This is a genomic window from Rhizobacter sp. P5_C2, from assembly GCF_054049715.1.
Window position 1 is genome coordinate 1 of sequence record NZ_JBFULV010000001.1, and the last position, 111908, is coordinate 111908.

108 protein-coding genes and 2 pseudogenes (1 of these 110 running past the window's edge) are annotated in these 111908 nt (G+C 68.7%); 32 read left to right on the plus strand and 78 right to left on the minus strand.

The window, feature by feature from the left end; translation table 11 throughout:
• Positions 1-79 precede the first annotated feature (79 nt).
• From ACXJLU_RS00005 to ACXJLU_RS00020, 4 genes are all read right to left on the minus strand, one after another.
• A complete protein-coding gene (locus ACXJLU_RS00005; protein WP_457328499.1) occupies positions 80-1081 on the minus strand; it encodes a hypothetical protein in 1002 nt (333 codons plus the stop codon).
• Positions 1082-1141: 60 nt separating this feature from the next.
• Positions 1142-2137, minus strand: coding sequence for a hypothetical protein (locus ACXJLU_RS00010; protein ID WP_457328500.1), 996 nt, complete (start codon positions 2135-2137; stop codon positions 1142-1144).
• A gap of 245 nt (positions 2138-2382) precedes the next feature.
• Positions 2383-4698: a peptidase inhibitor family I36 protein gene (locus ACXJLU_RS00015; RefSeq protein ID WP_457328501.1), complete on the minus strand. Its 2316-nt coding sequence runs from the start codon at positions 4696-4698 to the stop codon at positions 2383-2385.
• A gap of 401 nt (positions 4699-5099) precedes the next feature.
• A complete protein-coding gene (locus ACXJLU_RS00020) occupies positions 5100-7961 on the minus strand; it encodes a TonB-dependent receptor (RefSeq protein ID WP_457328502.1) in 2862 nt (953 codons plus the stop codon).
• Between the two features lie 430 nt (positions 7962-8391).
• Between ACXJLU_RS00020 and ACXJLU_RS00025 the strand changes: the two genes are divergently transcribed.
• Positions 8392-9132, plus strand: coding sequence for a GntR family transcriptional regulator (locus ACXJLU_RS00025; protein WP_073467574.1), 741 nt, complete (start codon positions 8392-8394; stop codon positions 9130-9132).
• A gap of 63 nt (positions 9133-9195) precedes the next feature.
• Here ACXJLU_RS00025 and ACXJLU_RS00030 read toward each other — a convergent pair whose 3' ends face one another.
• The 13 genes from ACXJLU_RS00030 to rpe all read right to left on the minus strand — a co-directional run bounded on the left by ACXJLU_RS00030 (position 9196) and on the right by rpe (position 21754).
• Positions 9196-10140, minus strand: coding sequence for a glycoside hydrolase family 16 protein (locus tag ACXJLU_RS00030; protein ID WP_457328503.1), 945 nt, complete (start codon positions 10138-10140; stop codon positions 9196-9198).
• Between the two features lie 6 nt (positions 10141-10146).
• On the minus strand, positions 10147-11442 hold the full coding sequence (locus ACXJLU_RS00035) for an MFS transporter (protein WP_457328504.1): 1296 nt from the start codon (positions 11440-11442) through the stop codon (positions 10147-10149).
• Positions 11443-11472: 30 nt separating this feature from the next.
• The gene (gene nagZ / locus ACXJLU_RS00040; protein WP_457328505.1) at positions 11473-12960 is read right to left on the minus strand and encodes a beta-N-acetylhexosaminidase; all 1488 of its coding nucleotides are present in this window, start codon (positions 12958-12960) and stop codon (positions 11473-11475) included.
• Positions 12957-13967 carry an SIS domain-containing protein gene (locus tag ACXJLU_RS00045; protein ID WP_457328506.1) on the minus strand — a complete coding sequence of 337 codons (1011 nt, stop codon included), beginning with the start codon at positions 13965-13967 and terminating at the stop codon, positions 12957-12959. The genes nagZ and ACXJLU_RS00045 overlap by 4 nt, the downstream gene beginning before the upstream one ends.
• Positions 13957-15090, minus strand: coding sequence for an N-acetylglucosamine-6-phosphate deacetylase (gene nagA / locus ACXJLU_RS00050; RefSeq protein ID WP_073467579.1), 1134 nt, complete (start codon positions 15088-15090; stop codon positions 13957-13959). The genes ACXJLU_RS00045 and nagA overlap by 11 nt, the downstream gene beginning before the upstream one ends.
• Positions 15087-15827, minus strand: coding sequence for a GntR family transcriptional regulator (locus ACXJLU_RS00055; RefSeq protein ID WP_073467580.1), 741 nt, complete (start codon positions 15825-15827; stop codon positions 15087-15089). The genes nagA and ACXJLU_RS00055 overlap by 4 nt, the downstream gene beginning before the upstream one ends.
• Positions 15824-16699 (minus strand): glucosamine kinase nucleotide-binding domain-containing protein, encoded by an 876-nt coding sequence (locus tag ACXJLU_RS00060; protein WP_457328508.1) that lies wholly within the window; start codon positions 16697-16699, stop codon positions 15824-15826. The genes ACXJLU_RS00055 and ACXJLU_RS00060 overlap by 4 nt, the downstream gene beginning before the upstream one ends.
• A 261-nt stretch (positions 16700-16960) precedes the next feature.
• Positions 16961-18163 carry a tetratricopeptide repeat protein gene (locus tag ACXJLU_RS00065; RefSeq protein ID WP_457328509.1) on the minus strand — a complete coding sequence of 401 codons (1203 nt, stop codon included), beginning with the start codon at positions 18161-18163 and terminating at the stop codon, positions 16961-16963.
• Positions 18164-18171: 8 nt separating this feature from the next.
• Positions 18172-18603, minus strand: coding sequence for an ExbD/TolR family protein (locus tag ACXJLU_RS00070; protein WP_457328510.1), 432 nt, complete (start codon positions 18601-18603; stop codon positions 18172-18174).
• Positions 18604-18646: 43 nt separating this feature from the next.
• Positions 18647-19078 (minus strand): ExbD/TolR family protein, encoded by a 432-nt coding sequence (locus ACXJLU_RS00075; RefSeq protein WP_457328511.1) that lies wholly within the window; start codon positions 19076-19078, stop codon positions 18647-18649.
• Positions 19079-19114: 36 nt separating this feature from the next.
• A complete protein-coding gene (locus tag ACXJLU_RS00080) occupies positions 19115-19972 on the minus strand; it encodes a MotA/TolQ/ExbB proton channel family protein (RefSeq protein ID WP_457328512.1) in 858 nt (285 codons plus the stop codon).
• 104 nt (positions 19973-20076) lie between these two features.
• Complete coding sequence (locus tag ACXJLU_RS00085; protein WP_457328513.1) at positions 20077-20730, minus strand: energy transducer TonB; 654 nt, start codon at positions 20728-20730, stop codon at positions 20077-20079.
• 340 nt (positions 20731-21070) lie between these two features.
• Positions 21071-21754: a ribulose-phosphate 3-epimerase gene (gene rpe, locus ACXJLU_RS00090; RefSeq protein ID WP_457328514.1), complete on the minus strand. Its 684-nt coding sequence runs from the start codon at positions 21752-21754 to the stop codon at positions 21071-21073.
• A gap of 94 nt (positions 21755-21848) precedes the next feature.
• Between rpe and apaG the strand changes: the two genes are divergently transcribed.
• Together apaG and ACXJLU_RS00100 are read left to right on the plus strand one after the other, a co-directional pair.
• A complete protein-coding gene (apaG, locus tag ACXJLU_RS00095; RefSeq protein ID WP_073469357.1) occupies positions 21849-22223 on the plus strand; it encodes a Co2+/Mg2+ efflux protein ApaG in 375 nt (124 codons plus the stop codon).
• Between the two features lie 11 nt (positions 22224-22234).
• A complete protein-coding gene (locus tag ACXJLU_RS00100; protein ID WP_457328515.1) occupies positions 22235-24289 on the plus strand; it encodes a site-specific recombinase in 2055 nt (684 codons plus the stop codon).
• Positions 24290-24292: 3 nt separating this feature from the next.
• Here ACXJLU_RS00100 and ACXJLU_RS00105 read toward each other — a convergent pair whose 3' ends face one another.
• On the minus strand, positions 24293-26269 hold the full coding sequence (locus ACXJLU_RS00105) for an NHL domain-containing protein (RefSeq protein ID WP_457328516.1): 1977 nt from the start codon (positions 26267-26269) through the stop codon (positions 24293-24295).
• 176 nt (positions 26270-26445) lie between these two features.
• On the opposite strand from ACXJLU_RS00105, the gene mltA reads away from it, so the two are divergent.
• Entirely contained in the window at positions 26446-27618 is a 1173-nt protein-coding gene (gene mltA, locus ACXJLU_RS00110; protein ID WP_457328517.1) for a murein transglycosylase A, read from the plus strand.
• Between the two features lie 173 nt (positions 27619-27791).
• On the plus strand, positions 27792-28919 hold the full coding sequence (locus tag ACXJLU_RS00115) for a sigma-54 interaction domain-containing protein (protein WP_457328518.1): 1128 nt from the start codon (positions 27792-27794) through the stop codon (positions 28917-28919).
• A gap of 7 nt (positions 28920-28926) precedes the next feature.
• On the opposite strand, the gene ACXJLU_RS00120 is transcribed toward ACXJLU_RS00115, so the two are convergent.
• Genes ACXJLU_RS00120 through ACXJLU_RS00130 form a run of 3 tightly spaced genes read right to left on the minus strand, consistent with a single transcriptional unit; the run spans position 28927 to position 32868 of the window.
• Positions 28927-29802, minus strand: a complete 876-nt coding sequence (locus ACXJLU_RS00120; RefSeq protein WP_457328519.1) for a hypothetical protein — start codon at positions 29800-29802, stop codon at positions 28927-28929.
• Between the two features lie 16 nt (positions 29803-29818).
• Complete coding sequence (locus tag ACXJLU_RS00125) at positions 29819-31123, minus strand: ABC transporter ATP-binding protein (protein ID WP_457328521.1); 1305 nt, start codon at positions 31121-31123, stop codon at positions 29819-29821.
• 17 nt (positions 31124-31140) lie between these two features.
• Positions 31141-32868, minus strand: a complete 1728-nt coding sequence (locus tag ACXJLU_RS00130) for an ABC transporter permease (RefSeq protein WP_457328522.1) — start codon at positions 32866-32868, stop codon at positions 31141-31143.
• A gap of 201 nt (positions 32869-33069) precedes the next feature.
• Between ACXJLU_RS00130 and ACXJLU_RS00135 the strand changes: the two genes are divergently transcribed.
• The 3 genes from ACXJLU_RS00135 to ACXJLU_RS00145 all read left to right on the plus strand — a co-directional run bounded on the left by ACXJLU_RS00135 (position 33070) and on the right by ACXJLU_RS00145 (position 35540).
• A complete protein-coding gene (locus ACXJLU_RS00135) occupies positions 33070-34179 on the plus strand; it encodes a GGDEF domain-containing protein (RefSeq protein WP_457328523.1) in 1110 nt (369 codons plus the stop codon).
• Between the two features lie 100 nt (positions 34180-34279).
• Positions 34280-35023 (plus strand): NIPSNAP family protein, encoded by a 744-nt coding sequence (locus tag ACXJLU_RS00140; protein ID WP_457328524.1) that lies wholly within the window; start codon positions 34280-34282, stop codon positions 35021-35023.
• Between the two features lie 34 nt (positions 35024-35057).
• The gene (locus ACXJLU_RS00145; RefSeq protein WP_073469122.1) at positions 35058-35540 is read left to right on the plus strand and encodes a hypothetical protein; all 483 of its coding nucleotides are present in this window, start codon (positions 35058-35060) and stop codon (positions 35538-35540) included.
• Positions 35541-35558: 18 nt separating this feature from the next.
• Here the strand turns inward: ACXJLU_RS00145 and ACXJLU_RS00150 are convergent, their stop codons facing one another.
• The 3 genes from ACXJLU_RS00150 to ACXJLU_RS00160 form a co-directional block, all read right to left on the minus strand.
• A complete protein-coding gene (locus ACXJLU_RS00150; protein ID WP_457328525.1) occupies positions 35559-36503 on the minus strand; it encodes a DNA-processing protein DprA in 945 nt (314 codons plus the stop codon).
• Between the two features lie 23 nt (positions 36504-36526).
• The gene (locus ACXJLU_RS00155) at positions 36527-38626 is read right to left on the minus strand and encodes a RecQ family ATP-dependent DNA helicase (RefSeq protein ID WP_457328526.1); all 2100 of its coding nucleotides are present in this window, start codon (positions 38624-38626) and stop codon (positions 36527-36529) included.
• A gap of 74 nt (positions 38627-38700) precedes the next feature.
• Complete coding sequence (locus ACXJLU_RS00160) at positions 38701-39264, minus strand: TetR/AcrR family transcriptional regulator (RefSeq protein WP_073469116.1); 564 nt, start codon at positions 39262-39264, stop codon at positions 38701-38703.
• Positions 39265-39346: 82 nt separating this feature from the next.
• On the opposite strand from ACXJLU_RS00160, the gene ACXJLU_RS00165 reads away from it, so the two are divergent.
• Positions 39347-39817: a nuclear transport factor 2 family protein gene (locus tag ACXJLU_RS00165; RefSeq protein ID WP_457328527.1), complete on the plus strand. Its 471-nt coding sequence runs from the start codon at positions 39347-39349 to the stop codon at positions 39815-39817.
• Here ACXJLU_RS00165 and ACXJLU_RS00170 read toward each other — a convergent pair.
• Positions 39798-40706: a DMT family transporter gene (locus tag ACXJLU_RS00170; RefSeq protein ID WP_457328528.1), complete on the minus strand. Its 909-nt coding sequence runs from the start codon at positions 40704-40706 to the stop codon at positions 39798-39800. The two genes, ACXJLU_RS00165 and ACXJLU_RS00170, sit on opposite strands and share 20 nt — an antisense overlap.
• 104 nt (positions 40707-40810) lie before the next feature.
• Between ACXJLU_RS00170 and ACXJLU_RS00175 the strand changes: the two genes are divergently transcribed.
• A complete protein-coding gene (locus ACXJLU_RS00175) occupies positions 40811-41689 on the plus strand; it encodes a helix-turn-helix domain-containing protein (RefSeq protein ID WP_457328529.1) in 879 nt (292 codons plus the stop codon).
• Positions 41690-41701: 12 nt separating this feature from the next.
• Here ACXJLU_RS00175 and ACXJLU_RS00180 read toward each other — a convergent pair whose 3' ends face one another.
• Positions 41702-41878 carry a hypothetical protein gene (locus ACXJLU_RS00180; protein ID WP_457328530.1) on the minus strand — a complete coding sequence of 59 codons (177 nt, stop codon included), beginning with the start codon at positions 41876-41878 and terminating at the stop codon, positions 41702-41704.
• Positions 41879-42076: 198 nt separating this feature from the next.
• On the opposite strand from ACXJLU_RS00180, the gene ACXJLU_RS00185 reads away from it, so the two are divergent.
• Both ACXJLU_RS00185 and ACXJLU_RS00190 read left to right on the plus strand, forming a co-directional pair.
• The gene (locus ACXJLU_RS00185; protein WP_457328531.1) at positions 42077-42565 is read left to right on the plus strand and encodes a Tse2 family ADP-ribosyltransferase toxin; all 489 of its coding nucleotides are present in this window, start codon (positions 42077-42079) and stop codon (positions 42563-42565) included.
• On the plus strand, positions 42565-42795 hold the full coding sequence (locus ACXJLU_RS00190) for a Tsi2 family anti-toxin (RefSeq protein ID WP_457328532.1): 231 nt from the start codon (positions 42565-42567) through the stop codon (positions 42793-42795). The genes ACXJLU_RS00185 and ACXJLU_RS00190 overlap by 1 nt, the downstream gene beginning before the upstream one ends.
• 12 nt (positions 42796-42807) lie before the next feature.
• On the opposite strand, the gene ACXJLU_RS00195 is transcribed toward ACXJLU_RS00190, so the two are convergent.
• The 11 genes from ACXJLU_RS00195 to rocD form a co-directional block, all read right to left on the minus strand.
• Positions 42808-43878 carry a protein-glutamate methylesterase/protein-glutamine glutaminase gene (locus ACXJLU_RS00195; RefSeq protein WP_073469107.1) on the minus strand — a complete coding sequence of 357 codons (1071 nt, stop codon included), beginning with the start codon at positions 43876-43878 and terminating at the stop codon, positions 42808-42810.
• Positions 43875-44411, minus strand: coding sequence for a chemotaxis protein CheD (locus tag ACXJLU_RS00200; RefSeq protein ID WP_457328533.1), 537 nt, complete (start codon positions 44409-44411; stop codon positions 43875-43877). The genes ACXJLU_RS00195 and ACXJLU_RS00200 overlap by 4 nt, the downstream gene beginning before the upstream one ends.
• 7 nt (positions 44412-44418) lie before the next feature.
• The gene (locus ACXJLU_RS00205; RefSeq protein WP_457328534.1) at positions 44419-45219 is read right to left on the minus strand and encodes a CheR family methyltransferase; all 801 of its coding nucleotides are present in this window, start codon (positions 45217-45219) and stop codon (positions 44419-44421) included.
• A gap of 35 nt (positions 45220-45254) precedes the next feature.
• Positions 45255-46943: a methyl-accepting chemotaxis protein gene (locus tag ACXJLU_RS00210; RefSeq protein ID WP_457328535.1), complete on the minus strand. Its 1689-nt coding sequence runs from the start codon at positions 46941-46943 to the stop codon at positions 45255-45257.
• 30 nt (positions 46944-46973) lie between these two features.
• Positions 46974-49100 (minus strand): chemotaxis protein CheA, encoded by a 2127-nt coding sequence (locus tag ACXJLU_RS00215; protein WP_457328536.1) that lies wholly within the window; start codon positions 49098-49100, stop codon positions 46974-46976.
• A gap of 22 nt (positions 49101-49122) precedes the next feature.
• A complete protein-coding gene (locus ACXJLU_RS00220) occupies positions 49123-49431 on the minus strand; it encodes an STAS domain-containing protein (RefSeq protein WP_073466056.1) in 309 nt (102 codons plus the stop codon).
• Positions 49428-49796 carry a response regulator gene (locus ACXJLU_RS00225; RefSeq protein ID WP_073466055.1) on the minus strand — a complete coding sequence of 123 codons (369 nt, stop codon included), beginning with the start codon at positions 49794-49796 and terminating at the stop codon, positions 49428-49430. Before ACXJLU_RS00225 ends, ACXJLU_RS00220 begins: the two co-directional genes overlap by 4 nt.
• Positions 49797-49823: 27 nt before the next feature.
• Positions 49824-51032 carry a methyl-accepting chemotaxis protein gene (locus ACXJLU_RS00230; protein ID WP_457328537.1) on the minus strand — a complete coding sequence of 403 codons (1209 nt, stop codon included), beginning with the start codon at positions 51030-51032 and terminating at the stop codon, positions 49824-49826.
• A gap of 124 nt (positions 51033-51156) precedes the next feature.
• Positions 51157-51540, minus strand: a complete 384-nt coding sequence (locus ACXJLU_RS00235; protein ID WP_457328538.1) for a 2OG-Fe(II) oxygenase family protein — start codon at positions 51538-51540, stop codon at positions 51157-51159.
• 74 nt (positions 51541-51614) lie between these two features.
• The gene (locus ACXJLU_RS00240; protein ID WP_457328539.1) at positions 51615-52085 is read right to left on the minus strand and encodes a hypothetical protein; all 471 of its coding nucleotides are present in this window, start codon (positions 52083-52085) and stop codon (positions 51615-51617) included.
• A 225-nt stretch (positions 52086-52310) separates the two neighbouring features.
• A complete protein-coding gene (gene rocD, locus ACXJLU_RS00245) occupies positions 52311-53606 on the minus strand; it encodes an ornithine--oxo-acid transaminase (RefSeq protein ID WP_457328616.1) in 1296 nt (431 codons plus the stop codon).
• A gap of 178 nt (positions 53607-53784) precedes the next feature.
• Here rocD and ACXJLU_RS00250 point away from each other — a divergent pair, with 178 nt between their 5' ends.
• The 3 genes from ACXJLU_RS00250 to ACXJLU_RS00260 are packed head-to-tail and all read left to right on the plus strand — an operon-like array spanning position 53785 to position 56263.
• Entirely contained in the window at positions 53785-54258 is a 474-nt protein-coding gene (locus tag ACXJLU_RS00250) for an Lrp/AsnC family transcriptional regulator (protein WP_073466076.1), read from the plus strand.
• Positions 54255-55274, plus strand: a complete 1020-nt coding sequence (locus ACXJLU_RS00255) for an NAD-dependent epimerase/dehydratase family protein (protein WP_457328540.1) — start codon at positions 54255-54257, stop codon at positions 55272-55274. The genes ACXJLU_RS00250 and ACXJLU_RS00255 overlap by 4 nt, the downstream gene beginning before the upstream one ends.
• Positions 55271-56263: a Gfo/Idh/MocA family protein gene (locus tag ACXJLU_RS00260; RefSeq protein ID WP_457328541.1), complete on the plus strand. Its 993-nt coding sequence runs from the start codon at positions 55271-55273 to the stop codon at positions 56261-56263. Before ACXJLU_RS00255 ends, ACXJLU_RS00260 begins: the two co-directional genes overlap by 4 nt.
• Positions 56264-56278: 15 nt before the next feature.
• Here ACXJLU_RS00260 and ACXJLU_RS00265 read toward each other — a convergent pair whose 3' ends face one another.
• Both ACXJLU_RS00265 and pcaH read right to left on the minus strand, forming a co-directional pair.
• Positions 56279-56812 (minus strand): peptidase associated/transthyretin-like domain-containing protein, encoded by a 534-nt coding sequence (locus ACXJLU_RS00265; protein WP_457328542.1) that lies wholly within the window; start codon positions 56810-56812, stop codon positions 56279-56281.
• A gap of 11 nt (positions 56813-56823) precedes the next feature.
• The gene (gene pcaH, locus ACXJLU_RS00270) at positions 56824-57516 is read right to left on the minus strand and encodes a protocatechuate 3,4-dioxygenase subunit beta (RefSeq protein WP_457328543.1); all 693 of its coding nucleotides are present in this window, start codon (positions 57514-57516) and stop codon (positions 56824-56826) included.
• Between the two features lie 184 nt (positions 57517-57700).
• Here pcaH and ACXJLU_RS00275 point away from each other — a divergent pair, with 184 nt between their 5' ends.
• Positions 57701-58519: an IclR family transcriptional regulator domain-containing protein gene (locus ACXJLU_RS00275; protein WP_457328544.1), complete on the plus strand. Its 819-nt coding sequence runs from the start codon at positions 57701-57703 to the stop codon at positions 58517-58519.
• 4 nt (positions 58520-58523) lie between these two features.
• Positions 58524-59702, plus strand: a complete 1179-nt coding sequence (pobA, locus tag ACXJLU_RS00280) for a 4-hydroxybenzoate 3-monooxygenase (RefSeq protein WP_457328545.1) — start codon at positions 58524-58526, stop codon at positions 59700-59702.
• An 8-nt stretch (positions 59703-59710) separates the two neighbouring features.
• On the opposite strand, the gene ACXJLU_RS00285 is transcribed toward pobA, so the two are convergent.
• The 6 genes from ACXJLU_RS00285 to ACXJLU_RS00310 all read right to left on the minus strand — a co-directional run bounded on the left by ACXJLU_RS00285 (position 59711) and on the right by ACXJLU_RS00310 (position 65126).
• Complete coding sequence (locus ACXJLU_RS00285; RefSeq protein ID WP_457328546.1) at positions 59711-60598, minus strand: AraC family transcriptional regulator; 888 nt, start codon at positions 60596-60598, stop codon at positions 59711-59713.
• 69 nt (positions 60599-60667) lie between these two features.
• Positions 60668-61375: an ABC transporter ATP-binding protein gene (locus tag ACXJLU_RS00290; protein WP_457328547.1), complete on the minus strand. Its 708-nt coding sequence runs from the start codon at positions 61373-61375 to the stop codon at positions 60668-60670.
• Entirely contained in the window at positions 61368-62126 is a 759-nt protein-coding gene (locus ACXJLU_RS00295; protein WP_457328548.1) for an ABC transporter ATP-binding protein, read from the minus strand. Before ACXJLU_RS00295 ends, ACXJLU_RS00290 begins: the two co-directional genes overlap by 8 nt.
• The gene (locus ACXJLU_RS00300) at positions 62123-63082 is read right to left on the minus strand and encodes a branched-chain amino acid ABC transporter permease (RefSeq protein ID WP_457328549.1); all 960 of its coding nucleotides are present in this window, start codon (positions 63080-63082) and stop codon (positions 62123-62125) included. Before ACXJLU_RS00300 ends, ACXJLU_RS00295 begins: the two co-directional genes overlap by 4 nt.
• Positions 63079-63939 (minus strand): branched-chain amino acid ABC transporter permease, encoded by an 861-nt coding sequence (locus ACXJLU_RS00305; RefSeq protein WP_457328550.1) that lies wholly within the window; start codon positions 63937-63939, stop codon positions 63079-63081. Before ACXJLU_RS00305 ends, ACXJLU_RS00300 begins: the two co-directional genes overlap by 4 nt.
• Before the next feature lie 2 nt (positions 63940-63941).
• The gene (locus ACXJLU_RS00310; protein WP_073466043.1) at positions 63942-65126 is read right to left on the minus strand and encodes an ABC transporter substrate-binding protein; all 1185 of its coding nucleotides are present in this window, start codon (positions 65124-65126) and stop codon (positions 63942-63944) included.
• 156 nt (positions 65127-65282) lie between these two features.
• On the opposite strand from ACXJLU_RS00310, the gene ACXJLU_RS00315 reads away from it, so the two are divergent.
• Together ACXJLU_RS00315 and ACXJLU_RS00320 are read left to right on the plus strand one after the other, a co-directional pair.
• Positions 65283-66389, plus strand: a complete 1107-nt coding sequence (locus ACXJLU_RS00315; protein WP_457328551.1) for a 5-methyltetrahydropteroyltriglutamate--homocysteine S-methyltransferase — start codon at positions 65283-65285, stop codon at positions 66387-66389.
• A 66-nt stretch (positions 66390-66455) separates the two neighbouring features.
• Positions 66456-68393, plus strand: coding sequence for an alpha/beta hydrolase family protein (locus ACXJLU_RS00320; protein WP_457328552.1), 1938 nt, complete (start codon positions 66456-66458; stop codon positions 68391-68393).
• A gap of 22 nt (positions 68394-68415) precedes the next feature.
• Here the strand turns inward: ACXJLU_RS00320 and ACXJLU_RS00325 are convergent, their stop codons facing one another.
• Positions 68416-69078, minus strand: coding sequence for a class I SAM-dependent methyltransferase (locus ACXJLU_RS00325; protein WP_457328553.1), 663 nt, complete (start codon positions 69076-69078; stop codon positions 68416-68418).
• A gap of 11 nt (positions 69079-69089) precedes the next feature.
• Positions 69090-69827 (minus strand): siderophore-interacting protein, encoded by a 738-nt coding sequence (locus tag ACXJLU_RS00330; protein ID WP_457328554.1) that lies wholly within the window; start codon positions 69825-69827, stop codon positions 69090-69092.
• Positions 69828-69865: 38 nt separating this feature from the next.
• Between ACXJLU_RS00330 and ACXJLU_RS00335 the strand changes: the two genes are divergently transcribed.
• From ACXJLU_RS00335 to ACXJLU_RS00345, 3 genes are all read left to right on the plus strand, one after another.
• A complete protein-coding gene (locus ACXJLU_RS00335) occupies positions 69866-70339 on the plus strand; it encodes a MarR family winged helix-turn-helix transcriptional regulator (RefSeq protein ID WP_457328555.1) in 474 nt (157 codons plus the stop codon).
• Between the two features lie 121 nt (positions 70340-70460).
• A complete protein-coding gene (locus tag ACXJLU_RS00340; RefSeq protein ID WP_457328556.1) occupies positions 70461-71372 on the plus strand; it encodes a DUF2157 domain-containing protein in 912 nt (303 codons plus the stop codon).
• Entirely contained in the window at positions 71369-72928 is a 1560-nt protein-coding gene (locus ACXJLU_RS00345; RefSeq protein WP_457328557.1) for a GDYXXLXY domain-containing protein, read from the plus strand. The genes ACXJLU_RS00340 and ACXJLU_RS00345 overlap by 4 nt, the downstream gene beginning before the upstream one ends.
• Here ACXJLU_RS00345 and ACXJLU_RS00350 read toward each other — a convergent pair.
• The 12 genes from ACXJLU_RS00350 to ACXJLU_RS00405 form a co-directional block, all read right to left on the minus strand.
• On the minus strand, positions 72925-73368 hold the full coding sequence (locus ACXJLU_RS00350; protein WP_457328558.1) for a MarR family winged helix-turn-helix transcriptional regulator: 444 nt from the start codon (positions 73366-73368) through the stop codon (positions 72925-72927). The genes ACXJLU_RS00345 and ACXJLU_RS00350 overlap by 4 nt on opposite strands.
• A gap of 269 nt (positions 73369-73637) precedes the next feature.
• Complete coding sequence (locus ACXJLU_RS00355) at positions 73638-74432, minus strand: ABC transporter ATP-binding protein (protein ID WP_457328559.1); 795 nt, start codon at positions 74430-74432, stop codon at positions 73638-73640.
• A 2-nt stretch (positions 74433-74434) separates the two neighbouring features.
• The gene (locus ACXJLU_RS00360; RefSeq protein ID WP_457328560.1) at positions 74435-76201 is read right to left on the minus strand and encodes a branched-chain amino acid ABC transporter ATP-binding protein/permease; all 1767 of its coding nucleotides are present in this window, start codon (positions 76199-76201) and stop codon (positions 74435-74437) included.
• On the minus strand, positions 76191-77228 hold the full coding sequence (locus tag ACXJLU_RS00365; protein WP_457328561.1) for a branched-chain amino acid ABC transporter permease: 1038 nt from the start codon (positions 77226-77228) through the stop codon (positions 76191-76193). The genes ACXJLU_RS00360 and ACXJLU_RS00365 overlap by 11 nt, the downstream gene beginning before the upstream one ends.
• A 16-nt stretch (positions 77229-77244) precedes the next feature.
• The gene (locus ACXJLU_RS00370) at positions 77245-78384 is read right to left on the minus strand and encodes an ABC transporter substrate-binding protein (RefSeq protein ID WP_457328562.1); all 1140 of its coding nucleotides are present in this window, start codon (positions 78382-78384) and stop codon (positions 77245-77247) included.
• Positions 78381-78833, minus strand: a complete 453-nt coding sequence (locus tag ACXJLU_RS00375) for an acyl-CoA thioesterase (RefSeq protein WP_073466030.1) — start codon at positions 78831-78833, stop codon at positions 78381-78383. The genes ACXJLU_RS00370 and ACXJLU_RS00375 overlap by 4 nt, the downstream gene beginning before the upstream one ends.
• Positions 78830-80674 (minus strand): feruloyl-CoA synthase, encoded by a 1845-nt coding sequence (locus tag ACXJLU_RS00380; RefSeq protein WP_457328563.1) that lies wholly within the window; start codon positions 80672-80674, stop codon positions 78830-78832. Before ACXJLU_RS00380 ends, ACXJLU_RS00375 begins: the two co-directional genes overlap by 4 nt.
• Positions 80671-81432, minus strand: coding sequence for a crotonase/enoyl-CoA hydratase family protein (locus ACXJLU_RS00385; protein ID WP_457328617.1), 762 nt, complete (start codon positions 81430-81432; stop codon positions 80671-80673). The genes ACXJLU_RS00380 and ACXJLU_RS00385 overlap by 4 nt, the downstream gene beginning before the upstream one ends.
• A gap of 83 nt (positions 81433-81515) precedes the next feature.
• Positions 81516-82748: a benzoyl-CoA 2,3-epoxidase subunit BoxA gene (gene boxA, locus ACXJLU_RS00390; protein ID WP_457328564.1), complete on the minus strand. Its 1233-nt coding sequence runs from the start codon at positions 82746-82748 to the stop codon at positions 81516-81518.
• Positions 82749-82755: 7 nt separating this feature from the next.
• Positions 82756-84183, minus strand: coding sequence for a benzoyl-CoA 2,3-epoxidase subunit BoxB (gene boxB / locus ACXJLU_RS00395; protein ID WP_457328565.1), 1428 nt, complete (start codon positions 84181-84183; stop codon positions 82756-82758).
• Positions 84184-84191: 8 nt separating this feature from the next.
• Positions 84192-85874: a 2,3-epoxybenzoyl-CoA dihydrolase gene (gene boxC, locus ACXJLU_RS00400; protein ID WP_457328566.1), complete on the minus strand. Its 1683-nt coding sequence runs from the start codon at positions 85872-85874 to the stop codon at positions 84192-84194.
• 75 nt (positions 85875-85949) lie between these two features.
• Complete coding sequence (locus ACXJLU_RS00405) at positions 85950-86873, minus strand: helix-turn-helix transcriptional regulator (RefSeq protein WP_073466025.1); 924 nt, start codon at positions 86871-86873, stop codon at positions 85950-85952.
• Positions 86874-87169: 296 nt separating this feature from the next.
• Here ACXJLU_RS00405 and ACXJLU_RS00410 point away from each other — a divergent pair, with 296 nt between their 5' ends.
• The 8 genes from ACXJLU_RS00410 to ACXJLU_RS00445 all read left to right on the plus strand — a co-directional run bounded on the left by ACXJLU_RS00410 (position 87170) and on the right by ACXJLU_RS00445 (position 95476).
• Positions 87170-88747 carry a benzoate-CoA ligase family protein gene (locus ACXJLU_RS00410; RefSeq protein WP_457328567.1) on the plus strand — a complete coding sequence of 526 codons (1578 nt, stop codon included), beginning with the start codon at positions 87170-87172 and terminating at the stop codon, positions 88745-88747.
• Positions 88748-88750: 3 nt separating this feature from the next.
• Positions 88751-89566, plus strand: a complete 816-nt coding sequence (locus ACXJLU_RS00415; protein ID WP_457328568.1) for an alpha/beta fold hydrolase — start codon at positions 88751-88753, stop codon at positions 89564-89566.
• An 18-nt stretch (positions 89567-89584) separates the two neighbouring features.
• Positions 89585-90769 carry an ABC transporter substrate-binding protein gene (locus ACXJLU_RS00420; protein ID WP_457328569.1) on the plus strand — a complete coding sequence of 395 codons (1185 nt, stop codon included), beginning with the start codon at positions 89585-89587 and terminating at the stop codon, positions 90767-90769.
• A gap of 1 nt (position 90770) precedes the next feature.
• Positions 90771-91643, plus strand: a complete 873-nt coding sequence (locus ACXJLU_RS00425) for a branched-chain amino acid ABC transporter permease (protein WP_457328570.1) — start codon at positions 90771-90773, stop codon at positions 91641-91643.
• Positions 91644-91648: 5 nt separating this feature from the next.
• Positions 91649-92605 (plus strand): branched-chain amino acid ABC transporter permease, encoded by a 957-nt coding sequence (locus tag ACXJLU_RS00430; protein WP_457328571.1) that lies wholly within the window; start codon positions 91649-91651, stop codon positions 92603-92605.
• Positions 92602-93351 carry an ABC transporter ATP-binding protein gene (locus ACXJLU_RS00435; protein ID WP_457328572.1) on the plus strand — a complete coding sequence of 250 codons (750 nt, stop codon included), beginning with the start codon at positions 92602-92604 and terminating at the stop codon, positions 93349-93351. Before ACXJLU_RS00430 ends, ACXJLU_RS00435 begins: the two co-directional genes overlap by 4 nt.
• Positions 93348-94061: an ABC transporter ATP-binding protein gene (locus ACXJLU_RS00440; protein ID WP_457328573.1), complete on the plus strand. Its 714-nt coding sequence runs from the start codon at positions 93348-93350 to the stop codon at positions 94059-94061. Before ACXJLU_RS00435 ends, ACXJLU_RS00440 begins: the two co-directional genes overlap by 4 nt.
• A 326-nt stretch (positions 94062-94387) precedes the next feature.
• Positions 94388-95476 (plus strand): hypothetical protein, encoded by a 1089-nt coding sequence (locus tag ACXJLU_RS00445; protein ID WP_457328574.1) that lies wholly within the window; start codon positions 94388-94390, stop codon positions 95474-95476.
• A gap of 56 nt (positions 95477-95532) precedes the next feature.
• Here the strand turns inward: ACXJLU_RS00445 and ACXJLU_RS00450 are convergent, their stop codons facing one another.
• The 19 genes and pseudogenes from ACXJLU_RS00450 to ACXJLU_RS00540 form a co-directional block, all read right to left on the minus strand.
• Positions 95533-95856, minus strand: a complete 324-nt coding sequence (locus ACXJLU_RS00450) for a hypothetical protein (protein ID WP_457328575.1) — start codon at positions 95854-95856, stop codon at positions 95533-95535.
• A gap of 38 nt (positions 95857-95894) precedes the next feature.
• Positions 95895-96440, minus strand: a complete 546-nt coding sequence (locus ACXJLU_RS00455; protein WP_457328576.1) for a methylated-DNA--[protein]-cysteine S-methyltransferase — start codon at positions 96438-96440, stop codon at positions 95895-95897.
• 14 nt (positions 96441-96454) lie between these two features.
• A complete protein-coding gene (queE, locus tag ACXJLU_RS00460) occupies positions 96455-97090 on the minus strand; it encodes a 7-carboxy-7-deazaguanine synthase (protein ID WP_457328577.1) in 636 nt (211 codons plus the stop codon).
• 35 nt (positions 97091-97125) lie between these two features.
• Positions 97126-98232, minus strand: coding sequence for a 6-carboxytetrahydropterin synthase (locus tag ACXJLU_RS00465; protein WP_457328578.1), 1107 nt, complete (start codon positions 98230-98232; stop codon positions 97126-97128).
• A gap of 373 nt (positions 98233-98605) precedes the next feature.
• On the minus strand, positions 98606-98815 hold the full coding sequence (locus tag ACXJLU_RS00470; RefSeq protein ID WP_457328579.1) for a hypothetical protein: 210 nt from the start codon (positions 98813-98815) through the stop codon (positions 98606-98608).
• Complete coding sequence (locus ACXJLU_RS00475) at positions 98796-99215, minus strand: DUF5615 family PIN-like protein (RefSeq protein WP_457328580.1); 420 nt, start codon at positions 99213-99215, stop codon at positions 98796-98798. Before ACXJLU_RS00475 ends, ACXJLU_RS00470 begins: the two co-directional genes overlap by 20 nt.
• Complete coding sequence (locus ACXJLU_RS00480) at positions 99212-99871, minus strand: DUF433 domain-containing protein (RefSeq protein ID WP_457328581.1); 660 nt, start codon at positions 99869-99871, stop codon at positions 99212-99214. Before ACXJLU_RS00480 ends, ACXJLU_RS00475 begins: the two co-directional genes overlap by 4 nt.
• 191 nt (positions 99872-100062) lie before the next feature.
• Positions 100063-102747, minus strand: coding sequence for a GAP1-N1 domain-containing protein (locus ACXJLU_RS00485; RefSeq protein ID WP_457328582.1), 2685 nt, complete (start codon positions 102745-102747; stop codon positions 100063-100065).
• Positions 102740-103618, minus strand: coding sequence for a TRAFAC clade GTPase domain-containing protein (locus ACXJLU_RS00490; RefSeq protein ID WP_457328583.1), 879 nt, complete (start codon positions 103616-103618; stop codon positions 102740-102742). The genes ACXJLU_RS00485 and ACXJLU_RS00490 overlap by 8 nt, the downstream gene beginning before the upstream one ends.
• A complete protein-coding gene (locus ACXJLU_RS00495; protein ID WP_457328584.1) occupies positions 103615-104613 on the minus strand; it encodes a TRAFAC clade GTPase domain-containing protein in 999 nt (332 codons plus the stop codon). The genes ACXJLU_RS00490 and ACXJLU_RS00495 overlap by 4 nt, the downstream gene beginning before the upstream one ends.
• 2 nt (positions 104614-104615) lie before the next feature.
• Positions 104616-105641: a GTPase-associated system all-helical protein GASH gene (locus tag ACXJLU_RS00500; RefSeq protein ID WP_457328585.1), complete on the minus strand. Its 1026-nt coding sequence runs from the start codon at positions 105639-105641 to the stop codon at positions 104616-104618.
• On the minus strand, positions 105638-107059 hold the full coding sequence (locus ACXJLU_RS00505) for a metallophosphoesterase (RefSeq protein ID WP_457328586.1): 1422 nt from the start codon (positions 107057-107059) through the stop codon (positions 105638-105640). Before ACXJLU_RS00505 ends, ACXJLU_RS00500 begins: the two co-directional genes overlap by 4 nt.
• 196 nt (positions 107060-107255) lie before the next feature.
• Entirely contained in the window at positions 107256-107771 is a 516-nt protein-coding gene (locus ACXJLU_RS00510; RefSeq protein ID WP_457328587.1) for a hypothetical protein, read from the minus strand.
• Positions 107771-108078: pseudogene (locus ACXJLU_RS00515) on the minus strand (putative peptidoglycan-binding domain-containing protein). Before ACXJLU_RS00515 ends, ACXJLU_RS00510 begins: the two are co-directional and overlap by 1 nt.
• Positions 108048-108602: a hypothetical protein gene (locus ACXJLU_RS00520; protein ID WP_457328588.1), complete on the minus strand. Its 555-nt coding sequence runs from the start codon at positions 108600-108602 to the stop codon at positions 108048-108050. Before ACXJLU_RS00520 ends, ACXJLU_RS00515 begins: the two are co-directional and overlap by 31 nt.
• A complete protein-coding gene (locus ACXJLU_RS00525; RefSeq protein WP_457328589.1) occupies positions 108596-109156 on the minus strand; it encodes a Clp protease ClpP in 561 nt (186 codons plus the stop codon). Before ACXJLU_RS00525 ends, ACXJLU_RS00520 begins: the two co-directional genes overlap by 7 nt.
• Positions 109157-109241: 85 nt before the next feature.
• Positions 109242-109790, minus strand: a complete 549-nt coding sequence (locus ACXJLU_RS00530; protein ID WP_457328590.1) for a hypothetical protein — start codon at positions 109788-109790, stop codon at positions 109242-109244.
• Positions 109791-109818: 28 nt separating this feature from the next.
• Positions 109819-110916 (minus strand): hypothetical protein, encoded by a 1098-nt coding sequence (locus ACXJLU_RS00535; protein ID WP_457328591.1) that lies wholly within the window; start codon positions 110914-110916, stop codon positions 109819-109821.
• 115 nt (positions 110917-111031) lie between these two features.
• Positions 111032-111262, minus strand: a complete 231-nt coding sequence (locus tag ACXJLU_RS00540) for a Mor transcription activator family protein (RefSeq protein WP_457328592.1) — start codon at positions 111260-111262, stop codon at positions 111032-111034.
• 38 nt (positions 111263-111300) lie between these two features.
• Between ACXJLU_RS00540 and ACXJLU_RS00545 the strand changes: the two are divergent.
• Positions 111301-111417 (plus strand): annotated as a pseudogene (locus ACXJLU_RS00545) (helix-turn-helix transcriptional regulator); the annotation flags it as partial.
• A gap of 9 nt (positions 111418-111426) precedes the next feature.
• On the plus strand, positions 111427-111908 hold the 5' portion of the coding sequence (locus ACXJLU_RS00550) for a S24 family peptidase (protein ID WP_457328618.1). It continues 43 nt past the right edge of the window; the window shows 482 of its 525 coding nt (coding positions 1-482); the start codon lies at positions 111427-111429; the stop codon falls past the right edge of the window.

Here is a 111908-nt window from a genome sequence, read left to right on the forward strand (position 1 = left end):
GCAGCCGGGGCGGCGTCGGCCGCGCCCTGCGCCTCGCGCACCGGCGTGTCGAACGAGAGGTCCATGGTGTGTCGCGTCCTCAGGCCACGCAGTTGCAGCGCAGGCGCATGTAGGAGCCGTTCGGACGGCGGCGTGCCACCGCCCCGCCACAGGCGTGGCAGCGGCCGACCACCGGCGACGCCGCACCCGCCGCGCCCGTCGCGGCGGCCGGTATGCCGGTCGCGCCGTGGTAGCCGGCATCCAGCCCGGCATGGCGCTGCATCGCGCGGCGCGTGGCGGCCGGCTGCGACAGCACCTGGTAGGTCTGCTGCGCCAGCACGCGCTGCGCCGCCTGCGGCGTCACGCGGCGGCCGGTGGCCGCCTGGTGCGCGATGCGCCGCATCGTGCGCTGCGCGATGCTCGGCACCGCACGCACCATGGCCCGCGTGCGGCGGTTGCGGAACAGCTGGCGCGTGATGTCGGAGATGCCGCGGCTGATCTGCGGCGACACGCGGGTCACGACCCGCGCCAGCCGCGGCAGCACCTTGCCGGCCACCTTCGGCAGCACCTTGGCGGCCAGCGGCAGCAGCTTGGCGGCCAGCATCGGGATCAGCGGCAGGAAGCCTTCCACCGCCTCCTCCTCGGTCTCGGCATGCGCGGCCTCGTGGCCCATGTGCTCGAGCATCGCGTCGATGTAGACCTTGCGCACCGGATTGAGCTCGTGCTGGGACTCCCACTCGCCCTCGCCTTCCATCTCGGCGGCGAACGAGGCCTCCCATTCGCGATCGGGCAGCAGGCTGACACCGGCCGCGCCCAGCGCGCTGCCGAGCATGTCGCCGAACGGGCCGCCGACACGCCCGCCGACCCAGGTGCCGGCTTTCGGCAGCGCGGCGCGTGCCGCCGCGATCGCGGCCTTGCGCTGCCAGCTGCCGGGCTGGGCCGCCTGGCGCGCCCAGTTGGCGATGCTGCCGAGGAACTGCTCGCCGCTTTCGTGGCCTTCGAGTTCGCCCTCCCATTCACCTTCCCATTCACCTTCCCACTCGCCCTCGGGCGCGAAGGCGGCCTCGGCTTCGCCCAGCGCTTCCCATTCGTGTTGGCTCATCGGTGCAACCATGTCGTGCCTCCGCAGCGTGCGTCGTGTCGGTCGATGGATGTGGGCGGCTCAGCGGGCGGCCCGGCGCGGGCCGGCGACGCGTCGGCTGACGACCACGTTGTTGCGCAGGGCCGCGGCGCAGGCCGACGGGTTGCCCAGCACGCGCCGCAGCTGCGTGACCGCGGTGCGCGCCGCGCTGCGCCGCGTGACCGGCCGGCCGGCGGCGGCCTGCTGCTTCAGGCTGCGCACGGTGCGGCGCATGATGGTCGGCACGGTGCGCACCAGCGGACGCGTGATCGGTCGGCGCCGCAGGATGCGCGTGAGGATGGCCGCGCCGCGCACCAGGTGCGGCAGGATGCGGCGCAGCGCGCGCCGGTCCGCCGCGGAGATCACGCTGACGACCGCCGCGCCGGCCATCGCCTCGGCCTGGCCTTCGCCCTGCTCGTGCGCAGCGGCCTCGGCCAGCATCTCGGCATAGGCCTCGTGCAACGAGGTCTCGTGGTGCGCGATCTCCTGCGCCACCTCGTGCGAGGCCTCGTGCTGCTCGTACTCGTGCTGCTCGTATTCTTCTTCCCATTCGTGCTGCTCGTACTCCTCTTCGCCGAGCAGCGAGCCGGCGGCCTTGCCGAGCATGCCGCCGAGCGGACCGCCGATCGCGGTGCCCAGCATCGGCGCGGCGATCTTCAGCAGCGGCGAGATCGCCGGCAACGCCTTCTTGACGAAGCGCTTGATGCGCCCGAAGAACTGCTCGCCGGTTTCGCCGAACTCATGCGACTCGCCGAATTCATGGCTCTCGCCGAACTCGTTGTGCTCGCCGAACTCATGCTGTTCGCCCAGCTCGTGCTGTTCGTGCTGTTCGCCGAACTCATGCAGCTCGCCGAACTCGCCGGACTCGTGCAGCTCGCCGAGCTCGTGTTCGAGCTCCTGCTCGCCGAACAGGCCTCCGAGCGCGTTGCCGATCGCGCCGAGGATGCCCTCGCCTTCGCCGGACTCGCCGGCCGCCTCGAGTTCCGCTTCGTGCAGTTCATTCTCGAACTCGAAACGGCCTTCGTTCATGTTGCCCATGCTGTGCCTCCTTCTGCGCCATGCAGATGCTCAACGAGCTGGTGCAAAGGTAGGCGCAGCGGGCAGGCGCCACCAGTCGCACTGAACTGGCAGCGCATGCGTGGTCGCGGCAACACGCGTCGCGCATTCGTGCGAGACGCGGGCCGGCCCGCATGAAGAACGGCCCGGCGCTTTGCAGCGGCGGGCCGTCGTCGGAACAGTCGTCAGAACAGGTCACGGCCCGGGCGCGAACCCGGGCCGGTGCATCACGGGAAGTTGATCACGTTGACCGGGATCGTCGACACGCCTTGTGCCGGGCCGCCGGTGTTGTTGACCACGTGGTCGATCACGCCGACGCCGCCCAGCGAGACCGTCATCACGCTGTGCAGCTTGACGCCCGGCGTGGCCGGAACCTCGAAGCCGTGACCGGCGTGGATCTGCGGGTTGATGTTGAAGAAGCAGTACGCACCGCCGCCCCACAGCTCGTGCGTCGTCACCGAGTCGGCCACCTTGTACGCGGCATAGCCCAGTGCGTCGCTGCGCCAGGTGGCCTGGCTCGGCGGGTCGTACGGGAACTCGTTCTGGAAGAAGATCGTCTTGCCGTTCTGGCCGTTCCAGATCACTTCGTACTTCTGGTAGTGCTCGACGAACAGGCCGGTGGCCAGCACGTCGTTGCCGTTCACGACCACGCCGGTGTCGGCGGTGTTGATGCCCCAGCCGGTCGCGGCGATGCCGTGGTCGGCGCGCCAGGCCCAGATGTGGTCGACGATCGTGTTGTGGCTGTTCACGATCAGGCTGTTGCTCGCCTTGCCCGACACCGCGCCGCCGATGCGGAAGAAGATGTCGTGGATGCTGATCGGGTTGGCCGCGTGGTTGTTCGCGGCACCCGTCGGGCCGACCGTCAGCAGCGATTGGCTGTTCACGGTGCCGGCATCGAACAGCAGGCCGGCGACCTTGACGCCGTCGACGTCGGCCACGCTCATCGGCACCACGCCGCCGGTCGGCACCAGGGCCGGGAAGCCCAGGCCCAGCACCACGGTGTTGGCCCGCGTGATGCGGATCGTGTCGTTCAGCTGGTAGGTGCCCGGCGTGAAGAACAGGTTCAGGCCCTGCGTCAGCGCCTGGTTCAGCGTCGCGGCGCTGTCGCCCGGCTTGGCCACGTAGAACTGGCTCATCGGGATCGAGCTGCCCGCCGTCGCGCCGTTGGCCCAGCTCGCGCCGGACGCATTGGTGCGCAGCGACGGCACGAACACGCGGTACTTGCCGGCGCCGTCGATGTACAGGTAGGGCTTGTCACGCGAGAACGGCGTGGTCGGCAGCACCGTGTACACCGGCTGCGGGAAGGTGGTCGCGGCCGGGCCGCCCGGCACGCCGGAGAACACCATGTTCCAGACGCCGCCGGTCCAGCTGCCGAGGTTGCTGTCACGCGTGTACCACTGCTGCTGCGAGCCGGAGCTGATCTGGCCGTCGATCTTGCTGTCGGCGATGTAGCCGCCGCTGGCATAGCCCTGGCCGCCGTCCATGTTCGACGGACCCAGCGTCATGTTGCCCAGCACGTGGATGCGTCGCATCGGTGCGGCCTGCGAGACGGCCCAGCGGTTGGTGCCGCCGTTCGGCACGATCGACAGGTTCTCGGCGGAGCGCCAGAAGTTCTGCGTCGCGTTCTTCTCGTCGCCGAGGTTCCAGCCGCTGTCGACGTTGAGCGCGCCGTTCTGGAAGCGCACGTCGTCCGGGTTCTGGCCGAGGCCGGCCACCGTCGTGTAGAAGCCGAGGTTGATCCACAGGTCGTTGTAGGTGCCCGGCTTGAACAGGAAGGTGAAGCGCTGGCCGCCGAACTGCGCGGTCGAGCTCTTGTTCATCGAGTCGAAGGCGCTGTTGACCTTGGTGCGGATGGTGTCGATCGGCGTCGACGGCTCGAAGATCGAGACGTTCGGCCCGAAGTCCGGCGTGTCCGAGGTCGGGAGCGTCGTGCCGTTGGTCGTGATCTTGAACGACGAGGCCAGGTCGTTGAAGCCGACCGTGCCGAGGTTCGGCGTGTCGCCTGTCAGCGTGACCGAGCCGCCACCGTAGTTGATGTCGTTGAAGAGCTGCACCTTGTAGCCGGCGCGCACCTTCACCGATGTGAAGCGGTCGTTCCACGTGCCGCCGACCCAGCTGCTGTCGGCGTCGGCGCAGGTCACCGCGCCGGCGTAGTTGGCGTTCTCGTAGAAGCAGGCGATGCCGGTGGGAACCGGGTCGACCGGCGGGGTCGTGCCGCCCACGGTGTAGCTGAACGCCGGCGTGTCATACGCCGGGTTGCCGTTGTTGTAGGTAAACGAATAGCCGAGCACGGTGCCCTGCGCCGCGTTGCCGACGGCCTGCTCCCAGCGCGCGTTGGCGCTGGAGAAGGTCATGCGCACGTTCTGCTGGCCGCCACCGTTGACGGTGTAGTGGGTGTCGACCCAGGTCGTCGCGACGCTGGACTTGAACCAGATGGTCGCGGTGCTGCCCGAGACGGCGACGCCCTGGGTGTAGTCGGCCGCGCGGGCCGGAAGGGCGATGGCCGCGAGCAGCGCGGTGCAAGCCCACAAGAAGAGCGTCACCCACGCTCCGGCGCGGGTCGCGCGCGGGCGGGGGACGTGGTGCATCCCTGTTGAAGTCAACATGTCGATCTCCGTCAAAGGCCGGCCTCGAGGGCCGGCGGAATTCACGGGCGCAGTGGCTGCGCCCGCCGCATGAGGAACCGGCGCGGTGGTTTTGTGTGCGGCGGGATTTGACGGCTGTAGTTGCTCTTCAGGCCACTTGGAACCGATTCCAAGAGGTGAGATTAATGCAGATGAGGTGTTTGATGATAGAGGCAAACCCGAAACAACGGTGCGGGGATGTGGCGGGGTGTAAGCGCCGCGGCAAAGAAGAAGGGGCGGACCGTTTCGAGTCCGCCCCAACGCTCCCAACGAACGTGTTGTCGCCGTGCCGTCGAGCGGCACGGTCGGTTTTCAGCAGGTCAGAACTTCACGCGCGCGTTCAGGTAGTACTGGCGACCACTCTGGTAGCTCGAACGCGGCTGGTCTTCGTTCAACGCGTAGTAACGCAGCGTCGGGTTGTTCAGGTTCTGCCCGTCCAGCGTGAAGCTCAGGTTGTCGTTGACGCGGTAGCCGAGCGAAGCCGACACCGACGACACCGCATCCTGCGAGAAGGCCGTCGCACGGTCCAGCCCGCTGAAGAACGCCGAGCGGTAGCTGTACGAGACGCGCGCGTTGAAGGTGTCGTTCTCGAAGTACGCCCCCAGGTTGTAGGTCTCGCGCGAAGTCCCGACCAGCGGTCCGCCACCGGCTTCCTTGCCGTCGGCGTAGGTGTAGTTCGCCGACACGCCGAAGTTGGTGAACACCGGCTGTTCGTACGCCAGCTCGATCCCGCTCACATGGCCCGAGCTGTTGACCGGCACCGTCAGCACGTAGGGCACCATCGCGCCCTGCGGGTTGTTCGCGTCGAAGGTCAGGTAGTTCCGGGTGACCCGGCCGTAGCCGATGTAGTTGGTCAGGTCCATGTAGAACACGCCGGCCGACAGCAGCGATCGCGGAGCGAAGTACCACTGCAGCGATGCATCGAGGTTGGTCGAGCGCACCGGCTTCAGGTTCGGGTTGCTGCCCGAGCCGGAACCTTCGCCGCCGGCTACCGCAGGCGGCGACAGCGAGACCGCGCCGGCCAGCGCAGAGTAGTCGGGGCGCGTCATCGTGCGCGAGATGCCGAAGCGCGCGACCAGGTCCTTCTGCAGGTCCAGCTTCAGGTTCGCGCTGGGCAGCAGGTCGGTGTAGCTGTTCTTGACGGTGACCGTCGTGAAGTAGCCGAAGTCGGAGTACCTTGCGCTCGGATCCGTCACCGTCGTGCCGATGTAGTTGAGCGCCTCTTCCTGCGTGCGTACGACGCGCAAGCCGACATTGCCGCTCCAGCCCTTGCCTTCCAGGTTGCCCTGCAGGTAGAGCGCGCTGCTCGACTCCTTCAGGCCGAACTCGCTGTTCCAGTCTTCACGCGTGGCCGGGTTGCGGTTACCGTAGGTGGCGTTGTAGGCGGCGAGCTGGTCCGGCGTCATGTAGCCGATGTTGCGCGGGAAGTTGCCGCCCAGGCCACCGGCGAAGTTACCCGGGTAGAAGCCGTAGGGGCCGGACGGGAGGTTCGCCGGGTTGTAGGGCGATGCACCCCCGTTGGACAGCTTCGGGCCCGTCGGATTAGCGGGATCGACCTTCGTGCAGAAGTACGCCAGCGGATCGGCGGCGCCCCAGTCGAAGTTGCTGCCGTCCGAGCAATGCGGCCCCTGACCGAGCACCCCGCTCGACGAGCGTTCATGCGTCGAATAGCGACCGCCGAACTTCAGCGCCGACAGCACGCCCGCGTCCATCGCGTACTCGCCGTCCAGTTGCAGCCAGTTCTCCTTGTCCTTCACGTGCGTGTTCTGGTCGCCGAAAATCCAGCCGAACGAGGTGGCCGGCGGAGCCGACGGGAACGGACCGACGTTCGAGCCGCCGAGCATCCAGTCGGCCGCGTTGTTCTTGCCGTTCAGGCCGTAGGACGCACCCGCGCCGTTGCCGGTGTTGAACTCGGCCACGTTCTGCGTCGGCGTCTCGCCGTTGCCGCGCGACACGCCCGCCTTGGTCTTGAAGGTCAGCGCATCAGTGGCGCGGTAGGTGGTGTCCAGCGACACGTACTTCGAATCGGCCTTCGCGTCCGGACGATCGATCATGTCGTACACGCCATAGGTCGTGCCGGCCACCGGGGCGAAGCTCGCGTTCACCAGCGTGCCGTTGCGGATAACGTAGCCCGGGTCGGGCGCCTGGCCCGCCCCCTTGTTGATGAAGTGCGTGTTCCACAGCAGGTAGTTGCGGTTGTAGTTCGCCGCCTTCATGGTCGACAGGAAGCCCTGCAGGTCGACCTCGAAGTCGTTCGTCAGCTTCATCTGCGCGTCGATCAGGCCGCCTTTGCGCTCGCGCTTCTGTTCGAACAGCGCCGAGCCGATCATCGTCGGGTACCAGACGTTGGCGAGGTCCGGGTTCGACAGCGCGATCTTGCTGCCCGGTGCGATCTGCTCGTAGCCCAGCAGCTCCTGGCCATCGCGGCGCAGGTGGCGGGTCTCGGAGAAGGCCTGCACCATCAGGCCGAAGCTGTTGGCGTCGTTCTTGAAGTTGATCAGGCCGCTGAACTGCGGATCGGTCTCCTTCGGCTGGGCGGCGTACACCGCGCCGAGCGAGGCTTCGGCGGTGAACGACTTCTTGAAGTCGAGCGGCTTGCGCGTGATGATGTCCACCGAACCGGCGACGCCGCCTTCGACCAGGCTCGCCTGCGGCGACTTGTGGACCTCCACCCTTTCGACGAGCTCCGACGGCATCAGCGTGTAGCTGACGCTGCGGCCCACGCTGCCGGCCTGGTTCAGCACGAACCAGTCGCCCGACGCCACGTTGTGGCCGTTGATCAGCGTCTGCGTCAGGCTCGGGTTGGTGCCGCGCATGCTGACGCGGTCGTTCTCGTCGAAGCCGCCTTCATTGGCACCGGCCGAGCTGATGTTGACGCCCGGGATGCGCTGCAGCGAGTCGGCCACGTTCTTGTCAGGCATCTTGCCGATGTCTTCGGCGCTGATCACCTCGATGTTGGTGTCCGCATTGCGCTTGACGTTCAAGGACTTCTGCATCGAGCCGCGGATGCCGGTGATCGTCACCGCCTCCAGGTTCTGGGCATTCTTCCCAGGGGCTGCGGTTTCCACCGGCTTCTCGGTCGCCACCGGTGCCGATGCGGCTTGCGCCGGTTGCGGTGCCGACGCGGCTGCTGCCGCCGGCGCGGCCGCGTCCTGCGCATGGGCTGCGGTCATCGCGCTCATCAGAGCAAGCGCGACCGCGGATGCGATGGGAGTCCTTTTAGCTTTCATGTCTGCCTCTGTTGCCTGGGTTAATGGGCCGCCGAAACTGATTCGGCCTGTTAGGAAACCTGGGACCTCATCTGCAGACCACCTGGGAAGTGGACTGCAGCTCCTTCCCCCGAGAACCGTGACGCTTTTGATGCCAGTTCTAGTACCAGTAAGCTACCACTAGAGGCCACTATGCTACCAATTTCACACGATTGCAATAGCGTCCGGCGCCTGCAACAGCGGGGTAACCACTGATGTAAAGTGCGGTCTGGCGGCCACCCAAACTGTCATTCGTGCGGTCCTTTCGGACCTCTTGTATTGAATTGGTATGGTCGATCCCCATCTGCCCTTGAGAGATCGCCGCAACCCGGCCTGTCGGCCGGACAAAACAAAAGGGGTTTGCATGACCACATTGGCCCAGGTGCTGAAGCCGCTGGACCCGAATCACAGCCTGCCGCTGTACCAACAGCTGCAGCGTGCGGTGCGCGAGGCCATCGAGCGCCGCGTGCTGGGGCCCGACGACGCACTGCCCTCCGAGCGCCAGCTCGCCGAGGATTTCGCGGTCTCGCGCATCACGGTGCGCCGCGCGATCGAGGGGCTGGCCGAAGAAGGCTGGCTGGTGCGCCGCCAGGGGTCGGGCAACTTCGTGTCGTCGCGCGTCGAGAAGAATTTTGCGAAGCTGACCTCGTTCTCCGAGGACATGCGCGCCCGCGGCAGCCGCCCGCACAGCGTGTGGCTGAAGCGCTCGTCGGGCACGGTGATGCCCGAAGAAGCGCTGAAACTCGCGCTGAGCCCCGGCGCGCAGGTCTACCGCTTCAACCGCCTGCGCTATGCCGACGACGCGCCGATGGCGATCGAGATCGCGACCGTGGTGGCGAGCTGCCTGCCCTCGCTCGAGGCGGTCGGCGATTCGCTGTACGCGGCGCTCGAGCAGCAGGGCAACCGCCCGGTGCGCGCGCTGCAGCGGCTGAGGGCGCTGCTGCTGAACGCCGAGCAGGCGCGGCTGCTGGAGGCGAACGTCGGCGATGCGGGCTTGCTGGTCGAACGCCTGGGCTACCTGCGCGACGGCCGGGCGATCGAGCTCTCGCAGAGCTTCTACCGCGGCGACATGTACGACTTCGTCGCCGAGCTGAACGCCGGCTGAAGCCGGAAGCAGTTCCGTGCGGCGTGCGTTCATCGGAATGGGCGCGGGCTGCACGGCGTGACCTCAGAAGTCGCAGGTGGAGGTGAGCGGCGGCTCGGCCGCCGGCACGGTGTCGATGGCGGTCTGCCCGGTGCGGCGCAACGCCTGCACCGCCTGCTCCACCTCGGCGGGCGTCATCACGCGGTTGCGTGCGTGGTAAACCCAGTCGACATCCTCTTCATACGCACGTGGTGCCGAGACACCGGCCAGTTGGCCCGCCGGCACGAACCACTGGCTGAAGGCGATCGCCATCGGCACCACCGGGTGGTTGCGCCCGCCGTGCTCGTCGAGCTGCCGGCCGTCGAGGAAGAAGCGGCTCTTGCCGTCGGCCACCTGCATCATCAGCACGTGCCAGCCGCCGCCTGAGGGACCCAGCGCCGCGAAGTGCTGCAGCGGCTGGTTGTACGCATCCCACGGGTCGAGGCGCACCGTCTGCCAAGTCACGCCGTAGAGCCGCGTGCGCGCATCGCCCCAGCCGCCGTTCGGCAGGTACTCCCAGTCGATCTCGCTGTACTGCGGGTCGTAGGCGAAGCGCAGCGGACTCACGGTGTAGAAGGTCTGCACCAGCACGTCGCCGTCCGGCCCCTGCACCGGCGCATCGCTGAAGCGGATGCGCGCGGCGTAGGTGCCTGCCAGGTATTTGCGGGCGTGGCACAGCTGGGCCTGCGTCGTGCCCGCCGGCGTGCCGTCGGTGCGGGCCGTCAGCCGCAGCAGGCGGTTGCCGCGCTGCGCCGGGTCGTCGACCAATGACAGCGCACCGGCGCCCCAGCCCGCGCCTTCGATGCCGGGGTGGCCGCGCTTGTCGCGCACCGTCCAGCCGCCGGCGGCCAACGCCGCCACGTTCGGCTGGCTGAAGTCGTCGAAGAACACGCCGGCGCCCGGCGACGACGCAGGCGCGACCGCGCACCCCACCACCGCCAGCAACGAGCCGGCGATGACGCATGCAAGTGGCAGGCGGCGCATCGTCATCGCGTGTCAGGCCTCCGCGACCTGCGCCGGCGCGGCAGGCTCGACCGGCTTCGATTCCAGCGGCACGAAGCGCGCGAGGATCAGCACCGGCACCGCGCACGCGAGGCCCCACAGGAAGAAGTTCTGGTAGCCGAGCGCCACCTGGATGTCGCCGCTGATGGTGCGGAACAGGCTCATGCCCAGCCCCATCACGCCCGAGCCGATCGCGTAGTGCGCCGTCTGGTAGCGGCCCACCGACACCACCTGCATCAGGTACAGGATCACGCCGACGAAGCCGAAGCCGTAGCCAAACATCTCCAGGCTCAGCGCGGCGGCGATCACGCCGAAGTTCGTCGGCATCGCGGTGCTGAGGAACACGAACGCGACGCTCGGCAGGTTCATCGCGAGGATCAGCCACACCATCGCGCGCTTCAGCCCCAGCCACGCCGCGAAGTAGCCGCCGACGATGCTGCCGGCAATGAACGCGATGGTGCCGGCCGTGCCGTAGGCCCAGCCGACCTGGTCGGTCGTGAGGCCGAGCCCGCCCAGGTCGCGCGCGGCGCGCAGGAAGATCGGCCCGATGGTCTGGATCTGCCCCTCGCTCGCGCGGAACAGGATGATGAAGAGGATCGCGAGCCAGATGCCGGGCTTGCGCAGGAAGTCCTGGATCACGTGCCACAGCGTGCGGCTCACGTCGGCGGCCGAGCCGGCATCGGCCGGCACATTGCGCGTGCCGGGCAGCGCCCAGGCGTTGTAGAGCCCGAGCAGCACCATCGCGCCGGCCAGCATCAGGAAGATCACGGTCCAGGCCCCCGGCACGCCGATCGATGTCTCGAGCGAGCCAGCCAGGATCAACAAGCCCCCCGCCGACACGAAGCGCGCGACGTTGAAGAACGCGCCCTGCCAGCCGGCGTACTCGGCCTGCGCCTTGTTGTCGAGGCTCGCGATGTAGAGCCCGTCGGAGCACACATCGTGCGTGGCCGACGCGAGCGACACCAACGACAGCGCCGCGATCGCGATCACGAAGAACGCCGGCAGGTGCAGCGCGATCGCGGTCAGCGCGAGCCCGGCAGCACCGACCAGCTGGAACACGATCACCACCGATTTCTTGCTCGGCGCGAGCTCGAGGAACGGACTCCACAGCCACTTGATGCCCCAGGCCAGGCTCAGCACGCCGAGCCAGCGCGTGATCTGCTCGTTGGGCACCTGCATGCTGATCAGCATCTGCTGCGCGATCACGTTGACCGCGAAGAACGGCAGCCCCTGCGCGAGGTAGAGGCTCGGCACCCAGCGGATCGGCGAAGCCTTCGTGGCGGTGGACATGCGGGAGGACTCCAGGAACTTCGGTGACGATCAGCGACGGGTGTCCAGCCGCACCGGCGAGCGCCCGGGTGCGGTGGTGCGGCGTTCGAGCCAGTCGCGCAGCGCGACCAGCGCCCCAGTGGCATAGCCCCAGGTGATGACGGCCGGCGCCGGGATGTCCAGCGCCTGGTACGGGTTCCACAGCACGACGTGCAGGTCGGCGCGCCAGGCCTTGGCGCGCGCGTCGTAGCGGTCACGGTGATTCGAGACGATGACGTTCAGGCGCCCGTCGCGCGGGATCGTCGACCAGTCGAGCTCGGCCAGCGTTTCGAGCTCGACCATGTCGACGCTCGCGAAGCCGCCGAACAGGTCGGCCACCTGCACGCCCGGCAGGCCGGCTTCCGACACGCCGTCGCTCGGCACCGCGCGCTGCGTGAACACGCGCAGCCGGTGGTCGCGGCGCAGCACCGGCGGCGTGCCGCGCGTCGTCAGGCCGGCGGCCCAGGCGCGGTGCATCAGGTCGTCGTCGCGCTCGTGCTGCGCCGGCGTGTAGTCCTTGTGGCGCACCGGGTAGCGGGCCGCCAGCTTGTCGAGCCGCGCGTTCGCGGTGTGCAGCTGCGCGGCGCTCAGGTCGCCGCTCGCCTGCGCGCGCTGGATCGCGCGGATCGCGGCCAGCTGCTCCTCCTGCGAGCCGAGCGCCATCACCATGTCGGCCCCGGCCTGCAGCGCGAGCACCGCGGCGCGGTCGTGGCCGTAGCGGTCGTGGATGGCCTTCATCACCAGCGAGTCGGTGATCACGACGCCGTCGTAGCCCCAGCTCTCGCGCAGCAGCGTGCCCAGCACGCGGCGCGACAGCGTGGCCGGGTGCTCGGCATCGAGCTGCGGGTAGACGATGTGCGCCGTCATCATCGCCGGCGCCTCGCCGCGCAGCGCGCGGAACGGCACGAACTCCAATGCCTCCAGCTGCGACAGCGACTTGTTCACCTCGGGCAGGTCGCGGTGCGAGTCGACGTGCGTGTCGCCATGCCCCGGGAAGTGCTTCACGCAGCAGGCCACGCCCTCGCGCAGCGAGCCGCGCATCCAGGCCCCGGCGAGCTTCGTCACCGCCAGCGGGTCTTCCGAGAAGCTGCGCTCGGCGATCACCGGGTTGGCCGGGTTGTTGTTCACGTCGAGCACCGGCGCGAAGTTCCAGTTGATGCCCAGGCTCGCGAGGCCGCGCGCGACGGCCGCGCCGACCTCCTCGGCCATCGCCTCGTCGGCCGCGGCACCCAGCGCCATCGCGGCCGGCGCCTGCGGCAGGAAGGTCGAGCGCACCACCGAGCCGCCTTCCTGGTCGATGCCGATCAGCGCATGCGCGCCCATCACCTCGCGCAGGTCGGCGGTGAGCTGGCGCACCTCGGCCTCGGTGCCGAGGTTCCAGCGGAACAGGCAGACCGCGCGGACGTGGTGCTCGCGCAGGAACTCCGCGGTAGTGGCATCCAGCGTCTTGCCCTGGATGTTCACCATCACCAACTGCCCCGGGTAGAACACCGTGCTCATTGCGTCCTCGTCACCTTGGCCAGGAACTTCGGTTTGTCGGGATCGAAGCCGCGCGCACGCGCCAGCGCCTCGACCATCGGATAGAAGCTCTGCACGACCGAGATCGGGTCGAGCTCGATCGACGCGGTCTCGACGATCGGCAGGTTCGCGTGCGGCGTGCCGCCGGGCGCCGCCAGCAGCACCTTGGCGCCGCGCGCACGCATCTCGTCGGCCAGCGCCAGCAGGCCGGCCTGGGCCGGGCCGCGCGGCGCGAAGATCAGCAGCGGGTAGCCTTCGTCGATCAGCGCCATCGGGCCGTGCTTGACCTCGGCCCCCGAGAACGCTTCGGCCTGGATCGCGCAGGTCTCCTTGAACTTCAGCGCCGCTTCCAGCGCGACCGGCAGGCCGGTGCCGCGGCCGATCACGAACAGCTTGTCCACGCCGACCAGCGCATCGACCGCCGGCGTCCAGTCGGCATGCGCGGCGCGCGACAGCACGCCCGGCAGCGCCGACAGCGCGGCCTGCAGCACCAGGTCGTCCTGCCAGGCCGCCACGGTGCGCGCGCCGGCCACCATCTGCGTGATGAAGCTCTTGGTCGCCGCAACGCTGGTCTCGGCACCGGCATGCAGCGGGAACACCCACTGCGAGGCCTTCGCGAGCGGCGACTCCGGGTCGTTGACGAAGGCCGCGGTGCAGGCACCTCCATCGGTGAAGTAGCGCATCGGCGCAACCAGGTCCGGGCTCTGCCCCGATTGCGAGAACGCCATCGCGGCCAGCCCGTCGCACTGGATCTGCGACTGGTACAGCGTGATCAGCGACATCGGCAGCGAGGTCACCAGCCGGCCCATGCGGGCCATGATCAGGTAGGCCATGAAATGCGCCGCATGGTCGGAGCTGCCGCGCGCGACGGTCAGCACCGAGCCCGGCGGCTTGCTGCGCAGCAGCGCACCGAAGTCGCTGTAGGCCTGGTCGTTCTCGGCCAGTTGCCGTGCGACGGCAGAGGGGGCTTCGCGGGCCTCAGCCAGCATGCGCGAGTTCAATCGAGCTTCCTTCAACATAGACGTCCGAAACAGTGAGGTCGCGGTCGAGCACGACGGCATCGGCCCAGGCGCCGGCGGACAGGCGTCCGCGGTCCGAGGCGCCGAGGTAGTCGGCCGCATGGGTGGAGACGCGGCGCGAGGCGTCGATCAGGTCCATGTCCAGCTCGTTGACCAGGTTGCGCAGCGCCTGGTCCATGGTGAGGGTCGATCCGGCCAGCGTGCCGTCGGCCAGCCGCACGCCGCCGAGGCACTTGGTGACCTTGTGGCGGCCGAGCCGGTAGTCGCCGTCGGGCATGCCGGCGGCGGCGGTCGAATCGGTGACGCAGTAGAGGTGCGGGATGGCGCGCAGCGCGACGCGGATCGCGCCCTTGTGCGCATGCAGCAGGTCCGGAATGATCTCGGCGTACTTGGCGTGCGCGAGCGCTGCGCCGACCATGCCGGGCTCGCGGTGGTGCAGCCCGCTCATCGCGTTGAACAGGTGCGTGAAGCCGCCGGCACCGCGCTTGAGCGCCTCGACGCCGTCTTCGTAGCTGCCCAGCGTGTGGCCGAGCTGCACGCGGAAGCCCGCGGCGCACAGCGACTCGATCAGGTCCATGTTGCCGGCGATCTCGGGCGCCAGCGTGATCAGCCGGATCGGCGCCAGCTCGTTCAGCCGCGCCAGCTCGGCGGTCTGCACCGGGCGCGCGAAGTTCGGCTGCGCGCCGAGCTTGCCGCCGTTGATGTACGGCCCCTCGAGGTGCACGCCCAACACGCGCGCGCCCTTCGGGCTGCGGCTCGCGCACACCGACTTGAGGCCGGCGAAGGCGACCTCGAGGTCGCTCATCGGCGCGGTCATCGTCGTCGCGAGCAACGCGGTGGTGCCGTGGCGCGCATGCAGCTCGGACACGCGGGCGGCCGAATCGCCGCCTTCCATGATGTCGTGCCCGCCACCGCCGTGCACGTGCAGGTCGATGAAGCCGGGCAGCACGATCGGGGCCGCGCTGTCGCGCACCTTGCGCACGTCGATCGGCGTGCCCTCGATGCGCGCGATGCGGCCGTCGGCGCCGAACTCGATGCGGCCGTTCACGAAACCTTGCGGGGTGAGGACCTTGCCTTCAAGGTGGGTGCTCATGCTTCTCTTCTCATTTCGGCCACGAAGTCGTAGTAGTCGCTTCGGCAATAGGAATGGGTCAGCTCGACCGCTTGGCCGGATTCCAGGTAGCCGATCCGGGTGATGAACAGCACCGCCTGCCCGACCGGCACGCCGAGCTGCTCGGCCAGCCGCGGCTGCGCATTCAGCGCGCGGATGTGCTGCAGCGCGCGCACCGGGGCCTGGCGTGTGCTGGTCAGGTATTCGTACAGCGAGCCGTTGACCAGCTCGGGCTGCGGCAGCACGCTTTGCGGCAGCACGCTGACCTCGTAGGCCATCACGACCTCGTCGGCCAGGCGCAGCCGCTCGAGCCGCGCGACGCGCGCGCCGGGCGACAGGCCCAGGCTCAGTTGCTCATCGGGCACGGCCGCGGTGATGCTGCGTTCGAGCCACTGCGAGCTCGGCGTGTAGCCGCGCTGGTGCAGCTCTTCGGAGAAGCTCGTCAGGCGCGACAGCGGCTGCTCGATGCGCGGCGCGATGTAGTTGCCCGAGCCGCGGCGGCGCACGATCAGGCCCTGCTCGACCAGCTGGTCGATGGCCTTGCGCGCGGTCACGCGCGACACGTCGAGCGACTCCGACAGCACGCGCTCGGACGGCAGCGCCTCGTCGGCCTGGTAGCGGCCGTCGCGGATCGCCTGCCCCAGCTTGCGGGCCAGCTGCACGTACAGCGGCGAGCTGTCGCGCGCGTCGGGCTTGAAATCGAACAAGGGTTTCTTCATCGGTCGGTCTCGACCTCGCGTCGGATCAGGGTCAACGCGCCGGCGGCCGGGCCGTCGGCGACGGCCACGCATCGCGCGAGCAGCGCAGGGGACAGGCGGGGCGACAGGCGCTGGCCGACGCTGCCGAGCACCGCGAGCGGGAGTTCACCGGCGGGGTCGAGCGCGCGGGCGATGGCTTCGAGTTCGGCCACGGCACGGGCGAGCAATCGCGCGGACGCCGGGTCGCTGTCTTCGGTGTCGAACACGGCCGGTGCGAGTTGTGCATACGCGAACTGGCCGGCGCGGCCGCACCAGGCCTGCAAGGTCTCGGCGTCTTCACCGCATTGGGCCCAGACGCGGCGCGCCAGCGCACCGGCCGGCAGGCGGCCGTCCATCGCACACTGCGCGATGCGCATCGCGCGCAAGCCGAGCCACGCGCCGCTGCCTTCGTCGCCGACCGGGAAGCCCCAGCCGCCGACGCTGGCGCGCGTGCCGTCGGCCCGCCACACCTCGCCGATGCTGCCGGTGCCGGCCGCGAGCAGCGCGCCGGGGCGGCCTTCATGGGCGCCGACCAGCATCGCGAAGCCGTCGGTCTCGCCGAGCAGCGTTGCATAGCCAGGGTTCTGCGCCAGGAAGGCATCGCGCCACGGCGCATTGCTCATGCCGGACAAGCCGGCGCCGAGGGCGCACTGCGCGAAGGCCGGCCGCGCGACGGCGGCGGCATCGAAGGCGCGGGCGATCGCCAGTTCGATCTGCTGCCACGCCGGCTCGATGCCCTGGCCCAGCGCCGACGGCCCGGCTTCGCCCTGCCCCAGCACCGGCCCGGCACGGCGCGCGACGAGGGCCCGGGTGCCGGTCCCCCCTCCATCCACGCCGATCAGGTATTCGATCATCGACTGCTCTCTGGCACGTTGTTCATGGACGGGCATCGATGCCCGCGATGAAACCAGTTTAGTACCAGCAATACCAAATAGTCAATTGGTATTAGAGTTGTCTTAGAGTGGTGATTTCCCGTTTGAATTCAACTGCTTACAAGCGTTTGCAGGATGGCGCAGGGTGCGCACCAAGTCGGGAGGATCGCCCCGTTGCAGGGCGATCAGGCTTCACGATACCAGTTCAGTCCGGATTGGCAAGCGCGCCAATCCGGGCTGCTTCTACTTCTTGCGCGCGAACAAGGCCCACAGCCGGGCCAGGTCGGCCGTGCCGTCATTGCCCTGCACGGTCCTGAAGGTCGCCGCCGACTTCGCGTGGTCCCCCGCCACCAGCTGCGCGATCGCCAGGTGCAGCTTCGCGTCATCCGGCCGCTTCGTGCCCTTCGCGATCCCCTGCTGCATCAGCTCCAGCCCTGGTTTCGCCTGCCCGCCGTAGACCTGGTCCAGCCCGATCGCCAGCAGCTCGCCGCCGTCCTTGGCCGCCTTCGCCTCGGTCAGTGCCTGCGCCTGCCCGGCCTTCGCCTCGGCCAGCCGCTTGGCCACCAGGTCCTTCAGCCGCTTGTGCCGCTCGGCCTCCGGGCCCACGCCCAGCACGCCCGCAGCGAACCCCTTGTCCATCGCCTGCTGCGCCTCGTTCAGGCTGCCCGCCTGCACCGCCAGCTGCACCATCTCCATGTAGTCGGCCGCCGCGCTCGTCGCACCCGTCGCCAAGCTCAGCCGGTAGGTGTCCAGCGCCAGCCGGTCGCTGAAGTTCGGCTTGCGCTGCAGCCGCCCCAGCAGGTCCGTCCAGTACTGCTTCTGCGGGTAGTAGGTCACCAGCTTCTCGACCGCCCACACGTACGCGTTGGTGTCGTTCATGCGCTGCGTCGCATTCGCCAGCAGCTTGAGCCGGTCCTCGGCCGGCGCTTGGCCGGCCTTCTCCGACGCGTTGATCTCCACCTGCAGCTCGCGCGCCGCGCCGGCAAAGTCGCCGCCCAGGTACTGGCTCTGGATCAGCAGCGTGCGCACCGTGCCGCTGGTGCCGCCTTCCTTGAAGTAGCGCTGGCCCCACTGCATCGTCTTCGGGTAGTCCTTGGCGCGGTAGGCCGTGCCGGCCAGCGATTCGAGCATGCGCAGCTTGTCGGCCTGCGCCAGCTTGCCGGTGGCCGCCAGCGCCTCGAACGATTTACCCGCCGTCTCCGCATCGCCCGCGCCCGAGGCCGCGGCGATGCGCATGCGCTCGATCGTGTAGCTCTCGCTCGCGTTCTTGTTCGGCACCGCGTCGGCGTCGCGCACCTTGGCGAGCGCCTCCTTGTACTTGCCGGCCTTGATCAGGTCGCCTGCGGCTTGCAGCGGCTTGCCCACGTCCGGGCGCACCGCGTCTTGCGCGTTCGCGCCGAGTGCAGCACCCAACACGAGCGCGGCCACCAGGGGTTTCAACATCATGGCCATGCTCACTTGATGAACTGCTCGTTGCCCACCATGCCCAGCTTGGCCACGCCGAGCCGCTGCGCGCTCGCCAGCACCATCGCCACTGACTTGTACTCCACCAGCTTGTTCGGGCGGATGTGCACCTCGGGCTGATCGGCGATCGCCGCCGTCGCGGCCAGCTTCGTCTCCAGCACCGTGCGGTCGGGCACCACCTCACCGTTCCACAGGATCGTGCCGTCGAAGTCGATGTCGATCGTCACCACCACCGGGTCGCGCAACGGCGGCGGCGGGCTGCCCGTCGGCATGTTCAGGTTCACCGAGTGCAGCTGGATCGGGATCGTGATGATCAGCATGATCAGCAGCACCAGCATCACGTCGATCAGCGGCGTCGTGTTCATCTCCACCATCACGTCGGGGTCGCCACTGCCGCCGCCGGAGCCTACGTTCATTCCCATGTCTTGGGTCCTTCTTTCTTGGGTCCGACTTTGCTGCTGTGCTCTAGCCGCGCGGCGGCGGCTCGGTCACGAACGAGATCTTCTGGATGCCCGCGCGCTGGCACGCGAACACCACCCGGCCCACCGACTCGTAGCGGCTCTTCTCATCCCCGCGGATGTGGATCTCCGGCTGCGGCGTCAGCACCGACACCTTCTTCAGCCGCTCCACCAGCGCGTTGTTGTCCGCCACCGCCTGCGCGTTCCAGAACACGTCGCCGTCCTTCGTCACCGAGATCTCGATGTTCTCCGGCTTCGTCACCCGCGCGATGTTCGTCTCCTTCGGCAGGCTCACCGGCGCCGTCTGCGTCACCACCGGCACCGTGATCAGGAAGATGATCAGCAGCACCAGCATCACGTCCACCAGCGGCGTCGTGTTGATGCTGGAGACGACCTCGTCGTCGTCCCCGTCGCCACCACTACCCACGTTCATTGCCATCGCATCTCTCCTTTTGGCTCAGGAGTGATTCCGCGATCAGCGGCTGCCGCCGCGCAGCGTCGAGCGGCTGCCCAGCAGCACGCCGTGCAGGTCCGCCCCGAAGCTGCGCACCGACTCCATCGTCACCTTGTTGCGCCGCACCAGCCAGTTGTAGCCCAGCACCGCCGGCACCGCGACCGCCAGGCCGATCGCCGTCATGATCAGCGCCTCGCCCACCGGGCCCGCCACCTTGTCGATCGACGCCTGGCCGGCAATGCCGATCGCCGTCAGCGCGTGATAGATGCCCCACACCGTGCCGAACAGGCCCACGAACGGCGCCGTCGAACCCACCGTCGCGAGGAAGGCCAGGCCGTCCTGCAGGCGGCTTTGCACGTTGTCGATCGCGCGCTGCACGCTCACRCCGACCCAGGTRTTGCGGTCGATGTTGGCCGTCAGCTCGCCCTCGTGGTGGTCGCCGGCCTCGATCGCCGTCTCGGCGATGAAGCGGAACGCGCTGCCGTCCTTCAGCGTCGCGACGCCGTCGTTCAGGCTCGCCGACTTGAAGAAGCTCTTGCGTGCCGCACGGGCCTCGCCGCTGATCTTGAAGCTCTCGAACAGCTTGGTCACCAGGATGTACCAGCTGCCCATGCTCATGATCACCAGGATGATCAGCGTGCCGCGCGCGACGAAGTCGCCCTGCGCCCACAGTGCGCTCAGGCCGTACGGGTTGTCCACCGACTCCTTCGTGACCGCGCCCGGCACCGCCACCGGGGCGGCAGCGGGGGCCGGCGCGGCCGGCGCTTCAGCGGCCGGCGCCGACGCCTGGGCGTGCACGACTTGAGGGGCCACGAACACCGTGGCGGCGATGGCAAGGCTGAGGGCCGTGGTCAGCGAACGCAGGGAAAACAAAGACATGGTGTTTCCAATCTCTAGAGAAATTAAGTTCGAGTCCATCGCCCCGGGTAAGGGCTGCGACCCGATGAATCAATGAAGTCAGTCGAGCGTGATGACGGCCGGGCTCATTCCATCTTGTAGCCGAACGGCACCTGCACCAGCACGTCCTTGCCCTGGCCCTGGCACTTGTATTCGCTGACCAGGCGCATGCTGTTGCGCGCAAAGATCGGGTGCGTCGACTTCAGCACCTTCACATCCTTGATCTCGCCGCTGGCGCTCAGCGTGAACTGGATCAGCGCCTCGCCCTTCTCGATGCCCTGGCGAATCGCRTCGCGCGGGAACACCGAGTCGCCCATCACCGTCGAGAAGTTCGAGCACACCACCGCGGCCGACACCGGYGCGGGCGGCGCTGCCGGCGCGGGYGCCGCRGCCGGCGGAGCAACAGGCGCCATCGGCGCGGCGGGCGGMGGCACCGGCGTGCTCGCGGTGATCGTCGGCTGCACCGGCGGCGGCACCGCCACCTGCACCTCCGGCGGCGGAATGAACGGCGGCGGCGGGGCTTCGAGCTTCGGCGGCGGCGGYACCACCACCTCCGGCGGCGGCGGCGGCTTCTTGATCTCCTCGATCACCTTCGTCTCGATCGGCGCGCGAACCACGTCGACCACCTTCTTGGCCAGCCCGGTCAGCAGCGCATACACGATCGCCGCGTGAAACAAAATGACAAAGCCGATCCCGACGATGTGACGTCGGGGATCGCGTTGTCGCTGCGAAAAATTCATCGGTCGCGAACTCCTGTGCAGATGAGAGGGCCTGAGCGGCTTAGGCAAGCAGCGTGCCTGCACAAGTACATGGCACAAAACGACCCGTTAGGTACCAGTTTAGTACCAGTAATACCACTCGTCAATCTGGGCAAAACCCGAGGAAAAACCCGGAAAACCGCTTTCCTGACAACAGGTTACGTTTTCAGGCTGCTGGTTGATGGGCCGCGTCGAACAGGCCCCGGTGCTGGCTTGGCGTGATTATCGAGGACGGAAAATACCACCGTCAGGCCAGAAGAATCCACGGGGTTTTCGATTGTTTCCCCGAACAAAGCACCGTGTTGGGTCGCGACGCTCTGATTCAGGCCGCCTGGAGTTCCTGGCGCATCGCATCGATGACCGCCCGGTAGTCGGCGTGGCCGAAGATCGCGCTGCCGGCGACGAAGGTGTCGGCCCCGGCTTCGGCGACGCGGCGGATGTTGTCGATCTTGATGCCGCCGTCGACCTCGAGCCGGATGTCGCGCCCGCTCGCGTCGATCAGGCGGCGCGCCTGCTCGATCTTCTTCAGCGCCATCGGGATGAAGCTCTGGCCGCCGAAGCCCGGGTTCACGCTCATGATCAGCACCTGGTCGATCTTGTCGATCACGTACTCGAGCACCGACAGCGGCATCGCCGGGTTGAACACCAGGCCGGCCTTGCAGCCCTCGGCCTGGATCAGCTGGATCGTGCGGTCGACGTGCGTGCTGGCGTCGGGGTGGAAGGTGACGGTGGTGGCGCCGGCCTTGCAGAAGGCCAGCGCGAGCGGGTCGACCGGCTGCACCATCAGGTGCACGTCGAGCGGCACCGGGCTGCCGTCGGGCCGCACCGCGTGCTTTCGGACGGCTTCGCAGATCATCGGACCGAAGGTCAGGTTCGGCACGTAATGGTTGTCCATCACGTCGAAGTGGATCCAGTCGGCGCCGGCGGCGATGACGTTGCGCACCTCCTCGCCGAGGCGGGCCAGGTCGGCCGACAGGATGCTGGGGGCGATGCGGTAGGTGGTCATGCGGTGCGGCTGCGAGACGGCCGGCAGGTGTCGCGGAAGGCCGGGATTTTAGGCGGGCCACGAAGCTGCCATGGTGCGGCTCCTAGAATGGCCCATGGCCCATCCTGAATTCACCTGCTCGGTCGCCGTGCGTCACCTGCCCGAGCAATCGAACCCCGCCACCGGCCACTACGCCTTCGCCTACACGATCACGATCCGCAACAGCGGCGACATCCCGGCGCAGCTGATCGCGCGGCACTGGCTGATCACCGACGGCCAGGGGCGCGTCGAAGAGGTGCGCGGCCTGGGCGTCGTCGGCCAGCAGCCGCTGCTGCAGCCGGGCGACAGCCACGAATACACCAGCTGGACGCGGCTGGCCACGCCGCAAGGCAGCATGCGCGGCACCTTCTTCTGCATGACCGAAGACGCGACGCCCTTCGACGCGCCGGTGCCGGAGTTCAGCCTGTCGCTCGCGTCGACCCTGCACTGACGGTCGCCGCGATGTTCGGTCGGAAGAAGGCGCCGTCGAAGGTGCAAGGGAAGGCCCGGCCGGGCCCGTGGGACCTGAGCGCGCTGCTGAACGCGGCCGATGCGTCGGCTTCGCTGCCCGAACGCCACCTGTGGCTGATCCGCCTGCTCGAATGGCTGCGCCATGCGACGCTGCCGGCCGACGGCCCGCCCGCGGCCGAGCCGGCCCCTGCTGCCACGCCGATGCCGCTGCTGCGCCTGCGCCACCTGCTGAACGTGCTGGAGCGCCACCCCGAGCACCAGGCCGAGATCGCGGCGCTGCTCGCGCGCTTCTGGCGTGAGGTGGACGTCGCGGCGCTGCTGGCCGATTTCGGCTTCTCGCCGCGCCGCGACCTGTCCGGCGAGTTCGGCCAGCGGCTGCGCCTGCGGCTGCTGCCCGGCACGCCGGCCACGACCGACCTGGCCGAGCTGTTCGGCCTGCTGTTCCCGCAGTCGAGCGACGCGCTGTGGATGGAGGCGCTCGACGACCCGACGCTCGAACGCCTGACCGCGCTGCTTGCGCCGGCCGCCGCAGCGAGCGCCGGCGGGCCGAACTGGCGCGCGCCGTTCCTCGATGCGATCACCTTCCTCGCGAGCGCGGTCCGCGCGACCGGCTTCTCGCCGACGGTGCGCCAGCGCATGAGCCCCGAGCTGCTGGTGTCGCAGCCGTTCCGCCAGCTCGCGCTGGTGGCCGAGCAGATCCGTGCGCACGCCGAAGGCGGCGACACGCCGGCGCTGCTGCGCGAGGCGCAGTACCTGCGCGCGCTGCTCGACACCTGCCGGCGCTGCGCCGACAGCGTGCACCTGCACCTCGAGGACCACGGCGTCTCGGTCGATGTGGTGTTCGCCGTCGAGCAGCTGCGCGAGCGCACGCAGCGCATCGAGGACCTGCTGATCTGCGTGCTGAGCCCGGAACCCGGCCGCGACATCATGCGGCTGACCGCCGCGCTGGTGCGCACCGCCGAAGAGCGGCGCAGCATCCGCGCGCTGTTCGCGCGGCATTACTCGCTGCTCGCGCGCAAGGTGGCCGAGCGCAGCGCCGAGACCGGCGAGCACTACATCACCCGCGACCGCAGCGAATACCGGCAGATGCTGCGCGCCGCGGCCGGCGGCGGCGCGGTGCTGGCCGGCACCACCTTCATGAAGTTCTTCGTGCTGGCGCTCGGGCTGTCGACCTTCTGGGCCGGCTTCTTCGCGGGCGTCAACTACGCCGGCAGCTTCGTGCTGATCCACCTGATGCACTGGACGGTGGCGACCAAGCAGCCGGCGATGACCGCGCCGGCGATGGCGGCCAGGCTCGACGACGTGTCGAACGACGCGGCGGTCGAGGGCTTCGTCGACGAGGTCGCGCACCTGATCCGCTCGCAGGCGGCCGGCATCCTCGGCAACCTGGCGCTGGTGATGCCGCTGGTGCTGACGGCGCAGTTCGCATGGACGGCCGCGTTCGGCGCGCCGCTGATCGGCGCGAAGGACGCGCAGCACGTGCTGGACACGCTGTCGCTGCTCGGCCCGACGCCGCTGTACGCGGCCTTCACCGGCGTGCTGCTGTTCCTCAGCTCGATCATCGCCGGCTGGGTCGAGAACTGGTTCGTCTGGCACCGGCTCGACAGCGCGATCGCATGGAACCCGCGCATCGTCGCGCGGCTCGGCACGGCGCGCGCGCAGCGCTGGTCGGTCTACTGGCGCAACAACATCTCGGGGCTGACCGCGAACATCTCGCTGGGCCTGATGCTGGGGCTGGTGCCGGCGGTCGCGAGCTTCTTCGCACTGCCGATCGAGGTGCGGCACGTGACGCTGTCGACCGGCCAGCTCGCCGCGGCGGTCGGCGCGCTCGGCTTCGACATCCTGCACCAGGCGCCGTTCTGGTGGTGCCTGGCCGGCATCGCGGTGACCGGCGGGCTGAACCTCGCGGTGAGCTTCTTCCTCGCGTTCAAGGTGGCACTGCGCTCGCGCGGCATCCGCCTCACCGACCGCAGCCGCATCTACCGCGCGATCCGCCGGCGGCTGTGGCAGCGGCCGGGGTCGTTCATCGTGCCGCCGAGAGACTGAAACTCAGCGCGGCGTCACGACGAGGACGGCGTTCTCGTCGCTCAGCACCAGCCGCCGCGGCAGGCCGGGCAGCACGCCCAGGCCGTTGGGCCGGTTCAGCAGGCCGCGTTCGCCGAGCGCGACAGCCCGAGTGCTGCCGACCCCCGCCACGGTGCTGACCTCGCCTTGCGGCGTGATGCGCCGCACCACGCTGTTGTCGGTGTCCGCGACATACAGGGTGCCGTCGGCATCGAACGTCATCAAGGTCGGCCAGCGAAAGCGCGCCGCCGCCCCCCGGCCGTCGAGATGACCCGGCACGCCGGGGCTGCCAGCGAAGGTCGTGACGACGCCGGCCGGCGTGATCTTGCGGATGCTGTGGTTGCCGCTGTCGGCGACGAACACGTTGCCCGCCGCGTCGACCGCCATACCGCCCGGCACCGTGAAGCGCGCCGCCGTGCCGATGCCGTCCGCACTGCCCTGGGCATCGAAGCGACCGACCCAGGTGGTGACGACGCCCTGCGGCGAAATGCGCCGCACCGCACCGCCCTGCAACACGAGCACGGAGCCGGCCGCATCGACCGCCGGCGCACGCGGCTGGAAAAACGACGCCGCGGCACCCGTTCCGTCGGCGCCGCCCTGCACCGCGCGGCTGCCGGCCAGCGTCGACACCATGCCCTGCGGCGTGATCCTGCGCACCACCGACGACAGCATGTCGGTGACATACAGGTTGCGGGCCGCGTCGATCGCGACACCGGTCGGCGCCTCGAAGCGCGCGACCGCCACCGGACCGTCGACGAGCGCCGACTCCGCGGCGCTGCCGGCGACCGTGGTGACGACACCGGCCGGCGAGATCCTGCGGATGCTGTGGTTCCAGAAATCGGCGACGAAGACATTGCCGTCCGGATCGACGGCCAGGCCGGACGGCGACTGGAAGCGTGCCGCACCCGCTGCGCCATCCACCGCACCGACCTGCGCAGGCTGGCCCAGCAAGGTGCTGAGCGACCCGTCGGCAGCCACGCGGCGCAGCACCGCGTTGCCCGCGTCGGCCGCCAGCAGGTCGCCGTTGCGGCGCCTGAACAATGCGCCCTCCGACACCTGAAGGCCACCGGCCGCATCGACGGCCACCCCGCACGGGACAAGCTGGCCGGCACCGCCGAAGTTCGTCGCACCCGGCATCTGCAAGGCCGGCGGCGGCACGACCGTCGTCACCTGCCCGTCTGCCAGGCGGCGCAGCGTCCCGGAGAACGTGTCCGACAGGTACAGCGCACCGGTCGTGTCGAACGCCAACGCGCACAACAGGCCACCGAAGCGTGCCTGCCCTGCCGGGCCGTCGCTGTTCCCGTTCTCCCCCGTGATCGATCCGGCGACGGTGTCGACGGTCCCTTCGCGCGACAAGCGCCGCAGCGCGGTGCCGTCTCCGATCAGCAGGCGACCGTCGGCATCGATCGCCAGCGACTGCGGGTTCCAGAAGCGCGCATCGCCGGCGGCGCCATCGCGCGGGCGCTCCTCGCCGGGGTGGCCGGCCACCGTGGTGACGTCGCCACCCGGCGCGATCCGGCGAATCGCCGCGTTGCCGAGGTCCGCGACGAACACGCCCCCACCGGCATCGGCCGCGATGCCCCGGGGGTTCGAGAAGCGGGCCTGCAGGCCCGGTCCGTCGACCCACCCGGTCTCGTCGAGTCGCGATCCGGCGATGGTGCGCAACCCGCCATCCGGCGACAGCGCGCGGACGGCGTTGCAATCGAGGAAGTACAGCGTGCCGTCGGCACCCTCGGTCATCGCGCCAGGAAAACACAGGCGCGCACGCCCCGCCGGCCCGTCGACATAGCCGCTGCCCCCCAGGCCGCCTGCCAGCAGCTCGACGCGGGCCTGCGATTCGGCGGGCGGCGCCACGCCGGCGGCGGCCGGGTCCGCATCGCTGCCGGAGCCTCCTGCGCAAGCCGCCAGGGCCCACGCGACGACCGCGCCCCACACCACCACCCGCATCCACGCTGTGTTCATGTTGTCCTCCCGATTGACCTCGTGGCCGGACCCGCGGCGTGTTCGCCGTCGGGCAGCCCCCTCCTCATTCGTCCCGATCGCGCCGCTCGCCCTTCTTGCGCCCCGAGAACATCGTCCACCACACGATCAGCAGCAGCACCGCGAGCGCGCCCAGCGCTTCGAGGAGAATCAGACCCATGACGATGTTCCCTGGCCGCGGCCGCTGGTGGATGGCGGCGGCGATTCTAGGCGCGCTGGTCGGCTGCGCGAGCCTGCAATACCCCCCCGTGGCACCGGTTCCCCCGGAGCCGGCCGCCAATGCGCCGACCGCCACGCCGACACCTCCCCTCCTCCCCGGCGACAAGCCCGTGCTGACGCGCACGCGCAGCCGCTGGGTCGGTGCCGCGTGGACCGACCTGCCCGGCTGGGAGTTCGACAGCACCGCCGAGCTGTGGCCGGCGCTGCTGCGCAGTTGCGAGAGGCCAGGCCCCGACTGGACGAAGCTGTGCGCCGACGCGCAGAAGCTCACGACCATCACCGACGGCAGCGTGCGCGTGTTCCTGCAGAACCGCGTGCAGCCGTGGCGCGTCGAAACGCTCGAGGGCGCGACCGATGGCCTGATGACCGGCTACTACGAGCCGCTGGTCGAAGCGAGCCGCGTGCCGCGTGGCGCGTTCCGCATCCCGCTGTACGCGCCGCCGGCCGACCTGGCCACGCGCAAGCCCTACTGGACGCGCCAGCAGCTCGACACCGTGCGCGCCGCGCAGGCCGCGCTGCGCGGCCGCGAGATCGCGTACATCGCCGACCCGCTCGACGCACTGGTGCTGCAGATCCAGGGCTCGGGCCGGCTGCAGCTGACCGAGGCCGACGGCACGCGCAAGCTGCTGCGCGTCGCGTTCGCGGCGCACAACGACCAGCCGTACAAGTCGGTCGGGCGCTGGCTGATCGACCAGGGCGAGCTGACGCTGGAGCAGGCCTCGTGGCCGTCGATCAAGGCGTGGGCGCGCAAGAACCCGAAGCGGCTCAACGAGATGCTGTGGGCGAATCCGCGGGTGATCTTCTTCCGCGAAGAGCCGCTGCCCGACCCGCAGCTCGGGCCCAAGGGCGGCCAGGGCGTGCCGCTGACGCCGGGGCGCTCGATCGCGGTCGACACGCAGAGCATCCCGTACGGCACGCCGGTATGGATCGATGCGACCGAGCCGCTGAGCGCGACCCCGCTGCGGCGCGCGGTGATGGCGCAGGACACTGGGACCGCGATCACGGGTGCGGTGCGGGCGGATTATTTCTGGGGGTGGGGGGATGTGGCCGAGCAGCAAGCCGGGCGCATGAAGCAGCCGTTGCGCTTGTGGGTGTTGTGGCCGCGCTCTTGAAGTGACGTGGAGCCCCGGATTGGCATCCGGGCTACTTCAGGGCCCGAACCGTCGAGCGCGCGCGCCCCGATCGCCTTGATGCGCGCATATGCAAGCGTGAAATGCTGCGTTCACGGCACGGAACAAGACACCTAATGTGCAGATCGCGTCATTTGCCAGCCATCGCCAACCGCATGTCCGCCGACCACCTGCTCACCCTGCCCGATTCCGCCAGCCTCGCGCTCTCGATCCGCGCCAAGGCCCTGCTGTTCCACGACCCGCGTTCGCTCGCCGTGCTGGAGCAGGTGGAGCGCGTCGCCGGCAGCGACGCCACCGTGCTGGTCGTCGGCGAGACGGGCACCGGCAAGGAGCTGATCGCCCGCCACATCCACAAGCGCAGCGGGCGCGACGGCCCCTTCATCGCGGTGAACTGCGGCGCGTTCAGCGAATCGCTGATCGACGCCGAGCTGTTCGGCCACGAGGCCGGTGCGTTCACCGGCGCCCACCAGGCGCGAGCCGGCTGGTTCGAGGCGGCCAACGGCGGCACGCTGTTCCTCGACGAGATCGGCGACCTGCCGCTCGCGCTGCAGGTGAAGCTGCTGCGCGTGCTGCAGGAGCGGCAGGTGGTGCGGCTCGGCTCGCGGCGCGCGATCCCGCTCGACGTGCGGCTGGTGGCCGCCACCAACGTCGAGCTGCACCGCGCGGTGGAGGCGCAGCACTTTCGCGCCGACCTGTACTTCCGCTTGAGCGTCGCGACGATCGAGTTGCCGCCGCTGCGCGACCGCCCGAGCGACATCCTGCCGCTCGCGCGCCACTTCATCGCGGTGTGCGGCGGCAAGCTGTCACTGCACGGCACGCAGCTGTCGCCCGAGGCGCGCAGCGCGCTGCTGGCCTATGCCTGGCCGGGCAACATCCGCGAGCTGGAGAACGTCATCCACTACGCGCTGATCGTCTGCCGCGACGGCATCATCCGGTTGAGCGACTGCCGCTTCTCGCCGCTCGGGTTCCTGGGCGCGGTCACCTCGCCAGCTGCCTCGACAGCGCCTCAGTCCGCGGGGCCACCGCCGGCCGCGGATCCGCTGGCCGCGCTGGAGCGCGCCATCGACGCGCTGATGGACAGCAGGCATCCGCAGCTGGTGGCGGCGATCGAGGCCCTGGTGGTGCGGCTCGGTTTCGCGCGCTGCCACGACAACCAGGTGCAGACCGCGCGGCTGCTCGGCGTCACGCGCAACACGCTGCGCACGCTGCTGAAGCGGCATGGGCTGCTGGCGCTGTCGTCGCGGGGGGAGGTGGACGAGGAGCTGGATGTCGAGACGGCTTGAGCCTGGGTCATCGGCACGCCAGGTAGACCTGCCGTTCCCGACGAGGCGGAATGCCGATGGCGCAGGCCTTCAGCACGTCTCGGCCGAGCGAGCCTTCATAGACGACGCCGGCCGCCACGCCCGCCTCATCGCGGGTCCGGATGCGGATGGGTGCGAGCACGATCGATCCGATGCGCAGCGGCTGCGCCTGCAACGACTGCTGGTTGACGGATCGCTCGCCCATCGCCGACAGCGTTGCAGACGAGCCGTCGGTCGGAGCGCCTTCCAGGTAGCGTCTGGCGAACTGCGTGTAGGGGCGGCCGGTGTCGATGTCGATGAGCACTTCGGCCCGATCGCCCCAGGCACCGCGGACCAGCATCGCACCGATCGATTCGCCGATGCGCTCCAGACGAACGCTGGACCGGTCGGGGTAGAGCTTGCGGAACTCATCGAACGGCTCACCGGTCGCGTGCAGCGCGAACAAGCGGCTCGACGGGAAGTCGAGCACCACGAGATCGTTCGGTGCCAGTTGCTGCGGGCTCAGCATGCCGGCGAGCTTCGCTGCGGCGAACTCGGGGATGGTCGGGATGACTTCGCACGGAACGGCGGCGGCCGTCTCGCTGCCAAGCTGAATCTGCAAGGCATGCCGACAAGTCGGACCGCCCGCATGGCCGCGCAGGCGCGGTGCAGCCTCCGAGACGACGAGGCTCGGCGACGAACCGGTGTCGAGAACGAAGCTTTCGAGTCGGCCACGGACACGCACGTCGATGACCGGGCCGAAGCCTTCGTGGGCAGGCTGCTGTGAGAACGGGTGATCGAAGAGCAACGCCTGGGCTTGGGCCGCGGAACGACTCGTCAGAAACGCCAGAGCGCAGGTGATCAGGAGAAGCTTGGCAACTCTCACGCAACGCTCCCCTCGGTCACCCCTCCGCCATCTCCTGCCGCCCCTCCGGCAAGCGGATCACCCCGGTCCGGTAGTCGTACTCGAACACCTCGCCGTGCCGGCCCCACTCGATGGCCGTGCGCAGCACGCGCTCGGCCTCGGCGGCATCGAGGCTGTCGCTGAGCAGGCGCAGGAACGGCTCCTGCGGCAGCTCGCCCGAGCTCTCCTGCTCCAGGCTGTGCCGGATGTGCGCGGCCAGCGGCACCGTGGCCAGCAGCTGCTGGCCGAACAGCTGCTGGCGCAGCGTGTGGTCGCCGTCCACATAGCGCCGCCCGAGCGGCGTCATGTGCAGGTCGCCATCGGCCAGCTGCGCCAGGCCCAGCAGCGACAAGCCCTGCGTCAGCGGCAGCAGCTCGTGGTCGGTCAGCTCGGTCTCCTCGGCCAGCTTCGGCAGGTCGGCATGGCCGGCGAACAGGTCGTCGGCCAGCAGCTCCAGCAGCCCGTCCATGCGACTCACGTCGGCCTGCGGCAGGCGGTGCGCCAGCGGCAGCGCGACCGGCTCGCCGGCCGGGCGGCGGCCGGTGCCGGCCGTCATCAGCGCATAGACCTCGTCGACCAGCTGCCGCACCTCGGCGCTGTCCGGGTCGCGCGGGCGCGGCAACTGCACCGAGAGCTGGCAGCGCACCCGCCCCGGGTCGCTCGCGAAGATCAGCACGCGGTCGGCCATCAGCACCGCTTCCTGGATGTTGTGCGAGACCACCAGCATCGCCTTCGTCGGCATGCGGCGCGAGGTCCAGAGTTCGAGGATCTCCTCGCGCAGCCGCTCGCCGGTCAGCACGTCGAGCGCCGAGAAGGCCTCGTCCATCAGCAGGATCTCGGGCTCGACCACCAGCGCCCGCGCAATGCCCACGCGCTGGCGCATGCCGCCCGACAGCTCGCGCGGCAGCGCGCCCTCGAAGCCCGCCAGCCCGATCAGCTGGATCGCCGCCACCGCGCGCGCCGCCCGCTCTGCCGGCGCCATGCCGCGCGCCTCGAGCCCGAGCTCGACGTTCTGCTGCACCGTGAGCCACGGGAACAGCGCGAACGACTGGAACACCATCGCGATGCCGCGCGCCGGGCCGTGCAGCGGCTGCTCGCGGTAGCGCACATCGCCGGCATCGGCCGGGATCAGCCCGGCCAGGATGCGCAGCAGCGTCGACTTGCCCGAGCCCGATTGCCCGAGCAGCGACACGATCTCGCCCTCGGCCAGCCGGAAGTCCACGCCCTCGAGCACCGCGCGCGCGCTGCCGTCGGCCGAGCGGAACGACTTGCCGACGCCCTTCAGTTCGATCAGTGTCTTCATGCCCGTTCCCCAGGTCCCTAGAAATGCATGCGGTCTTCGGCCAGCCGGTAGAGCCGGCGCCAGACCAGGTGGTTCATGCCCATCACGAACACGCACATCACGCCGATGCCGAGCGCGATGCGCGGAAAGTCGCCGATCGCCGTCATGTGCGCGATGTAGCTGCCCAGCCCCTTCGCCTGCAGCGTGGTGTCGCCCCAGGTCACGTACTCGGCGACGATGCTCGCGTTCCACGAGCCGCCGCTGGCGGTGATGGCCCCGGTGACGAAGCTCGGGAACACCGCCGGCAGCAGGTAGCGGCGCCAGCGCAGCCAGCCCGACAGGCCGAGGTTCTGCGCCGCATAGCGCAGCTCGGTCGGGATGCCACTCGCGCCGGCGATCACGTTGAACAGCAGGTACCACTGCGTGCCCAGCACCATCAGCGGCGACAGCCAGATGTCGGGGTTCAGCTTCCAGCGCACGATGAACAGCACCGCCACCGGAAACATCAGGTTGGCCGGGAACGCCGCGAGGAACTGCGCCACCGCCTGCAGCCGCCCGGACCAGCGCGGGTTCATGCCGATCCAGATGCCCACCGGCACCCACACCAGTGCGGCCAGCGCCGTCAGCACCAGCACGCGCAGCATCGTGATCGAGCCGAGCACCAGCACATGCCCCGCCTCGGCCCAGCCGACCTCGGTGTGGATGAAGCGCAGCAGCTGCCACAGCGCGATCAGCACCGCCGCGGCCAGCAGCGCGTCCCACGCACGCTGCAGCGTCGCGCCGGCCGGCCGCGCGCGGGCCCGGATCGAGGTGCCGTCGTGGCGGCGCCGGAACAGCGTCAGCGAGCGGCCGAACAGCGCCGCGACGCGCAGCGCGAACGGCTGCAGCCGCTCGGTGCGGCGCAGCCAGGTCAGCAGCCACGACGACGGCGCGCTCTCGCTGCTGCCCTCCTCGAAGCGGAACTTGTCGGCCCACGCGAGCAGCGGCCGGAAGAACAGCTGGTCGTACAGCACGATGCCGACCAGCATCGCGCCGATCGCCCAGCCGATCGCGTGCAGGTCGCGCTGCTCGATGGCCAGCGCGATGTACGAGCCGATGCCGGGCAGCTTGATGCTCTGCTGCGACACCGCGATGGCCTCCGACGCGACGACGAAGAACCAGCCGCCGGACATCGACATCATCATGTTCCACAGCAGCGCCGGCATCGCGAACGGCAGCTCGAGCCGCCAGAAGCGCTGCCAGCCCGACAGCTGGAACACGCGCGCCGCCTCCTGCAGCTCGGGCGGCACGGTGCGCAGCGACTGGTAGAGGCTGAAGGCCATGTTCCAGGCCTGCGACGTGAAGATCGCGAAGATCGCCGCGCATTCCACGCCGAACAGGTTGCCCGGGAACAGCGCGATGAAGCCGGTGACGGTGATCGACAGGAAGCCGAGGATCGGGATCGATTGCAGGATGTCGAGCAGCGGCACCAGCACGCGCTCGGCGGCGCGGTACTTGGCCGCCAGCGCCGCGAACACGCAGGCGAACAGCACCGAGGCACCGAGCGCGAGGAACATGCGCAGCGTGGTGCGCAGCAGGTAGTACGGCAGCGCGCTCGGGTCGAGCGTCAGCGGCAGCACCTCGCCGAGCTGGTAGGGCCGCGCCATCTGCGAGCCGCCCCAGGCCAGCAGCACCAGCACCGCGAGCACCAGCGGCAGCAACGCCCAATCCCAGCGGTTGCCGCCGGACTCGACCACCTGGCGCGGGAAGAAGCGTTTGTCGGTCATCGGTGCCTGGAGTGACGGGTGGTGCGGGCGCGGGGCGATTGTCGTCGCTGCGCGCTGCCGGCCTGCGGGCCTGCGCCAGTGCGCATGTTGCGCCGTGTGTCGCGCCCCCCGATTCGCGCCCCCCGGCCTCCGGGGGTGGATCCGGGTTGGCGTCTCCTGCCGCATTCCTACAATCCCGCGGATGTCCTGCCAACCGTGTCCGTGAGCGCACTGCCCGCCCCCGTCGGCGACCTGTTGTGGGGCCCATCCGGGCGCCGGCGCGGTCACGCCCGGCTGACGCTGCTGGCGCTGGCGGTCTACCTGCTGTTCTCGGCGGTGTGCTGGCTGGAGGTGCAGCTGGGGATGATGCGGGCCGCACCGGCCGCCTGGCTGTGCGCGAGCAGCCTGGTCGGCATCTCGGTCTTCTACGGCCTGGTGCGCAGCGGCCTCAGCGAGCGGCTGTCGCACGACCCGTCGCTGACGATGCCGCAATCGGTGTTCGGCATCGCGATCACCGCGTGGGGCTACGCGATCAACCCGCAGCTGCGCGGCGCGGTGATGGCCATCATGCTGCTGAACCTGGTGTGGGGCATGTTCGTGATGTCGCCGCGCGAAGCCCGGCTGCTGGGCGCGCAGGCGCTGGTGCTGCTGGGCGGCGTGATGCTGTGGAAGTCGCGCACCGACCCGGCGCAGTTCCCGCCACACATCGAGGCGATCCAGTTCCTGTTCTGCGTGATCCTGATGACCGCGATGTCGGCGCTGGCGGTCAGCATGGGCCGGCTGCGCGCGAAGCTGCGGCAGCGCCAGGCCGAGCTGCAGGCCGCGCTCGCGAAGATCCACCACCTGGCCACGCGCGACGACCTGACCGGCCTGGTGAACCGCCGCCACCTGACCGAGCTGCTGGACGCCGAACGGACGCGGCAGAAGCACCACGGCCAGCCGCTGAGCCTCGTGCTGATGGACCTCGACCACTTCAAGCCGATCAACGACAACCACGGCCACGCGGCCGGCGACCAGGTGCTGAAGATCTTCGCCGACGCGGCCCAGGCCGCGCTGCGCGACACCGACGTGCTCGGCCGCTGGGGCGGCGAGGAGTTCCTGCTGATGCTGCCATCGACGCCTCAGGCGCAGGCGCTGCAGTGCGTTGACCGGCTGCGCGCGGGGCTGGCGGCAGCGCCGTTCGACGAGGTGGCACCGGGGCTGCGGCTGACCTTCTCGGCGGGCCTGAGCACCTGCGGCGACGGCGAGGCGCTGCAGGCGGCGATCGAGCGGGCCGACAAGGCGATGTACCGCGCCAAGCTGCGCGGCCGCGACGGCACGGTGGTCGGCTGAACTCGGCCGCACTCTGCTGAAGTCTGCTGAAGTCTGCTGACACCAGGTGTCAGCATCCCCGGCGCAGCATCACCCTCCCAAGAGACGAGGAGATGCCCCGATGACCGTGATGACGCTGGAACGCCCGGCCCGTGCCGTGGCTGCTGACACCATTCCGTCCCCTTGTGCCATCGTCGAGCTGCGGCGCTATGCGCTGCACCCCGGCCGGCGCGAGACGCTGATCGAGCTGTTCGACCGCGAGTTCGTGCACACGCAAGAGGACTGCGGCATGCGCGTGCTGGGCCAGTTCCGCGACCTCGACGCGCCCGACGATTTCGTCTGGCTGCGCGGCTTCGCGAACATGGCCGAGCGGCGCGACGCGCTGGCCGCGTTCTACGGCGGCCCGGTGTGGCGGCGCCACCGCGACGCTGCCAACGCGACGATGCAGGATTCGTCGAACGTGCTGCTGCTGCGCAACGTGCAGACCGCCGCCACCCATGCGGCGCGGCCCGGCATGCTGCTGGCGGTGGTGTGTGCGCTCGATGCGCCGGCCACGCCCGAGCTGTTGCAGCGCTTCGAGCACGAGGTGCGGCCCTGCCTGGTGGCCGCTGGCATGGAGGTGCAGGCCGTGCTGAAGACCGAGCACACGACCAACGACTTCCCGGCGCTGCCGGTGCGCACCGACACCGAGGCCTTCGTGTGGATCTGCCGCTTCGACAGCGTGGCCCACCAGCTCGACTGCGCCGACCGTCTGTTCACCTCGGCGATCTGGCGCGATGCGGTGTGGCCGCGCTGGCTGTCGCAGCTGCGTTCGGCACCGGAGATGTTCCGCCTGCAACCCACCGCCGGCTCGGCCTGGCGCTGAAACCCTTCACCGTCCCGACCTTCTGGAGACCACGATGAGCTACACACTGGACCGCACCGGGCAGCCGGACGACTTCGACTTCCTGCACGGCCGCTGGCAGGTCGAGAACCGGTGCCTCGCGACGCGCACGCCGGGCAGCAACGACTGGAAGGAGTTTCCCTCGGTGCTGGGGTGCGAGCCGCGCCTCGGTGGCATCGCCAATGTCGAACAGATCGACTTCCCGACACAGGGCTGGTCGGGCATGACGATGCGGCTGTTCGACATCACGAAGCGGCAGTGGTCGATCTACTGGATCAGCAGCCGCACCGGCACGCTGTACCCGCCGGTGCATGGCGGCTTCAGCGGCGACCGCGGCGAGTTCTACGGCGAAGACGAGGACAACGGCCGCAAGGTGTATGCGCGCTTCGTGTGGCTGCGCCAGGGGCCGGATTCGGCGCGTTGGGAGCAGGCCTTCTCGCCGGATGGCGTGGAATGGGAGACGAACTGGACGATGCAGATGACGCGCGTGCCCGGCTGAGCGCAATGGCCTGAGGGTTCAGGGCCCCGCGCCGAAGTGATCGCGCAGCGCTTCGCCTGCGCCGGGCACGAACTCGAAGGCCAGCCCGCCCTGCTCGACCAGCGCGGCGTTGCCGGCGCCATGGCCGGGGGTCCTGACGTGCAGCGGCAGCCACTGCGCCTTCAGGGCCTCCAGCGCACCGGCCCAGGTGCCACCGGTGCCGAGCGCGCAATCGATCACCAGCGCGTGGTCGGCCAGCGCGTAGATGTACTTGTTGCGCCCCATCGCGTTGCCGGTGTGGAAGCCGACCTCCGGCGCGAAGGGCGATACCAGGGTCAGGCGGCCCTGCTGCAGACCGCCGCGGTTCAGCCGGCCGAGGCTCGCCTTCAGCAGCTCGCCGGGGAGCACGACGACGGCCTGACCGCCGGCCTCGACGGCGCCCTGCATCGCGGCCGTGTCGACACCGCGCGCGCCGCCCGAGATCACCACCATCCCTTCGTCGGCGCACGCGGCCGCGGTCAGCCGCGTGAACTCCAGCGCCGGCTCGATGGCATCGCGTGAACCGACGATGGCGACGCCGCCTTGATCGAGCAGCTCCTGGCGGCCCGCGCCGTACAGCAAGGGCGGCGCGGCATGCTTCAAGCGGCGCTTCAAGGCGCGCGGATACGCCGCATCGCCGCGCGAGATCACCCACAGGCCCGCACGGCTCCAGCGCTCCAGCGCCAGTGCCATCGCGGTGCCGCGTTCCAGCAGGAACTCGATGCGCGGACGCTCCAGCGCGATCTCGTGCACGCTGTCGAGCGCCGCCCGCCCCGCGGCAGCCAGCAGGTCGGCCGGCCGCATGCTGCGCGCATTCAGCCACCGGGCCAGCGCGGCGTAGTCGTTGGTCGACAGCGGCTCGGCAGGCGCCTGCCCTTCACCACCGAACCTGCCGCACAACAGCAGGACCGCTTCGGTGTCGGCACTCAATCCCTCGGCACTCATCGTCGTGGCACTGCTGGTGAAAGCTACTTCGCCGACGTGACGGCGAGGGCGAACGGGTAGACGGCGCCCGCGCCCGCCTGCCGCAGCAGCGCGGTCGCGAGCGTCAGCGTCCAGGCCGAATCGACCAGATCGTCGACCAGCAGCACCGGCCCGTCGACGCCCTGCTGGTCATCGACGACAAACGCCCCATCGAGGTTGTGGCACTGGTGGAAGCGGTTCTCCATGTCTCGCTGCGGCTGCGTCTCGCGCGTCTTCACGAGGGCCGGCCGGAACGGTACCCCCAGGGCCTCGGCGAGGCGCCTCGCAAAGTCGGGCACCAGCTCGGGTTGCCGCATCGACGGGATGCAGGTCACCCAGGTCACCCGCGCGGCCTCCGGCCACCGGTGGCGGACCAGGTCGGCCGCGGCCTCGACCAGTTCGTCGTCGAAGCGGCCCTGCGCCTTGCCGCGCGCCACCAGTTGGCCCCACACCGGCTCGCCCCAGCGCGACAGCACCCGGCCCGCTTCGCCGCGCAAGCCCTGCGCAATGTTCTGCTTGCTCCAGCCGTGGTCGCCGGCGTACTGCGGCAGCGCGTCGATGTCCCATTGCTTCTTCAGTTCCAGCGGCATCTCGCTGTGCCTGGTGAAGCGCTGCGCCGCGATCAGCAGTGCGCGATCGATCTCCACCGGCAGCACCGGCCGCCCGAGGCACACCGCACAGCGGCCGCAGGCCTGCGTGCCGACGTCGTCGAGCGCATCCGCCAGGAACTGCATCAGGCAGCGCTCGTTGGCGAGGTACTGCTTCATCTGCGCCCATTCGGCCTCGCGCTGCTGCGTGAGGTGCGCGATGCGCTGCCGGTCGAGCCGGAACGGCTGCGCGGTGCGGTACCAGGCGCCGTCGAGCCGCAGCACCGGCGACTCCGGCTCCACCACCAGCAGCTTCAGCACCTTCTCGATCTGCGACTGCCGCAGGTTGACCGCGCGCTCCAGCGCCCGCACGCTCAAGCCGTCGTCGGCGGCCTCCAGGGCCCCGAGGATCCGGTCGACCTGCCCTTCCGGCGGGAAGGCGGCATCGCGGAAGTACTCGTTGATGTCCTCCTCTTCCTCGCCCGACAGCAGCACGCCGCAGGCGGATGGAATCGCGCGGCCGGCCCGCCCCACCTGCTGGTAGTAGGCGACCACGTTGCCCGGCGTCTGGTAGTGGATGACGAAGTGCAGGTCCGGCTTGTCGTAGCCCATGCCGAGCGCGGTGGTGGCGACCAGGCACTTCAGGCCGTTGGCCAGCAGCGCCTGTTCGAGCGCCTGCCGCTCGTCGTCGGGCTTGCCGGCGTGGTACGCGCGGGCATCGATCCCCTGCAGCTGCAGCCACTCGGCGACCCGGTCGGCATCGCGCGTGGTCAGCGTGTAGACGATGCCGCTGCCCGGCAGGCCGGGGATGCGATCCGCCAGCCACGCCAGGCGGTCCGCCGCGCCCGGCAGGCGCATGTTCTGCAGCGCCAGGCTCTCGCGCAGCAGCGGCCCGCGCTGCACCACCACGCCGGCACCGAGCTGCGCGGCCACGTCGGCCTCGACGCGCCGGTTGGCCGTGGCGGTGGTCGCGAGCACCGCAATGTTGCCGGGCAGGCGCGCCAGCACCTGGCCCACGCGCCGGTAGTCGGGCCTGAAATCGTGGCCCCAGTCGGAGATGCAATGCGCCTCGTCGATGACCAGCAGGCCGATGCGCGCGGCGATGGCCTGCAGCGTGCCGGCGACGAACTCGTCGTTGGCCAGGCGTTCGGGCGAGATCAGCAGCAGGTCGACCTGGCCGGCCAGCAGTTCGTCGCGCACCACGCCCCAGTCGTCGCGGTTGGTCGAATTGACGGTGAGCGCCCGCAGGCCGAGCCGCTGCGCCGCGTCGATCTGGTTGCGCATCAGCGAGAGCAGCGGCGAGATGATCAGCGTGACGCCGGCGCCCTGCGCCCGCATCAACGTGGCCGCGACGAAATACACCATGCTCTTGCCCCAGCCGGTACGCTGCACGCACAGCACCTTGCCGCGCTGGTTCACGATGTGGTCGATGGCCTCCCACTGACCCGCGCGGAAGTCGGCCTCCGGCTGGCCCATCGCGACGCGGAAACAGCGCAATGCCTCGGCTTCGACGACCATGTGTGCTGTTCCTTGCAGGTGCCCGGCCGACCCGGGCTGCGGGGCAGTGTACCGACGCGCGACGGCGCGTCAGTTCACGACCAGGACTTCTGCAGCAGCCGGTGCGCCACGTCGGCCGCGGCGGCGTCGCCGGTCATGTGCGCGCGCACGATCGCGCCCTCGACGATCAGCAGCGCGTCTTCCGCGGCCCGCACCGGCTGCGGGTGGCCGCAGCGCCGCGCGAGTGCGAGCAGGCAATCCTGCAGCTCGTCCTTGTGGCTTTGCACCACGCTGATCGCCTCGCCCTGCGCCGAGCCTTCGGCCAGCGTGTTGATGAAGGCGCAGCCGCGGAAATCCGGTTCCTCGAACCATTCGCGCAGCACCTCGGCCGCGCGCTCCATCGCCGGCCCGGCAGCGTCGCAGCGCTGCTCCAGCCTGCGCGTGAACCACGTCATCCAGCGTTCGTGCCGCAGCCGCAGGAAGGCCAGCACCAGGTCGTCCTTCGACGGGAAGTGGCGGTAGAACGAGGCTTTCGCCACCTGCGATTCGGCGATCAGCCGGTCGATGCCGACCGCGCGGATGCCGTCGGCGTAGAAGAGCCGCATCGCGGTCTCGAGGATGCGCTGGCGGGGTTCGAGCGGGGCGGCGGTGGTCGTCATGGCCCGCAGTTTGACAGACAGACTTGTCTGCTTCAAGATTCGCCACATAGACAGACCTGTCTACATCCACAAAGGAAGCCCCATGGACACCCCCCGCCCGCCGCTGCCCCCGTTCGCCGAAGAATCCGCCACGCTGAAGGTGCGCCTGGCCGAAGACGCCTGGAACAGCCGCGACCCCGACCGCGTCGCCGCCGTCTACACCGAGGACACGCGCTGGCGCAACCGGGCCGAGTTCCCGGTCGGCCGAGAGCAGGTGCGCGTCTTCCTGCAGCGCAAGTGGGCGCGCGAGCTCGACTACCGGCTGATCAAGGAGCTGTGGGCCTTCGGCGGCGCGCGCATCGGCGTGCGCTTCGCCTACGAGTTCCACGACGATTCCGGCCAGTGGTTCCGCAGCTACGGCAACGAGAACTGGGAGTTCAACGCGCAGGGCCTGATGGAGCGCCGCTACGCCAGCATCAACGACCTGCCGATCCAGCCCGAGCAGCGGCTGTTCCACTGGCCGCTCGGTCGCCGCCCCGACGACCACGCCGGGCTCAGCGCGCTGGGGCTGTGACGGCAGCCGCCGCGGGCGCGGCCTTCGGCTTGCGGAACACGATCACGTTGCCGGCCATCACCAGCACCAGCCCGAACAGCGCGGGCGCGGTCCACTGGTAGCCCTCGACCCAGGCCGACACGTTCAGCGCGACCACCGGGAACAGCACGGTGCTGTAGGCGGCGCGCTCCGGCCCGAGGCGGCCGACCAGCGTCAGGTAGGCGGTGAAGCCGATCACCGAGCCGGGGATCGCGAGGTACAGCAGCGCGCCGACGTAGGTGGGCGACGGATCGAACGCCCAGCCGACGCCGCCGACTGCGCAGCCGGCCGCCAACACCGTCGCGCCGATCAGCATGCCCCAGGCGTTGGTGACGACCGGCGCGTTGCCGAGTGCCTGCAGGCGTGTCGACAGCATGTTGCCGGCCGAGAAGCACAGCGTGCCGGCCAGCCCGAGCGCGAGGCCGGTCAGCGTGTCGGGCGAGGCATCGTGGCGCGCCAGCTCCGGCCAGAACAGTGCCGCCAGCCCCAGCATGCCGAGCGCGCTGCCGGCCAGCACGCGCGGTGCGAGCGGCCGGCCCAGGAAGACGCGCGCGTTGAACGCGTTCCACACCGTCGCGGTCGAGAACAGTACCGCGACCAGCCCGCTCGGGATGAAGCGGCTCGCGTGCAGGAAGCAGATGAAGTTCAGGCAGAACAGGCACACGCCCTGCGCGGCGATCAGCTTCATCGCGCGGGCGTCGGGCCGCTTCAACCGCCCGGTAGCGGCCAGCCAGATGAACAGCACCGCGGCGGCCAGCGCGAAGCGGTAGGCGATGGACCACGGGATCGGCACCGGGCCGAGCTGCAGCTTCAGCGCGATCCAGGTGGTGCCCCAGATCAGCACGGTGAGCACGTAGAGGAAGAGGTTCATCCGGCGAGTGTCGGCTGCAGGGTGTGAATCCGGTTGCACAAAACTGCGGTTTGTCGCGGTCACCTCGTGCGTGCGCGCGACGCGGCCGCTACAGTGGCGAGGCCATGGTGACCGTGCCCGACCTGTCCCGCCACGAAGTGTTCGACGTGCTCGCGCACTCGCGCGCGCAATTGCTGCGCAGCGCCACGCTGGGCGACGGCCTGGCCGTCGCGGTGTGGCGCAACGCGGCCGACGCGACGCGCTACAGCCGGCCGTCGCACCACACGCTGTCGCTGTACCTGAGCGGCGGCCAGGGCACCTGGCGGCGCGAGGTGCCCGACCTGCGCGGCGAGCCGGGCCGGTTGTGCGTGATGCCGGCCGGCCACGAATCGCGCTGGGTGGTGGGCGGCGAGCAGAGCTTCGTGCACCTGTACTTCGACGAGGCGCAGCTCGCGCCGCTGGCGGTGCGCCTGCTCGACCGCGAACCGCGCGAGGTGCAGGTGCCCGACCTGACCTTCGTCGGCGACACCCGCGTGGCCGGTCCGCTGCACGCGCTGGCGATGCTGGACTGGCAGGATCCGCAGGCGCGCTTGCAGGCCAATGCGCTCGGGCACGAGGCGCTGGCCGCGCTGCTGATCGCGCACGCCACGCGCGGTCACCGCACGCCGCCACGCGGCGGGTTGTCGGCACACGTGCGGCGGCGGCTGGTCGACTGGGCGGAGGCGCGCCTCGACCAGCCGGTGACCATCGGCGAGATGGCCGCCATGGCGGCGCTGTCCGAGCACCACTTCGCACGCATGTTCCGCACCTCGTTCGGCATCGCGCCGCATGCGTGGGTGCTGTGGCTGCGCATCGAGCGCGCCAAGCAACTGCTGCGGCATTCCGATGCGCCGCTCGACGAGGTGGCGCGGCAGTGCGGGCTGGCCAGCGCGAGCCACCTGGTGAACCGGTTCCGCGCGAGGACCGGGGTCACGCCCGGGCAGTACCGCCAGTTCGGGAAGTGACGGCTGCGTCGCTCAGGGCTTCTTGACCGAGGGCCTCTGCCGGCGCGGACCCGGCACCTCGCTCGTCTTGGCAGACGGATAGGTCAGCGTTGCACGACGGATCGACTCCTTCAGGAAATCGGGAAGGCTCTCGATCTCCTTGCGCGCCGCGTCGAACTGGTCCATGAATTCTTTGTAGTGCAGCTTCATTCCGTTCTCCTGGCGTAAGGATCTTGTGCGCAACCTCGCAGCCTCTGGATGTGACCTTGGTCTATGCATTACCTGCAAGGCAGGGCTACGCTACCTTAGTGCACGCCGAGGTGTTGCAGTTCCAATCGCTCAGTGGCTTGTCCGGCATCGATCGTTCGCTTCGGATTCCCGCGGTCCCTCCGCCCACAGCGAGTGCCTATGAGCCACAACTACGAGAAGACGAGCGTCCCCCTCTATCGAGCGATCTTTCTTGCGAACTACACCTCTGATGTCCGGTGCTACCTCGCACCCGATCGCGACCTTGCGGACGCCAAGGAGATCGCGCCGATACTGCATCCGCAGTTGCTCCCAAGCCTGACGCCGCGAGGTGATCAGCGCCCTGCCGACATCCAGCGGAACGCCTCTACCGGCATGTACCATCCCGACACGGGTGGCACCTCGGTATTCGACAGCGCGAAAGCCTTGCGTCGAGCCGATGGCGACTTCCACATTCCAGCAGGAACCGACATCCCACCGGACCTCAAGGTCAGCAAGGATGCCTACAACGATCGCCTGAAGGCGATCCACTACACGATCATGCCGGCGAAGCCCATGTTCAAGGATGCGCTGTTGGGAAGCCTGGACAACTTTGTTCGAAACGCGATTCGGCGGCAGTACGAAGCCGCACGAGGGATTGGGGAGACGTGATGGAACTTCGACCGCAAACGCTCATCGTGGCCGTTCAGTGCGTGGCCCGCAGAATCCACGAACTGGACAAGCTGATTGACGAAGTGGATTCGCAAGAGGCGGGGCAGCTGGAAGAGCTGCTCGTGTCGTTCGACCTCGCGGCTGCCGATCTGAAGAAGGCTTACGCCGAAGCTCGAGAGAAGTTCGCGGACATGCCTGACTATGAGCAGCTGCCCAAGCCCGACCTGTAGTCATCGCCACGCTCACCCCACCTGCTTCTGGATCTCCCCCGCCACCGCACTCAGCGGCAGCGTCCGCTGCGCGCCGCCGCGCTTGATCGCTTCCTTCGGCATGCCGAACACGACGCAGCTCTCCTCGTCCTGCGCGATGGTCTGCGCGCCGACCTTGCGCATCTCCAGCAGGCCGGCCGCGCCGTCGTCGCCCATGCCGGTCATGATCACGCCGAGCGCGTTCGCGCCGGCGCTGCGCGCGACCGAGCGGAACAGCACGTCGACCGACGGCCGGTGGCGGTTCACCAGCGGGCCGTCGATCACCTCGACGAAGTACTGCGCGCCGCTGCGCTTGAGCAGCATGTGCCGGCCGCCCGGCGCGATCAGCGCGCGGCCCGGCAGCACGCGGTCGTTGTGCTCGGCCTCCTTCACCTCGATGCGGCACAGGCTGTCCAGCCGCGCCGCGAAGGCCGCGGTGAACTTCTCCGGCATGTGCTGCACGATCACGATGCCCGGCGTGACCCGCGGCAGCGCGGTCAGCACCTCCTCGAGCGCCTGCGTGCCGCCGGTGGACGTGCCCAGCGCCACCACCCGCTCGGTGGTCTGCGTCATCGCGCGCGTGGCCGGCGGCAGGATCACGTCCGCGGTGTTCTTCGCGGCCGGCGTCGGCGCGACCGCCGGCCCCGCGGCCAGCCGCCGCACGTTGGCTTTGGCCGCGGCGCGCACCGTGCTGATCAGCTCCTCGCCGCTCGCGCTGAGGAACTGCTTCAGCCCGAGCTTCGGCTTGGTGACGATCGCCACCGCGCCGGCGGCCATCGCCTCCAGCGTGGTCTTCGCGCCGCGCTCGGTCAGCGTCGAGCAGATCACCACCGGCGTCGGCTTCTGCTGCATCACCATGCGCAGGAAGGTGATGCCGTCCATGCGCGGCATCTCGACGTCGAGCACGATCACGTCCGGCCAGTCGAGCTTGAGCCGCTCGATCGCGAGCACCGGATCGGCCACCGCGGCCATCACCTCGATGCCGGGCGCTTCATCCAGCAGCGCGGTGACGACCTGCCGCACCACGGCCGAATCATCGATCACCATCACGCGGATGTTGCTCATGGCGCAGCACCATCCAGCGGCATCGCCGCCGATTCCGGGTTGACCTGACGCACCCACACGTCGCCGGTCGCCAGGTCGAAGATCATCTGCCGGTGCCCGTTGCCGAACAGGCTTTCGGAATGCACGCGAATGCCGTGCGCCAGCAGCAGGTCGCGCGCCGCCTCGCCGTTGCGGCGGCCGATGTTCGGCACGACGGTCGCGGTCTGCTCGGGAAACATGTTGCCGCCGCCGAAGATCTTGGCCTCGCACTCGGCCGGCACGATGCTGCGCTTGTGCAGCTGGCGCAGCATCAGCGCCAGCGCCTCCTCGCCGTAGCGCGCGTCGGGCACGCCCTGGTGGCTGGGCGAACGCGCGGCCAGCAGGAAATGCGACATTGCCCCGATGCGCCGCACCGGGTGCCACAGCGTGATCGACACGCACGAGCCGAGCAGCGTGCGCATGCGCAGCGGCGCCTCGCCGACGGCGTACTCGCCGGGCTGCAGCACGCGGTCGCCGGGCTCGGCGCTGTCGAATCGGATCGCGCCTGCCGTCATCACAGGCTCACGGCTTGCGGTAGATCGACGGTGCCACCTGCTGCAGCGCCGTGCTGATGTCGTTCAGGCTCTCGGAATGCCCGATGCAGAAGAACCCGCCCGGCTTCAGCTGCTCGATGATGCGCGCCACCACCTGCCGCTTGGTGTCGCCGTTGAAGTAGATCATCACGTTGCGCAAGAAGATCACGTCGAACGACGCGAGCCGCGGCAGTGCGGTGTTCAGGTTGACCTGCATGAACTGCACGCGGCCGCGCAGCGAGCGGTCGACCAGCAGCGTGCCCTGCTGCTCGTCGATGCCGCGCAGGCAGAAACGCTTCAGGTAGGTCTGCGGGATCTGCCGGCAGCGCTCCATCGGGTAGTGCGCCTGGCGCGCGCGCTGCAGCACGCGGGTGCTGATGTCGGAGCCCATCACCTCCCAGGCCGCGTCGCCCAGCGTGTCGGCCAGCACCATCGCGATGCTGTAGGCCTCTTCGCCGGTCGAGCTGGCCGCGCTCCAGACACGGAACGGCTGCGCCTTCTTCGACGACGCAAGCGCCGCTTCGCGCAGCAGCTCGAAGTGCTTCGGCTCGCGGAAGAAGTAGGTCTCGTTGGTGGTCAGCAGGTCGACCGCGGTCTGCACCTCGGCGCCGTTCTGGCCGCTGCTCAGCAGCTTGAAGTACTCGGTGTAGCTGCCCAGGTTGCAGGCTTGCAGCCGCTTCGCGAGCCGGCCGCACACCAGCGCCTTCTTCGCCGACGACAGCGTGATGCCCGCCGCGTCGTAGATGAAGCGCTGGAACAGGCCGAACTCGTTGTCGGAGATGGTGTGCATGGCGCGGCTCGGCAGGGTCGGGCAGGGCGGGCCGCTCAGAAACGGGCGAACTGCGATTCGTCGAGAGCGCCCGCGCCGTTCGCGTGCAGCGAGAAGCCGTTGTGCCCTGCCGCCGGTGCCGGCTTGCGTGCCCCCGCCTTCGCGGGCTTGGCGCCGGCCGGCTTCGCAGCCGGCTTGCGCGCTGCGGCCGGGCGCTGCCGCGGCGCATCGACCTGCGTCGCCAGCTTGAAGAACGACATGGTCTGCTGCAGTTGCTCGGCCTGGCTGCTCATCTCTTCGGACGTGGCCGCCAGCTCTTCGGAGCTCGACGCGTTCTGCTGCGTCGTCTGGCTCAGCTGGCTCACCGCCGCGTTGATCTGGCTGACGCCCGACGACTGCTCTTCCGACGCCGCCGTGATCTCCTGCACCAGGTCCGAGGTCTTCTTGATGTTCGGCACCATCTGGTCCAGCAGGCGGCCCGCCTTCTCGGCCAGCTCCACGCTCGAGCCCGCCACCGTGCCGATCTCCTGCGCCGCCACCTGGCTGCGCTCGGCCAGCTTGCGCACCTCGGCCGCCACCACTGCGAAGCCCTTGCCGTGCTCGCCGGCGCGCGCCGCCTCGATCGCCGCGTTCAGCGCCAGCAGGTTGGTCTGGTACGCGATGTCGTCGATGATCCCGATCTTCTGCGCGATCTGCTTCATCGCCGCCACCGTCGCGCGCACCGCTTCGCCGCCTTCGGCCGCTTCGCTCGCCGCCTTGGTCGCCATGCCGTCGGTCACCTTCGCGTTCTCGGTGTTCTGCGAGATCGATGCCGTCATCTGCTCGATCGACGCGCTGGTCTCTTCGACCCCCGCGGCCTGCTCGCTCGACGCCTGCGACAGCGACTGCGCCGTCGCGCTCACCTCTTCCGAGGCCCCCGCCAGCGCTTCCGCGCCGCTGTTCACCTCGGTCACCACCTGCGACAGCCTGGCCACCATGTGCTTCATCGCCAGCAGCAGCTGGCCGGTCTCGTCGCGGCTGGTGGCATCGATCTGCACCGTCAGGTCGCCTTCGGCCAGCCGGTTCGCGGCCTCGACCGCGCGCCCCAGCGGCTTGCTGACGCTGCGGCTGATGAAGAAGCCGAGCAGCAGGCCCAGCACCACGCCGCCGGCGATCGCGCCGATCATCACGGTGCGGCTGCTGCGGTACAGGCTCTCGGTGTGCTCGGCGGCCGCCTTGGCGCGCGCTTCCTTTTGCTGGATCAGCTCGTCGAGCATCTCGTCGAGCTTGTTGGCCTTGTCGCGCACCAGGTCCAGCGACTGCGCCAGCACCTCGTCGCGGTCGGCCAGCTTCTTCGCCGACGCGAGCGTCAGCGCACGCTGCATCTCGCGCTGGTAGTCCTCGGACAGCGTGCCGAACGCGGTGAAGACCTCTTTCGCGCGGTCGCTGACGAACAGCGGCTTGGACTTCTCGATGTAGTCCTTCATCGAGGCCAGGCTCTTCGTGATCGACGCCATGTGCTTGTCGCGCTCGGCCTGCGAGCTCGCCAGCAGGAAGTTCGACCGCGCCCGCCCGATGTAGATCAGGTTGATGTTGGCTTCCTTGATGTACGACAGCCCCATCAGCTCCTTGTTGTACATGTTGTCGGCCAGCTCGTTCATCTGCCCGGTGTTGGAGATGCCGATGACGCCGATCACGACGCTGATCGACGCGACGAGCATGAAGCCCGCGATCAGCCTGACGCCGATCTTGAAGTTGCTGAACATGGTTGTGGTTCTCCCTGGAAACTGGTGAATTCAGGCGGCCGCGACCGGCGAGCCAGCCGACTCCATCAGCGCCGGCACGTCGAGGATCAGCGCGACGTCGCCGCTGCCGAGGATGCTGGAGCCGCTGATGCCGCGGACCTGGCCGAACATCTTCGACAAGGGCTTGATGACGGTCTGCGCCTCGCCGAGCAGCGTGTCGACGACGAGGCCGAATTTCTGGCCGGCATGCTTGACGACCACGATGTTCGGGCGCGCGCTTTGCGGCCCGTCGATGTCGAACAGCTCGCGCAGCCGGATGAAGGGCAGCACCTGGCCGCGCAGGTCGATGTAGTCGTGGCCGGTCTCGGTGCTGAACTCGACGCATTCGTCGACCATGTCGAGCGGCACGACGAACACCGCCTTGCCGACGCCGATCTGGAAGCCGTTGATGATGGCCAGCGTGAGCGGCAGCCGCACCGTGACGGTGGTGCCCTCGCCCGGCGTGCTGGCGATGCCGACGCTGCCGCGCAGCGCGACGATGTTGCGCTTGACGACGTCCATGCCGACGCCGCGGCCGGACAGGTTGGTCACCTTCTCGGCGGTCGAGAAGCCGGGCTCGAAGATCAAGCCATAGATCTCGGCATCGCTCAGCACGCGGCCGGCCTCGATCAGGCCGCGCTCGACGGCCTTCGCGAGGATCTTCTCGCGGTTCAGGCCGCCACCGTCATCGCTGACCTCGATCACGATGCTGCCGGAGTCGTGGAACGCGTTCAGCATCACGGTGCCGCGGGCCGGCTTGCCGCGCGCGGCGCGCTGCTCGGGCGAATCGATGCCGTGGTCGATCGCGTTGCGCACCAGGTGCGTCAGCGGATCGCCGATCTTCTCGACCACGGTCTTGTCGAGCTCGGTGTCCTCGCCGTCGATCACCAGACCGATGTCCTTGCCGAGCTCGCGCGAGACGTCGTGCACCACGCGCTGGAAGCGGCTGAAGGTGCCGCCGATCTTGACCATGCGCAGTTGCAGCGCGCTGTCGCGCACTTCCTCGACCAGGCCGGACAGCACCGAGTGGCATTCCTGCAGCTCGCTGTTGCGCGTCTTGCGCGCAATCAGGTTGGCGCCGGCCGACGCGATGATCAGCTCGCCGACCAGGTTGATCAGGTGGTCGAGCTTGTCGGCATCGACGCGGATCGACTGGCTTTCCTGCGTCTTCGCATCCTTCACGCGCTTCTGCTTCTCGAGCGCGGCCTCGACCACCGGCGGCGAGACGCGGCCCTGCTCGACCAGCACCGCGCCGATCAGCGGCGTCGGCACGGCGTGGGCCTGCACGTTCAGCGCCGCTTCCAGCTCGTGGGCGGTGACGGTGCCGCAGCGCACCAGCATCTCGCCGAGGCGCGACGCTTCCTCCGGTGCCGCCTTGATGAGGTCGATGTAGTCGCCGATGCGGCTGTGCGGCGGCACGATGCGCAGCGTGCAGTCGTCGAGCACGAAGTCGAACACGCCTTCGATCGCCGCCTTGTCGGCCTGGCTGCGGAACGCGATCTCGAAGCCGAGGTAGCAGGACTCGGGGTCCATCTCGCCGGCCGCCGGCAGCGCGTCGGCCAGCGTCACGATGCCGACCACCTGGCCGAGCGTGCCGAGGTAGCGGATGAAGGACAGCGGGTCCATGCCGTTGCGCAGCACGTCGCGGCCGAAGCGCAGCGAGATGTGCCACAGGTCGGCGTCGTGCGAGGAGGCGACTATGCGCTCGAACGCGGGCGCCGGTGCCGCCACGACAGCGCCGGTCGACGGCTCCAGGTGCGCGCGCAGGCGCAGCAGCAGCGGTTCACCGCGCTGCACCAGCGCCGGGTCGACCTGGTTCGGATCGGACTCGACCGCGTCGACCAGCGCGCCGATGTGGTCGCCGCAGGCCAGCAGCAGCGCGACCATCGGCTCGTCGACGGCGATGCGGCCCTCGCGCACCTCGTCGAGCACGCTCTCGACGACGTGCGTGAACGCCACCACCTGGTCCAGGCCGAACAGCCCGGCCGAGCCCTTGATGGTGTGGGCGGCGCGGAAGATCGCGTTGATCGTCTCCGCCGGTTCGGCCTCTTCGCGCACGCGCAGCAGCGAGGCCTCCATGTCTACCAGCAGCTCGCGGCTTTCCGCGAAGAAGGTCTGCAGGGCCTGGTCCATGTTCATCGGGATGCTTTCCAGGGGCGCGTCACGCGGCGCGCGATGAGGACGGGGACGAGCCGACGACCAGCGGGTCGCCGAAGTGCGCGGCCAGGTCGAACAACTCCAGCACCTCGACGACGGCGGGGCTGTGGTCGACCAGGCGCAGCGTGCGGCCGGCGGCACCGGCTTCGCGCTTGGCGAGCAGCAGCAATTGCAGCCCGGCGCTGTCGAACTCGCTGACCTGCGACAGGTCGACCTCGACCGCCGCATGCTCGGCCACCGCGGCCAGCAGCGTCTGCTTCAGTTCGGCGGCGCGGTAGATCGTCAGCTCGCCTTCGATGCGGATCCCGGTCACGGCAGCACCAGCTTCTGCACGACGCCCAGCAGTTGCTCGGGTTTGAAGGGTTTGACGACCCAGGCCTTGGCACCGGCTTCCTGGCCTTCCTTCTTCTTCGCGTCCTGCGACTCGGTGGTCAGCATCACGATCGGCGTGAACTTGTAGGCCGGCATCTGCTTGATCGCCTTCACCATGCTGATGCCGTCCATGTTGGGCATGTTGACGTCGCTGATGATCAGGTGGACCTTCAGGCCGGTGAGCTTCTTCAGCGCGTCCTTGCCGTCGACGCCCTCGATCACGTCATAGCCGGCTTGCTTGAGCGAAATGCCGACGACCTGCCGCACGGAGGCGGAGTCGTCGACGATCAGGATGGTCTTGGCCATGGTGTTGTGCTTCCCGGTCTGTCGTTGTCAAAAGAAAGTGATCTCTTCGCTCGCGGTGGCCGCCTGCGCGTCCTGCCCGGCATGCGTGCTGTGCAAGCTGCGCTCGTCGGCCATCGCGTAGGTCTTCTCCAGCTCGGCCAGCAGGACGGCGCTGTCGACCGGCTGCAGCACGCCGCTGCGCTCGAAGCCTTCGCGGCTGCGCGTCAGCTGGGCCGGCAGTTGTTCGATGTTCTGGCGCACGTGCGACATCACCTGGCTGACGCGGTCCTGGAACTGCAGCTGCACCAGTGCCTCGCCGATCTCGCCCTGGATGCCGACGCTCTCGCGCTTGAGCACGTCGGCCGACGCGACCAGCGCATCGGTGACGGTGTGGAAGCCGCCGAGCACGCTGGTGATCGTGGTCTCGCAGGCGACGATGGACGCCGCCTCGCGCTCGGCCGATGCGTCGGCGCTGCGGCGCGCGGTGGCGATCGCGTCGCCGATCAGCGCGACCTTGTCGGCCATGCGGCGGCCGGTCTCGCCGGAGGCAGCGGAGAGCTTGCGCACCTCCTGCGCCAGCACCGAGAAGCCGCGGCCGGTCTCGCCGGCGTGGGCGGCCTCGATCGCGGCGTTGATGGCGAGCAGGTTGGTCTGCGATGCGATGTTGGCGACCTCGGCCGCCATCTGCTGCAGCTCGCCGACGAAGCGGTTCAGGCTTTGCACCTCGGCATGCATTGCGCCGTTGCTGGCCATCGCGGCGCGCAGCGACTCGAGCACGCCGTTCAGTTCCTTGCTGCTGTGCGCGAAGACGGCGACCAGGCCCTGGTCGCTGCTCTCGACCGAACCGGCGGCAAGGTTGGAGGCGCGCATCGCCTGGTCGAGCTTGTCGACGATGCCGCCGAAGCGCAGCGCGAGGGCCGAGATCGCGCTCTCCATCTGCGCACGCGAGCTTTCGATGTGGCCGCCCCAGACCGGCAGCAGTTCACGGCCGAGCCGCTCGGTGCCGGCGACGAACGCGGCGGTGGCGTCATGGTGCTGGCGGCGCAGCGTGGCCTGGCGGCGATCGAACAGCGCGCCGGCGATGCCGAGCCCGGCGCCAACCAGCAGCGCCCAGCCATTCCAGGCGCTCGCGGCCCAGGTGGCGAGGCCGCCGGCCAGGCCCATTGCGGTGCAGGCGAACGCGCTCGGCGACAAACGTGATGGCGCGCTCGATGACGGCGCCGCTTCACGCACGGAGGTGAGGCTGAAGGAGGACATGCGTACTTGTCGGCATGCCCGGCGCGGAAATAAAGCGCGACGTGCGACGCGCGGGCCAAAAACTGTGCGGGCCTTGCGCGGATCGTGTAAGTGGCGGTAACTGAAGCGCTGCCAGCGCTCCGGGTTAACCCTGTGTCTGGCGCGCCGGCAGCACCCATCCGACGGACAGCACGTAGCGGCTGCCACCGAGCACGCGCGTCACGCTGTGCTCGCAGGCATCGGGGCGGAACAGTTTGATGCGGCGCGTCGCGAAGATCGGCGTCGCGCAGATGAACTCGCCGCCGGCGGGCGACGCCTTCAGCACGATGTTGAGCCGGTAGTGGCGACGCGCCTGCACCGGGTCGGTGTGCGGCGGGATCTCGGCGCCTTCGGGGTAGCGCAGCAGGTAGCTGTCGAAGCCGAGCGGCCAGCGGGCCGTGAGCAGCAGCATCTTGTCGTAGCCGGTGCCCTGGCGGCCGCGTTGCCAGCGGAAGGCCTGGCGCTTGTAGTTGGCGAAGGAGGCAAACAAGGAGGCGATGAGACCCATCGCCCGGAGCTTACGCGGTCGGGTGCCGTGGAGCAGGGCTCGCGCCGCTTCAGCCGTCAGCCAACGTGGCTTGCGCTCGGCGTTTTCATCAGTTCATCCGAGACAAGGTGGTCCAGCGCCGTCATGATTTCGCAGCAGGCGTCCCAGTCCTTGGCGCCGATTTTCTCTTCGAATTCATTGAGCTTTTTGTCAATGGCACTCGAAAGCGCCGGTGGAAGTTTGGCGCTTACCGCAGTCAGTTTCCTGCGCAGATTTTCTTCTACGTCGAAAAGATGCGACGTCCAACTCAGCCCGAACTTACGTGCCTCAACGGCATTCGAGAACCCGCTGCTATCAATGGTTGCCTTCAGAACCAACAAGGCCTCCAGCACGAGCCCGCGATCGTGGCCCAGGCCGAAATCGGCACCCAATTGGCGGATGACGCCCACGCCGCGCCCACGAGTCTCCCGGTCAACGACCATCAACCAATCGGCGGCCTCGCGGATGAGGTCGATGGGAAGCCCGCGCTCCCGGAGGAGCCCGAGCATGACTGCGTTCGCAAATCTGCGCGATGCGACTCGACCGGCTCGCATCCGCTCTCCAAACAAAGAACTGCTGAAACGAATCGGTTCCCACACCTGAGGGGAGACGGGCACGGAGGTGGAGGTATTTCCCTGAACGTTCATGGATCGACCCACGGAGGGCGTGTAATGCAATCCTCCTGAGTGAACCAGAGGCCCTGTTCGGTTCCTTCTCCCGACAAAGATCGACGATCAGTGCCAGCGCGCCTGCACGGATCGGTGTGCGGCAACCCGCTCCCTTAAAGCCGCCGCGGCCTCGCGCCGTACCCCCGCCTTCGCATCGATCGCCTGCAGCACCCGCCGCAGCGCCCCCACTGCCTCGTCGATCTGCGCCCGCTCGATCACCAGCGGCGGTGCGAGCCGCACCACCGTGTGGTGGGTGTCCTTGGTCAGCACGCCTTCGTCCATCAACCGCTCGCAGACCTCGCGCGCACTCGCGAACGCCGGGTCGATCTGCACGCCGACCAGCAGCCCGCGGCCGCGGATGTCGGTGATCGCCGGGTGCTGCAGCTTGCCGAGCTGGGCCATCAGGTAGTCGCCCTGCTCGTGCGCGCGGCGCGACAACTGCTCGCGCTCCAGCAACTGCAGCGCGGCCAGCCCGACGGCCGCGGCCAGCGGGTTGCCGCCGAAGGTGCTGCCGTGGTCGCCGGGCGTGAACTGCGCCATCACGTCGTCGCGCGCGAGGAAGGCGCTGACCGGCAACAGCCCGCCGCCGAGCGCCTTGCCGAGCACCAGGCCGTCGGGCGGCACGCCGTCGTGCTCGCAGGCCAGCAGCCGGCCGGTGCGGCCGAGGCCGGTCTGCACCTCGTCGCAGATCATCAGCACGTTGTGCTTCGTGCAGATCTCGCGCACCGCCTTCAGGTAGCCGGCCGGCGGCACGATGATGCCGGCCTCGCCCTGGATCGGCTCGACGATGAAGGCCGCGGTGTGCGGCGTGATGGCCGCCTCCAGCGCCTGCGCATCGCCGAACGGCACCGCGCTGAAACCGGGCGCGAACGGGCCGAAGCCGTCGCGGTATTGCGCCTCGGTCGAGAAGCCGACGATGGTCGTCGTGCGGCCGGCGAAGTTGCCTTCGGCGACGAGGATCTGCGCCAGGCCCTCGGGCACGTGCTTGACCTTGTAGGCCCACTTGCGCGCCGCCTTGATCGCCGTTTCCACCGCCTCGGCGCCGCTGTTCATCGGCAGCGCGCGCGCCATGCCGGTCATGCGGCACAGCGTCTCGAGGAAGGGACCGAGCCGGTCGGTGTGGAAGGCCCGGCTCGTGACGGCCAGCGTCTGCGCCTGCTCGGTCAAGGCCTGCACCAGCACCGGGTGGCTGTGGCCGAAGCTGACGGCCGAGTAGGCGGACATCATGTCGAGGTAACGCCGGCCCTGGTCGTCGAAGAGATGAACCCCTTCGCCGCGCGTCAGCACGACCGGCAGCGGGTGGTAGTTGTCGGCGCCATACCGCTGTTCCAGCGCGATCGGTGAGGTCTTCGGTGATGTCATCACTGGGGCCTGGCGGGCTTGCAGCGCGGCGGCGCGGGCGGCGGTGGTCATGTCGACTCCTGGTCTGGATGCATAGCGAACGCTCACAGTCTAGAGATGTCGCAGCGAAATTTGCGTTCCTAAACTTGCATGCAAGGCGTCATGAGTGCACGATTCGTGCATTGAAGAAGGTGAAACGATGAATGCTGGAGCAATTGACGGCCTGGACCGCAAGATTCTGGAAGCCCTGCAGGCCGATGGCCGCGCCAGCAACGTGGAGTTGGCGGCGTTGGTGCACCTGTCGGCACCGCAGTGCTTCCGGCGCGTGCGCGCGCTGGAAGAGCGCGGCGTGATCCGCGGCTACCGCGCGCAGGTCGAGCCGCAGGCGCTAGGGCTGGGCGTGATGGCCTACGTCAGCCTCAACATCGACGGCGGCCAATTCGGCCGCGTGCGCGAGGTCGAGGCCGACATCCGCGCGTTCCCGCAGATCCTCGAATGCCACACGGTCTCGGGCGACAGCGACTACCTGCTGAAGGTCGTCGCGCACGACCTGAAGAGCCTGAGCCAGTTCCTGACCGACCGGCTGATGCAGGTGCCCGGCGTCGATGACGTGCGCTCGATGATCTGCATGGAAGAGGTGAAGGCGCCGTCGCCGTTGCCGGTGGCGATATGAGGCTGCTGGTGCTCGGCGGTGGGGTGTTCCTGGGTGCGGCCGTGGTCGATGCGGCGTGCGCGGCAGGGCATGCGGTGACGGTGTTCAACCGCGGGCGCTCGCGCAGTGCGTGGCCGGCGGGCGTCGAATGCATCGTCGGTGATCGGCAACACGATCTCGGTGCGTTGCGGGGCCGGCGCTTCGATGCAGTGGTCGACACCTGCGGCTACCTGCCAGGGGACGTGCGGCTCAGCGCCGAAGCCTTCGTCGATGCAGGGCAGTACCTGTTCGTCTCGAGCGTGTCGGCGTATGCGTCGCTCGCGCGGCCGGGCGAGGACGAGCGCGCGCCGCTGGCCGCGTTCGACGGCGTACCCCCGGACGATCGAAGCGTCGCGCACTACGGCGCGCAGAAGGCGGCCTGCGAGGCAGCGTTGCGCGCGGTGTGGGGCGGGCGGGCGCTGGTGGTGCGGCCCGGGCTGATCGTCGGGCCGGGTGACCCGACCGGCCGCTTCAGCCATTGGCTGTGGCGCGCGGCGGCCGGCGGCACGATGCTGGTGCCCGATTCGCCATCGCCGCTGCAGGTGATCGACGTGCGCGATCTCGCCGGGTGGATGGTGACGCTGCTGGAGGATGGCGGGAGCGGTGACTTCAACGCGACCGGGCCGGTCGAGGGGCCGCTGACCTGGCCGCGGCTGATCGACGCCTGCCTCGCCGCGGCCGCGCGTGCAGGCCATGCGCCGGCGACGCCACGGGTCGTCAGCGAGGCCTTCCTGCAAGCTGAAGGCGTGCGCCTGTGGACCGAGCTGCCGCTGTGGATCCCGGCGAGCGAGGCGGATTCGCAAGGCTTCCTCGCGGTCAGCGTGGCGCGAGCGCAGGCGGCCGGGCTGCGCACACGGCCACTGCACGAGACGGCCGCCGACATCCTCGCTGAGCCGATCCCAGCGCCCGACGATGCGCGTCGGCAGGGCAAGCTGACGCCGCAGCGAGAACAGGAATTGCTGGCACGATGGGCGAAGCTCGCACCCCCACCTCCATGACCTCACCACCCACCTTGCGCTGGGGCCTGATCGGCGCGGCCCGCATCGCTGCGTCGGCGCTGATCCCGGCCTTCCGCAGCACCGGCAGCCCGATCGTCGCGCTCGGCTGCAGCGATCCCGCCCGCGGCGCGGCCTTCGCCGCCACCCACGAGATCCCGCTCGCGACCAGCTACACCGCACTGCTCGCGCGCGACGACATCGACGCGGTCTACATCGCGCTGCCCAACCATGCCCACCTGCCGCTGACGCTCGCGGCGCTGGCGGCCGGCAAGCACGTGCTGTGCGAGAAGCCGCTTGCGCTCAGCGCCGGCGAAGCGCGGCAGATGAAGGCCGCCGCGGCCTCCGCCGGGCGGCTCGTGATGGAGGCCTTCATGCACCGCTTCCACCCGCAGCTCGCCCGCGCACAGGCGCTCGTGCAAGGCGACGCCTGGGGCCCGCTGAAGTGGATGCGCAGCCACTTCACCTACACGCTGCACGACCCGGCCGACGTGCGCTGGAGCCGCCGCATGGGCGGCGGCGCGCTGTACGACCTGGGCTGTTATCCGCTCAGCGTGATGCGCTGGCTGGCCGGCGTCGAGCCGGTGGTGCTCGGCGTCACGGCCGGGCTGACCCCGCCCGATGCCGAAGGCGGCCGCGTCGACCACGCCGCCCACGCGATGCTGCGCTTCGACACGGTGCACGGCGACGTCACCGGCCATTTCGATTGCGCGTTCTCGCTGCCGCCGCACACGCAGTTCGAGGCCTTGCTGCGCGACGGCATCCTGCGGCTGGAGACGCCGTTCGGCTGGAAGGACGTCGAGGCGGTGCTGCGCATCGGCGAGCACGTCGAGCGCTTCGCGCCGTGCGACCCGTATGCGCTGATGGTGCGGCACTTCGAGGCCGCGGCGCTCGGGCACGAGGCGCCGCGCATCACGCTCGACGATTCGATCGCGCAGGCCGTTGCGATGGACGCGCTGCTGGCCGGCGCGCATGCGGCGGCCAACCCCTGAGGTTCGCCGAGCCGCTCATTCGAAATCGAGGAACACCGTCTCGCCTTCGCCCTGCAGGTGGATGTCCCAGCGGTAGCTGCCGTCGGCCTGGCGTTGTGCGATCAGCGTGTCGCGGCGCGCCGCCGGCACCTGCACCAGCAGCTCCGAGTTCGCGAGCCCCGGCGCATCGGCCAGGAACACCGCGCAGAACTGGTGCTTCAACAGCCCGCGTGCGAACAGCGTGATCCAGGCCACCGGCTCGCCCGGTGCGGCCTGCGGCGACGCGCCCAGTTCGATGCGGAACTCGCCGCGCTCGCCGGTCGCGCAACGGCGAAAGCCGGGCATCGGGCGCTCGTGCTCGCCGGCCGCCGCGACCGGTGACCAGGCCTCGACCCAGCCATCGCTCACCGGCTGGCCCTGCCCGTCGAACAGCACGCCGCCGATCGTGATCCAGGTCGTGGCCGTGGCCCCCTGCTGCGACAGCTCGGCGGCCCAGCGCCAGCCCTCATGCGGGAACGGGCCGATGGTCTGCGAAGACGTGATGAGAGCCGGAGTGATGCGGTTCGTCATGGCGCGGGTGCTCACAGGGCCATCGGCGTCGCGTGGCGGCCGCGCAGCACGATGTCGAAGTCGTAGCCGAGGGCGTTGCCGCCGTCGGTGTGATCCATGTTCAGGTGCGCGGCCAGACGAGTGCGCGCCGCCTCGTCCGGGATGCTCTGGAAGATCGGATCGAACGCGAACAGCGGGTCGCCCGCGAAATACATCTGCGTCACCAGCCGCTGCGCCAGCACGTTGCCGAACAGCGAGAAGTGGATGTGCGCCGGCCGCCAGGCCTTGTCGTGGTTGCCCCAGGGGTACGGCCCCGGCTTGATGGTCACGAAGCGGTAGCGGCCGTCGTCGTCGGTGAACATCTTGCCGACGCCGTGGAAGTTCGGGTCGAGCGGCGCATCGTGCTGGTCCTTCTTGTGCCAGTAGCGGCCGGCCGCATTGCACTGCCACACCTCGAGCAGCGAGCGCCGCACCGGGCGGCCGTCTTCGTCGACCACGCGGCCGCTGACGATGATCTTCTCGCCGAGCGGCGCGCTGCTGCCGTGCGACGTCAGGTCGAGGTCCTTCGGGCCGATCAGCACCGGCGAGAAACGCACTCCATCGCTCGCCGGAACGGGCGCTTTCACCCGCAGCGGCGGCAGCGTCGGCCCGCGGCCAAGGGTGGATCGGTACGGGGGATGGATCAGGCTCGGGTACACGCCCGGCGCCACCTCGTCGAACTGCATCGCTGTCTCCTCGATCCGCTTCCTTGATCCGCCAATCGCCCACGCGTGGGCGCAGCGGCTGCAACGCGCGAAAGGTAGGCTACATTGAATCGCACCACAAGGGGCTGCGCGCCGATCGCGTCGACACAGCGCCCACGGTGGGCGATTGGCGCACATCGCAGAAGCAGTCCAGGAGTGGCAGTTGATGAACGCTCGCGAACCGCAGCTTCCCGACGACGGCCAGGCCGCCGACCCCGCGGCCCCCGTCGCCCCCAACAAGCGCGACCTGATCGCCGGCCTCGAAAAGGGCCTCGCGGTGATCGAGGCCTTCGACCAGGACCGTCCCCGGCTCACGATCAGCGAGGTGGCCGCCCGCTGCAGCCTGACCCGCGCCGCCGCGCGCCGCTACCTGATCACGCTGGAATACCTTGGCTACGTCAACAGCGACCGCAAGATGTACGCACTGACGCCGAAGGTGCTGCGCATGGGCCAGAGCTACATGCACTCGGCGCGGCTGCCGCGCATCGTGCAGCCGGAGTTGCACAAGCTGGCCTATGCGCTGAAGGAAGCCTCGTCGGCCGGCGTGCTCGACGGCAACGACGTGATCTGCATCGCCGCCACCAGTGCCGGCCGCGTCGTGTCGTCCACCTTGCAGCCCGGCACGCGCGTGCCGGCGTACTGCACCGCCAACGGCCGCGTGCTGCTGAGCGCGCTGCCGCAGGCCGAGGTCGACACCTGGATCGCGCGCCAGACGCTGGAGCCGCTGACGCCCAACACCGTGACGCTGCCGGAGCGGCTGCGGCTCGAGATCGCCCGCACCCGTTCGCAGGGCTATGCGACGGTTGACCAGGAGCTGGAGCTCGGGCTGCGGACGATCTCGGTGCCGCTGAAGAACCACCGCGGCGAGGTGCTGGCGGCGATGAACGTCAGCGTGCACGCGGCGCGCGTCACGATGGACCAGCTGGTCGAAGGCTCGCTGCCGGCCCTGCTGCACGCCCAGGCCAGCCTGCGCACGGTGCTGTGACGCCATGAGGGTCCAGGTCGCGATCATCGGGGGCGGGCCGGCGGGCCTGCTGCTCGGCCAGCGGCTGCACCAGGCCGGCATCGCCGCGGTGATCCTCGAGCAGCGCAGCGCCGCCTACGTGCTGGGCCGCATCCGCGCCGGCGTGCTCGAGCAGGGCACGGTCGACCTGATGGACCAGCTCGGCGTCGGCCAGCGCATGCATGCGCAGGGGCTGGTGCATGGCGGCTTCGATCTGGGCTTCCGCAACACCCGCCAGCGCATCGACCTGCACCGCCTGACGCACGGCCGGCAGGTGATGGTGTACGGCCAGACCGAGCTGACGCGCGACCTGATGGACGCCCGCAGCGCCTGCGGTGCCGTCACCGAGTACGAGGCCGAGGACGTGCAATTGCACGATTTCGACGGCGCAGCGCCGCGCGTCACGTGGCGCCGGCAAGGCGTCGCGCACGAGCTGCATTGCGACTTCATCGCCGGCTGCGACGGCTTTCATGGCGTGAGCCGCGCCAGCGTGCCGCCGACCGCGCTGAAGGTGTTCGAGCGCAGCTACCCGTTCGGCTGGCTCGGCGTGCTGTCGGAAACGCCGCCGGTCTCGCACGAGCTGATCTATTCGAACCACGAGCGCGGCTTCGCGCTGTGCAGCATGCGGTCGCTGACGCGCAGCCGCTACTACATCCAGTGCCCGGTGAACGACACGCTGGCGCAATGGAGCGACCAGGCCTTCTGGGACGAGCTACGCCGCCGGCTCGACCCGGAATCGGCCGAGCGCATGGTGACCGGCCCGTCGATCGAGAAGAGCATCGCGCCGCTGCGCAGCTTCGTCGCCGAGCCGATGCGCTTCGGCCGGCTGTTCCTCGCTGGCGATGCGGCGCACATCGTGCCGCCGACCGGCGCAAAGGGGCTGAACCTCGCGGCGTCCGATGTGCAGTACCTGTCGCAGGCGCTGATCGAGCACTACCAGCAGCACAGCGATGCCGGCATCGACCACTACTCCGAACGCTGCCTGCGCCGCGTGTGGAACGCGGTGCGCTTCTCATGGTGGTTCACGTCGTTGATGCACCGCTTTCCGGACGGTGGGGAGTTCGGGCAGAAGGTGCAGGAGGCGGAGATCGGGTACCTGCTGCAGTCCGAGGCGGCCGCCACTGTGCTGGCCGAGAACTACGTCGGCCTGCCGCTCGACCACTGACCGGCGCGTCAGCGGACCGGGATGTGGATGTCGGTGATCAGCGCTTCGGCCGGCACCCTGCTCGCATCGTTCACGTAGCCCTCGAACGGCGCGGCATCGCGCAACTCGAGACCGGACGACGGCACCCAGTCGCGGTAGATCGCGCGCCAGGTCTGCCACAGCGTGTCGTACGGCCCGGTGTGGCGGAACACCGCCCAGCGGCCGGCGGGGATCGCCTGGCAGTCGATGCGGTCCACGGTCGAGAGGTCGGGCACCGGGCCGCTGAATGCGATGGCCGCGATGAAGCGCGCATCGGGGTCGTCGAAGCCCTGGACCTCGTCGGGGCAGATCGCGAGGCACGCGGTCTGCCGCTCGCCGAGGCCGAGCGCCTGCACCGCCGGCAGCAGGCGGCCGAAGGCACGCTGCGCGGCGGCGCTCATGTCGTTGTCGATCGCGCCGCGCTCGGTGGCGCACAGCACCTGGCGTTCGGGCAGGTCGCGGAAGGTCGGTTCAAGCATGGTCTTTCTCCGGGAGGGTCGGTGGGATGCCACCACCGGCAGCGCCAGGCGCGGGTCCACCAGCGCCGTGCGCACGGCGCTCGGCGACAGGCCGAACTCGCGCCGCAGCGCGCGAGCGAAGCTCGTGCCGCCGTCGAAGCCGCAGTCGAGCGCGATCTGCCCGACCGGCTCGCTGCCGCCGCGCAGCGCCTCGACGGCGGCAGCGAGGCGCATGCGCAGCACGTACTGCGCCGGCGTCATGCCGGTCATCGCGGAGAACACGCGGTGGAAGTGAAAGCGCGACATCGCGGCGATGTCGGCCAGCGTGCCGCCCTCCAGGTCTGAAGCCAGGTGGGCATGCACATGGGCGACGACGCGGTTGATGCGGCGGCGGTAGGAGAGTTCGGACTGGGGGCGCATGGACGAAGGTGATGGGCCGCGCCACTGTAGGCGGCCGGCCGCCACGGCGCGCCACCGGGATTGCTCAGTTCAGCGCTGCGACACCGCGAGCCAGCGCTCAAGCTGCTGCGGCTCCGCCAGCAGCGCCGCGCTGTCGCCGCGGTGCACGATGCTGCCGCGATCCAGCACGATCGCCTGCTGCGTGATCGGCAGGATCATCCGCGGGTTCTGCTCGACGATGATCGCCGACAGCCCCTCATCACGCACGACGCGGGCGATCGAGCGCAACAGCTCGTCGACGATGATCGGCGCGAGCCCTTCGAGCGGCTCGTCGAGCAGCAGCAGCTTCGGGTTCAGCACCAGCGCGCGCGCCACCGCCAGCATCTGCTGCTCGCCGCCCGACAGCTGGTGGCCGAGGTTGGCGCGCCGCTCGGCCAGACGCGGGAACATCTCGTAGGCGCGCGCCGGCGTCCACGGCCCGGGCCGCGCGACCGCGCTCAGGTTCTCGTCGACCGTCAGCGACTTGAAGATGTTGCGCTCCTGCGGCACCCAGCCGATGCCGGCCGCGGCGCGGCGGTAGGGCGGTGTCGCGCTGATGTCCTGCCCGGCGAGCACGATGCGGCCGGCGTGCCGCCGCGTCACACCGACCAGCGTGTTCAGCAGCGTGGTCTTGCCGGTGCCGTTGCGGCCCAGCAGCGCAAGCGATCGGCCGGCGTCGAGCGCGAAGTCGACGCCCTGCACCACCACCGCCTCGCCATAGCCGGCGCGCAGGCCTTCGACGCGCAGCAGCTCAGCCATCGACAGCGTCTCCATGGCCGAGGTACACCGCCTTGACCCGCGGGTCGTTCGAGATGCTCTGCACGTCGCCCTCGGCGAACAGCGCACCGCTGACCAGCACCGAGACCCGGCGCGCGAAGTTGAAGACCAGGTCCATGTCGTGCTCGATCAGCAGGATGGAGACGTCGGCCGGCAGCGCATTGATGGTGTCGAAGATCTCCTGCCGCTCGCCCTCGGGCACGCCGGCCACCGGCTCGTCGAGCAGCAGCACGCGCGGCTTGCAGGCCAGCGCGGTCGCGATCTCCAGCAGCCGGCGCTTGCCGTAGGGCAGCACCGAAACCTGGCGGTCCATCACGTCGTCGAGCCGGAACTGCTTCAGCAGCGCCTCGCAGGCCTCGGCCACGCCGTCCGCCCGGCCGAGCGGCTGCCACCAGCGCGATGAAGCCCCGCGTTGGGCCGACACCGCCAGCGCGAGCGACTGCAGCGGCGTCAACTCGCTCCACAGCTGGTTGATCTGGAAGGTGCGCACCAGGCCGCGACGCACACGCTGGTGCGGCGCGAGGCGGGTGATGTCCTGCCCGTCGAGCAGGATCGTGCCGGCGCTCGGTGCGAGCACGCCGGTCAGCAGGTTGATCAGCGTCGTCTTGCCGGCGCCGTTCGGGCCGATCAGCGCGTGGCGCGCGCCGGTCTCGATCACCAGCGACACATCCTGCGTCGCGGCGAGGCCGCCGAAGCGCTTGACGAGGCCGCGGGTTTCCAGCGCGACACTCATGCCTTCGGCCTCCACCAGGTCCACGGGCGGATGAAGCGGTCGCGGCCGACCAGCATCAGCACCACCAGGAACAGCCCGAGCCAGAACAGCCAGTACTGCGGCGTCCACGCCGAGACCAGGTCGTGCAGCAGCTTGAACGCGATCGCGCCGAAGATGCCGCCGTACAGGTAACCGGTGCCGCCGATCACCAGCACCAGCAGCACGTCGGCGCTGCGGTGGAAATCGAGCACGTCGAGCGACGCGAAGCCGCTGGTCTGCGCGAGCAGCGCGCCGGCCGCACCGGCGAGTGCCGCCGCAAAGGTGTAGACCGCCACGAGGCGCGCATTCACCGACAGGCCGATGCTGCTGGCGCGCAGCCGGTTGTCGCGCAAGGCCTTCAGCGAGACGCCGAACGGCGAGTGCACGACGCGCCGCGCGAGCAGCAGCGCGATCACCAGCACCGTGAGGCTGTAGGCGTAGGCGGTGCGGCCGTACAAATCGAATTCGAAGCGCCCGAGCAGCGGCCCCATCACGACGCCCTGCAGACCGTCGGTGCCACCGGTCAGCCCATCCAGCTTGTTCGCGAGCTCGTACAGCACCGATGCGACGCCGAGCGTCACCATCAGCCGCGTCAGGTCGGAACCGCGCAGGATCAGCAGGCTGCTGACGGCCCCGAGCAGCGCCGACGCGACGATCGCCACCGCCAGGCCCACCAGCGGGTCCGGCATCACATGCTTCGCGAACAACGCCGCGGCGTAGGCGCCGAAGCCGAAGAACGCCGCATGGCCCAGCGACACGATGCCGGCATAGCCCAGCACCAGGTCGAGCGACATCGCGAACAGCCCGAGGATCGCGATCTCGTTGAGCAGCAGCGCATGCTGGCCGGCGAACACGCACGAGCCCAGCGCGACCAGCCCGAGCGCGAACTCCCACCAGCGCCAGGCCGAAGCGGCGTGCAACGAATCGCGTACGTTCATCGGGTGGCGCCCCGCCCGAACAGGCCTTGCGGGCGCAGCGTGAGGATCACGATCATCAGCGTGTAGACGATGAAGGCGCCGAGCTTGGGCACGTAGTACTTGCCGAACACGTCGGCGATGCCGAGCAGCAGCGCGGCCAGCAGCGGGCCGGTGATGGTCGTCGTGCCGCCGACCGAGACGACGATCAGGAAATAGATCATGAACTTCAGCGGGAAGCTCGGGTCCAGCCCCAGCACCTCGGCGCCGAGCGCGCCACCGAGCCCGGCCAGCCCCGAGCCGACCGCGAAGGTCAGCAGGAACACCTGGCTGGTGTTGATGCCCAGGCCCTGCGCGACGCGTGCGTCGTCGACCGCGGCGCGCAGCCGGCTGCCGAAGCGGGTGCGCGTCAGCACCGCCTGCAGCGCGATCGTCAGCACGCCGCACAGCACGATGATGAACAGGCGGTACTTGCCGATGCCGACCGCAGCGAAGTCGAAGCGGCCCTGCAGCCAGGACGGCACCTGGATCATCTGCTGCTGCGAGCCGATCAACCAGTCGACCGCGGTGACCGCCATGAAGACCAGTCCGATCGAGAACAGCACCTGGTCGAGGTGCGGCTTCGCGTACATCGGCCGGTACAGCGTGCGCTCGAGCAGCGCGCCGGCCAGCGCGGTGAGGACGAAGGCCGCCGGCAGCGTCGCGAGGAAGGGCACGCCGAGCCGGTTCATCAGCAGCACGGTGACGTAGCCGCCGGCCATCGCGAACGCGCCATGCGCCAGGTTGACGAAGTTCATCAGCCCGAGCGTGACCGCCAGCCCGACGGCCAGCACGAAGAGCAGCATCCCGTAGGCGATGCCGTCGAACAGCAGCGTCAGCATGCCTACTTCGTCTTGTTCGGATCCTTCACGGCCTTCTGCACCTCGAACTCCTCGTTGAAGAGCTGGCCGTTGACGCGGGCGACGCGGCGGATGTAGACGTCCTGCACGATGTCGCGCGTCTGCGCGTCGATCAGCACCGGCCCGCGCGGGCTCTCGAACACCTGGCCCTTCATGGCAGCCAGCAGCGCATCGCCGCCGCCCGCGCCCTTGGTGGCTTCTAGCGCCTTCGTGATCACGCGCATGCCGTCGTAGCCGGCCACCGCCATGAAGTTCGGGCGGAACTTGTTGGCCGCCTGGAAGGCCTCGACGAACTTCTTGTTGAGCGCCGACGGGTGCGACGCGGAGTAGTGGTGCGAGCTGACGATGTTGAGCGCGACGTCGCCCATGTCGTTGAGCTGGTCGTCATCGGTCACGTCGCCGGTGCAGATCAGGCGGATGCCCGATTTGTCGAGGCCGCGCTCGGCGAACTGCTTCATGAACGCCGCGCCCTGGCCGGACGGCAGGAACACGAACACCGCATCGGGGTTGGCGTCGCGCACCTTCTGCAGGAAGGGCGCGAAATCGGGGTTGCGCAGCGGCGAGCGGATCTCGGCGACGATCTCGCCGCCGTTCAGCTTGAAGCGGTCCTTGAAGGTCTTCTCGGCGTCGATGCCCGGCGCGTAGTCGGCCACCATCGTCACGGCGCGCTTGATCTGGTTCTTGCTCGCCCATTCGGCGATGCCCAGCGTGACCTGCGGCAGCGTGAAGCTGGTGCGCACGATGTAGGGCGACTGCTCGGTGACGATCGACGTGGCCGCGGCCGTCACGACCATCGGCGTCTTGCTCTGCGTGGCGATCGGTGCGGTGGCCAGCGCCAGCGGCGTCAACCCGAAACCGGCCAGCACGTCGACCTTGTCGCTGACCACCAGCTCCTGCGCGATGCGGCGGGTCGCGTCGGCCACGCCGCCATCGTCCTTGATGATCAGCTCGATCTTGCGGCCCGCCACCGTCGCGCCGTTCTGCGCCAGGTACAGCTTCGCGGCCGCCTCGATCTGCCGGCCGGTGGAGGCCGACTGCCCCGTCATCGGGAGGATGAAGCCGATCTTGAACGGCTTGGCCTGGGCCACGGCGGCCGACGAGAAAGCCAGGGGCAGGCTCGAGGCCAGCCCCGCCGCAGCGAGATGCCGCAGGGCGGTGCGCTTGTGCATGCGTTTGTCTCCGTTGGGAAGGCGGTGGATGATGCAGCGAATCCGGGGCCGGATGCTAGCATCAAGGTTCGCATACAGCACCCGTGTTCTATATAAGAACATTGCAGCAGAAACAGGGGCGTCGCGCATCGCGGTGAACCCTCACAGGAGACGTCCATGACCTCGCGTGCCAGTGCTCCGTTTCGTGCCGATCACGTCGGCAGCTTCCTGCGGCCGAAGTATTTGCTGGAGGCCCGCGAGCGCTTCCGGCTGAAGGAGATCAACGCGGCCGAGCTGCGCGCGGTGGAGGACCGGGCGATCACCGAGGTCGTCCGCTTCCAGGAAGACGTGGGGCTGCAGAGCATCACCGACGGCGAGTTCCGGCGCACCTACTTCCACATCGATTTCCTGGAGCAGCTCGGCGGCGTGAAGACCGACATCCCGATGCTGGTGAAGAAGCCCGACGGCAGCGAGGAGCTCGCCCCGCCGGTGATGCGCGTGATCGACAAGGTTCGCCACGTGAAGGACATCCAGCGCGCCGACTTCGAGTACCTGAAGTCGCAGACGCGGCGCACGCCGAAGGTGACGATCCCGTCGCCGACGATGCTGCACTTCCGCGGCGGGCGCGCCGGCATCAGCCGCGAGCACTACCCCGACCTGGAGCCGTTCTACCAGGACGTTGCGAACGCCTATGGCGACGAGCTGCGCTCGCTGGCCGCCGCCGGCGCGACCTACGTGCAGATGGACGACACCAACCTCGCCTACCTGTGCGACGACAAGATGCGCGAGGCGGCCCGCCAGCGCGGCGACGACCCCGACGAGCTGCCGCACCGCTACGCCGGCTTCATCAACCGCGTGGTGGCTCAGAAGCCGCCCGGCATGACGCTCGCGGTGCACCTGTGCCGCGGCAACTTCAAGAGCACCTGGGCCGCGCAGGGCGGCTACGAGCCGGTGGCGCAGGCGCTGCTGTCGGAGATGGACGTCGACGCCTACTTCCTCGAGTACGACGATGCGCGCAGCGGCGATTTCAAGCCGCTGCGCTTCCTGCCGAAGGGCAAGACGGTGGTGCTGGGGCTGGTGACGACCAAGCTCGGCGAGCTGGAGTCGAAAGACGAGCTGAAGCGCCGCATCGACGAGGCCGCGAAGTACGTGCCACTCGAGCAGCTGTGCCTGTCGCCGCAGTGCGGCTTCAGCAGCACGGTGCACGGCAATGACATCGCGGTGGAGGCGCAGCGGGCGAAGCTGCGGCTGGTGGTGGAGACGGCGCGGGAGGTGTGGGGCTGAAGCGACACGCGATACCGCACAATGCCGCCCCGGGAGGGAGCCGCACGACTGCGGCCACGACATGCCATGAGGCTTTTCACCGCTGCCTGCGCACTGCTGCTGGCCGTCTTTGCACACGCGGCACCGGTTGCCGACGCCCCGCTTGCCACCGATCCGCTGATCCTCAAGCTGACCAACCCGCGCGGCTTCTACGACATGAAGCTCTCACCGGACGGCAAGCATCTCGTCGCGCTGGGGTACACGAGCGGCAACAACGCGGTGTTCGTGATCGACACCGGGACGCTCGCGGCCCGCAAGATCGACGAATCGAATGTCGAGGTCCGGCCCAGGCACATCATCCGGCGCGTCTTCTGGATCAACAATGAATTGCTGGCCATCGACTACAGCCACGAAGACACATGGTCTGTCGACCTCGACGGCAAGCGTGTCACGGCGCTCGGGGACTGGTTCATCGGCCGCGCCCAGGATGTCGACGACTTGCACAACGTGGTGTTGATGCAAAAGGGCGACGGCGTCTACAGCTACGCCCGTGTCGATGCGCTGACCGGCAAGTCGATTCCGGACGATCACGGCGTGAACGGCTACCGGCTGGAGAACCTCTTTGATGAACAGGGCGTGCTGCGCTTCGTCGCCACGCTGGACCGGTCGTTCTGGTCCGACAACACGCGGGTCATCTATTGGTATCGCAGCGACGGCAACGCCGCCTTTCGCCGGATCGCCGACTTCGGGTTCACCGAGGAGCGCTGGGAGCCGATCGCCTTCGGCCACAAAGCGGACACGTTGATCGTGTTCTCGCGCGAGGGACGTGACACCTGGGCGCTGTTCAGCCACGACGTGACCACCGGCCGTCATCTCGAGATGCTGGCGGGAGCCGACACGCAGGACCTCGCCTCGGTCCAGCATCGAGACACGGAAGAGGGCAACCATGATCTGGTTCGCGTCACGACCTCCGGTCTGAAGCCGACGCAAGTCTGGCTGGACGCGCGCATGGTCGGCCTGCAGAAGGCCGTCGATGCCGCGATGCCGGGGCACGTCAATCACATCGTGAACGGCAGGCCGACAGGCAAGCTGCTGATCCTGTCGTTCGCGGACACCGATCCGGGCCGCTGGATGTTGCTCGACACGCAGGACATGACGCTGCGTGAGATCGCAAAGGTCCGCACGGAAGTCGATCCGTCGACGATGCGGCCGATGGAAACGCTGCGTTACCCGACGCCCGACGGCCTGAGCATTCCGGCGTATTTCACCCGGCCAACCGGTGCTGGTGCAGCGTCGCTGCCGCCACTGGTCGTGCTGATCCATGGAGGCCCGATCGCGCGCGATCGCTGGGGATGGGACGAAGAGGTGCAAGCGCTGGCCCAACGGGGCTACGCCGTCTTCCAACCCCAGTTCCGCGGCTCGTACGGCTTCGGCCGGAAATTCGAGGAGGCCGGCTACCACCAATGGGGCCTGAGCATGCAGGACGACGTCACCAACGGGGTTCGCTATTTGATCGACCAGAAACTCGTCGACCCGCAGCGCATTTGCATCTACGGCGCGTCCTATGGAGGCTATGCCGCACTTTGGGGTTTGATCAAGACACCTGAACTGTTCCGCTGCGGCGTCAGTGTGGCCGGCGTGACCGACATCAGCTTGTACGTCAAGGATGCCGACTTCCGCAAGGACAAGGACACGATGAAAGCGGTGCGGCTGTACATCGGCGACCCGTCCACCCAGCAGCAGGCGCTTGATGCGGTCTCGCCGTTGAAACACGCCGACCTCGTGCGCGCGCCGGTACTGCTGATCCACGGTGAGCGCGACGGCCGCGTGCCGATCGAGCACGCCGAGAAGATGCGCGACGCGCTGAAGGCTGCCGGCAAGCCGGTCGAGTGGATGGCCATCAAGAACGCGGGCCATGGCTTCGAACTGGACGACCGGCGCCGCCTCTACGAGACCTTGCTTGCCTTCCTGGACAAGCACATCGGGAAACCGGCGGCAGCGGCAGCCGCAGCCTCCGCTCCCTGACGGTCCGGGATCCGGCCGGCGGTCAGCGCTTGCGCGCGAGCGTGACGCCATCGCCGATCGGCAGCAGCGACACATCGACCCGCTCGTCGCGGTGCAGCTTGTCGTTGAGCGCCTGCAGCGCCGCGGTGTCGGTGCCGGCCGCGGCCTGGTGCGCCACCTCGCCGCCCCACAGCACGTTGTCGATCGCGATCAGCCCGCCCGGGCGCAGCAGCTGCAGGCAGCGCTCCAGGTAGCCGTCGTAGCCGCGCTTGTCGGCGTCGATGAACGCGAAGTCGTACTGCCCGGCCTCGCCCGCCGCGAGCCGCGCATCCAGCGTCTGCAATGCTGGTGCGATCTGCAGGTCGATCTTGTGCGCCACGCCCGCCTGCTGCCAGAACGGCCGGCCGACACGGGTGTACTCGTCGCTGATGTCGCAGGCGAGCAGCCGGCCGTCGTCGGGCAGCGCCAAGGCCACCGTCAGCGCGCTGTAGCCGGTGAACACGCCGATCTCGATCGCGCGGCGCGCGCCGATCAGGCGCACCAGCAGCGACATGAACTGCCCCTGCTCGGGCGAGATCTGCATCGACGCGTGCGGGTGGCGCCGCGTCGCGTCGCGCAGCGCGGTCTGCGCCGGGTGCTCGCGCACCGAATGGGCGATGACGTAGTCGAGCAGGTGGTCGTCGAGCGGCAAGGTTCGGTTTGACATGGCAGTTCCTTTCAGTCGCCGAGGTTCTCGTGGTGCGCGATCGCGCCGCGCTTCCAGTACGCGGCCGCGCGGATCGCGTGGCGGTCGTGGCCCTTCTCGTCGACCAGCACGCGGCGCAGCGCCGCCATCGTCGCGGCCTCGCCGGCGCACCAGGCGTAGCCCTCGCCGGGCGGCAGCGTGAGTGCGCGCGCCGCGGCGAGCAGCGCGTCATCGCTGTCGACATGCTGTACCTGCAGCTCGGCGGCGCTCGCGAGCGGCCGGCGGTCTGCTTCATCGAGCTGCAACAGCACGATCGCGCGCGTGCCGGCCGGCAATTCCTCCAGCCGGCGCTCGATCGCCGGCAGCGCACTCGCGTCACCGACCAGCAGGTGCCAGTCGTAGTCGAGCGGGATGATGAAGGAGCCGCGCGGGCCGGCCACCGTCAGCGCGTCGCCGGGCTTCGCACGCGCAGCCCAGTCGGACGCCGGGCCGTCGTCATGCAATGCGAAGTCCAGCGTCAGCTCGCCCGCAACTGCATCGTGGCGGCGCGGCGTGTAGTCGCGGCGCACCGGTTCGCCATCGCCGGTGTCGATGAAGAGCTTCACATGGTCGTCGAACGACGCGCTGACGAATCCCGCCATCGGCTCGCCGGCCACCACGATGCGCCGGAAGCCGGGGCTGATGGCCTCGACGCGCACGATGCGCAGCTCGCGCCTCTTGATCTCATGCTGGACGCGCTGCACGCGCCGGGTGGATGTTTCTGCCGTCATGGGAGCCGCTTCCGAAATGGTTGACAATATCCCCCATCATGGGCAAACAAGATGACAATGTCAACCATCAGGGCAAAGCCCGCGTGGAAGACGACGTGCTGGAGCTGATCCACACGGTGATGCACCAATACCGCGGCCAGCAGTACCAGGTGCTGCGCGACGGGCCGCACGACATCACGCACATGGAGAGCAAGGTGCTCGGCTACTTCGGCCGCCACCCCGGCACGACGCAGAGCGACCTGGCGCAGCACAGCGGGCGCGACAAGGCGCAGCTGGCCCGGCTGATCAAGGGCCTGCGCGAGCGCGGCCTGCTCGATGCGCGGGCCGACGCGGCCGACCGGCGCAGCGTCGCGCTGTCGCTGACGGCGGACGGCCAGGCGGTGCTGCGCACGCTGCAGCAGCAGGCGCGCAAGCTGACGGCGCGCGCGGTGTCGGGGTTCAGCGCGGCCGAGCAGCGGCAGTTGCAGGCGCTGCTGCAGCGGGTGACGGACAACCTGGACGCGCCCGACTGAGCGCGGCAAGCGCGGTATCGGAACACGCTCCCGACAGTGCCGGCCCGCGGCACTTCGTGCACGCAGCGGCACCAGGCATCACGGCACATCGCTACCATCGCCCCCACATCCCGGAGGAGCCATGGACCTGCACGATGAACCCCCCGCGCTCTCGCAGCGCCTGCCGCAGGGCATCGCCGTGCTGGCCGCGGCGCTCGGCGGGCTGGGGCTGATCTTCTGGGTCGCCGCCAACTGGGACGAGCTGGGCCGCACCGGCCGCTTCGCCTTGCTGCAGGCCTGCGTGGTCGTGATGTGCGCCGGCGCGCTGTGGCGGCCCACGCTGCGAGCGCCGCTGGGGCTGCTGGCGCTGCTCGCGATCGGCGGCCTGTTCGCCTTCTTCGGCCAGACCTACCAGACCGGCGCCGACGCCTGGCAGCTGTTCGCGCTGTGGGCCGCGCTCGCGCTGCCGCTGTGCCTGGGCGCCCGCAGCGACGTGCTGTGGGCCCCGTTCGCGCTGGTCGCGATGAGCGGCATCTCGCTGTGGATCGTCGCGCACACCGGCCACCGCTGGCGCATCGAGCCGCAGGACCTGCCCGCGCACCTGATCGGCTGGAGCGCGGCGATCGCGCTGGTGGCCGCGCTGCACCCGGCGTGGCAGCGCTTCACCGGCGGCGGTGAATGGGGCGAGCGCACCGCGGTGACGATGGCGGTCGCGATGATCTGCGTGAGCGGTGCCAGCGCGGTGTTCGGCGACCGCAGCGGCGCGCACTACGCGCTCGCGCTCGCGGTGCTGGGCGTCGCGGCGGTGGTGTTGTCCAACCAGCGCCTGTTCGACATCTACGGGCTCAGCGCGGTGGCCCTCGGGCTGAACGCGCTGCTCGTCGCCGGGCTCACGCACTGGCTGTTCGACCGCCGCAGCCCGTTCGACGAGATCAGCCGGATGCTGGTGCTGGGCCTGTCCGCTGCCGGGCTGCTGGCCGCCAGCGTGTCGGGCGTGATGCGCCTCGCACGCCGCCACGCCCGCACCGGCACCCCCAGCGGAGCCGTCGCATGAACGATTCCCTCACGATCTCTTCCGAGACCCGCCCGTGGCCGGTCGTGCTGCTGACCGGGCTGGGCGCCTGGCTCGCTGCCGTGCCGCTGATCATCGTCGTCGGCATGCTGTTCGGCGACTTCGTCACGCGCGGCGCGGGCCCCTACCTGATCGGGCTGCTGGTGCTGGCCGGTTCGCTGGTGGTGCTGCATTCGCGGCAGATCCCGCTGTTCGTCGAGCAACTCGCGGTGCCGGGGTTGATCGTCGGCGGCGGCGCGCTCGCCTTCGGGCTGTTCCGCGATCTACCGACCGCCCTCGCCTTCGCGGCGCTCGGCGCGGTTGCGCTCGCCGCCGCGGTGCTGGTGCATGCCGACTGGCTGCGCGCGCTGCTCGGCGCGCTGGCGGCGGTGATGCTGGCGCTCGCGCTGGCGATCGACCCGTGGCGCGGCTCGCATGCGACGCGCCTCGGCGTGTTCTGGCTCGCGTGGCACGGATGCGCGGCGGCCTGGCTGGCGGCTCACGTGATGGTGCGCCGCATCCCGCAGGAGCACGCCGCCATCGTCGAACCGGTCAGCGCCGGCTGGCTGCTCGCGACGCTGTGCGGCCTCGCCTGGTGGGCCGGCATGACCTTCCTGGTCGGCGCGAACCTCGGTGAGTTCGGCAACGACGTCGCGCGCGGGTTCGATCGCGATGGACCTCACTGGACCGGCGCGCTGCAGCAGGCGGCCTCGCTGACCTTGGCCATCGTCGGCGCGCTGTGGGCCGCGCGCCGCTGGCCGGGCCTGCGCCAGCCGTGGCTCATCGGCGTGGCCGCGGTGCTCGCGTTGCTGGCCTGGTTGATGCCGACGCTCGGCGCGGTGCTGCTGGCGCTCGCGCTGTGCATCACCACGCGACGCTGGCGCCTGGCCGCCACCGCTGGCGTGGCCGCGGCCTGGATCATCGGCGCGTTCTACTACCAACTGGCGTGGCCGCTCGCGCACAAGGCTTTGCTGATGGTGGCGGCCGGCGTGGTGCTCGCGCTGCTGGCGCGTTGGGGCACGCCGCGGCGCGTGTCGAGCGAGGCCACGGCACCGGTCGCGGCACCGGCCGGACCGCAACGCTGGGGCATCGCGATCTGCGCGGTGGCCGTGCTGGCCGTCGCGAACTTCGCCATCTGGCAAAAGGAATCGCTGATCGCCGACGGGCAGCCGGTGTTCGTCGAACTCGCGCCGGCCGACCCGCGCTCGCTGATGCAGGGCGACTTCATGCGGCTGAACTTCCGCATGCCGTTCAGCGTGCAGCAGCAGCTCGACGGCGACCTGCTGCGTGCGCAGCGCCCGCACGCGGTCGCCCGGCGCGACGAGCGCAACGTGCTGACGCTGCTGCGGCTGGACGACGGCAAGCCGCTCGCCGCCGACGAGCTGCGCGTCGAGCTGACGCCGAAGGGCGGCGACTGGATCCTCGTCACCGATGCATGGTTCTTCCGCGAGGGCGAAGCGCAGCGCTGGTCCGGGGCGCGCTTCGGCGAGTTCCGCATCGACGACAACGGCCGCGCCCTGCTGGTCGGGCTGCGCGGGCCCGAGTTGAAGCCGCTCTAGTCGGCCGCACCGGCCGCGACGCGCATCAGCAGCTTGATCAAGGTCGCGCGCTCGCGCGGCGACAAGACCTGCATCGCGTCGTCTTCCATCGTCTCGGCGATCTTCTCGGCGCGCGCTGTCAGCCTGCGCCCCGCCGGCGTCAGCGCGATGCGCTGCGAGCGCCGGTCGTCGCTGCAGCGCTCGCGCAGCACCCAGCCGCGCTCGACCATGCGGTCCAGCGTCACCGCCATGTTCGGCGCCGACACGTCCAGTGCCTGACCGAGCCGCTTCTGGTTCACGCGCTCGTTGGCCGCCACCAGCACCAGGATCGAGAACTCCACCGCCTTCAGTTGCAGCGGCCCGAGGTGGCGCACGAACGAGCGCTTCAGCTGCACCGAGGCGCGCGTCGCCGCATAGCCGACCAGGTGCTCCAGGCGCGAGGTGTCGAGGGCTTCCGCCATCAGCGGGGTCCGTAGGGCCTGTTAACACTACGGGAAGGCTCGCGCCGGTGCCTGCCAAGGCGCTGGGCAAGGCGCGACGCGCGGCCCGGGCTCTCTGCCCGGGCAAGCGGCGCAACGCGGCCCAGCGCCTTGGCAGGCACCGGCCCGCAGGGTGATCTCATCAAAAGGGCACCCGCCGCGTTGCACGGCTTGCCCAGGCAGCAAGCCTGGGCTGCGCCGTGCGCCTTGCGGGTGCCCTTTTGATGAGTCACGCGAGCCTTCCCGTAGTGTTAACAGGCCCTAGACCGCGCCGCGCCGAGGTAGGTGTCGATCACGCGCGCATCCCGCGCCAGCTCGGCCGCCGGGCCTTGCAGCACGATCTCGCCCATCTCCAGCACGTAGGCGTGGTCGGCCACCTCCAGCGCCGCGCGCGCATTCTGCTCGACCAGCAGGATGGTCACGCCGGTCGCGCGCAGCGCGGCGATGGTGCGGAAGATCTCGCGCACCACCAGCGGCGCGAGGCCGAGGCTCGGCTCGTCGAGCATCAGCAGCGACGGCTCGCCCATCAGCGCGCGACCCACCGCCAGCATCTGCCGCTCGCCGCCCGACAGCGTGCCTGCGAGCTGCCCGCGCCGCTCCTGCAGGCGCGGGAACAGCGCGAACACGCGTTCCATCGCGTCGCGTGCCGCCTGCGGCCCGCGTTGGCGCAAGCGCCATGCGCCGAGCCGCAGGTTGTCCTCGACCGGCATGCTGCCGAACAGCGCGCGGGTTTCGGGCACCAGCGCAATGCCGCGGTCGACGCGCGCCTCGAGCGGCAGCGCGTCGATCGCGTTGCCTTGCCAGCGGATCGCGCCGCGCGACGGCAGCACGCCCATCAGCGCGTTCAGCAGTGTCGACTTGCCGGCGCCGTTCGGGCCGATCACGGTGACGACACTGCCGGCGGCGGCTTGCAAATGGATGCCGCGCAGGACTTCGGCGCGGCCGTAGCCGGCGTGGAGCTCGTTGACTTCGAGGGCTTCGACAGGCTCAGCCCGACCCTTCGACAGGCTCAGGGCGAACGGAGGGGTGGGGATCGGATCGCTCATGCTCAGTGCTCCGTCCCCAGGTACGCCGCGCGCACCGCCTCGCTCGCCTGCACCTCGGCCGGCGTGCCTTGCATCAGCTGCGTGCCGAACTCCATCACGACGATGCGGTCGCTGACGTCCATCACCAGGTCCATGTCGTGCTCGACCAGCAGGATCGACAGCCCCTCGGCGCGCAGCTGCCGCAGCACCTCGGCCAGCGCCCGCTTCTCCTGGTGGCGCAGCCCGGCGGCCGGCTCATCGAGCAACAGCAGCGACGGATCAGCGCTCAGCGCTCGCGCGATCTCCATCAGCCGCTGCGGCCCGAGCGCCAGGTTGCCGGCCAGCTCATCCGCGCGGTCGGCCATGCCGATGCGCTGCAACTGGCGCTCGGCCTCGCGCAGCAGGCGGCGCTCTTCGGCGCGGTCGAGCCGCAGCATCGCCGCCACCACGCCGCGCTGTCCGCGCCGGTGCGCGCCGAGCGCGACGTTCTCCAGCACCGTCATCTCCGGCACCATCTTCACGTGCTGGAAGGTGCGCGAGACGCCGCGCCGTGCGATGCCGCGCGACGGCAACCCGTCGATGCGCTCGCCTCGCAGCCGCACCTCGCCGCGCGTCAGCGGCAGCACGCCGCTGACCAGGTTGAAGGTGGTCGACTTGCCGGCACCGTTCGGCCCGATCAGCCCGACGATCTCGCCGGCACGCACCTGGAAGCTGACGTCGTTCACCGCGACCAGCCCGCCGAACTCCTTGCGCACCGATTGCACGTCCAGCACCAGCTCGCCGTGCGGCGGGCGCGAGGCCTCGGGCAGCGGCGCCGCATCGGCCCAGTCGCGCTTGCGCACCTGCCGCGGCAGCCGCGCCACCACCGCGGCCCACAGCCCGTCACGCGCGTACTGCAGCACCCCCACCAGCAGCACGCCGAACACGATCACTTCGTAGCTTCCGCTGCCGCCGAGCAGCCGCGGCAGCAGCACCTGCAGCTGGTCTTCCAGCAGCTTCACGACGGCCGCACCGGCCAGCGCGCCCCACACCTGGCCGACGCCGCCGATCACCGCCATGAAGAGGTACTCGATGCCCATCTTCAAGCCGAACGGCGACGGGTTGACGCTGCGCTGGAAGTGCGCGAACAGCCAGCCCGAGAGACTTGCCAGCAGCGCGGCCAGCACGAACACCGTGACCTTGGCGCGGAAGGTGTCGATGCCCATCGCCTCGGGCATCGTGCTGCCGCCCTTCAGCGCCCGCAGCGCGCGGCCGCTGCGCGAATCGAGCAGCTGCGTGGCGGCCAGCGCGGCCAGCAGCACCAGCGCCCACAGCAGGTAGAAGAAGCTGCGCCCGGTGTTCAGCGGCACGCCGAAGAAACCGATCGGCGCGATGCCCAGCAGGCCGTCGTAGCGGCCCAGCGCCTCCAGGTTGCCGAACAGGTAGTACAGGCTCAGGCACCATGCGATGGTCGCGAGCGGCAGGTAGTGGCCCGACATGCGCAGCGTGATCCAGCCCAGCACCAGCGCGGCCAGCGCCGTCAGCGCCAGACCGCCGAACACCGACAGCCACGGCGACCAGCCGAGGTTCAGCGTGAGCCATGCGCTGCTGTACGCACCGATGCCGACGAAGGCCGCCTGGCCGAACGACGTGAGCCCCGCGATGCCGGTCAGCAGCACCAGCCCGATCACGACCAGCGCGTACAGACCGATGTAGTTCAGCTGCGTGATCCAGAACTCCGGCACCGGCAACTGCGGCAGCAGCGCCAGCGCGGCGGCGAACGCCAGCAGGCACCAGCGGCTACTCGTCATCGGGCGCGCCGTGCGTGAAGCTGCGCCACAGCAGCACCGGCAGGATCATCGTGAAGACGATCACCTCCTTGTAGGCGCTGGCCCAGAACGAGCCGAACGATTCGAGCCAGCCGACGAACAGCGCACCGGCTGCCGCACCGGGATAGCTCGCGAGCCCGCCGAAGATCGCCGCGACGAAGCCCTTCAGCCCGATCAGGAAGCCGGTGTCGTAGAACATCGTCGTGGTCGGGCCGATCAGCAAGCCTGACAGCGCACCGATGAAGGCGGCCAGGCCCATGCTCCAGCGCCCGGCGCCATCCGTCGAGATGCCCATCAGCCGCGCGCCGAGCCGGTTCACTGCGGTCGCGCGCAGCGCCTTGCCACGCAGCGTGCGGCCGAAGAACAGCCACAGCCCGACGATCAGCGCGGCCGAGACGAGAAAGATGATCAGCGCCTGCCCCGACAGCATCAGCGGCCCGGCCTGGAAGCGCTCGTCCCAGAAGCTCGGGTTGCGAAAGCCCTCGGCGCCGAAGAACAGCAGCCCCAACCCGGTCAGCGCGAAATGCACGCCGACCGAGACGATCAGCAGCACCAGCACCGATGCATCGGCGAGCGGCCGGTATGCGAGCCGGTAGACCAGCGGACCGAGCGGCGTGACGATCGCGAGCGTCAGCAGGCTTTGCAGCAGCAGCGGCAGCTGGCGCGGTGCGGCCCACAGCGCAAGCAGCGTCACCGCCGCGGGCACGGCCAGCGACAGCGCGGCGTCGCGCGCGATGCGGCCGGCCGGCTGGCCTTCGCGCACCGCGCCGAACGCATCGCGCAGCGCGGCCAGCACCGCCAGGATCCCGAGCAGCCACACCGTGCCGGGCAGTTTGCCCATCTGCAGCATCGCGAGCGTCAGCGCACCGTACGCGACGAACTCGCCCTGCGGGATGAAGATGACCCGCGTGACCGCGAACACCAGCACCAGCGCGAGCGCCAGCAGCGCGTAGACCGCACCGCTGGTTGCGCCGTCGAGCAGCAGGATGCCCGCGATCGAGAGGTCCATCAGCGGACGATGGCGGTCACTTGACGACTTCCCAGTCGCCGTTGACCACCTTCAGCAGCACGCCGGTGTCGGGCGTGAAGCCGAAGTGATCGGCCGCGGTGTAGTTCAGCACGCCCTGCGACACCGGGATGCGGCCGGCCGTCTCCAGCGCCTCTTTCAGCGCGGCGCGGAACTCCTTCGTGCCAGGTTTTGCCTTCTTCAGCGCCATCGGGATGATCTTCTCGAGCACGATCGCCGCGTCGAACGCGTGCGCGCCGAACTGGTTCGCGCTCTTCGGGCCGAACGCCTTCTCGTACTGCTCGATGAAGCGCACGCCGATCGCCTTGCTCGGGTTGCTGTCGGGCAGCTTGGTCGCCACCAGCGCCGGGCCGGACGAGACGAACGAGCCCTCGACGTCCTTGCCGCCGACGCGGATCAGGTCGAGCGTCGCCGCGCCGTGCGTCTGGTAGATCTTGCCCTTCGGGTAGCCACGCTCGACCAGGCCCTTGTGCGGCATCGCCGCGCCACTGCCAGAGGCTGCCACCAGGATCGCGTCCGGGTTCGCGCCGACCAGCTTCAGCGCTTGGCCGGTGATGCTGGTGTCGGCCCGTGCGAAGCGTTCGACGCCGACGTTCTTGATGCCGGCCGCGGTGGCCTGCGCGGTGATGTCCTTCAGCCAGGCCTCGCCGTACGCATCGGCGTAGCCGACGAAGCCGAAGGTCTTCACGCCGGTCTTCTTCCAGTGCTCGACGATCGGGATCGCCATCACCGCGGTCGACTGCGGCAGCCGGAAGGTCCAGGCACCCTTGCCTTCGGGCAGCGGGATCGGCGACAGCGCCAGTTGCACCGTCTGCGCCTCGGCGGCCACGTCCGACATCGCGATCGCGATCGGCGTCGCCGACGACCCGACGATCAGGTCGACCTTGTCCTCGGTGACGAAGCGGCGCGCGTTCTTGACGCCGACGGTCGGGTCGGTCGCGTCGTCGAGCACGATCACGTTGAGCTTCTCGCCGGCGATCGTGGTCGGCCACAGGCTGATGCCGTTCTTGCTCGGGATGCCGAGCGCCGAGGTCGGGCCGGTCAGCGGGACGCTGACGCCGATCGTCACGTCGGCTTGTGCGCCGGCCGCGAGGGCGGCCAGTGCGGCGGTGGCCAGCCAGGTCTTCAGGTGCTTCATGGGGGTGTCTCCGTTCGGGGGCGTGATTCTGTCTGGCACAGTGCGCGGATGTCGTCCGGCACCGCAATGGACTTCAATTTGCCGGTGGCGTCGCGGGTCACGAAGATGCGCGTCTCGCGGCCTTCGCAGACCAGCTCGCCGTCGCGCGTGACGCGGTGCCGCTGCACGAACACCTTGCCGCGCCATTCCTCGACGCAGGTCTCGATGGTGATCGTCTCGCCGTAGGTGACCGACTGCAGGAAGCGGGTGTGGATCTCCAGCAGCGGCGTGCCGACGATGCCGCGCGTCTGTTCGAGCACGCGCCACGGCGGCACGCCGCACTGCATGAAGAACGACAGCGAGGCCGCGTCCATCCAGCGCGAGAAGTTCGGGAAGAAGACGATGCCGGCCGGGTCGCAATCGCCGAAGTTCACGGCGACGGTGTGCGTCGTGGTGCGGGATTCGCTCATGACCTGCCGGGAAGGAAGAGGCCCGGTGCGCTGCCGTCGTGCAGTTGCTCGACCAGCGCTGCGCGGCAGGCCAGCACCGCGCGCTGGTTGATCGATCCCTTGTCCGTCACCTCGCCGCGGTCGATCGCCGGCGGCTCGACCAGCAGCGCGGCGCGGGCAACGCGTGTCGCGCTGCCGGTGCCGGCGTCATGCAGCGCGTCGATCCAGTGCTGGAAGAACGCGCGCACCGGCGCGGCGTCCAGCACCTCGGCCAGCGGCGCGTCGGCCGGCAGGCCGGCGAGCGCACGGCAGCGGTCGGCGCGCGGGAACACCAGCAGGCCGATCTCGCCGCGGTTCAGCCCGGTGACGACCACGTCCTGCACGCAGGGGTCGCCGACCGTGATGGCCCGCACGCGCAGCGGCCCGACCGACACGAAAGTGCCGGTCGCGAGCTTGAAGTCCTCGGCGATGCGGCCGTCGAACGCCAGGCCGCGCTGCGGCTCGGCCGGGTCGACCAGGCGCACCGCATCGCCGCTCGCGTAGAAGCCGTCGTCGTCGACATGCCCGGCCGACGCCAGCCGCCAGTAGCCCGGCGTGACGTTCGGGCCGCGGTAGCGCAGCTCGGTCTTGTCGCCGCTCGGCACCAGCTTCAGCGTGATGCCGGGCGCCGGCAGGCCGATGTGGCCGGAGCGCACGTCGCCGCCGTTGGCGCAGATCGCGAACGGCGAGGTCTCGGTCATGCCGAGCCCGGTCAGCATGCGGATGCGCTCGCCGCAGGTGGCCTCGGCCAGCCGGTCGAGCTGGTCCCACACCGGCTGCGACAGCCCGGCGCCGGCGAAGAAGAACATCTGCACGCGGCTGAACAGCGTGTCGCGCAACGCGGCGTCGTGCTCCAGCGCGTTGGCGATCTCCTCGAAGCCCTTCGGCACGTTGAAGTAGACGGTGGGCGCGATCTCGCGCAGGTTGCGCAGCGTGGGGCCGATCAGCGCCGGCGTCGGCTTGCCGTCGTCGATGTACAGCGTGCCGCCGTTCCAGACCGTCAGGCCGACGTTGTGGTTGCCGCCGAAGGTGTGGTTCCACGGCAGCCAGTCGACCAGCACCGGCGGCGTCTCGCCGAGGCACGGGAAGCACTGCAGGATCATCTGCTGGTTGCTGCACAGCATGCGCTGCGTGTTGATCACGCCCTTGGGCGCCTGCGTCGAGCCGGAGGTGAACAGGATCTTCGCGATGGTGTCGGGGCCGACACGGGCATGCGCCTCGTCCACCGCGTCGGTGGGCGTGGTCGCGAGCAGGTCGGCGAAGTGCAAGGCGTGCCGGCCTTCGACCGCGCCGCCGGTCAGCGCGAGCGGCGTGCCGGGCGGCAGCGCAGCGTCGATCGCCCTGGCGTAGGCGGTTCCGTTCGACGCGAACACCAGCCCCGGCGTCAGCAGCCCGAGGATGTGGCGCAGCTTGGCGTGGTCCTGCGACAGCAGCGAGTACGCCGGCGAGATCGGCGCGCACGGCACGCCGGCCCACATCGCGCCAAGCGTCAGCAGCAGGTGTTCGAGGTCGTTGTCGGAGAGGATCGCCAGCGGCCGCTCGGGGCCGAGGCCGATGTCGAGCAAGGCCTGCGCGATGCTGCGCGCGCCGTGCACCGCGTCGCGGTAGCTGAGGTGGCGCCAGGTGCCGGTGGCATCGCGCTTGGCGGCCAGCGTGCGCTCGGGCACCCGTGCGGCCCAGTGCTGCAGGCGATCGGTCAGGCGCTGCGGGTGTGGCTGCAGCGGCTCGGTCGATTCGATGCGCAGGCTGCCGTCGTCGCCTGGCGTGAAGCGGGCTGCCAACGAGCCGCCGAGCGCAACCGACCGGTAGCGCGGCACCGTCATGACTTCAAGACCTTGCCGGCCTTGCCGTCGAGGAAGTCGCGCATGCGCTGCTTGGCGGCGTCGTCGGCCTGCGCGATGGCGGCCATCAGCGATTCGGTGAACAGCCCGGCCGCCTGGCCCTGCTCGGCGATGCGCGGCAGCGCGTGCATCACCGCGAAGTTCGACAGCGGCGCGTTCGACGCGATCTTGCGGGCGAGTTCGAACGCAGTCACGAGGCCTTGCCCGTCGTCGACCAGGTACTGCGACAGGCCGATGCGCTGGCCTTCGTCGGCATCGTGCACGCGGCCGGTCAGCATCATGTCGCTCATGCGCGCGACGCCTATCAGCCGCGGGATGCGGGCCGAGCCGCCACCGCCGACGAACAAGCCGCGCTGGCCTTCGGGCAGGCCGTAGAAGCTGCTGCGCTCGGCCACGCGGATGTGGGCCGCGCTCGCCAGCTCGAGCCCGCCGCCGACGACCGCGCCGTGCAGCACCGCGACCACCGGCACGCGGCCGAACTGGATCTGCTCGAAGGCCGCGTGCCAGGCCCGCGAATGGAGGATGCCGTCGGCGGCGCTGCGCTCGCCGAGTTCGGAGAGGTCGAGGCCGGCGCAGAAATGCGCGCCCTCGCCGCTCAGCACCGCGGCGCGCACGCTGCCGTCGAAGCTGCTGAAGACCCGCTGCAGTTCGGCGATCAGCGCATCGTTCAACGCATTGCGCTTGGCGGGACGGGTCAGGCGGACGTGGGCGACCGGGCCGTCGTTGGAAACGTTCAACAAGGAGCTGCTCACGGCGGGTGCTTGAAGCCTGGACAGTTATGAGTCTTAAACAAACGACGCCGAGGCACAGCAGGGATTACCCCTCAATACGTCTCGACGTGGAAGCGTCCCTCCTCGACCAGGCGCTGGTGCAGCGGCGGCCAGTCCAGCCCCGCCGCCGCACAGATGTCGGAAAGCGCCTCCAGCACGCCGGTCTCCATGCCCTTCAGCCCGCACAGGTAGATGCAGGTGTCGCCGCGCAGCAGCTCGACGACGTCGGCCGCGCGCTCGCGCAGCACATCTTGCACGTAGCGCCGCGGCTGCCCCGGCACGCGCGAGAACGCGAGCGAGGTGTCGATGAACGAGGCCGGCAGCTTGGTCAGCGGCCCGAAGTACGGCAGCTCCTCCGGCCGGCGCGCGCCGAAGAACAGCATCAGCCTGGCGTAGACCGGCTTGCCCACTGCCATCAGCCGGCGCCGGTGCTCGGTCATCGCCCGCATCGGCGCCGCGCCGGTGCCGGTGCACACCATCAGCAGGTTCGAACCCGCATGGTTGGGCATCAGGAAGCGGTCGCCGAACGGGCCGCAGACCTGCACCGTGTCGCCCTTGCGCAGGTCGCACAGGTAGTTCGAGGCAACGCCGCGCACCGGCTGCCCGTCGTGGTCGCTGGTCACGCGCTTCACCGTCAGCGAGACGTTGTTGTAGCCCTCGCGCTCGCCGCTGCGCGGGCTGGCGACCGAGTACATGCGCAGGTAGTGCGGCCTGCCGGCGGCATCGGCGCCGGGCGGCGCGATGCCGATGGCCTGGCCTTCGAGCAGCGGGAAGAACTGCGTGCCGAAATCGAGCACCAGGTGGTGGATGTCGCCTTCGGCGTCGGCCGCGGTCAGCCGGAAATTGCCGGCCACCGTCGCCTGCACCGGCTTCTTCAGCGTGTGCAGGTTCAGGTACGGGTGCGCGGCCGACCACGGCGGCCTCGGCGAACTCGGCGACACCGCGGCATTCGCCTGCGGCGGCACGTCGACCGAGGGCGGCGCACCGACCTCCGCCGGGTCCTGCGCGAGTGCCGGCAGCTCCTGCTTCGGCGGCAGTTCGTCCCAGCCGAACTGCGCGTCGATCGAATACGCCGCCGCCTTCGGCACCGGGTGCCAGTGGTCGATGCTGCCGGTCGGGCACGGCGACACGCAGGCCTGGCAGCCGTTGCAGATCGCAGGGTCGACGACGTAGTTGCGCTCGTCGTGCGTGATCGCATCGACCGGACAGGTCTCCTCGCAGGTGTTGCAGCGGATGCAGACCTCGGGGTCGATCAGGTGCTGCTGGATGAAGACGACGGGGTCCATCACATCCTCAGTTGAAGCGCACGTACTCGAAATCGGCCGGCTGCTTGTTGATGCCGATCGGCGGCGGCGCGATCCAGTTCGCGAACTTGCCGGGCTCGACCACGCGGCCCATCAGCGACGCGACGTAGGCACGGTCTTCCTCGCTCGCGAGCCAGTCGCGCACATGCGCCTGCCATTCGATCTCGCCGATCACGCGGCCATCGGGGCTGACGCGCAACCCGGCGAAGCTGCCGATGTGGCGGTTGAAGGCCTTGTGCGGCACGCCGAGCCGGAACGCGAGCCCGGCCTTCTCGATCACCTTGTTCCAGCGGTTCACGCCGGCCGACGAATCGCGGATGTAGTCGTCGCGCAGCACCTCGTTCAGCGCGTTCAGCATCGGCACCTCCTTGTCGACCAGCAGGCCGTCGCGCACGTCGAGGATCTTGTAGTGGGCGCCCTTCAGCACATGGTCGTCGGCGCGCTTGCCTTCTTCGTAGCGGCCCTTCAGGCCCGAGCTGTAGAAGATCGCCGCGTTGCTCGACTGGTCGGCACCGAACAGGTCGATGGTCACGCTGTAGTGGAAGTTCAGGTAACGCTGGATCGTCGGCAGGTCGATCACGCCGTGGCGGCGCAGCTCGGCCGGGTCCTCGAGGCCGGTCTGCTTCATCACCTCGCAGGTGCGCTGGATCACGCGCGACACGCCGGATTCGCCGACGAACATGTGGTGCGCCTCTTCCGTCAGCATGAAGCGCGTGGTGCGCGACAGTGGATCGAACGCGCTCTCGGCCAGCGCGCACAGCTGGAACTTGCCGTCGCGGTCGGTGAAGTAGGTGAACATGTAGAACGCCAGCCAGTCGGGCGTCTCTTCATTGAAGGCCCCGAGGATGCGCGGGTTGTCCTGGTCGCCGGAGCGGCGTTCGAGCAGCGCCTCGGCCTCCTCGCGGCCGTCGCGGCCGAAGTGCTTGTGCAGCAGGTAGACCATCGCCCACAGGTGGCGGCCCTCTTCGACGTTCACCTGGAACAGGTTGCGCAGGTCGTACTGGCTGGGCGCCGTCTTGCCGAGGTGGCGCTGCTGCTCGACCGAGGCCGGCTCGGTGTCGCCCTGCGTGACGATGATGCGGCGCAGGTTGGCGCGGTGCTCGCCGGGCACGTCCTGCCAGGCGGCTTCGCCCCGGTGGTCGCCGAAGCCGATGCGGCGGTCGGCCTCGGGCTGCGCGAGGAAGATGCCCCAGCGGTAGTCGGGCATCTTCACGTGACCGAACTGCGCCCAGCCGTCGGGCGTGGTGCTGGTGGCGGTGCGCAGGTAGACGTCGAAGCCGTGCGAGCCGTCGGGGCCCATGTCCTGCCACCAGTTCAGGTAGTTGGGCTGCCAGTGCTCGAGCGCGCGCTGCAGTGTGCGGTCCTCCGACAGGTGGACGTTGTTCGGGATCTTGTCGGTGTAGTTGATGCTGCTCATCGAAGGCTCTAGATGCGTTTCCAGTCGAACTGGGCCTTGTGCCCGGTGCCGTAGACCTTGAGCGCGCCGGCCTCGCCGACGGCATTCGGGCGGTTGAAGATCCAGTTCTGCCACGCGGTCAGGCGGCCGAAGATGCGGGTCTCCATGCTCTCGGTGCCGGCGAAGCGCAGGTTGGCTTCCAGGCCGGTCAGCGCGTCGGGCGACAGGCTCGCGCGCTCCTCGACGGCGATGCGGATCTCGTCGGCCCAGTCGATGTCGTCGGGCGCCGCGGTGACGAGGCCGAGCGCGAGCGCCTCGTCGGCATCGAGCGCGCGGCCCTGCGTGGCCTGCACCGCGGCGATCTCGCCGGCATCGCGGTGGAAGCGGCGCTGCAGGCGCGTCTCGCGGCTGACCATCGGCAGCGCGTCGAAGTTGAACGGCGACAGCGCGATCTTCGGCGCCGCGGCGGGCTCGTCGGGCAGGGCCAGCATGTAGATGCGGTCGGCCGCGAGCGCGATCTCGAGCAGCGAGCCGGCAAAGCACGAGCCGCGGTCGACCAGCGCGAACAGCGAGCGCGACGACACGTCGAGCCGCGCCAGCGTGCGGCGCAGCAGGCCGATGGTCTCGCGCACCAGCCAGTGCGCCTGGTGCGTGTGCAGCGCCGCGTCCATCGCGAGCACCGCGTCGACGCTGCCCTGCGTCTTCAGCAGCCAGGTGCCGATCTCGGGTTCGTTGGTGCGCAGGTGCAGGATCGCGTCGTCGAGTTCGCGCGCCATCTGCAGCGGGTACCAGGCGGCGCCGGCGGCTTCGATGCCGGCGAGGTCGGCCGGCTGCGCACCAGCGGGGGCACGCACGGTCAGCGTCGCGTGGCGCGCGGCGCGGTCGATCTGCAGGTCGACGTGGCCGTAGGCGATGCCGTCCGCCGACACCTGCTTCACGAGCCGCGGCAACGGCACGCCGCGGCCGTCGGCCGGCCGGTCGCTCAACGCGGCCAGCTCGCGCGCTCGCTCCTGCACGCGCTGCGCGAAGGCCTGCGTCTTGACCGCTTCGTCGACCAGGCGCCAGTCGACCGCCTTCTTGCCGCGCACGCCTTCGCTGGTGGTGCAGAAGATGTCGGCATGGTCGTGGCGCACGCGGCGCTTGTCGGTCAGGCGCGTCAGCCCGCCGGTGCCCGGCAGCACGCCGAGCAGCGGCACCTCGGGCAGGCTGACGGCCGACGAGCGGTCGTCGACCAGGATGATCTCGTCGCAGGCCGCCGCCAGCTCGTAGCCACCGCCGGCGCAAGCGCCGTTGACGGCGGCCAGGAACTTCAGGCCGCCGTGCCGGCTGCTGTCTTCGAGCCCGTTGCGCGTCTCGTTCGTGAACTTGCAGAAGTTGACCTTCCAGCCGTGGCTGGACAGGCCGAGCATGAAGATGTTGGCGCCCGAGCAGAACACGCGCTCGCGGCCGCTGGTGAGGATCACCGTGCGCACCGCCGGGTGCTCGAAGCGGATGCGCTGCACCGCGTCGTGCAGCTCGATGTCGACGCCAAGGTCGTAGCTGTTGAGCTTCAGCTTGTAGCCCGCGCGCAACCCGCCGTCTTCGCTGACGGCCAGCACGAGCGTGGCGACCTCGCCCTCGACGCTCAGGCGCCAGTGGCGGTAGCGGTCCGGATGGGTTTCGTAGTCAACGGGGGCGACAGGGGCAACGACAGGCTCAGCGACAGCACTCATGGGCATCTCCAGCGAACGGCAGTATGCTGCACGCTCGGCAATAAAGATGCAATTTAGTGCATGTCACGCCGAGCGTCAACCCGCCAGCCGGATCGTGCCTCGCAATTGGTCCTGCAGGGCCACGAACGCGGTCTCCATGGTCTTGTCGCTGGTGTCGAACACCTCGTCGGCTTTCGAGTAAAAGGCCGCGCGGCTCTCGAGGATGCGCCGCAGGTCGTTCATCGCCTCGGCATTGCCCGACATCGGGCGGGTGTCGCCCTGCGCCAGCACGCGGTTCATGTGCTCCTCGGGCGAGGCGCGCACCCACACGGTGTAGCAATGCGCCAGCAGCATGTTGAAGGTGGCCGGGTCGGAGACGACCCCACCGGGCGTCGCGATCACCGCGCGCGGGAAGCGCTGGATGCACTCTTCCAGCGCACGCCGCTCGTAGCGCCGGTAGGCCGCCGGCCCGTACAGAGAATGGATCTCGGAGACGCTGCAGCCGGCCACCGTCTCGATGTGGCGGTTCAGCTCGACGAAGGGCACGGCCCAGCTGTCGGCCAGCATCTTGCCGAGCGTGCTCTTGCCGGCCCCGCGCAGGCCGATCAGCGCGACCCGCTGGCGCCGCGCCGCCTGGCTGGCCGGCGCGCCGAACACCGACGCCAGCGCGGAGCGCGCCTGCGCCAGCTCCGATTCGCTGCGCCCGCGCAGGATCTCGCGAATCATCAGCCACTCCGGCGAGCTGGCGGTCTCGTCGCCGACCAGCTCGGCCAGCGTGCAGTTGAGCGCCTGCGCCAGCTGCCGCAGGAACTGGATCGACGCATTGCCGACCCCCATCTCGACATTGGCCAGGTGCCGCTCCGACACGTCGGCCACCTTGGCCAGGCTCTTGCGTGTCAGGCCGCGCCGCGATCGCAGCGCACGCGTTCGCTCGCCCAGCGAGGCGAGGAACGGGTCCTTGTTGGCGGTCGGGTCGGAATCGCCTTCCGGCGCGGGCGGCGAGTTCGGGAATCGGTCCAAGGGTATGTCCGTAACGAGGTCGATCGGGACTGCTGGCTATACTGGTTTCAGTGCAACATATTGCATCAATGGCTCATCGCACTGTCCGTGAATGCATTATGCGGAGATCGCCGTGGGACGCCAGTGCGAACCCACCCCAGGGTCCATTCAGACGAAGTTGCGGCGCGGACGGTTCGGCCCCGGCTCGCTTGAGGTACAAACGCGGCCGGCCGTCCCGGCGGCCCCAGCTGTCGCGACGCGGGTGGCCTTGCAGGTCCGCCCCGGCATCCGGGCCGATTGACCGTCAGGAGAACAGCATGGCCCCGAACCTCGCCGTGGATGCGCCGCCCGAACGATTCAACATCGCAGCCCACCTGCTGCAGCGCAATGCGGGCCGCGCCGCGAAGACCGCCTACATCGACGACGACACCCGCCTCAGCTACGGCGAGCTGGCCGACCGCGTGAGGCGCTGCGCCGCCGGGCTGCTGCGCCTGGGCCTGCGCCGCGAGGACCGCGTGCTGCTGCTGATGCTGGACACGGTGGACCTGCCGGTCGCGTTCCTCGGCGCGCTGTATGCCGGCATCGTGCCGGTGCCGGTCAACACGCTGCTGCCGGCCGGCGACTACACCTACCTGCTCGCGCACAGCCGGGCCCGCGCGCTCATGGTGTCGAGCGCGCTGTGGCCGGTGGCGCAGCAGGCGCTGGCGGACCTCGACGACAAACCGGCCATCGTGATATCCGGTGCCGCGCCCGCCGAGGGCGGTATCGCCTTCAGCGCGCTGCTCGACACCCCGCCGCTCGCCGCGCCCGCCGACACGCACGCTGACGAGATCGCGTTCTGGCTCTATTCGTCCGGCTCCACCGGCAAGCCCAAGGGCACGGTGCACAGCCATGCCAACCTGTACTGGACGGCCGCGCTGTACGGCCAGCCGGTGCTCGGCGTGCGCGAGGACGACACCGTGTTCTCGGCCGCCAARCTGTTCTTCGCGTACGGGCTCGGCAACGCGCTGACCTTTCCGCTGAGCGTCGGCGCGACCGTCGTGCTGATGGCCGAGCGGCCGACGCCGGCCGCAGTCTTCAAGCGCCTGACGCAGCACCGCCCGACCGTGTTCTGCGGCGTGCCGACGCTGTACGTCGCGCTGCTCGCGAACGAGGCGCTGCCGCCGCGCAGTGCGGTCGCGCTGCGCGTCTGCGCCTCGGCCGGCGAGGCGCTGCCGCGCGAGGTCGGCGAGCGCTTCAGCAAGCATTTCGGCTGCGACGTGCTCGACGGCATCGGCTCGACCGAGATGCTGCACATCTTCCTGTCGAACCGCACCGGTGCGCTGCGCTACGGCAGCACCGGCAAGCCGGTGCCGGGCTACGAACTCGAACTGCGCGCCGACGACGGCCGGCCAGCCGCGCCCGGCGAGATCGGCGACTTGTTCATCCGCGGCCCGAGCGCCGCGCTGCTCTACTGGAACAGCCGCGACAAGACGCGCTCGACCTTCCAGGGCGACTGGGTGCGCAGCGGCGACAAGTACGTGGTCGATGCCGACGGTTGGTACACCTACGCCGGCCGCAGCGACGACATGCTGAAGGTCAGCGGCCAGTACGTGTCGCCGATCGAGGTCGAGTCGGCGCTGATGGGCCACGCGGCGGTGATGGAGTGCGCGGTGATCGGCCTGGCCGATGCGCAGGGGCTGACGAAGACGCGCGCCTATGTCGTGCCGAACCAGGGCCATGCGGTGGGCGCCGAACTCGAGGCCGCGTTGAAGGCCTTCCTGAAGACGCGGCTCGCCCCGCACAAGACGCCGCGCGAGATCGTCTTCACGACCGAGCTGCCGAAGACCGCGACCGGCAAGATCCAGCGCTTCAAGCTGCGCGCGCTGGGCGCAGCGACCGACACCACCGCCTGACGCATGGTCGGACGCCGTTACGCCGAACCGATCCAGTTCGCCGAACTCGCCGGGCGCGACCGGCCGCTGCGACTCGAATACCAATGGGTCGGCGATGCCGCCTCGACCCGGCCGGTCGTCGTGTTCCTGCACGAAGGGCTGGGCTCGCTCGCGATGTGGAAGAACTTCCCGCGCCACCTGTGCGAGGCGCACGGCCTGCGCGGCCTGGTGTATTCGCGCTACGGCTACGGCCAGTCGACACCGAAGCCGCGCGACGAGCGCTGGCCGGTCGACTTCATGCACACCCAGGCGCGCGAGGTGCTGCCGGCGCTGCTGCAACAGCTCGGCGTCACGCGGCCCTGGCTGTTCGGCCACAGCGACGGCGGCAGCATCGCGCTGCTGCATGCCGCGTCGCACGCCACCGCCGGCGTGATCGCGATGGCGCCGCACATCCGCGTCGAGGACCTCAGCATCGCGAGCATCGAACGGGCCCGCGACACCTATGAAACCACCGACCTTCCGCAGCGCCTCGGGCGCTACCATGCGGACGCGGAATCGGCCTTCCGCGGCTGGAACGACATCTGGCTGGCGCCCGAGTTCCGCGGTTGGACCATCGAGGACGAACTGCCCGCGATCACCTGCCCGGTGCTGGCGGTGCAAGGCGTCGACGACGAGTACGGTACGCTGGAGCAGATCCGCGGCATCGCGCGGCGCGTGCCGCAGACGCGGTTGCTGGAGCTGGTGGAATGCGGCCATTCGCCGCACCGCGACCAGGCCGACGTCGTGATCCGCGAGGTCGGCCGCTTCATCACCGGAAGTCCTGAAACCCCCGAGTCCTGAACCTCAACGGAGATTGGCATGCACCTGATCAAACTGTCGGCCACGGCCGCCCTGGCCGTGTCGATGACGATAGCGTTGGCGATGACAGGCGAGGCCCGTGCGCAGGCCGCCACCGGGCCGGTCAAGGTGGGTTTCATGCTGCCCTATACCGGCACCTACGCGAGCCTGGGCAACATGATCGAGGCCGGCTTCAAGCTCTATGTGCAGGAACAGGGCGGCAAGCTCGGCGGCCGCGAGATCCAGTACTTCAAGGTCGACGACGAATCCGAGCCAGCCAAGGCCACCGACAACGTCAACAAGCTGATCAAGCGCGACCAGGTCGACGTGCTGGTCGGCACCGTGCACTCGGGCGTCGCGCTCGGCATGGCCAAGGCGGCGAAGGAGAGCAACACGCTGCTGATCATCCCGAACGCCGGCGCCGACGCGATCACCGGCCCGCTGTGCTCGCCGAACATCGTGCGCAGCTCGTTCTCGAACTGGCAGCCGGGCTATTCCACCGGTGTCGTGGTGGCGCAGAAAGGCCACAAGCGCGCGATGACGATCACCTGGAACTATGCGGCCGGCAGCGAGACGGTGAAGGGCTTCACCGAGGCCTTCGAGAAGGGCGGCGGCAAGGTCGTCAAGGACCTGAACCTGCCGTTCCCGAACGTCGAGTTCCAGGCGCTGCTGACCGAGATCGCGGCGCAGAAGCCCGATGCGGTGTTCGCGTTCTTCGCCGGCGGCGGCGCGGTGAAGTTCGTCAAGGACTACGCGGCCGCAGGCCTGAACAAGACGATCCCGCTGTACGGCTCGGGCTTCCTGACCGACGGCACGCTCGAGGCGCAGGGTGCCGCCGCGCAGGGCCTGCAGACCACGCTGCACTATGCCGACAACCTCGACACGCCGCGCAACAACGCGTTCCGCAAGAGCTTCGCGCTCGCGTACAAGGCAAACGCCGACGTCTACGCGGTGCAGGGCTACGACGCCGCGCAGATCCTCGCGGCCGGCCTGAACGCGGTGAAGGGCGACCTCACGAAGCGCGAGGCGCTGACGACCGCGATGCACAAGACGACGGTCGACAGCCCGCGCGGCAAGTTCACGCTGTCGGCGGCCGGCAACCCGGTGCAGGACATGTACCTGCGCGAGGCGAAGGGCCCGAACAACGAGTTCAAGTCGATCGCGGTGAAGGCCCTCGCCGACCCGGCCCGCGGCTGCAAGCTCTGAGGTGGATTTCGCCACCTTCCTCGTCCAGTGCCTGAACGCCGTCCAGTACGGCCTGCTGCTGTTCCTGGTGGCCAGCGGGCTGACGCTGATCTTCGGGATCATGGGCGTGATCAACCTGGCGCACGGCAGCTTCTACATGATCGGCGCCTACCTCGCGTTCGCGCTGGCGCCGTACTTCGTCGACCAGTTCGTGCTGATGCTGCTGGTCGGCACGCTGCTGGCCGCGGTGTTCGGCTTCGTGCTGGAGTGGCTGTTCTTCAGCTTCCTGTACCAGCGTGAACACCTGCAGCAGGTGCTGATGACCTATGCGCTGATCCTGGTGTTCGAGGAGTCGCGCAGCCTGCTGCTCGGCAACGACGTGCACGGCGTGCAGCCGCCGGCGTGGCTCGCGGGCAGCATCGCGCTCGGCGAGCTGATGTCGTACCCGGTGTACCGGCTGTTCGCGTCGGCCGCCTGCCTCGCGATCGCGGCGCTGCTGTACCTGGTGGTCAACCGCACGCGGCTGGGCATGATGGTGCGCGCCGGTGCCAGCAACCGCGACATGGTGCGCGGGCTCGGCATCGACATCCGGCTGCTGTACCGCGGCGTGTTCGCGGCCGGCGTCGCGCTGGCGGCACTGGCCGGCATGATCGCCGCGCCGATGTCGTCGGTGTACCCGGGCATGGGCGGCAGCGTGCTGATCGTCAGCTTCGTGATCGTCGTGATCGGCGGCATCGGCTCGATCACCGGCGCGCTGGTCGCGTCGCTGCTGGTCGGCTTCGTCGACACCTTCGGCAAGGTGTTCTTCTCCGAGCTGAGCGGCATCGGCATCTACCTGCTGATGGCGATCGTGCTGGTGTGGCGGCCGGAAGGCCTGATGCGGCGGGGGCATTGATGCAGATGAGCTGGTCGCGCTGGTTGCCGCCGGCGGTGCTGCTCGCGCTGGCGCTGCTGCCGACGGTGCTGTCGCCGTATCTGATGGACCTGACGGTGAAGATCCTGATCTCGGCGATCTTCGCACTGAGCCTGCAGCTGTTGGTCGGCACGACCGGGCTGGTGAGCCTCGGGCACGCGGCCTTCCTCGGCATCGGCGCCTACGTGACGGTGCTCGCATCGCCGCAGGGCGAAGGCGCATCGCTGTGGTGGCTGCTGCCCGCGGCGATGGCCGGCGCGGCGGCCTATGCGCTGTTCGTCGGCGCGTTGAGCCTGCGCACCCGAGGCGTCTACTTCATCATGGTCACGCTGGCGTTCGCGCAGATGGCCTACTTCGTGTTCCACGACACCAAGCTGGGCGGCGGCAGCGACGGCATCTACCTGTACGTGCGCCCGGTGCTGCGGCTCGGCGACACGACCCTGCTCGACCTGGAGAACAAGCGCCAGGTCTACGGCCTGGTGCTGGCCTCGCTCGCGTTCACCTGGGGCCTGCTCGCGCTGCTGCTGCGCTCGCGCTTCGGCCATGCGCTGCAGGGCATCCGCGTCAACGAGGCGCGCATGCGCGCAGTCGGCTTCCGCACCTACGGCTACAAGCTGGCCGCCTTCGTGATCGCCGGGGCGCTGGCCGGGCTGGCCGGCGCTCTGCTCGCGATCCAGGACGGCGTCGTGAACCCGGAGCTGCTGTCGTGGCACGAATCGGGCGCGGTGCTGCTGATGATCATCCTCGGCGGCCTCGGCCCGCTGCGCGGCGCCATCGTCGGCGCGGTGGCGTTCACGCTGCTGAAGGAGCTGTTCGCGAGCGAAGGGCTGGTCGGCCCGCTGGCGGCGCACTGGCAGATGACGCTCGGGCTGACGATCATCGCGTTCGTCGCGCTGCTGCCGCGCGGGATCGTCGGCCTGCGGTGGCGCAGGGGGTCGGCATGAGCGTCGTGATCCAGGCCACCGCGCTGTCGCGTCACTTCGGCGGCCTGGCAGCCGTCGACGCGGTCTCGCTCGACCTGCGGCTCGGCGAGGTGCATGCGGTGATCGGCACCAATGGCGCCGGCAAGTCGACGCTGGTCAACCTGCTGTCGGGCGAGCTGCCGGTCACGTCGGGCCGGATCCGCTTTGGCGATGACGACATCACCGGCTGGTCGCAGCCGCGCCGCGCGCGCGCCGGCATCGGCCGCAGCTACCAGCGCACCACCATCTTCGACAGCTTCAGCGTGCTGGAGAACTGCCGGCTCAGCGCGCAGGCCGCGCTGCAGCGGCCGTGGCAGGTGTGGCAATCGGCGCAGCGCTGCGCCGGCAGCCGCGAGGTGGCGACCCAGGCGTTGCAGGCGGCCGGGCTCGCCGACAGCGCCGACCGCATCGCCGGCACGCTGAGCCACGGCCAGAAGCGCCAGCTGGAGATCGCGATGTGCCTCGCGACGAAGCCGCGCGTGCTGCTGCTCGACGAGCCGCTGGCCGGCATGGGCGCCGAAGAGACCGAGCGCATGCTCGCGCTGCTGCAGTCGCTGAAGGCCGGCCACGCGATCCTGCTGGTCGAGCACGACATGGACGCGGTGTTCCGCATCGCCGACCGCATCACGGTGATGGTCAACGGCGCGGTCATCGCGAGCGACGTGCCGCGGCGCATTCGCGAGCACCCGCAGGTGGTACTGGCCTACCTCGGCGAGGCCCACGCATGACCGCGCCGCTGGTCGAGATCGATGCGCTGCACGCCGGCTACGGCGACAGCCGCGTGCTGCACGGCGTGTCGTTCGCGCTGCCGGCTGGCAGCGCACTCGGCCTGCTCGGGCGCAACGGCATGGGCAAGACGACGCTGATCCGCACGCTGATGGGCTACCTGCGCCCGACCGCCGGCCGCGTGCGCTGGCAGGGCCGCGACGTGACCGGCTGGCCACCCGAGCGCATCGCGCGGCTCGGGGTCGGCTACGTACCCGAAGGCCGCGGCATCTTCCCGAACCTGTCGGTGCGAGAGAACCTGGTGATGGCTGCGCGTGCCTCGGCCGACGGGCAGCGGCCGTGGCCGCTGGAGCGCGTACTGGAAACGTTTCCACGCCTCGGCGATCGGCTGGCCCACGGCGGCCAGCAACTGTCCGGCGGCGAGCAGCAGATGCTGGCGATCGGCCGCGCGCTGATGACGAGCCCGCGGCTGCTGATCCTGGACGAAGCGACCGAAGGCCTGGCCCCGCTGGTGGTCGCCGAGATCTGGCGCGTGATCGCGCAGATCCGCGCGGGCGGCATCAGCACGCTGATCGTCGACCGCAACGTGCGGCGCGTGCTGGAGCACACCGACCAGGCGGTGGTGCTGGAGAAGGGGCGGATCGTGTGCTGCGCGGCATCGGCAACCCTCGCCGCCGACAGCGCCGCGCTGACGCGCTGGCTCGGCGTGTGACATTCGCCGCGGGTCGAACACCAGCACACGCGGCGTTACCGCCTGTCGCCAGCGCTGCCGTTTTTTGCCCGGCTTGACCCCTGCGCAGGCGCGGGCTTCCCATTTGTGTCAGGTGCGTCAGCATCCGTTTCACTGGCGCTCGGTGGGCGAGTGCTTCCCAACATCGCCCGCAACCCGCGCCGATTCTCGCTTCGTGCAGCCATGCACCAGTTCGCGATCCGGTTGCGCACCAGCCTGGAAGCGTGATTCGGCGATGGCTTGTTTTTTGCGCTGAGAAGAGCATTCCGGCCACGAGCCGGGCGGCTGTGCGTTGGGAGCGCCACCTCATGAACTTCTTGCCACGGCTGGCGCTGCTCAGCGCCGCGATCTCGGGCCTGCTGTTGACCAGCGGCTGCACCACCACGGCCAGCGCGATCATGAGCGCCACCGGCATCGCGACGGATACCAGCCCGACCTGGGAGATCATCAAGCACTTCCACGCCAAGCTGACCGAGGGCGACCCGCAATCCTGCGCATCACTGAACTCGGCCCAGCGCGCGCTGACCGCACGCTGCCTGCCGTTCCAGCCGGGCAGCCTGAAGGTGGCCGACATCCGTGCCAGCGGCTTCCAGGAATGCACGCTGACGATCGCTGCGCGCGATCCGCAGTTCTGGCCGGTGCTGCCGGAGCTGCTCGACAAGGGTGCCCAGCCCGAGACCTGCTACCAGCCGCCGATGGTCGCGCTGGCCCGTTCGCCGAACCCGGTCGATTTCTCGAAGGCCTCGCCGCAGGCGCTGCGTTCGCTGCGCTTCCTGGCCGAGGTCGATTCGCGGGCGGTCAACCATGACGTGGTGCGGCTGCTGAGCTCGCCGAGCGCGCGCGCCGCCGGCCTCGACGACGTGATCGCGCAGTGGGTCGACCAGGGCGGCCTGGCGGTCGGCCAGCTGGCCTTCAGCCCGCTGAGCGCGCTGCACCCGAGCGCGTTGCAGACGCCGCTCGCGGCCAAGCTGGAAGCCGCCGGTCACACCGCGAAGGCAGGTCTCGGTCCGTACCAGGGCAAGACGCCCGCCGGCTTCGAAGAGGCCCTGCGCACCGCCGACTATGCGGCGCTCGAATGGTGGTTCAAGCGCGAGCCGAAGCTGGTCGACAAGGTGCCGTCGACGCAGGGGCAGCAGCTGCCGTGGATCCCGCTGGCCCGCGTCGTCGTGCCGACGTTCATGAACGACGAGCACGCGCAGGCGCAGATGGTGAGCTTCCTGATGAGCCACGGCGCGAACCCGTGGCAGCCGTTGCCGTACCAGCCGACCCAGACGGTGGTGGGCTTCGCGAAGACGCTGAAGAGCCCGACGGTCGCGTTGCTGGAGGCGCCGAAGGTGACGCCCGCAGCGGCGACCGTGGTGGCCAACAGCGCCGCTGTCGGCGGCCAGGCGGAATAGTCGGAGCGATATGTCGCGCGGGGTTCCTCACACAAGAGACCCGCGCGAAATTCGGCTCAGTCGCCGTTCGCCGGGCCCTCGGGTTCGAGGAACGGCCAGCCCAGCAACTCCGCCAGGCGGTGCACGACCCACACCGCTTCGTCAGGGGTGACCACCGGACCGGCCTGAAGGCCACGCAGGCAATCGCCGAGCACCGACGCGTGAGAGGCACCGGTGCCGAAATGCTGCGCACTCGCGCGCTCGCTCAGGTGCTGCGCCAAGTCTTCGCACAGTTCGGATCGCTCGCGCAACTCGGCCAGCGGCACCGTCAGGCGCTGGCGTGCGTCGGTGTACAGCGCGTAGAAGCTCGGCGGGACGTGGATTTGATACTCATCGGACATCGCGCCGATGATGCCAGCCTTCGCGGCGGCAACGTGCGCTACAGATCGTCGAACAGCCCCGGCTCGCGGCCGATGCGCGCGCGCTCGATGCCGAGCAAGCGCCGCTTCATGTCGAGGCCGCCCGGCGACGAGAAACCGCCCGAGCGCCCACCCGCTGCCAGCACCCGGTGGCACGGCACGATCGGCGGGAACGGGTTGCTGCCCATCGCCTGGCCGACCGCGCGGGCACTGCCGGGCTCGCCGAGTTGCTGCGCGATCTCGCCGTAGCTGCGGGTCTGGCCCGGCGGGATCGCCAGCGCGATGGCGTACGCGCGGCGGTGGAAATCGGGTTGCCCGGTCATGTCGAGCGGCGAGCCGGACAGGTCGACACGCTCGCCTTCCATCAAGGCCTGCAGGCGCTCGATGACGGCCTGGATCACCGCGGGCGCCGTGTCTTCGATCGATGCGGCCAGGCGCCGCTGGATGCGCCGGCGCAAGGCCGCCTTGTCGGCATCGGGCAGCCACGCGCCGACGATGCCCTGCTCGCCCCACGCGATCGCGCACGGACCGATGGCGGTGGCGAACACGGCGTGGTGCGGGCTCATCGCATCACGTCGCGTCAGGCGATGCCGATGTACTTGTGCGTCTGCACGCTCAGGTGCCACAGCGGATGCGCCAGGCAGTAGGCCACCGCCTGCTCGGTGTTGCGCTTGCGCTCGAGGCCGTCCATCGGCTGCAGGAAGAAGTGCTCGAACTGGAGCGACGTGAAGCGCTCGGGCATCGCCTTCGCCTGTGGGAAAACGAGCTTCAGCTCGTGGCCGTGCGTCAGCACCAGCTCAGCGTCGGCCTTCGGGCTGACGCAGATCCAGTCGAGGCCCTTCGGCGCCGGCTGCGTGCCATTGGTCTCGACCGCGATCTCGAAGCCCTGCGCATGGAAGGCATCGACCAGCGCGTCATCGAGCTGCAGCAGCGGCTCGCCGCCGGTGCAGACGACGAACGGCCGGCCCGAATGCGGCACCGGCCAGTGCGACGCGACCGTCTGCGCCAGCGCGAGCGCGGTGTCGAACTTGCCGCCGCCGACGCCATTGGTGCCGACGAAGTCGGTGTCGCAGAACTGGCAGACGGCGCTCGCGCGGTCCTGCTCGCGGCCGGACCACAGGTTGCAGCCGGCGAAGCGGCAGAACACCGCGGGGCGGCCGGCCTGTGCGCCCTCGCCTTGCAGCGTGTAGAAGATTTCCTTGACCGCGTAGGTCATGCCGCGTCCTTCCGTTCGTTCTTGCGTAGGCAACTTCAGATCGGGATCGCGAGGCCGGCTTGCGCCTCGGCCTGGTCGGCGATCACGATGGCGCCGCAGCCGCGCGTTTCGTAAAGGTCGACGCGATCGACCATCGGCAGCACGGCGCGGGCTTGCTTCAGGATCCACGCGGCGAGTGTGGCGGTGTCGCAGTCGGCGAGGCCATCGATCTCGTGCAGCGGCCGGTGATCCAGCGCCTTGAAGATCGGTTCGAAGAGCGTCTTCACATCGCCGAAATCGACCGTCCAGCCCATCAGCGTGTCGAGCGGCGCGGCGAGGTGCAGCCGCAGCGTGTAGGTGTGGCCGTGGATGCGGCGCAGCGGGCTGCCGTCGGGTGCGTGCTTGAGCTGCAGCGCGCTGTCGAGCGTGAACTCTTTCCAGATGCGGTGGTGGCGGCCGTCGAAGTTGGCGCCGCACGACGCGGTCTCGTAGACGGTGATCCACGAGAGCTCGGGCAGCGTGGGCTTCAGGCGCTCCCAGATCCAACTCGACATCAGCTCGCTGGTCGGGTTCTGCAGGCCCGGCAGGTCGTTCAGGCAGCCGTAGTTCAGCTCATGGTGCAGCGGCGCCCAGCAGTCGTCGAGGTGGTCGTAGTCGATGCTGAGGTCGCGCGCGCCGAGGTCCTGGTTGGCATGCACGATGACCTCGAAACCGTGGCCGTGCATGCGCCCGCATTTGTGGCCGAGCGGCACGTTCGGCAGCTGGTGGGCGGCCTGGAAGAGGTAGCGGCGCCACACGTGCGCCTGGCCGGCGGCATCGAGGTCGACACCGCCGTGCGCGGTGCTCTGGATGCCGAGCTGCGTGATGCCGGGGGCATCGAGCTGCGAGCGGATCCAGCGCGCGAGGTTCTCGTCGGTCGGCTGCGCGACGATGTCGTTGAGCAGGCGGTAGTCGAGCTGGGCGGTGCGCGATTCGAGGTCCGCGCGCAGGCGTTCGACCTCGCCGCCTTCGAACGCGGCCCAGCCGGGCGGCAGCTCGGCGCGCAGCGTCGCGAGGAAGCTGTGGCCGTGCAGGCGCCGCGAGCGATGGCCAGCCGGCAGCAGGCTGACTTCACACGCGGATTCGAAGCCGCTGGCAGCGCAATGGAGGGTCTTGATCGGCACGAGGGATCCTGTCGGCACACAGCTTCATCGGAAGCTTGGGCGCAATGCACATAGCTTGCGCCCAATGCAAAACGCCCACATGGCGTGGGCGTTTTACATACCTATTTTGGTGGCGGGGGGACGCTCTTCCCCCCGGAGACGGATTTTACTGTAGAGCGACGACCGGCGAGATCGCCCGATCACTCGAAGGAGACGACGACCACGCAGAGGTGGTCGTCGCATGCGAGTTTCTCTATCGCTGTTGCCAGCGAACTCCCACTCCAGGTCGGACCCCTTCCGGGGCGGCGCTGCCCTTCCAAACTCGCCGAACGGCAGTCCTTTGGAGGGCACTTGACCTCAGCCGGCGGCGCCGTGCAGAACCGCCCTGTCTGGCTCAGTCGCGCCCGCCAATTTCGAGTTCGCTGAAGAATTCTTCGGCAGAGCTGAAACGAGCCCGGTGCGCCTCCGCGATCTCGCGTGCTTCGAGCATCGCTGCGACCGTTTTCTCGTTGGGCCTGTCGGCGTGATGTGGAACTTTGAGGATGTCCCCAAGTTCGTCCGCCAGCCGGGCGTCATCGCTGTCCTCAGGTTGCCGGGATGTCATAGATTTCCAGCTCCATTGAACCATCTGCAAGCTCCGACACTTCTAGCGCCTGATTCACCAGGTCCGGTATGCCAGCCAGCTCCTGCAGTACTGCGCCGAAGAGGTCACGCTGACGATCCAGGTGCATGACATGGACCGAATTCAGGCAGATGAGGCCGCTGTGAATAGGCTGCTTCGCATGCTCGCCGCCCAGTTGGCCGGGTCCGTTGCCGCGGAAGTCAACCGAGTTGTGAGTCACCAGCGTGTAGTCATTCGCGACGACAAATTCGATGAGCTCCCAGTCCTTTGCGCCGGCCAGGCCGCGATTGCGGACGCACGTCGACTCGACGTGCCCGGCCTTGACGGCAAGGTCAACAAGTTCCGGGCTGAGGCACTCGTCTATCAGCAACCGGAACGTCATTCAGCAGCTCGCCTCACCACCTTGGTGACACGGCGAGTCTCCGGCGAATTGATTTCCGCCAGCCTCCGTGGACGGCCGCGACGCGGGTGCACTTCTTCGTAGACACGGGCAGCTTGGAGGTGCGCCTCGGTCAGGAAGGGGTACGACGCCTTCAGGCGCTGGGCATCGACTCCCGCGGCAACCGATCCCAGCACGGTGTCGATCGGCACGCGCGTCCCGGCAAATACCGCAGCGCCGCCCATCACGTCTGGACTGGTCACCACCAGCGCGTCAGCTTGGGAGACATCCTTCGCCCGAGCTGATACCTCGGCAACGTAGGGCGCCACATCGACCTCCACGGCATAGTTGACGACCTTCCAGCTGAACTTGTCTGGAAGCGTCACCAGTGAGAGTACCTCGTTGCTGCGCTGCAGCTGCACGACACGTTCGGTAAGCTCCTCGAGCACCTTGCGACGAGCGCCAGCAACGAGCCAGTTCTCGTCATCGAAGTAGAACTTTGCGAAGGCCGCACACAGCCTTGTGAACCTTCTGCTACTACCGAGCTGCTCGAACAGTACGGCCGGCATTAGGTGCTCGTCTATAACTCTGTTCATCTGGCGATCTGACAGCCTCGCGATGAACGCGGCTTCTGACGCAGGAATGAACTGGCTTTCCATGGCAAAAATCCTTCCGATTTCTCGGAATGATAAGTGATGAAGCGTCCTACGGCAATCGCCGACGAACTCCTGAGTGCGCGAGCCAAGCAACAGCGAGACCGCCGTGCACGCCGGCCATGTCGTCGGCATCAGCCATGGGCCGCCCGACCCCCGTCAGCATGGTTACGCCTGATGCGGACGTTGCCTGCAAGCTACCTAGAGGAGGGAGATTCCTTTGCAAACCGTTCCAGTTCCACCAGCGCCGCGTGTCGGGAAGTCTCGGCCAAGGTCATCACGTCGGCGGCGATCGACTGGAGATATTGCGCCCCGTTGGACTCTCGCAGCACCTGACGGAGAATGCGCTGGGCATCGCCGCTGCGCATAGCGACTATGAGTAGGTCCGACGGTGGCCAAGACGATCGAACGAAGGCATCGACAAGGCTCGCGCGTGCGGTTCGACACCGGTCCCAGTCAGAAAACAGGAAGAAGTCGAAAAGACGTGACTGCTCTCCGCCGCGCAGATCCTCGTAGACGATTGGAAACACGGCCACCACCAGCGGGCTGAACGGCTGATGTACGCGCTGCAGCGCGAATCGAAGAGTGGCGGCAGCAACCAACTGGGCGTTGCGGCTGGTCGGGTCGATCCATCCGAGGATATGCGCCCACGCGCCGACAGCGTTCGGGCTCATGCCCGTTGTGTCCATACGCACGAGTCGATCGGTCAACGCCGCAAGGCCTTGGATCACCTTCGTGCGCAATTGTCCAGTAGTCGATTCGAAGAGCCGGAGATTGGCCTCTACTCGCGCGATCGGCGCGCCGAATGGCGCGGCAGCATTGGCTAGCTGCAGCGCGTCGATTCGCTCTGCCGCGATGGCGCCAAGTCTCGCGAACGTGTCGTACGGCAGCACTGAAGCTTCGGCCAGACCGCGGAGTAGGAGAGTAACCGCCAGGACTTGCCGCAACGGTTCAACGAGGTGCTCAAGCGGCGACAGGCCGTACCGAAGCAGTTCGTCCACGTGCCAGGGCACTAGCAGCAGCAGTCGCGCCAACTCGGCCGCGTTGGCAGCCGATAGTTGTTCCCCGAGTAACGTGGCCACTTGGTCAGCCATTATCGGGTGTTGCGCTACTACCTCCACCTCGTAGTCTGACGCGTTGGCGAGCAATCGAGCAAGCAGCGAGGCCGAACGAGCCGGATTGAGCGAACCATCCGTTCGGGCTGCACAGAGCCAGGCTACCGGCTCGGGCTCAAGCGTGAGCATGCGCAACAAGAAGCGGTCCACGGCGGGGGTCGGCTCGATGTCCGCTACGACCTCCGCGACCGAATGGCGCAGTGCTGGGACAGAGTCCACAGCGCGCGAAAAGCAGTCGTCGAATTCGGGAATCTCGAAGCGTGTCGACTTCCAGATTCGTCGCACCGCCCGGGCAAGTTCCGGGGCCGTGGCTCGCAAAAGTACTGCTTGCAGCAGCGGGGCGTGCAAGTGCGAGGTGAGGCACGGCACAGTGTGGTGCCTGGCCCGAGCGCGCAGTTGGGACTCGTCCACGTCGAACGCTCTCGAAAGTGCCCCGACCAATGCAACGCCGTCACCCGCAAGGGCAACTCGGCAGGCTGTCTCGGCGAAGCGCCTGCTGAACGCAAGAAGCGCGAGGACCGTGTGCGGCATCATGATCGAAATCAGACGGCAGAACTCGGGAACCTTGGCATGTGTCAGTCCATCCCCAGCGCCCGCGAATATGTCGGGAACAGGCGAGTGGTTCTGCGCCAACTGGCCTTCCAGATGAGCGACGGCCGCGCCCGGCACCTGCAACGACAGTTCCTCCGCTAAGTGCCGCATCGGGTCCGCGAATATCCGCGAGCGCCGCTGACCAGCGAGTTTGGCTGCCAAAGCCATCAAAAAAGTCCAGGCGTCGTCAATGTTGAGCTCGGCGCTCACCTTCTCGATGCTGCGGGCCATGAGATGTGCCAAGCGGGGTACCGCTTCATCGAACCCGACCCCCTGTGATCTCAATATATCGAGCAGACCCAGTACCGCAGTAGGTGAATTCTCCGAGCGCTCAAGCAGTTCGTTCCACAACAGCGAAAGCCGAAGCGCCGACTCGTCGCCCCGGCGGTCCAATTTCAGGGCGCCGAGGGCGTCGAGCGCGACTAGGCTCGGTTCGACTGCCAAAAAGATCTGATCCGCCGTGGCCTGTGTCCAACGGTGGCGCGGTGAAACCACGGATGTTGGCCCGGACTCGATACGGCGACCATTCCAATCCGCGAAGCGCGTGCGCGCAATTTTTGGGGCAAACTGAAGGTCGAACGGCCGGTGCGACTGCGCGCGCGGCGCGAGCGCAAACGTGCATAGCGAGAACGTGCTGCGCAGGGCAGGCCACAGGGCGGTGAGCAACCGCCATGCAATTGACTCCGCATGTTCCGCGTCGAACATCACGATCGGACGACGGGATTCAAGGAAGAGTGCCTCGACAAGCTCACCGGTGCGCGGGTCCCGCACCGGCGAGAGTGGCAACGGCAGCGCTGGTATTCGGCGTGCAACATGCGCGGTTTGAAGCGTCAGTGCGTCGCGATCAATCCCGCGCAGCAGCGATTCGAAGATGACTGGAGACTCGATCGTGCTCCAGTCCTCCATCCGCACCAGGAGGCTACGAGTGAGTACGCAGCCGGTGCGAGCTGCCTGCGTGTCTTGCCATGTACGTGCGATGACAAAGTAGCTTAGCGAGGGCAGCGGGTAGACGGTTAGATACGGCTCGAACATCTCCCCAGGGCGCAGAGGCCCAGAGAGGTCGGACAGCCGATCCACCAAGTCCTGACTTTCGCGGTCGATCTGCACCGAGCTGGCCAGCAGCTCGTGCCCGTAGCGATAGCCATGGGTTTGCTGCTCAACCAAATACTCATTCATTCGCGTCGTGCGGATCAATGAGCCAAGCGACCGGGGCCGTCAAATCCGGCGACCGCACGTAGGCACCTCCTTGCTGCTCTACGCAAAAGCCTGACGATTCGAGTTCGCCGTGATCGAGGAATTCGGCGGTGAATACAGGATCCTCGAAATCGCCGCCGACGATCGAGACACCAAATACACGCACGTTTAGGCGATCGGCGTGTCGCACCATGCCCGCAAAAAGTGGGAACTCCTCGCGCAGATAAGCCGCCGGCCCGGCCAAATCTCGCTGAGCATCCAACTTGTCCCAGGCCGTCACAACAATCGCGACGCGCGGTAGCTCGCCATCGTTGCCTGGCCGGAGCGACGACTCAAGAAAGCGTAGGAGCTCGCACAACACTACTTGGGTCGGGACTCTGCTCGCGGCCTCAGCATCGGGAGCGAGATGGCGCATGTACTTCTCAGCGTTGACCCAGTCGAGAGGGGCAACGTTGTGCTCAGACAGGACCCGCACGAAGAGCAACGCCCCGGAGGACCGGCGCAACTGCTCCATCCACTCGGCGGAGATCTCTAAGGTCTCGACAGCATTCTTCCAGACCTCGCCTGAGACGTCGGGTACAAGAAGTTCAATTGGATCGCTCTGCGGCTCGCGCGCCAGGATCACCGGAACCACGAAGTCGCGCCGGTGCTCTCCCTCGCTCTTGTCCGAACGCGGCGGGAAGTGTCCCGACAACACGTGTTCCAACGTCTCCTCGACAAATGTGATCACGGGTGGAAGCGTCGGGGCGATCAGACGGCTGCGGCGAGCACGCAGGGCCGCCCACAGACGCAAGATGTAGTTGGTCTTGCCCGAGTCGGGCACACCTACCAGCGTGATCGCTTGTGGGGTCATGAACCAACCTCCCCTCGACCATATCCCAGCATCGCCCGGGTCGGGATGGCACGCGGCGCCGAACGCCAGAATGCAGCGGCCTCGCGCGAAGTGTCGCAGAGGTCTTCGACCAGGTCGACAATGCCGGTACCCGCCGCGATCGTGCCGTCGCTTCCAAAGGACGCGATGTGAACGATTTTCATGCGCAGGCCATGCGCAAGCCCCTCGTCAGCCAATGCCTGGAGGCTGCGTGCGAGCGGCTTACCGCGATCCAGTCGGGTGAGCACGAGAGTGACGGGGATCTGTCGGCGCTGCAGTAACTCAGCCGCCTTCTGAATCAGCAGGCGCGTCGTGTGAACCGCCAAATTACGTGTGGACGCGTCGAGGAATTTAACGCCATCAACCATCAGCCAGAGCGCATCGGCCGACTTGATGAACTCAAGTCGGTCCACCCGGGATTCACGTACTAGAGACGTGGTCCATTCACCTGGCAGATCGGGCAGTAGTAGGTCGACCGGGCGTGCCGTGCCCGGCGGCTTGACGCGAAGATGCAAGAACCCTGCCGTCCGCTCATTCGTGATCGACGTATGCGTTGTCATCTGTTCGGGAGGCGTACTGTCAGTCCAACGCCGCGCACCACGACTCACTTCGTCGAACGCAGCAAGTGTGCGACTCTCGCAGTACTCGAAGGCACCCAGACGCTCTTGCGCGAGCAGGAGGTAAAGGCTTACCAGGGCCGCGGTCTTGCCCGCATCGGGCGCGCCGAGGATTCCAACGACCCGGCAGTATCGTGAACGCATAAGCTGACCCGCGGCGTCCGGGTCTAAGGTGAGGCTGGCGGCGAAACGCGGTTTAGGCGTGGGAGGGGGAAGCGCCTCCACCTGCGTCGCAACATCGTCGTGCACATTCGCGATGCCAACTACCGTGCGGTTGACGCAGTTGTCGGCCGGGTTCCCTAGCAGGCATATCCCCGTTTCTGCGACCGTGCACTCCGCATTGTTGCAACCGCGTGCCATAGTCAGTTGCCGCTCGCGTCGAAGGTCACATGCAGTAGCGCGGCTTCCAACAGCGAGCGCGCCGACCAGTCCCGCAGGCTGCGTGACGGTGCAGGCTCCCGCCCGGCATTGCCCGTCTTCATCGCTAGCATCATCGGAAACACCCGAGGGAAGCGCGTCGGGCGATCTAGCGTCGAGAGTGCTGCAGCAATTGGTGCATGCTCTGCTCCAAGCGCGGCAAGGAGTTGTGCCAGTGTCAACGCATCGTCAACCGTCACGACGCGGAGCGTCAGGTGGCGGTGAGCGCTAGCTGGCAACCGGCGGAGCCGCAGGCCGATCTCCATCCCGCTCGCAACCGCGGCCGCCTGCGCTGGAGCCGTGGACAGACGTCGCTTCAGGATGTCGCTCCAGTCGCTGAGCACCCACCAAAGGAGATCGAGTTCCTCACGATCGAGCGCAGCATTCGCGCGCAGTGCGTTCACCGTTGAGGTCGTGCCGGGTCGAAACGCCTTGATGAGAGCAGCGTGGTCGGCGCTTTCGGAAATCGAGTTGGCGAAGTCCGGCACGCGTTGGCGAACCCGCGCCTCCTCCGCACCGTTGGCGACGACCGATTCGCATTCGGCCATTAGCGCCCCTCGTAGGTCTTCGAGTCGCGGCTCGGGGAGGCACGCCTGGTCCGACAAAGCCGACCAAAGTGCCCATGCCAACAACCGCGCTCGTGGCGCACTAGCCGCTGCCTGACTGGCAGTGCGGATGTGCCGTCGTAACCCCATCATCAGGCAGACTTGAAGCTCAAGCTCATGTCCGACGCGAACGAACGACGGGCTGTGCTGACACAGTATCTCTTCAACCTTGACGGCTAAGCTCGCAGGCAAGGCGCCGTCGGCCGTCGCGGCCGCAGCCTCCTCGGCCCCTGCGAGGATGGCGTCGATGGTGAGCATCTTCAGGTAGTACTTGCCCAGGTCGTCCACCGCGAGACTCCATTTGGAGACGAGGTCGTCCGTGGGCTTCGGATCAAAGATTCGGACATACGTGGCGAGGTCGGTCATGCGGGTTTGTCTCCGGGCATGGCAAATGGCTTGATGGCATCTAGCGCCGTCTGCAGTTCGTCGAGGCGTCCGGTTCGCTGCACTGTGTCAAGGATTCGTTGTTCGAGCGCATGGCTGAGGCTTTCGGAAGCGCCTTCGGGCAGAACGCCAAGGCGCGACAGCACCAAGACGCGCTGGGCGCCTGTCAGGTCGCGAAAGAATCTCAGCCTGAGCAACGAGAATTGAGCAGGCACAGAAGGCTCCTTCCGTACCTCGGTCACACCTTCCTCACGTATGACCGGAACGACGGGTTTGACCGGGGGGGAGGCGGGTGCAAGAGCGACTTCGGCATCGGTGGATGCAGACGCAGACGCAACCGCAAGTAATGATCCCGATAACGGCAATGGTACGGCCGAAGCGGGGTCTGACGGCACAACCGGCGGCGCACCTTCGCGAAAGTATGGGCATGCAAGCCGGAAGGTCGGTGTCGCCTCGCCCAACCCGTCCGGATCCGGGCCGAATTGCTTCTGCTCGTCGATCCACGTCCGCGGGTGGAGCGTGACGACAAGACCATCTTGAGCAGGGTCCCAGTCGAACTCGATCAGGTTGTATTTGTAGGTGTACTTGCCCTCCGCGTGCGGCGGCACGACCGCTCCCGCCGCCAGCATCATCAAGTCGCCGCCGTTGCCCGGAGAGTGCACGCTGACGGCCGGAAAATGCTCGTGTCCAGAGATGAACACGCGGGCACGAGCATTCAGAAAGCGCCGAGCATCGTCGGAGTCTCGCAGCCAATCCAATGGATGGTGCGCGATGACGACCAATTCACAGCCAGCTTGGGTGTTCAGGACACGTTGGCGTTTACCAAGCAGCAGGTTGCCCTTCACGTCCTTGCCGGCGCAGGCGAGAGCGGTGTTGAGGCCGACAAATCGCAGGAAGCGGCCTGGAGCGAGTTCGACAGTGCGCGCGCCCGCACGCCCACCGTCGACTTCCAAAGGTGAGTTGTAGCCGCGGGCGAATGGCTCGTAGGCGGCGAACCGCTTATAGAGCGCGTCGCAGTCGACCCGACGGTTTAAAAACGTATCGAGCTTGGCTTCTCCTTCGTCAGAGATTTCCTTGAGCATCAGCGCCGTGCCGTGCGAAATCTCATCTCGATCGATGTCGTGATTTCCGGGTACGACCTGAATGTCTGAAATTGCGCAGCCCGCAGCGATGGCCATGCGGTCCAGCCAAGCTGCGGCCTCGGCATACTCATCTGCCTTGCCGCCGTATGCGATGTCGCCCGACACGATGATTCCGCTCGCAAACCCCGACCGCAGGCCCTTCACAGCACGATTAGCGTCACGGATCACCTGTTCCTTAACGTCGTTGTGCACGACTTTGTCGCTGCCGACTTCTTGCCCAAAATGGATATCAGACAAGTGGATGAAGGAAATCGGCATGAGGAGCGGGACGTTGTCCGATGGAACGCCGCTTGCGCGGGCAGGCAAAGCGAATATAGCCTCATCTTTGCCTCGCGCGAAGTTGGCTTTGCGCGGCGCCTCGCTGCCGCATGGAGGCGGTTTGGGCGCGTCGTACAGACGCCTGCACCGCACCCTACTTGACCGCCGGCGCTCTCGCGAGTAGTTCGGTTTTCACCTAGGACCCGCGGCTCGATCCGAACTCGAACTGGTGCGCGTCGCGCAGGCCGTTGGCGAACTGCTGGGTCAGCATGCCCAGCGGACCGTTGAGCGCCATGATCAGCGGGTTCACATCGCCACCCTTGGTCACGCCCAGCCAGGTCACGAAGACCATCGCTGACAGGCAGGCGAGCATGCCCACCACTTCGCCGACGATCATCCGGTCCGCGCGCTTGGTCGTCCTGCCGAGCTGGGCGAGCTGCACGTCGCACTTGCGGGCGTCCTGCCGGTCGGCGAGGAAGGCCTTGTCGAGGTCGGCCTCGGCCGCGATCACCGCCTGGCGGAAGGCCAGCAGCGCGGCAGGATCGGCCTGGATCGCGCTCAGCGCGGCCTGGCCGCTGTCCTTGCCGGTGACCTGCTTGGCAATGTCGATCACGGTGCTGGCGGCGTGCTCCGCCTGGTCGCTGCCGGTGATCCACTTCAGGATGCCCGGCACGAACTGCGCGAGCGCGAATGCGGTGCTGATCGGATCCATCAGGCCTTGCCTCCCACCGCGGCCGCGATCTCCACGCGGTTCAGCAGCCAGCCGTAGACGAAGGCTTCATCCTTCGCGCGGCGCTCGGCCAGCTCGACGTAGAAGGCGCCCTGCAGCGCGTTGAGTGCGCGCAGCGGGACCACCTGGCCCTCGGCGCCGCGATCGTCATCGGGCCGATGCGGCCATCCGCCTTCACGTCCGAATACCAGCTACCTTCCTTGTTGAGCACGTTGAGCGTGCGCTGCAGGAAGGTAGCCGCCTGGTCGGTGCCCTGGTTCACCGCGGTGTCGAACAGCTCACCGGCCACTGCCGGCGCTGCGCGATGTTGGCGAGCAGCAGCGGGAAGTCGCCCGAACCATGCGTGAAGGCGAGCGCGATCAGGCTCATGCGGTCAGTGCCGGCGTGCTTGACGCCGTTCGCCTGCAGGCATGCACGCGCCATCTCCGTCAGGCTGTGGCCGCGCCACGGGTTGCTGGTGTCGTTCTTGGCGAGACCCGCACAGATCTCCAGCGCGGCCGCCATCCCGGCCCTGCGCCTGTCGGTCTCGTCCTCGACGGTGACGAGGTAGCCGCTGGTCACCGGTTCGGCGCCGCGAGCCATCGCGTCGAGAAGCCGAGCCTTCGCCTGCACCACCGTGCAGTTCATGTCGGCCGGCGCGGCGTTGAGCACGGTCGGCGCGTCGGTGTCGTTCATGTACGGCTGGAAGGCAGCGCGGATCGATGACTGGCGCTGGTTCTCAGTGCGCACCGCGGCCAGCACGGCTTCCTGGTGGGCGGCAGCATCGGCCGGTGCAGGAGTGTTGGACTGGGCGGGAACGTTGGGGATCAGCAAGGGAGTCTCCTGAGACGAAGAAGTCGAGTGGGAATGAATGGCAGCGGGGCGAACAGCGGATGCAGCAGGCGCAGAGGCACCGCGGGCACTGGCCCATGTGAAGCGGCTGGCGCTCGCGCTGATGGGCAGCGCGGCGGAGGTGGCGTCGGCGAGCTTCTCGTCGACAGCCTGGCCGGCGGTGAACCAGTGGTCCTTTCCGTCGGCATCGCGTTCTCGGCAATCTCGATGCGGTCGCCGGCCATTGCGATCAGGCTGGCGATCGACGCGGCGATGCCGTCGACCGACACGGCGACGGTGGCCGGATGACGCTTCAGCGCGTCGTAGATCGCGATGCCGTCGCTGACGGAGCCACCGTAGCTGTTCAGCCGGACGGTGATCGTGTCGGCATCGAGTGCAGCGACGGTCTGGACGAAGTCCTTCGCGGCGACACCGTCGCCGTACCAGGACTCACCGATGTCGCCGTAGATCCAGATCTCGGCGCGCGGCGCCGGGCTGGCCGATTGGGTCGACGCGAGCGGCCGACGATGGATGCTGTACCAGGGTGTGGCGCTCATGCGATGACGGGTGCGTTGTGCATGCCGTCATCGTCGCGAAACCTCTATCCGAAATGCAGGGGACAGTTCGGACAATTGGATGAAGTCAACCTATCGACACTGAAGTGAGACGACTCCGAAGTTCGGCCGGAACCTCATCAAGGTACAGGATGGAGAAATCGTCCGACTCGTCGTGCAGTCCGCACGACAGGAGCAGTGTTCGACCGTTTGCCAGTAGCAGTCCGAGGCTTTCACGCGCACACACCGCGTGTTTAACGTTCTTCGCTGGATGCACGAATATCCTCAGAGAGGAAATCTCGGCACCGAGCGCTTGGCGCATCCCTGAATCAGCGTAGATGGGATCGGTCGCTTCCAGCGTCGCCCGAAAATCAGTTGCATGCCAGTCCATCTCGCGCGTGTCGGACAACACGATTGCTGCTTGAGACGTGTCCACCGCCACAGCGTACGCTGCTCCGCTCGACAGTTGCAGCCTCACCGGAGCAGGAAAATTCCGGAAGACCTTGGGTGGATCAATCCCGTACAGGGACGGAACTGACTCGGGCAGATCCATCAGGTATCTCGTCATCTGCACGATGCTCTGGCCTCGCCATCGATCGAGATCGAGCGCCATCTGTGAGGCAAGCTTCCATTCCATTTCCTAGATCTCCTCAATCGACTATGCCCTAGGACTTCTTGCTGTATTTTCCGCCGTTCTCTGCGGTGTAGACGACGGAATCCTTGTAGTTTTTTTCCAGCTCAGATACAGCCGTACCAGCAACTTCAGCTGGTACGCCTATCGCCTTAAGAGAATTCTGCAATGACACTTTAGAGAGCGGCTTGGAGCTTTGCTGAATGATTTTTACGAGTTCATTCTGCGCCGCAGCTTCGACAAGGCGATACACCATCTGAATCATGTTTGGTGTCGGTGGATGGCCTCCAACCGTCACAGACAGAGGATCTGACAGCACCACAGATCCGTCGGAACCGATCAGAAACTGGATATCGTCGATCCGCACGTTGTCCTCTTCAAGCTTGCTCTTGATTCGAAGTAGGTCGGAGATGCTACGTGCGTTGAGATGCGCAGAATTGCCAACGCGGATTGGTCGAAAGCCCCTGGTCTTGTCGGTGCCGACGGTCGATTTGGAGCCCTCCGCGTAGCGACGCATCAAGATTGCGGCCTTGCCCTTGTACTTCACCACCCCAATGACATCAGTGACCGGTATGCCAACGGCATGTAGTTCGTTCAGCAGCCCCACTTCCTTGCTCATGCGATCGATGGCCGCCTCCAAGTCTGGATCCTCGCTGATTCCAATCACCACATTCGGATGCTCGGGCAGCTCGTGTACAACCTTTTCGGCTCCTTTGCCGACAGGTTCACCCAGCTTGGCGTTCTGAAAAACCCCGACCAAGGTGGCATGCTCCTCCACGACGCCGGTTAGATATTCCTTTGCGTCTTTGAACGCATAGAAGGCCATCAGAGCGCCCCGCATCTCGTCCAGAAGATGAGGCGTGATGACCATCTGCTTTTGGGTCATGAAGTCGATGAACCACTCGTCGAGTGCAGCCGAATCGACCCTGTCTAGGGATAGCTGCACTACCGGTGGCGAAGTGCCTTGACCGAAAAGTTGGAAGATCTGCCGCCGCTGGGCAGTCATGCGCCAGCTGTCCTGGATTCCATCGGCCCAGGTCCCCTGCTCACCGCGTTCAATGGGCGACGAATCGCGCGCTGCCGCGGGCTGCCGTTGCGTCTCAACGCGAGAGGTCAGGTCTGCTTTTTCCATATGGCGTGCCTAGCGACACGTTGTAGGTCGTGCAGCGGGCCCGTGCCATCGGCTCTTTTCTGATTTTTGGCCTCAGGATTTCTGAGTTACCGCGCCCTAGCCGGCTGAATTCATTTCACCTCTGGCAGATCAGGTACACCGTCGATCTGGAAAGCTCAAACATGTCGCACAGCTCGTCGATGTTGCGTCCGTTGAAAAGAGCTCGGATGCGCGCGTTGCGCGCACGACGATCTGGCGCAGGCACATAGATGTCGTCGCTACCGAGTCGAGCGCGCAGGCCTTCGACGATCTCGCGCGCCATCGCGCCGGCCCAGGGATCGCCCACCGACAGCCGCCATTTCGCCAATGGATCTACCGGCCTGGGTGTGAACCGCACGGAACAACAAGAAGCTCACGCAGGAGGAGCTTGGTGATGCCCTTGGGGTGACCAAGAGCAACATCTCCGCGTGGGAGAACGGCCGGCACGAACCCAGCTATACCCAGCTGCGACAAATCGCCGCGCTCAGCGGCATGGCGCTCCCCAACGACGCTTGGCAAGCGCGCTCGAACGACAGCAGTACGTTGAAAGAACGCCAGGACGGGCTGGACTCAGCTCCGATCCCTCTCGACGACAACCCTGACCATCCTTCGATCCCTCGCGTGAAGTTCAAGCTGTCGGCCGGCGTGTCCGGCTTTGGTGTGGAGTACCTTCAAGAAGACGCAGACCCCATCGTTTTCCGCCGCGAGTGGTTTCGCTCGCGGAACCTCAATCCGAAGAACTGCTACGCGATCGTGGTGACAGGTCCGAGCATGGAGCCCGGCATGTGGGACGGCGACACGGTGGTCATCACCACGGACCGCACAACGCCGAGGGATGGATCCGTGTATGCCGTCAACTACGAGGGCGAACTCGTCGTGAAGCGACTGATTCGCGACGAAGGCTCTTGGTGGCTACACAGCGACAACACCGACCAGAATCGGCACCCTCGCAAGCGCTGCCACGACGGCGTGCT

Coding starts and splice junctions, on each gene's coding strand:
- ACXJLU_RS00005 (WP_457328499.1), bottom strand. CDS start 1,081: ATGAGCCAACACGAATGGGAAGCGCTGGGCGAAGCCGAGGCCGCCTTC.
- ACXJLU_RS00010 (WP_457328500.1), bottom strand. CDS start 2,137: ATGGGCAACATGAACGAAGGCCGTTTCGAGTTCGAGAATGAACTGCAC.
- ACXJLU_RS00020 (WP_457328502.1), bottom strand. CDS start 7,961: ATGAGCGCGATGACCGCAGCCCATGCGCAGGACGCGGCCGCGCCGGCG.
- ACXJLU_RS00025 (WP_073467574.1), top strand. CDS start 8,392: ATGACCACATTGGCCCAGGTGCTGAAGCCGCTGGACCCGAATCACAGC.
- ACXJLU_RS00030 (WP_457328503.1), bottom strand. CDS start 10,140: ATGACGATGCGCCGCCTGCCACTTGCATGCGTCATCGCCGGCTCGTTG.
- ACXJLU_RS00035 (WP_457328504.1), bottom strand. CDS start 11,442: ATGTCCACCGCCACGAAGGCTTCGCCGATCCGCTGGGTGCCGAGCCTC.
- nagZ (WP_457328505.1), bottom strand. CDS start 12,960: ATGAGCACGGTGTTCTACCCGGGGCAGTTGGTGATGGTGAACATCCAG.
- ACXJLU_RS00045 (WP_457328506.1), bottom strand. CDS start 13,967: ATGCTGGCTGAGGCCCGCGAAGCCCCCTCTGCCGTCGCACGGCAACTG.
- nagA (WP_073467579.1), bottom strand. CDS start 15,090: ATGAGCACCCACCTTGAAGGCAAGGTCCTCACCCCGCAAGGTTTCGTG.
- ACXJLU_RS00055 (WP_073467580.1), bottom strand. CDS start 15,827: ATGAAGAAACCCTTGTTCGATTTCAAGCCCGACGCGCGCGACAGCTCG.
- ACXJLU_RS00060 (WP_457328508.1), bottom strand. CDS start 16,699: ATGATCGAATACCTGATCGGCGTGGATGGAGGGGGGACCGGCACCCGG.
- ACXJLU_RS00065 (WP_457328509.1), bottom strand. CDS start 18,163: ATGATGTTGAAACCCCTGGTGGCCGCGCTCGTGTTGGGTGCTGCACTC.
- ACXJLU_RS00070 (WP_457328510.1), bottom strand. CDS start 18,603: ATGGGAATGAACGTAGGCTCCGGCGGCGGCAGTGGCGACCCCGACGTG.
- ACXJLU_RS00075 (WP_457328511.1), bottom strand. CDS start 19,078: ATGGCAATGAACGTGGGTAGTGGTGGCGACGGGGACGACGACGAGGTC.
- rpe (WP_457328514.1), bottom strand. CDS start 21,754: ATGACCACCTACCGCATCGCCCCCAGCATCCTGTCGGCCGACCTGGCC.
- apaG (WP_073469357.1), top strand. CDS start 21,849: ATGGCCCATCCTGAATTCACCTGCTCGGTCGCCGTGCGTCACCTGCCC.
- ACXJLU_RS00100 (WP_457328515.1), top strand. CDS start 22,235: ATGTTCGGTCGGAAGAAGGCGCCGTCGAAGGTGCAAGGGAAGGCCCGG.
- ACXJLU_RS00105 (WP_457328516.1), bottom strand. CDS start 26,269: ATGAACACAGCGTGGATGCGGGTGGTGGTGTGGGGCGCGGTCGTCGCG.
- mltA (WP_457328517.1), top strand. CDS start 26,446: ATGACGATGTTCCCTGGCCGCGGCCGCTGGTGGATGGCGGCGGCGATT.
- ACXJLU_RS00115 (WP_457328518.1), top strand. CDS start 27,792: ATGTCCGCCGACCACCTGCTCACCCTGCCCGATTCCGCCAGCCTCGCG.
- ACXJLU_RS00125 (WP_457328521.1), bottom strand. CDS start 31,123: ATGAAGACACTGATCGAACTGAAGGGCGTCGGCAAGTCGTTCCGCTCG.
- ACXJLU_RS00130 (WP_457328522.1), bottom strand. CDS start 32,868: ATGACCGACAAACGCTTCTTCCCGCGCCAGGTGGTCGAGTCCGGCGGC.
- ACXJLU_RS00140 (WP_457328524.1), top strand. CDS start 34,280: ATGACCGTGATGACGCTGGAACGCCCGGCCCGTGCCGTGGCTGCTGAC.
- ACXJLU_RS00145 (WP_073469122.1), top strand. CDS start 35,058: ATGAGCTACACACTGGACCGCACCGGGCAGCCGGACGACTTCGACTTC.
- ACXJLU_RS00150 (WP_457328525.1), bottom strand. CDS start 36,503: ATGAGTGCCGAGGGATTGAGTGCCGACACCGAAGCGGTCCTGCTGTTG.
- ACXJLU_RS00155 (WP_457328526.1), bottom strand. CDS start 38,626: ATGGTCGTCGAAGCCGAGGCATTGCGCTGTTTCCGCGTCGCGATGGGC.
- ACXJLU_RS00160 (WP_073469116.1), bottom strand. CDS start 39,264: ATGACGACCACCGCCGCCCCGCTCGAACCCCGCCAGCGCATCCTCGAG.
- ACXJLU_RS00165 (WP_457328527.1), top strand. CDS start 39,347: ATGGACACCCCCCGCCCGCCGCTGCCCCCGTTCGCCGAAGAATCCGCC.
- ACXJLU_RS00170 (WP_457328528.1), bottom strand. CDS start 40,706: ATGAACCTCTTCCTCTACGTGCTCACCGTGCTGATCTGGGGCACCACC.
- ACXJLU_RS00175 (WP_457328529.1), top strand. CDS start 40,811: ATGGTGACCGTGCCCGACCTGTCCCGCCACGAAGTGTTCGACGTGCTC.
- ACXJLU_RS00180 (WP_457328530.1), bottom strand. CDS start 41,878: ATGAAGCTGCACTACAAAGAATTCATGGACCAGTTCGACGCGGCGCGC.
- ACXJLU_RS00185 (WP_457328531.1), top strand. CDS start 42,077: ATGAGCCACAACTACGAGAAGACGAGCGTCCCCCTCTATCGAGCGATC.
- ACXJLU_RS00190 (WP_457328532.1), top strand. CDS start 42,565: ATGGAACTTCGACCGCAAACGCTCATCGTGGCCGTTCAGTGCGTGGCC.
- ACXJLU_RS00195 (WP_073469107.1), bottom strand. CDS start 43,878: ATGAGCAACATCCGCGTGATGGTGATCGATGATTCGGCCGTGGTGCGG.
- ACXJLU_RS00200 (WP_457328533.1), bottom strand. CDS start 44,411: ATGACGGCAGGCGCGATCCGATTCGACAGCGCCGAGCCCGGCGACCGC.
- ACXJLU_RS00205 (WP_457328534.1), bottom strand. CDS start 45,219: ATGCACACCATCTCCGACAACGAGTTCGGCCTGTTCCAGCGCTTCATC.
- ACXJLU_RS00210 (WP_457328535.1), bottom strand. CDS start 46,943: ATGTTCAGCAACTTCAAGATCGGCGTCAGGCTGATCGCGGGCTTCATG.
- ACXJLU_RS00215 (WP_457328536.1), bottom strand. CDS start 49,100: ATGAACATGGACCAGGCCCTGCAGACCTTCTTCGCGGAAAGCCGCGAG.
- ACXJLU_RS00225 (WP_073466055.1), bottom strand. CDS start 49,796: ATGGCCAAGACCATCCTGATCGTCGACGACTCCGCCTCCGTGCGGCAG.
- ACXJLU_RS00230 (WP_457328537.1), bottom strand. CDS start 51,032: ATGTCCTCCTTCAGCCTCACCTCCGTGCGTGAAGCGGCGCCGTCATCG.
- ACXJLU_RS00240 (WP_457328539.1), bottom strand. CDS start 52,085: ATGCTCGGGCTCCTCCGGGAGCGCGGGCTTCCCATCGACCTCATCCGC.
- rocD (WP_457328616.1), bottom strand. CDS start 53,606: ATGACATCACCGAAGACCTCACCGATCGCGCTGGAACAGCGGTATGGC.
- ACXJLU_RS00250 (WP_073466076.1), top strand. CDS start 53,785: ATGAATGCTGGAGCAATTGACGGCCTGGACCGCAAGATTCTGGAAGCC.
- ACXJLU_RS00255 (WP_457328540.1), top strand. CDS start 54,255: ATGAGGCTGCTGGTGCTCGGCGGTGGGGTGTTCCTGGGTGCGGCCGTG.
- ACXJLU_RS00260 (WP_457328541.1), top strand. CDS start 55,271: ATGACCTCACCACCCACCTTGCGCTGGGGCCTGATCGGCGCGGCCCGC.
- ACXJLU_RS00265 (WP_457328542.1), bottom strand. CDS start 56,812: ATGACGAACCGCATCACTCCGGCTCTCATCACGTCTTCGCAGACCATC.
- pcaH (WP_457328543.1), bottom strand. CDS start 57,516: ATGCAGTTCGACGAGGTGGCGCCGGGCGTGTACCCGAGCCTGATCCAT.
- ACXJLU_RS00275 (WP_457328544.1), top strand. CDS start 57,701: ATGAACGCTCGCGAACCGCAGCTTCCCGACGACGGCCAGGCCGCCGAC.
- pobA (WP_457328545.1), top strand. CDS start 58,524: ATGAGGGTCCAGGTCGCGATCATCGGGGGCGGGCCGGCGGGCCTGCTG.
- ACXJLU_RS00285 (WP_457328546.1), bottom strand. CDS start 60,598: ATGCGCCCCCAGTCCGAACTCTCCTACCGCCGCCGCATCAACCGCGTC.
- ACXJLU_RS00290 (WP_457328547.1), bottom strand. CDS start 61,375: ATGGCTGAGCTGCTGCGCGTCGAAGGCCTGCGCGCCGGCTATGGCGAG.
- ACXJLU_RS00295 (WP_457328548.1), bottom strand. CDS start 62,126: ATGAGTGTCGCGCTGGAAACCCGCGGCCTCGTCAAGCGCTTCGGCGGC.
- ACXJLU_RS00300 (WP_457328549.1), bottom strand. CDS start 63,082: ATGAACGTACGCGATTCGTTGCACGCCGCTTCGGCCTGGCGCTGGTGG.
- ACXJLU_RS00305 (WP_457328550.1), bottom strand. CDS start 63,939: ATGCTGACGCTGCTGTTCGACGGCATCGCCTACGGGATGCTGCTCTTC.
- ACXJLU_RS00310 (WP_073466043.1), bottom strand. CDS start 65,126: ATGCACAAGCGCACCGCCCTGCGGCATCTCGCTGCGGCGGGGCTGGCC.
- ACXJLU_RS00315 (WP_457328551.1), top strand. CDS start 65,283: ATGACCTCGCGTGCCAGTGCTCCGTTTCGTGCCGATCACGTCGGCAGC.
- ACXJLU_RS00320 (WP_457328552.1), top strand. CDS start 66,456: ATGAGGCTTTTCACCGCTGCCTGCGCACTGCTGCTGGCCGTCTTTGCA.
- ACXJLU_RS00325 (WP_457328553.1), bottom strand. CDS start 69,078: ATGTCAAACCGAACCTTGCCGCTCGACGACCACCTGCTCGACTACGTC.
- ACXJLU_RS00330 (WP_457328554.1), bottom strand. CDS start 69,827: ATGACGGCAGAAACATCCACCCGGCGCGTGCAGCGCGTCCAGCATGAG.
- ACXJLU_RS00335 (WP_457328555.1), top strand. CDS start 69,866: ATGGGCAAACAAGATGACAATGTCAACCATCAGGGCAAAGCCCGCGTG.
- ACXJLU_RS00340 (WP_457328556.1), top strand. CDS start 70,461: ATGGACCTGCACGATGAACCCCCCGCGCTCTCGCAGCGCCTGCCGCAG.
- ACXJLU_RS00345 (WP_457328557.1), top strand. CDS start 71,369: ATGAACGATTCCCTCACGATCTCTTCCGAGACCCGCCCGTGGCCGGTC.
- ACXJLU_RS00350 (WP_457328558.1), bottom strand. CDS start 73,368: ATGGCGGAAGCCCTCGACACCTCGCGCCTGGAGCACCTGGTCGGCTAT.
- ACXJLU_RS00355 (WP_457328559.1), bottom strand. CDS start 74,432: ATGAGCGATCCGATCCCCACCCCTCCGTTCGCCCTGAGCCTGTCGAAG.
- ACXJLU_RS00360 (WP_457328560.1), bottom strand. CDS start 76,201: ATGACGAGTAGCCGCTGGTGCCTGCTGGCGTTCGCCGCCGCGCTGGCG.
- ACXJLU_RS00365 (WP_457328561.1), bottom strand. CDS start 77,228: ATGGACCTCTCGATCGCGGGCATCCTGCTGCTCGACGGCGCAACCAGC.
- ACXJLU_RS00370 (WP_457328562.1), bottom strand. CDS start 78,384: ATGAAGCACCTGAAGACCTGGCTGGCCACCGCCGCACTGGCCGCCCTC.
- ACXJLU_RS00375 (WP_073466030.1), bottom strand. CDS start 78,833: ATGAGCGAATCCCGCACCACGACGCACACCGTCGCCGTGAACTTCGGC.
- ACXJLU_RS00380 (WP_457328563.1), bottom strand. CDS start 80,674: ATGACGGTGCCGCGCTACCGGTCGGTTGCGCTCGGCGGCTCGTTGGCA.
- boxA (WP_457328564.1), bottom strand. CDS start 82,748: ATGGACCCCGTCGTCTTCATCCAGCAGCACCTGATCGACCCCGAGGTC.
- boxB (WP_457328565.1), bottom strand. CDS start 84,183: ATGAGCAGCATCAACTACACCGACAAGATCCCGAACAACGTCCACCTG.
- boxC (WP_457328566.1), bottom strand. CDS start 85,874: ATGAGTGCTGTCGCTGAGCCTGTCGTTGCCCCTGTCGCCCCCGTTGAC.
- ACXJLU_RS00415 (WP_457328568.1), top strand. CDS start 88,751: ATGGTCGGACGCCGTTACGCCGAACCGATCCAGTTCGCCGAACTCGCC.
- ACXJLU_RS00420 (WP_457328569.1), top strand. CDS start 89,585: ATGCACCTGATCAAACTGTCGGCCACGGCCGCCCTGGCCGTGTCGATG.
- ACXJLU_RS00430 (WP_457328571.1), top strand. CDS start 91,649: ATGAGCTGGTCGCGCTGGTTGCCGCCGGCGGTGCTGCTCGCGCTGGCG.
- ACXJLU_RS00435 (WP_457328572.1), top strand. CDS start 92,602: ATGAGCGTCGTGATCCAGGCCACCGCGCTGTCGCGTCACTTCGGCGGC.
- ACXJLU_RS00440 (WP_457328573.1), top strand. CDS start 93,348: ATGACCGCGCCGCTGGTCGAGATCGATGCGCTGCACGCCGGCTACGGC.
- ACXJLU_RS00445 (WP_457328574.1), top strand. CDS start 94,388: ATGAACTTCTTGCCACGGCTGGCGCTGCTCAGCGCCGCGATCTCGGGC.
- ACXJLU_RS00450 (WP_457328575.1), bottom strand. CDS start 95,856: ATGTCCGATGAGTATCAAATCCACGTCCCGCCGAGCTTCTACGCGCTG.
- ACXJLU_RS00455 (WP_457328576.1), bottom strand. CDS start 96,440: ATGAGCCCGCACCACGCCGTGTTCGCCACCGCCATCGGTCCGTGCGCG.
- queE (WP_457328577.1), bottom strand. CDS start 97,090: ATGACCTACGCGGTCAAGGAAATCTTCTACACGCTGCAAGGCGAGGGC.
- ACXJLU_RS00470 (WP_457328579.1), bottom strand. CDS start 98,815: ATGACATCCCGGCAACCTGAGGACAGCGATGACGCCCGGCTGGCGGAC.
- ACXJLU_RS00475 (WP_457328580.1), bottom strand. CDS start 99,215: ATGACGTTCCGGTTGCTGATAGACGAGTGCCTCAGCCCGGAACTTGTT.
- ACXJLU_RS00480 (WP_457328581.1), bottom strand. CDS start 99,871: ATGGAAAGCCAGTTCATTCCTGCGTCAGAAGCCGCGTTCATCGCGAGG.
- ACXJLU_RS00485 (WP_457328582.1), bottom strand. CDS start 102,747: ATGAATGAGTATTTGGTTGAGCAGCAAACCCATGGCTATCGCTACGGG.
- ACXJLU_RS00490 (WP_457328583.1), bottom strand. CDS start 103,618: ATGACCCCACAAGCGATCACGCTGGTAGGTGTGCCCGACTCGGGCAAG.
- ACXJLU_RS00495 (WP_457328584.1), bottom strand. CDS start 104,613: ATGGCACGCGGTTGCAACAATGCGGAGTGCACGGTCGCAGAAACGGGG.
- ACXJLU_RS00500 (WP_457328585.1), bottom strand. CDS start 105,641: ATGACCGACCTCGCCACGTATGTCCGAATCTTTGATCCGAAGCCCACG.
- ACXJLU_RS00505 (WP_457328586.1), bottom strand. CDS start 107,059: ATGCCGATTTCCTTCATCCACTTGTCTGATATCCATTTTGGGCAAGAA.
- ACXJLU_RS00510 (WP_457328587.1), bottom strand. CDS start 107,771: ATGGATCCGATCAGCACCGCATTCGCGCTCGCGCAGTTCGTGCCGGGC.
- ACXJLU_RS00525 (WP_457328589.1), bottom strand. CDS start 109,156: ATGAGCGCCACACCCTGGTACAGCATCCATCGTCGGCCGCTCGCGTCG.
- ACXJLU_RS00530 (WP_457328590.1), bottom strand. CDS start 109,790: ATGGAATGGAAGCTTGCCTCACAGATGGCGCTCGATCTCGATCGATGG.
- ACXJLU_RS00535 (WP_457328591.1), bottom strand. CDS start 110,916: ATGGAAAAAGCAGACCTGACCTCTCGCGTTGAGACGCAACGGCAGCCC.